A 114236-nucleotide genomic window follows, 5' to 3' on the forward strand; every position below is an offset into this window, starting at 1 on the left:
CATAACTCTGGACGATAGACCGCGTTGGGCATGAAGTTGATCGACAAGTGTGTCTGCATATTAAGATCGGCCGCACCTTCGATGGCGCGGGTCCGGCAGAGCTGGTCGAAACGGTAGCGGTTATCTTCTGTAACCTGATCCAACACAGTGAGTGCGCCTTCACCCTTCACACCGCGAACCAGCGCTTCATGGGCGAAAACCGACTGGTCGCGCAGATCCACGATGGGTTGGTAGGCGAAGGAAAAATCGAAGCCCAGCGGTTCGCTTTGCTGACACCCTTGGCAACCGGCCTTGGGTGAGGTTAATGAAGACGGAAATTTAGTCACTCGATCACTCCATGCCGATGTACCGGCCAAGATCACAGTCTATCTGGAGGGCCGAGTTCTTGCGCCCGACAGAAACGGTAGTACAGTTCCGACTACTGGCCGAACGAGGAATTCAAATGGCACAAAAAAGCGAAGAGGACGACAAGGTCCGTCTCGACAAGTGGCTGTGGGCTGCGCGTTTTTATAAGACCCGCGCCTTGGCCAAAGCGGCGATCGAGAGCGGCAAGGTGCATTGTCGCGGCGAACGCTGCAAGCCTGGCAAAGAGCCACGCATTGGCGATGAGTTCGAGATTCGTACCGGGTTTGAAGTGCGTACGGTGAAGGTTGAAGCTTTGTCGATTGTGCGACGTGGCGCCCCGGAGGCGCAGACGCTGTATGCAGAGACCGAGGCAAGTATTGCCAAGCGTGAAGCAGCCGCGGCGATGCGCAAGGCGGGTGCGTTGGGCGTGAGCACTGACGGCAAGCCGAGCAAGAAACAGCGGCGGGATTTGTTCAAGTTTCGCGGTAGCAGTAACGACGAATAATCGCGTTGTTGGTGCTGGCCTCTTCGCGAGCCAACTCGCTCCCACAGGAAACTGCATTCTAATGTGGGAGCGAGCCTGCTCGCGAATCGCGGGCGTAGCCCTCGCCGAAGACAGCTCGATATCAGGCGCTACGCACCACACTCATCCGCGAAACCAGCGGCAACTTGCCCACCAGCGAAAAGATCGGCGCCGTCACCTTCAGCCAGAAGTTCGAGGCGTGATACGCAAACGGCGTGTAGTAACCCCAACCCAACGCCCACACCGCCAGCAGCAGACCGCCGATGTAATCGTCCTGACCCCAATGCGCACCGGCCACCAGGCGCGGCAGCATGAACAGCAGCGCCAGACCCCAGATCGTCAGAAACTGGCCGACCGTACGACTGAACACGCCCATAAATAGCGCCCAGATCAACAGCACTGAAGCATGATCACCCGGAAAACTCTGGCCGGAGCGATCCTTCAGCTCCCAGGTTTTCTCCAGGTGCGGGAAGTAATCGCTGATATGCACCGCGCCTTCGAGCACCATCGACGGGCTGCTGTGTTGCCAGTCCATATGGTCGGCGAACTTGGAAAACAGCGCGCGGATCACCACCATCAACAACAGGATCGAGAAAAAACCGAAGAATGCGCGACGCACGTCAATGGCCTTGAACACCCAGTCACCCTTGATCAGCAGCGTCAGCAGGATCAGTCCGACAACGATGTCGAATGGGCGCAGACTTGCAATTGCCCAGATGTGGAGCCATATCGGGTTGCTGGCAAGCGGTGCATTGAGCGAGCGGAACAGCCACTCGTCGAAAATCACACACAGCGAGTTGCCCGTAGGCCATAACCAGAAAGCCAGTAGCGCCAACGGCACTACGTTGCACAGAACCAGCCGGCCGAGGTTCCACCTAGATTGGAACAAACCCGGATTGTTCATAAAATGCCTCCCATGGCACAGCAGTCGGCACCAAAAAGAGTGCCAAGAAGCGCAAATTTTCACGTCTTGTAACCATTTTGTCACCACATTCAGATACCCAAAATTATGACCGACCTAGCGGATACCGATTTCACCCAACGTTTCATCTTCGATGACAGCGACACGCGCGGCGAACTGGTTGCGCTTGAACGCAGCTACGCCGAGGTTCTCGCCAAGCACCCGTACCCGGAGCCAGTGGCGCAACTGCTGGGCGAATTGATGGCGGCCGCCTCGTTGCTGGTAGGCACGCTGAAGTTCGATGGCTTGCTGATTCTGCAGGCGCGTTCCGAAGGCCCGATCCCGCTGCTGATGATCGAATGTTCCAGCGAGCGCGATATCCGTGGCCTGGCGCGTTACAACGCCGAGCAGATCGCGCCGGACGCGACCCTTGCCGATCTGATGCCGGGCGGTGACCTGACCCTGACCGTCGACCCGACTGTCGGTCAGCGCTACCAGGGCATTGTCGATCTCGACGGCGAAACCCTGTCGGAATGCTTCACCAACTATTTCGTCATGTCGCAACAGGTCGGTACGCGCTTCAAGCTGTTCGCCGATGGCCGTCGTGCCCGCGGGATGCTGCTGCAACAACTGCCGGCCGATCGCTTGAAAGACGAAGAAGAGCGCGCCGCCAGCTGGCAGCACCTCACCGCACTGGCGAGCACACTGACCGCCGATGAGTTATTGAGCCTGGACAACGAAACCGTGCTGCATCGCCTCTACCATGAAGAGCAAGTGCGCCTGTTCGATGTGCAGAACCTGCGTTTCCGTTGCACCTGCTCGCGCGAGCGTTCGGGCAACGCGCTGGTCAGTCTGGGTCTTGAGGATGCACAACAATTGGTTCAAGAGAACGGCGGTACTATCGAGATCGATTGCCAGTTCTGCAATCAGCAGTACCTGTTCGACGCGGCCGATATTGCTCAATTGTTCGCTGGCGCAGGCGTCGACACGCCGTCAGATACCCGGCACTAAAACGGTTCAGCGCAGGTAAATTCACTGCGTAACGACGGAATTTCGCCGTTACGACGGGAGGACCCTACTCTTTTTGGGCTTTTCTGGCATAATCCGGCCCACTTTTTTCGCGGTAGTAGTGCACGACTTTCTACTACAAAACGTTTGGAGCACACTCGGCCACTGGCCGACGGGGAACCTCATGACGCAAGCCAATAACGCCGTGTACACCGATCTGAGTGTTGATGATCTGGTAAAAGAAGCCCTGAACCGCGGTGAGGGCGAGCTTGCCGATACCGGCGCTCTGGTTGTTCGCACTGGTCACCGCACCGGTCGTTCGCCTGTTGACCGTTTCATCGTTGAAGAGCCTTCCACCCAGGCCGCTATTGCCTGGGGCCCGATCAACCGCAAGTTCCCGGCCGATAAGTTCGACGCGCTGTGGGCTCGCGTAGAAGCATTCAACAACGCGCAAGAGCACTTTGTGTCCCACGTGCATGTAGGCGCGGCGGAAGATCACTACCTGGCCGTGAAAATGACCACTCAGACTGCCTGGCAGAATCTGTTCGGTCGTTGCCTGTTCATCAACCCGGCCCAGTACAACCCGGCCGGTCGTGAAGAGTGGCAAGTGCTCAACGTGGCCAACTTCGAGTGCGTGCCTGAGCGTGACGGCACCAACTCCGACGGTTGCGTGATCCTCAACTTCGCACAGAAGAAAGTGTTGATCGCCGGCATGCGTTACGCCGGTGAGATGAAGAAAGCCATGTTCTCCGTGCAGAACTTCCTGCTGCCGGCCGCTGACGTGCTGCCAATGCACTGCGCTGCCAACATCGGCGAAGAAGGCGACGTGACCCTGTTCTTCGGTCTGTCGGGCACCGGTAAAACCACCCTGTCGGCCGACGAAAGCCGTTACCTGATCGGTGACGACGAACACGGCTGGGGCGAAGGCGTGGTGTTCAACATCGAAGGCGGTTGCTATGCCAAGTGCATCGACCTCTCCGAGAAGAACGAGCCGGTTATCTGGAAAGCCATCAAGCACGGCGCTGTACTGGAAAACGTCGTTATCGACGACGCCAAGCACGCCGACTACGCCGATGTCAGCCTGACCCAGAACAGCCGCGCCGCGTACCCGCTGGAGCACGTTGCCAAGCGTTCCGAGCACAACCTCGGTGGCGAGCCAAACGCTGTAATCTTCCTGACCTGCGACCTGACCGGCGTACTGCCGCCAGTGTCGATCCTCAACGAAGAACAAGCGGCCTACCACTTCCTGTCCGGCTACACCGCACTGGTGGGCTCGACTGAAATGGGTTCGGGCAGCGGCATCAAGTCGACCTTCTCCACCTGCTTCGGCGCACCGTTCTTCCCGCGTCCAGCTGGCGAGTACGCTGAGCTGCTGATCAAGCGCATCCGTGGCTTCGGCTCCAAGGTCTACCTGGTCAACACCGGCTGGACCGGCGGCGGCTACGGCGTCGGCAAACGCTTCAACATCCCGACCACTCGCGCAGTGATCGCAGCGATCCAGAGCGGCGCGCTGATCGGTGCAGCCACTGAACACCTCGACACCATCAACCTCGACGTGCCACTGGCCGTACCGGGCGTTGAAACCAACCTGCTTAACCCACGCAACACCTGGGCTGACAAGGCTGCGTACGACGAGGCTGCGAAAGCACTGGCCGGTCTGTTCATCGAGAACTTCAAAAAGTTTGAAGTTAGCGACGCGATCAAGGCTGCAGGGCCGAAGTTGTAAGATTGGTTTGTTGTGAATGAAAAAGCCGCCTTTAGGGGCGGCTTTTTTTATAATTAAAAGTATTGTGAGAAAAGCTTAATTCCAAGTTGGTTCCATTGGCTTGATTTATATATTTTGAAGTCAAACTCAGAAATTTTTTCCAATTGAGTTCTATAAGTATCTACATCCCTTGGGCGGCCATTTTTAATAATCAGTCGCAAAGCACTCAAAAAGCCATTAACAGATGTAGGTGTGAGAATTTTTGAGTCGTCATTTACTCTCCAATATTGAAGAGAGTTAAACTTAACGGCGTTGAGTAACAAATTTATTTCATTAGTGCAGAAGTCAATGTACGCGTCCAAGGCTTCTCTTTTATGCAATAAAAGATTTGCTTTCTGCTCGGAATTAGACCATGCATGGAAAAGGGAGTCATCACCATCACGTTTAACGAGTGGTTTTAGACCATATGTGACAATGGATGATATTTTGAGCTTGTTTTCTGTGTCAAATATATGTTCTTCAAGTTTTTCTTTTAAGGCGCCGGCTTTTGATAGTCTAGATACGACGGCTTTAGCTATGGCAACAGTTGAGTATGGATTTACAATCAGCTCAATCTCCTGTGTTAGAGAAGATTTGACTTTAGTCTGTTGGCTATTGATCTCCTGAAAAAGTCTCGCCTCAAATTGAACTCTATCTTGGTCAGATATATTTGGTTGGTGAATAATTCCTGTTACTAATAAGTTTTGCTTTGATCGTAGTTTTTTAATTTGAAGTTCGTGAGCATCAACACCTTCGTGGTAAGAGAAGATTCTATGCTGGCCATCAATGATGCCGATGATGTTGAACTCGTCGGGCAAAGTAACCCTGACAGGTTTCGTCTCGTCTAGCTGATCCTGTCGAAGTTGGTTGGATGTAGCTGGGTCATCAAATTTAGTCTCCGCGGGGAGAGTTGCTATGATGTTATTTACATATACGCGACCTTTGTCGGAAAGGTACTTACGCATATTCTTGATTTTCTTACTGTCCAATATTCTTTGATAAGAAAGATTTGGAGTCAGCCAACCATTCTTGCGTAATACATAACTTTTTTCTAGTAGCGACTTAGGGTCGGCATAGAAGGTGACAACTTTGTACCCAGTAGGGTAACTGCTATTCTCTTCGGGTAAGAGGAACGCTTCGTAGCTATGGGAACGACTTGTGTTTCTCGATTTCCCTTTGTTTTGTCCGATGTCAGAATATTTTATATTTAGATATTTAAATATTTCATACTTTGTAGTTTGGTGTAAGGTTTTTGCAAGGGCGATAAAATAATTTGTGAGTGGTCGTTCTATTATGTATACATCATGTTTGTTGGCATTTTCTTTGTGTTCATCACCGACTTTGTTCATGCTGAAGTAGGCTAGCCGAATAATGTAATCTTTTTCAGTGAAGTCGTTGCTTGAAATGTATTCCTTGAACTCCGGTATTTGTTCGCATAGACATTTAATAAATTCTATTGGATGTTCATTTATAAGGGAGAATATTACGCATTTTTTTGCGAGGTGCTCATTTGGAGAAGACGAAACAGTGTCTTCAACAATGACGATTATATTTTGATGTACGTATATGCCGTCTAGTTCGGTCGTTCGGCTTGAGTGCGTGGTTACAAATTTAAACTCTTTGTTTTCAGATTTTATGTATTTAAAACCCGATATTGTGAATATTTCTTTTGGTGCTAGCCTGAACTTCGCCGCTTCTCTTTTTTTCTTCGCCGCTAACTTTTGCTCGGCTGTCATCTTTTTTCTTGGTTTGCGTAATTTCACGGCCATGTTCATTTATATACTCCTGTAAGCTGTTTCGTTAATCGAAATTTCTATATTGCTGATAATCGCTTTTTCATTAATTTTTATTTTTTTATTTGCGGTTTTTTCTTTGAATTTGTGTGTGTTGGATGTTGAGTAAATGTAAAGTTCTTGATTTTCACATTCGGATTCAAATTCGGAAAATTCAGTTTTTATAATAAGCTCTGCGGATATTCCAAATTTTGATAAGGGTGCGCATCCAATGATTTTTGAAAGTTCTTCTTTTATTTGCTCAATGGTGTTGGTTGGTTCAATAAGAACTATATATTTTGCGGCGGATACTTGATGTGCGCCTAATTTTGTTTCGTCACTTCGAATTGCGAGAATGTGGGATATAGATATGTCGTAAATTTTAGATTTTTTTATTAGTACCTTGGCGAATTTTAAGATTCTAAGTTTGATTATGTTTTCTTTGAATTCTTCTTGTGATGGCGAATGTGTTGATCTTTCATACTCGATTACTCGACTTTTTAGGTTTTTTTTCAAATATGTTTTGAACATTTTTACATATTCAGCATTTAGCTCGAAGCCTGAATAGTCTCTTTTCATAAATGCTGCTTGCGCTGGCACAGTACCCGAACCAGAAAAAGGATCGAGAATCATGTCTCCCTCATCAGTAGTGAGCGTGATTATCCGTCGCACTAGATCTTCCGGAAGAGGGCAAAAGTGTTTTATGTACCCTTCACCCCATGAGCCTTGTGTCGGAATACTGAACTCCCAGATTTCTTCAAGACTTTTACCAAAGGGGCTATAGCGTTCAGGGTACTTAATCCACCATTCTTTAAGATCTTTTGTGTCTCTGGTTCTATCTGAGTAGTATTTAAAATTCGAACTCTTGGTGAAAAACAATACGTATTCAAAAATTTTTCTTGTTGCACCCTTTCGAGACCAAGGCACAGTTTTGTCTTTTTTCCATATAATGATGTCTTGTAATTTCCATCCTGCTTCAGTAGCGATCCTAGAGAAGTCAAATGGTAACGGGATGACAGTATCATTTCGTTTAAACGTGTCAATAATTACCCATAAAGATCCACTTTCCTTCGTGGCGGTGAATACTGACTTCATTACCTTACTCAAGTCTTCAAGGTAGGCGTTATAGTCTTGGCCAAATCCAATTTGATTTTTGTGCCCATAATCCTTCATGTCAAAGTAAGGTGGCGAGGTTATTGTTGTGTCGATAGAGTTGTCTGCTATCAGCTTGTTGAGTTTTCTAGCGTCAGAATTATAGATAGTGGCCATTTTAATTAAATGCTTGCTGATGGATTTTTTGCTGGATTTCAATTTTTGATTTTGAAAGGCAAGCAAATTTAATCGTATGGTTTAAGGTTAGATTTTCGCATGGGATTTTGAGAAGCGAGCGAGTAATAATCGTCAATATTTGAGCCGGTATGGAAACAAATTGACATAGTAGATTGAGAGCTATCACGCTGTCGGCAGAAAAACATCTATAATAGTAATTGGTATTCATTGTTTTCCATCCATAGTTGGCAACTCCAATTTTTCGTAAAAAACTGCTGGATATAGATTAAACCGAAAAGAAGGCGGATTGCCAGTAGGTTAACCTTTGCTATCGTTGATTAGCATTGGGAACCGGCTGTGCTGACTGGGTAGTCACACGTCGGGGATGGCTAGACATTTCGTTTGTGTCTTTTCGAAGCGGAAAAAAGAGATTAGGCGTTTGGAGATCATATGGAGTATCAGTTTCGACGGCGTGCGCGGTTGCGTCTCCGTTCTGTTAACCCATTACCTCAAACGCTGAAGCCATACCGTCCTGCTCACGCCTTGGCAGTCCCAAGGCTCCAGCCAGTGTCTGCCACTGGCTAATCACTTGGTGAAAACGTTCAATAACTTTTTTGGCATCTTCTTGGCTAACCCGAAAATACTCTGCCACTTCCCTCGCTAGCTCCAAATCCAAGGCGTTATCGGAGTCCGTGATGTTCAGCTTCAACCCATCCGCATGTGCCATCGGATTCATGTCATACGCTGCCGACAATCGCCAACCCCGACCAGGATCCAGAATAAAACCATGGTTTCGCAGGTGATCGTCGGTGTTGGAGACCAGGATGTTGAAGACGATTCGTGACCAGAGTTCACGGAGGTCGGTGTTGGGTTCCGAGCCGTGTTCCATGATCACTTCCGCCAACTCTAGATAGCTGGCGCCGGTTGAGGCGTCGTCGCCGTCGACACGGTTGGTCATGGTCATGGCTGATGCGAAGTGATGTCGGCCGCCGCGTTCGGTTCGGTCGAAACGCTTCACCAGGAAGCAGTGGTGATCGCTTGCGTAGCGTCGGGCCATACCGGTCGCAACACGTAGACCACAGTTGACCGCCAAAGCGTTTACTACAAATTCCCAACCGCCAACATCGTAGTCATCCCTAGTACTTGGGAATTTGGCGATCCACAGTTGGCCGAACTCGTCGACTACGCTGGCTTTCGGTCTTGCGCCGCCCAGCGAGCCGCCAGGTGCGATGAGCATTCTTAGCCATTCGCGGCCCTCGGTGGCTGTGTTGTCCCTATCGTTTTCCAGGGCGAGACTTGCCTGCTCTAACGCGCGTAGCTCGACAAAGGGTGGGGCGGCAACGCCGTCGCGGTCGTCGAGGAAGTTGCCTTCGTCATTGAGTTTGTAGCGAAGAGCGCCGACACGGAAAAGGTCGTGGACGCCAAGCAGGTAATCGGATTCAAACAACTTGCTGTTGCTGGGGAGCAAGCCGTCGCGAATGTCCCTTTCCAATCGGCGTTTCATCAGCAGTTGGCCCCAACGATCGGGGCTTGAGTCTGCAAAGACGCCAAAGCGGCTCTGATGTTCGCCGGGGAATTGGCGGCCTTCGAAGGGGCCGATGCGGGGGTCTAGAGTTATGAAGCTCAACTCGGGATCGGCCAGCGCTTTCGAGTCGTACTCAAAGTCGAACATGTTGGTGTTGCGTGTTTTCCTTGCGTGTAGAAATCCGAGGCGTCTGGCGCCTTTCAAGGATTCCCAGTCTGCATAAACAGCAATCAGCGTCATTCTTCACCTGTTGGGGGGCCGGCCTTTTTCTTCTTGTTCAAAAGGCTGGAGAGTGAGTGTGTGTTGAATGGGAAGTCAGCCGGAATTTTCGTGGTAGTGGCGGCATCGATAACGTTTGAAGTCCCGGCGTGTTCGGATGCGCCCTTTTTTACCGCACTGGCTGCTCGTACTCGCTGGGCTTTTTTGGTTGCGGATCGTGTTGCAGGCATTAACTGCGCATCCTGCAACTGGCGTCCCATCTCATCGGCTGCAGCGAGTTTGTTCAGATCCTTCTCCAACCCCAACACTTGCATGACCGAAAGGTAGGCACCGATGGTCACTCCTGATCCTCCCGTCTCCACATTGCGCAAGGTTGTCAGCGACATGCCAGATCGTTCAGCGACTTGCTTGGCCGTCAATTTTCGGCGCAGGCGAGCCAGCTTCAGGCGTTCGCCAAAGTCGACCAGAAGTCGAGCCGTGGAGGGCAAAAGCGGCGCTGTTTTCTTGGCCATGGTGGCAGTATTCCTTCATTTTTTAACCTTAACTGCCAGAATAATAGCACTTAAGTTGAAGGGTGCAGGGTAGAGCGGATCTGCAGTGTTCGAGTTTTTAAATGGCATTATTTCCACTGCTTTTAGGATATACAGCCAGAATACTGCCACTTATGGAGGCTGTGATTTCCATTCAGTTTCTGTTTCTACGGTTCTTTTCGAGAGCTGACTCACGTGAAGGAAGTGGCTTGTCGTAGCAGGCTCGCTTTTGCTCAAGCGACAACGTGGTCTTGTCGTCTGTTTTCGGTGTAGAGGTCGGACTGGAAGCGCGACGCTCCCTCCTTAAGATCTCGTCCATTTCCTGGACGCTTTCCATCAGCTCATCAAAAAATTTGCTCATGGTTACTCCGATGGTTGATTACCTTATTTACCGCTCTCGACGAATAGGTGAGAGCGGTGTGATCACTCAAGCTCCGGTCGGAGCTTTCCAATTGAGCATCCGCTGCTGCGCAACCTGCAGCAGGTCACAGCCATCCTGCGTCAGCAGATAGAGGGCGTGGGTGATGTGGGGGATGTCTTCGACGTCGGCTTGTTTGAAGCTGAGGCAGTAGAGGGTGCGTAGCAGGTCGCTCGAAGCGCGCAGGCGCTGGACGGCGCATTCGAGGATGTCTTGCGGGTTGGCCTCGGTGTCGATGAGCAGAGGCTTGGAGTCGGTGAGGTTGGATTCGAGTGGGCGGTAGCGATCAGTGGTGAATTGATTCCATGTTTTCATTTTTTGATCCTCATATGCTTCAGGTGAAGCCACCACATCGTGACCAAGCGACAGGAGGCAACTGTGTTCGGGTTGGTCAACCGGTGAGGATCGTGCACATACCCGGCACACCCGAAGGTGTCCCAAACACAGTCACCATAAACTGCAGGCAAATGAGTGCCGGCAGCATACAGCGCATGCGTATACACGATCCAATCGGGTGACCAAGCCCGAGCCGCTGATTAGCAGCGACAGCCACGACTATAGAGATCAGCTACACGAAGCCGATAGAAGACAAGGAGTCTGTCCTTGTAGGAACGGGACGTAGATTTGATAGGTCATCGCCGCTGATCGACCTTCTGTTTTAAACGAGCGCGTTTATCAGCCATCAATGCTCTGGATACCTCATCGGGAATGCTGGGGCGAGGATCATCAAGGCTGGCTTGAACCTGTCGGATTAACCAAGCCGTGTAGGCATCCTCGTCACTCGCTGGATCGAACTCATCGTTCGTAACATTCATTGTTGGATTCCTGCCCAAGGAGATATAGCGCTGACCTGGAGTGATCTAGTTGTATGCCGACTGCGCTGGCCTCTGTTTGGCCACTTCAAGCAAGTCGCAGCCATCCTGCACCAGCAGATAAAGTGCATTGACGATGTTGGGAATGTCTTTCACGTCAGCCTGTTTGAAACATAAGCAGTAGAGCGTTTCCAGCAAATCACCGGCCGCGCGTAAACGCTGATCGGCGGCATTGATCAAGTCAGTCTGGCTGGAGTGGCTGTCGATAAGCAGCACCGGGTTTTCGCTGTAGCAGGTCTTGAGTGGGCGATAGCGGTTGATCATGGTGAGGCATGTCCTGTTCGAAGGCGCTGGGGGCGGGCCGGCAGAGTGTTTGCAGCCGCGCCGGCCACTATAGAAGGGCGTTTCTCTGTGGGACAAGACAGCCGCAATGGACAGTATTCGTAGGGGTTTTTCCGTGGTTTGAGGAAATGCCCTACGTGTTTTCGCAGCTTTTTCAGGCCAAAACCCTTAGGCGTAATAATTCCTACTTGTTTGTCAGGCGATTCGCGCTAAAGCGCTGTATCGTGCGCGCCAGAATCTGTAGGGCGTTTCCAAACGTCTGACACGCGCTTAAAGGGAATTAGGTATGCATTGGCTACGAATGGCCGCGATTTTATTGCTCGGGCTGAGCACTTGCCGTTTGACCATGGCCTCGGACGTTGGCAATGCATGGGTGCTGGACCGTCTCGATCGCACCGATTGGCCGGAGGCACTCATCAGCCAGGCGAGCATGGACACGGCGTCGCGCGGTGAGGTGTTGATGTTCGCCAAAGCCCTGTTGGCCAGTGAAGCACTCGATGAAGAAGGGCTTGAGCAGCGACTCGGTGTGCCGCACGTGCAACTGAAGTCGATTCGCCACGTGCGCGATGGCCTCTGGGAGGGATTGCTGCGCACCTATCGCAACGCCAGTCAGAATTGTGATGAGCAACTGTTCTGTCCGTGTGTGCGCAGCGTCGCTGATCTGCGTCAGTTGGCGGCGGCATTCACCGGCGACATCAGCCCGGCCCATGCGTTGTGGGCGAGCAAGAGCCAAGGCGTGCATGAGCAGATGCTCAATGAGCAGTTGCGGATGGCGGTGTTGCGTCCCTGATTTTTTAAGCTTTGTGGTGTGCCGGCTGGCCTCTTCGCGAGCAGGCTCGCTCCCACAGAGTGCCACGGTGTTCGTGGCATCCGCTGTATCATTCCGAATCGATTTGGCCCCGACCTTTTCTCGACTCGCTGCGATCGCCCGCTAGGCTGTTGGCATGGCAGCAGTCAATGGAGTGACAGCGAATGCACAACACCCTGGAACAGGTTTTTGGTTTTCCACAGTTTCGACCCGGACAAGAGACGGCGATCAGCGCGGTGCTGGCCGGGCGTTCGGCGGCGGCGATTTTTCCCACCGGTTCCGGCAAGTCGATTTGTTATCAATTGCCGGCGCTGATGCTGCCGCACCTGACGTTGGTGGTCTCGCCGTTACTGGCGCTGATGCAGGATCAACTGGCCTTCTTGCAGCGTCATGGCATATCCGCAGGCAGCATCGATTCTGCGCAGAGTCGCGATGATGCCAATGACGTGATGGCCCGCGCCCGTTCGGGTGAATTGAAGATTTTGATGATCTCGGTGGAGCGTTTGAAGAACGAGCGCTTTCGCAACTTTTTGCAGCAGGTGCCGATCTCGTTGCTGGTGGTGGACGAGGCGCATTGCATCTCGGAATGGGGCCATAACTTTCGCCCCGACTACCTCAAGCTGCCGGACTACCAGCGCCAGTTCAACATCCCGCAAACCTTGTTGCTGACGGCCACGGCAACGCCGAAAGTCATCGCTGACATGCAGGCCAAATTCGCGATTGCTGCCGACGATGTGGTGACCACCGGCTTCTATCGGCCCAACCTCAACCTGTTGGTCGAACCGGTGCGCGGCCAGGACAAGCGGCGGCGTCTGGTGGAGTGGATGAGCGATCGTCCGGGGCAGCCGAGCATCGTCTACGTGACCTTGCAGAAAACCGCTGAGCACATCGCCGAACACCTTGAACGCAACGGCATTCAGGCCGAGGCGTATCACGCCGGTTTAGCCCATGACAAACGCGAGGCGATCCAGAAGCGCTTTATGGCTGGGCAGTCCAATTGCATCGTTGCGACGATCGCTTTCGGTATGGGCATCGACAAGAGCGACATCCGCAATGTGGTGCACTTCGACTTGCCCAAATCCATCGAAAACTATAGTCAGGAAATTGGCCGCGCCGGGCGCGACGGGCAGCCGTCGGACTGTCTGGTATTGGCCAATCGCGACAGCCTCAACGTGCTGGAAAACTTCGTCTACGGCGATACGCCGGAGCGTGATGGCATCCGCTATGTGCTCGACGAACTGAAGGCCTCGGTGCCGGAAGGACAGTGGGAGTTTCTGCTCGGGCCATTGGCGGATCAGAGCAATATTCGCTCACTGCCGCTGAAAACATTGCTGGTGCAACTGGAGCTGCGCGGGTTGATCGCGCCGCGCTATGCCTACTACGCCGAATACCGTTTCAAATACCTGCTGGAACCGGAAGCGCTGCTTGAGCGTTTCGACGGTGAGCGCAGGGAGTTCGTCGCCGCAATCATTCAGACTTCGGCGCGCGCGCGCACCTGGGCCACGGTGAATTTCGAGGCGATGTATTCGCAATATTCCGCCGAACGCAATCGGGTGGTGAAGGCGCTGGATTACTTTCAGGAAAAGGGCTGGGTCGAGCTGGAAAGCAAGCAGATGACCGAGGTCTACAGCCTGCTGAATAGTGACTTTGACAGCGATGCCCTGAGCGTCGAGCTGCATGAATATTTCACCCGGCATGAGCAGGCGGAAGTGGCGCGCATCCACACGATGCTTGAAGTGTTCGCCACCGAACGCTGCCTGGGGTATCGCCTGGCGGAGTATTTCGGTGATCACAATGCACCTCAGCAGTGTGGGCATTGTTCGGTGTGTCATGGCCAGGTGGCGCGATTGCCGGCGCCGCCGGAATTGCCAGCGCTTGTGGATAAAAACTTTGCGGCGTTGTGTGGCGATTTTGTCCACAGGCATGAGCAGCACACCGGGGTCATCCCGACAGCAGAGCGGGTGACGCGGTTTCTGTGCGGGATCAGTGTGCCGCTGTTTACCAAGCTCAAGGCGCGAGCGATTCCCGGGTTTGCGGAATTGGAAGAGTATCCCTACGGCGAAGTCCGCAGCTGGGCCCAAGAGCACCTTTGATCGTTGTAGGAGCTGCCGAAGGCTGCGATCTTTTGATGTTGATTTGTTCAAGATCAAAAGATCGCAGCCTTCGGCAGCTCCTACATTAAGTGTCATCAAGGCGAGGGCTCTATCCATCCGCTGAATGTCGATCATCACGGTAATAAACTTCAAAAACCGTCGTTGGCTGACTATGGTTGAGGTCTGTCTTTGGATCGCCAACAAGAGAACAACATGAGCCAGACATCCTTCGATATTCAGCAGGCCGCGGTGATCGGTGCGGGCACCATGGGCCGGGGCATTGTCATGTGCCTGGCCAACGCCGGTGTGACGGTGCAGTGGGTGGATAACAATCCACAGATGCTTGAGCAGGCGCTCGCCACCGTGGCCGAGACTTATGCACATAACGTGCGCCAGGGGCGAGTTGATCAGGCCGAGGCGGATGCACGTATCGCACGGGTCAGTGCGGCGGCGGATTACGCGGCGATTCGCAATGTCGATCTGGTGATCGAGGCGGTGTACGAAAATCTTGAGCTGAAGCAGAAGATCTTTCGTGAACTCGATGGCTTGCTCAAGCCTGAGGCATTGTTGGCGAGCAATACCTCGGCGCTGGACATCGATGCGATTGCTGCCGCGACAAGGCGCCCGGAGCAAGTGTTGGGCCTGCATTTCTTCAGCCCGGCACACATCATGAAACTGCTGGAGATCGTTCGCGGTGCGCAGACTTCCGCGGCGGTGCTGGAGGCCGCACTGGCGCTGGGCAAACGCATGGGCAAGGTCAGCGTGGTGTCGGGCAACTGCCACGGTTTTATCGGCAATCGCATGTTGCATCCGTATGTGCTGGAGGCGCGCAAGATGTTGCTTGAAGGCGCTTATCCACAGCAGATCGACGCGGCGCTGCAAGGTTTCGGTTTTGCCATGGGGCCGTTCCGCATGTACGACGTGGTCGGCATCGATCTGGAGTGGCGTGCACGCGAGCTGGCCGGCAAGGGGCAGGATGCGCCAGAGGTTCAGGTAGATAACCGTTTGTGCGAGATGGGCCGGTTCGGGCAGAAGTCCGGCAACGGTTATTACCATTACGAACCGGGCAGTCGCCAGGCTGAGCACGATCCTGAGGTCGATGCGTTGGTATTGCAGGTCAGCGAAGGGCTGGGCTTCCAGCGCCGCGAGATTGGTCCGGAGGAGATTCTGGAGCGCAGTTTGCTGGCGTTGGTCAATGAAGGCGCGAAGATTTTGCAGGAAGGCATTGCCCAGTCGGCGCACGACATCGATTTGGTGTATCTGAATGGCTACGGCTTCCCGGCGGACAAGGGCGGGCCGATGGCTTGGGCGGATCAACAAGGGTTGGCGGACATTCATCAGCGCTTGCTGGCACTGGAGACGCGGCAGGGTGATCAGTGGAAACCGGCGCGGTTGATTGGTGAGTTGGCGGCGCAGGGTAGGCGGTTTGCTCAGGATTAGTGTTGAAGTCAAAATCTTACCCCCTCACCCCAGCCCTCTCCCCCAAGGGGGCGAGGGGGAAAGGGAGCCGATCTCTGTGCCTTTCGCGTTCGGCTCGGCAATTCAGGTCGGTGTATGTCGAGAAAACACCTCGGTCAGTCCCCTCTCCCTCTGGGAGAGGGCTAGGGTGAGGGCTAGCGGCCTCACTGAAAAGCAGGAGAACCAGCACAACCATGTCCACCCCTCAACGCGCCGACTACCCGCACTTCCAGCCCATCACCACACGCTGGCACGACAACGACGCCTACGGTCACGTCAACAACGTCACCTACTACAGCTTCTTCGATACGGCGGTGAACACCTACCTGATTCAGGTCGGTGGTCTGGATATCCATGACGGTGAGGTGGTGGGATTCGTAGTCAGTTCGGCGTGTGATTACTTCGCTTCGATCGCCTTCCCGGATCTGATCGAGATCGGCCTGCGAGTCGGTAAGTTGGGCAACAGTTCAGTGCAATACGAGCTGGCGGTGTTCAAGGTCGGCGAAAGCGAGGCGTGTGCGGCCGGGCGTTTCGTGCATGTGTTCGTTGATCGGGCGAGCAATCAGCCAGTGCCGATTCCTGCGGAACTGCGGCATGCACTGGAATACCTTGTGGTTTAAAAAAGGCAAAAAAAATCGCAGCCCTCGGGCTGCGATTTTTGTTCAAGCATTCGCCTTAACGGTGGCGATAGTACTTGTGATGCTTGCGGTGGCCATAGGCATGGCCGCGACCTGGGTGGCCATCGCGGTAGTAGCGACGATCATCATGGCGACGGTCGTAACGACGATCGTCGTCATCACTCTTGTTGCCCATGTAGTTACCCAGCGCGCCACCGGCGCCGCCACCTGCTGCGGAGCCGATCAGGCTGCCGGTGGTGCCGCCCATGCTGCGGCCGACCACGTTACCGCCGGCTGCGCCCAGCGCACCACCGATGGCGGCTTCGCCACGGCTGCGTTTGTCGGCGCCGACCGCACTACCACCCGCGCCGCCCAGGGCTGCGCCGATGGTGGAACCTGTATTGCCGCCTAAGGACTGACCGACGACCGAGCCAAGAACCCCGCCCAATGCGCCGCCCACACCTGCTTCGGTGGTGCCGCCTGCGGAAGCAAAACCACTGACCAGGCCAAGGGACAACAAGAGAATCGAGGAGAACTTCATAGATGAGCCTCAAAGGGATGACGGCGCCGATCCTGAGGCTGTGTGACAAGCGTGACAATCGAAATCCGACGAATAACACGACTTGTATACAACTTTGCAAGTTGCTGTTTTTTCACCGGAACTTAACTGTTTTTTGCCGGTCTTTAGCTACTTCGGACAGGCCGTTTTTGTGAAAAAGCGGCCTTTTTTGTGGGCGTTGGAAAAGCCTTTGAGCTTTGAAAGGTATTGTCTGAACCGACGCCTTCGCGAGCAGGCTCGCTCCCACATTTGAAATGCATTCCAATGTGGGAGCGAGCCCGCTCGCGAAGGGGCCGATTCAGCGCCGCGTTATGCGGATTTGGCCATGATCAACCCGGTCTCACTCGCCGCTTCCAACCGAATCGCAATGAACTTCGATGTCGGCGTATGGCTGCCATCCCCGGTGCTCTCCAATGGCACCAGCGGATTCACTTCCGGGTAATAAGCAGCCGCTTGCCCGGCCGGAATATCAAACGCCAACAAAGTGAAGCCCTTCACCCGGCGCTCACGACCATCGTCCCACAGCGAAACGATGTCGGCCTTCTGCCCCGGCCGGAAGCCCAGACGAATGATGTCGGCCTCATTGGCAAACAGCACATCACGCTGGCCTTTCACCCCGCGATAACGGTCGTCGAGGCCATAAATCGTCGTGTTGTACTGATCGTGAGAGCGCATCGATTGCAGGATCAGATCCGGCAATTGCCCGGTGGCGCGGGTGCGTTCGTGCACCAGATCCTTGGGCAGCATGTTCGCGCGGAAATTGGCCCGGCCTGATGGCGTGTTCCACTTGCGTGCGCCAGCGCTGTTACCGAGGTAGAAACCGCCCGGGTTCTTGATCTTCTCGTTGAACTCTTTGAAGTTGGGAATGGTGTCGGCGATCAGTTCGCGGATGCGCCCGTAATCGGCCACCAGCCAGTTCCAGTCCACCGGTTTGCTGCCCAGTGTGGCGGCAGCGATGCCAGCGATGATCGATGGCTCCGAGCGCATCTGGTTCGACAGCGGCTGCAACTGACCGTTGGAGGCGTGAACCATGCTGAACGAGTCTTCCACGGTGACCGCTTGCGGGCCTTCGGTCTGGATGTCGATGTCGGTACGACCGAGGCACGGCAGGATCAGCGCGTCTTTACCGTGAGCGAGGTGGCTACGGTTGAGTTTGGTGCTGATCTGCACGGTCAGGTCGCAATTGCTCAGTGCGGCGAAGGTACGCGGGCTGTCCGGCGTGGCTTGCGCGAAGTTGCCGCCCAGACCGATAAAGACTTTGGCGCGTCCCTCGGCCATCGCATGGATCGCTTCGACCACGTTGTGGCCGTTGTGACGCGGCACCTTGAACTGAAAGCGTCGTTCCAGCGAATCGAGGAACGCTACTGGCGGACGCTCGTTGATGCCCATCGTGCGGTCGCCCTGCACGTTACTGTGGCCGCGCACCGGGCACAGGCCGGCGCCCGGTTTGCCGATGTTGCCGCGCAGCAGCATCAGGTTGGCGATTTCCTGGATGGTCGGCACCGAATGGCGATGCTGGGTGATGCCCATCGCCCAGCACATGATCACGTTCTTGCCCTTGGCGTACATGCGCGCAGCTTGCTCGATTTCTACGAGGGTCAGGCCGGATTGCTCGACGATCTGTTCCCACGGCGTGTCATCGACCACACCGAGATACTCCAGCACGTTAGCGCTGTGGGCATTGAGGAAGTCGTGATCGAACACAGCAGGTTCGCCAGCCTTCTGCGCGTCGCGCTCCCACTGCAGAAGGAACTTGGCCATGCCGCGCAGCAGCGCCATGTCACCGCCGAGTGCTGGGCGGAAATACGCGGTGTTGGTCGGCTTGTCGCCGTTGGTGAGCATTTCGATCGGGTGTTGCGGGTGCTGAAAACGCTCCAGTCCACGCTCCTTCAACGGGTTGATGCACACCACTTGCGCGCCGCGCTTCACCGCTTCACGCAGCGGTTCGAGCATGCGCGGGTGGTTGGTGCCCGGGTTCTGGCCCCAGACGAAAATTGCGTCGGCGTGTTCGAAATCGTCAAAGGTCACGGTGCCTTTGCCGACGCCAACGCTTTGCGCCAACGCAACACCGCTGGCCTCGTGGCACATGTTCGAGCAGTCAGGGAAGTTGTTGGTGCCGTAAGCGCGCACGAACAGCTGATACAGGTACGCCGCCTCGTTGCTGGCGCGACCCGAGGTGTAGAACTCGGCCAGATCCGGGCTCGGCAGACTTTGCAGGTGCTTGGCGATCAGCGTGTAGGCGTCGTCCCAGCTGATCGGCTTATAGCGATCGGTTTCGGCGTCGTAGACCATCGGCTCGGTCAGGCGGCCCTGATATTCCAGCCAGTAATCGCTCTGCTCCAGCAAGGAGGTCACGCTGTGTTTGGCGAAGAACTTGGCGTCGACGCGGCGCTTGGTGGCTTCCCAGTTCACCGCTTTGGCGCCGTTCTCGCAGAACTTGACCATGCCGCTTTCCGGCGAATCACCCCACGCGCAACCCGGGCAGTCGAAGCCACCGTTCTGGTTGGTCTTGAGCATCATGCGCAGGTTTTTCAGCGCGTTGTCGCTGGTCAACCAGGCCTGAGCCACACTGATCAGGGCACCCCAGCCCCCGGCGGCGCCTTTGTATGGCTTGTAGCGCGGGACAGGTTTCTGGTCGGCTTGATGATGTTGGCTCACGCTTGATTCTCCATCGCGGGGCTATACACCCGCGGCGCACTTTTCTGCGGCAGGTGGATGAGATTGAGGTTGTGTCGATGGGCCCATTGCACGGCAAGGCCCGTGGGCGCGGACAGGCTGACCAAGGTCTGGATGCCGGCGCGCAAGACTTTCTGGATCAATTCGAGGCTGCAACGGCTGGTGACAATCGCCAGGCCGCCGTCTGTGGATATCTTTTGCCGGATCAGTCCGCCGATCAGCTTGTCGAGGGCGTTGTGCCGGCCGATGTCTTCGCGCCCGAGCAGCAATTCGCCGCTGGCGTTCATGAATACCGCCGCGTGCACCGCACCGCAGTACTGGCCCAAAGGTTGAAATGCACTGATGCGCTGACGCAAACCGTCGAGCCATTCAATCGGCGGCAGCGGCGCGCCGGGCAACACCTTGAGATCGGGAAGCGCCTGTTCCACCGCTTCAACGCCGCAGAGTCCGCAACCGCTGGTGCCGGCCATTTGCCGACGTTGTTGCTTGAGGTTCCAGAACGCGCGATTGGCGATGGTCACTTGCGCGTATTGCGCGGACCCGGCCCCTGTCAGTTGCAAGTCATAGATATCGGTGGCATCGATGATGATGCCGCTGCCGAGGCTGAAGCCGACGATGAAGTCTTCCAGGTCGGTCGGTGTCACCAGCATCACTGCCTGACTGATGCCGTTATAGGCGATCGCCAACGCGACTTCCTCGGCGAGCGCAGTGCTGGCCGATTCCTCGCGGGGCAAATCGCTGTAACTGTAGGTCTGGCTGGCGGCAGGCGCGGGCGTTTCGATTGCTGGCGCCGCGCAGGCTGGGCGCTTGGCGTTCATGGCATCACCGACGGTTTGATCAACGTTAAGACTAGGCGCGGCAAGTTGTCGCGTCTAATCGCTAGTGTCGATCTATCGATAGATGCCGTCGATCATGAGGCGATTGGCGATTGTTGATAAAGCGCGAAACAGGCCTCGGCCAGCGCCGAACGCGGGGCGCTGCGGCGCATGATCAAGCCCAGCGGGGCGAGGGTCTGGGCGTTTTCGATGGGTTGCAGGCGCAGGTGATCGGTGAGTTTTTCCAGACCACCGTCGAGCGGCATGATCGCGCAGCAAAAGCCACCGTGTACGGCTTGTAACAATTGATGCACGGCGTCGGTTTGCAGCAACGGTTGCGGGGTCAGCCCTCGGCTGTGGAAGTTGTGGTCGATGGACTGACGAAAATGCATGCCACTGGTGAGCATGCCCAGCGGCAGTTCGATCAGCGATTCCCAGCTCAACGGTGCGTCGCCGAAGGTAAAGGTTCGCTGGTCGTACAAAAGGCCCATGCGGGTTTCATTGAAGGCTAGTGATTCGAAACGTTCTTGATCCAGACGATCCAGATAGGACACGCCGAGGTCGATGCGGTTGTTCGCCAGGTGTTCGAGGATCTGTTCAGAACTCAGCGCCGACATTTCAAAACGCAAATTCGGGTGGGCGCTGTGCAGGCGTTGCATCAACGGCAGCGGATCGAAACTCGACAGTGGCACCACGCCCAGCCGCAGCGTGCCGATCAGGTTGCCGCGACACGCCGCCGCTTCCGCGTGCAAACCGTCATAAGCCGCCATCACCGAGCGCGCCCACGCCAGTACGCGCTCGCCGGGTGCAGTGAAGCCTTCGAAACGCTGGCCACGGTTGACCAGCGGCAGGTCGAGTTCTTCTTCGAGGCTGCGCAGGCGCATCGACAGGGTGGGTTGAGTGATGTGGCAACGCGCGGCGGCCTGGCCGAAGTGGCGGGTTTCGTCGAGGGCGATGAGGAATTTCAGCTGCTTGATGTCCATCTTCGCTCCGGGCGCTGGCAGGGGTGGCCGATTCTACCGCTTGCGCGGTGGCAGGGTCATTGGTCGGCTTGGAACCGGGTTTGTCTGAGGTGGTCTAGGCTTGGACGACTGACCCTTTATTCCATGGAGAGAACCACAATGAGTCTTTTAAGTTTTGTAAAAGAAGCCGGTGAAAAGCTGCTCGATCTGCTGACCCCGGGTAACGACAATGCCAGTGAGCAGTTGAAGGAACACATCAGCAAGGTCGGCCTGGGCAATCCGAATGTGCAGGCGACGGTGGATGGCGACAAAGTGACCGTCACCGGTGAAGTCGCGAGTCAGGAAGAGAAAGAGAAGATTCTGCTGGCGGTGGGCAATATTGCCGGTGTTGGCAGCGTGGATGATCAGATCACCGTGACCGGCCCGGTTGTCACTGCCGCACAATTTGTCGTGGTCAAGTCGGGTGACACCCTCAGCGCGATTTCTCTGCGTGTGTACGGGGATGCCAACAAGTATCAGAAAATTTTCGATGCCAACAAACCAATGCTCAAGGATGTGAACAAAATCTATCCAGGGCAGACACTGCGTATTCCTGAGTAACACAGAACCCCTGTAGGAGCTGCCGAAGGCTGCGATCTTTTGACTTTGATTCTTAAAAACCAGATCAAAAGATCGCAGCCTTCGGCAGCTCCTACAAAGATCAAAGCCCTGCAATCAAATCCCGATAATCCTCAACCGCCGCAAACTCAGCCGTGTCCTTCGGCCCCTTGCGACTGTCCGGCTCCTTCACCGCCAACAAATGCGCCACACCAAAATCCCGCGCACTGCGCAGAATCGGCAAGGTATCGTCGATAAACAGGCTACGCGCCGGATCAAAGCCGATATCGGCCTGCAAGGCATCCCAGAACTGCGGATTTTCCTTGGGAAAACCGTAATCATGCGAGCTGATCAGCCGTTCGAAGTACGCTGCCAGTTCGATCCGTTCCAGCTTCAGCGACAGTGAATCGCGGTGCGCGTTGGTGATCATGAACACCCGTTTGCCGGCGCGTTTGATCGCGTCCAGAAAGGTATCGGCATCCGGCCGCAAGGCAATCAGGTGCGCGGTTTCCAGCTTCAATTCACGCACCGACAACTTCAGCTCGGCACTCCAGAAATCCAGGCAATACCACTGCAACTGACCGGCATGCCGTTCGAACAACGGCTGCAGCTCCATTTCGGCCATGGCCCGGCTGACCCCGTGCAGTTCGGCGTAACGCTGGGGCAGGTGTTCCAGCCAGAAATGATTGTCGAAGTGCAGATCCAGCAGCGTGCCGTCCATGTCGAGCAGAACGGTATCGATGTCGGACCACGGTAATGAAGGCATGGCAACGTCTCGAAACGGTAGAAAGATATCCGACATAAACAATCGGGAAAGCCGCGTTATAGTAGCGCGTTCACGCCAAGGAGCTTTGCATGCGCCAGAAACCCACCGTACTTGCCCGCGAGATCGTCGCCACCAGTCGCCTGTTTTGCGTCGAAGAACTCAAGCTGCGTTTTTCCAACGGCGTGGAACGCACTTACGAGCGTCTGGTCGGCAAAGGTGCGGGCTACGGCGCGGTGATGATCGTGGCGATGCTGGATGCCGAACACGCGGTGCTGGTCGAAGAGTATTGCGGCGGTACTGACGAATATGAGTTGTCCCTGCCCAAAGGCCTGATCGAGCCCGGCGAGGATGTATTGGCAGCGGCCGAGCGCGAACTCAAGGAAGAGGCCGGTTTTGGCGCGCGACAACTGGAACATCTGACCGAGCTGTCGCTGTCGCCCGGTTACATGAGCCAGAAGATTCAGGTGGTCCTGGCCACTGATTTGTACGAAGAGCGTCTGGAAGGCGACGAGCCCGAGCCGATGCGCGTCGACAAAGTGAACCTGCGCGAATTGTCGTCGCTGGCGCTCAATCCGCAGTTTTCCGAAGGCCGCGCGCTGGCGGCACTTTATTTGGCCCGGGATCTGCTGACCCAACGAGGGTTCTTTGCGTCATGAGTGAGATGTCGATGAAATTTCCCCACCCGCTGATGGCGTCCGTGGTTGAACTGGCATTACAGGCCGGCGAGGCGATTTTGCCGTTCTGGCGCTCCGGCGTTGAAGTCACGGCCAAGTCCGATGACTCGCCGGTGACGGCGGCGGATCTGGCCGCGCATCACCTGATCGTCGCCGGGCTGACGGCGCTGGATCCGAGCATTCCGGTGTTGTCGGAAGAGGACGCCAACATTCCCCAGAGCGTACGCGCCGGCTGGCAGCGCTGGTGGCTGGTGGATCCGCTGGATGGCACCAAGGAGTTCATCAGCGGCAGTGAAGAGTTCACTGTGAACATCGCGCTGATCGAGAACGGTCGCGTGGTGTTTGGCGTGGTGTCGATGCCAACCAATGGTCGTTTCTACGTGGGAGGTGCCGGTCTTGGTGCGTGGCGCTGCGACAAGGGCGGCACGCCGGTTGCGATTCAGGTGCGTGATGTGCCGGGGCCGGGAGAGGCGTTTACCGTGGTGGCCAGCCGTCGGCATTCGAGTCCCGAGCAAGAGCGTTTGTTGGCCGGGCTGAGTGCGAGTCTGGGCGAGTTGCAATTGGCCAATATCGGCAGCTCATTGAAGTTTTGCCTGCTGGCGGAAGGCGCGGCGGATTGCTATCCGCGCCTGGCACCGACTTCGCAGTGGGACACAGCGGCGGCGCAGGGTGTGCTGGAAGGTGCGGGCGGTGAGGTGTTGGATCTGCGTGGGGCAGCGTTCTGTTATCCGGCGCGGGAATCGCTGTTGAACGAGTTCTTTTTGGCGCTGCCGGCGAAGGCGGCGTGGCGTTCCAGATTGTTGGAGTTGGCTCAGGGTTAAGTGGGCTGATCCGCAATCCCCCTCACCCCAGCCCTCTCCCCCAGGAGAGGGAGCCGACCGAGTTGTCTCGCGTCATACATCGACCTGAAAGATCAGGTCGATTATGGATTCAGCAACGCGCGTTCAGGTCGATGCATTTCTGAAGCATCCCCCAATCAGTTCCCTCTCCCTCGGGGAGAGGGAGCCGACCGAGTTGTCTCGCGTCATACATCGACCTGAAAGATTAGGTCGATTATGGATTCAGCAAAGCGCTTTCAGGTCGATGCATTTCTGAAGCATCCCCCAATCAGTCCCCTCTCCCTCTGGGAGAGGGTTAGGGTGAGGGGCTGTTGATCTTCAGCGATGCAAAACGTACTGCCCGGTAAACGTCACTGCATCCTCATCTCTACCCGCATTTACGATTCGCGTTTCCAGCGCCAACCGCGCCCGCCCATAACGCCGATACATCGCCAGAAACTTCTTCCACACCGCTGAATCCGGCGCCGGGCAAATCGCCACGGCATCTCCAGTGACCGGAAGCGGATAACTGATCTGCCCCTCCTGAATCACGATGTGCCCGTCGGTGATTCCTTCTTCCTTCAAGCGCAAATGCAACCAGCCCCAACCGGCCAGCACCGCGCCGCAGTAAAGACTGCCGCCGAACATGGTGCTCTTGTGGTTGACGTTCGGATCGAGTGGCAGATGCAGACTCAACTGCTGCTCATGCCAGGCAAGCACTTTCAGCCCCATGTCCCGGGTCAGGGGAATGTCGTGATGCAGAACCGACTCCAGATAGCGACTGTCTGTGCTCATTCGTTCTCGTCCCCATGGCTACTGTCGCCGAAGTTGAGGCCATGCTTGCGCAATTTGTCATGCAGGGTTTTGCGCGGAATGCCCAAGGCTTCGGCGAGGCTGCGCACTGAACTGTGGGAGCGCCCCAGTTCGGCAGCGATCAAGGATTTTTCGAAATTTTCCACCTGCTCGCTGAGCCCGCCGCCAGTGACTTCCACGGTGGCGCCGGCACCTTCGGCGCCGCTGTTATCCAGCGCCAGTTCCAGTCCAAGAGCAAAGCGTTCGGCGGCATTCTGCAGTTCGCGCACGTTGCCCGGCCAGGTGTGGCGCAGCAGCAAGGCGCGCTGTGCCGGTTGCAGTTCGTGGGGCGGCAGGCCGTGGCGGGCGCTGGCTTCATCGGCGTAATGCTGGAACAGCACCAGCGCATCTTCGCCGCGTTCGCGCAGCGGCGGGATGCGCAGTGGCGCGACGTTGAGGCGGTAATACAAGTCGGCGCGGAAGCGTCCTTGATCGGCGGCCTGACGCAGGTCTTCCTTGGTCGCGGCGATGACGCGGATGTCCAGCGGGATCAGTTGATTGCCGCCCAAGCGCTCGACGACGCGCTCCTGCAACATGCGCAGTAACTTCACCTGCACGTCCATGCTCATGCTTTCGATTTCATCGAGAAACAGCGTGCCGCCATTGGCGAATTCGAACTTGCCGATCCGGCGTTTTTGCGCACCGGTGAACGCGCCGGGTTCGTGGCCGAACAGTTCGCTTTCCACCACCGACTCGGCCAGTGCGCCGGCGTTGATCGCCACGAACGGGCCGTTACGGCGGCTGGACAAATCGTGCAGCGCACGGGCGACCACTTCTTTACCGGCGCCGGTTTCGCCGAGGATCAGCACATCAGCTTTGGTCGCGGCCAGCGCGCCGATCTGCTCACGCAGACGCAGCATGGGCGTGGAGTGGCCGACCAGACGTGCACTCAATTCGTTGCGATCGCTGAGGGCCAGGCGCAGGCTGCGGTTGTCCAGCACCAGTCGGCGCAAGGCGAGGGCGCGGCGCACGCTGTCGAGCAGTGCGTCGCTGGCGAAAGGTTTTTCGAGAAAGTCATAAGCGCCGGCGCGCATAGCCTGCACCGCCAGCGGTACGTCGCCGTGGCCGGTGATCAGCAGCACCGGCAGTTCGGGATCCTGCGCGTGCAGTTCGCTGAGCAATTCGAGACCGTCCATCCCCGGCATGCGGATATCGCTGACCACCACACCCGGCCAGTCACGCTCCAGCTGTGCGGCCAGGCCCTTGGCCTCGGACAGCGGCAAGATTTTCAGGCCGGCCAGATCCAGGGTCTGGCCGAGGGCCTGACGCAGGTGCGGATCGTCGTCGATCAACACCACCTGAATGCGATTGTCGATGGTCATGCACTTCGATCCTCGGACGGTTGCAGGCTGACCCCGGGCGCACCGGCGCGCAGTCGCAGGGTAATCAAGGCGCCACCTTGCTTGTGGTTGGCAAACGACAGTTCACCACCGAAGGCGCGCATCAGCGTTTCACAGATTGCCAGCCCCAAACCCAAGCCCTGAGTGCGGGTCTTGGTGGTGTAGAAGGGCTCGCTGGCGCGGCCGAGGGCTTCCATGCAGAACCCTGGGCCGTTGTCGCGAATGTACAGATTGACGCCCTCGGCGGTGGATTCGGCACTCAACCACAGTTTGCGCGGCGGGCCTTTTTCGGTGAGGGCATCGAGGGCGTTGGCGAGCAGATTGCCGAGCACCTGGCGCAGGCGCGTTTCTCCAGCCTCGACCCACAGCGTGGCGGCCGGCAGATCGCGGATCAGCTCAACCTCCATGCTGCGGCGCCGTTTGGCCAGCAAGGCCAGGGCATCGTCGAGCGCCGGTTGCAGGGCAACGCTTTCCGGCGCGTGGCGATCGCGGCGGGCAAAGGCGCGCAGGTGGGCGATGATCGAGGCCATGCGCCCGGTCAGTTCGCTGATCAGTTTGAGGTTGCCGCGTGCATCGTCGGTGCGCTGATGATCGAGCAACACCTCGGCGTTTTCCGCGTAGCTGCGGATCGCTGCCAGCGGCTGATTGAGTTCGTGGCTGATGCTCGCTGACATGGTGCCCAGCGCCGACAACTTGCCGGCCTGGACCAGATCGTCCTGGGCGCGCACCAGTTCCTGCTGGGCCTGTTCACGCTCCAGTACTTCTTCTTTCAAACGCCGGTTGAGGCCTTCGAGGTCGCTGGTGCGCTCGGCGACGCGGCCTTCCAGTTCGCGGCGTGCCTTGGCCTCGAACGCGATGCGTTCCAGATAATGCCGACGGCGCTGCATCATCAGACCGAGCAATAGCATCAGTACCAACAACGTGGCCCCGCCGATGGCAACCACGGTCCGTACCGGGCGATCAATCAGCGTGCGCGGGGCAAGGATGCTGACGCTCCAGCCTGTTTCGGCAATGTCGTGGGTCTGGATCAGCCACGCCGTCGGGCTAAGGTTAAGCGGGCGCGGATCGCGGGTCGGGTAGGGCTGGATGGCAGTGATCGCCGAGCGTTCGCTGTCGCTCAAATTACGGGTCGAGCGAAAGCGCCATTCGGGGCGCGAGGTGAGGATGACCACGCCGTTGTGGTCGGTGACCAACAGTTGTTCCGGGGTTTTGCCCCACAGACTTTCGGTGTGGTCGAGGTCGACCTTGATCACCAGCACGCCGATGATCTTTTCGCCGTTACGCACGGCGGCGGCGAAGAAATAACCGCGTTTGGCCGACGTGGTGCCGAGGCCGAAGAAGCGCCCGAGACGTCCGGCCATGGCTTCGCTGAAGTAGGGACGGAACGAAAAATTGCGGCCGACAAAACTGTCGTGCTTGTCCCAGTTCGACGCCGCCAGTGTCTGGCCGCTGGTGTCCATCAGGTACATGACTTCGGCGCCAGTCTGCGCGGCAATGTTCTTCAGCAGGCGATTGGCATTGCCTTGGGTGACGCCGTCGTCCGGCGCACCGAGTACCGCGCGCAGCGCCGGCAGGTCGCCGAGGATTTGCGGCAACACTTCATAGCGGTGCAGGGTGCCCAGCAGGTTGGCGACGTACAGGTCGAGGGTCTGGCGGTTCTGGCCGGCCAGTTCGCTGCGGTAATAGCGCTCGGCGAGATGTTCCAGCGGCCACAACAGCGGCGCCAGACACAGGGCCAGCAGGGCGAGACTGCGCCAGCGAGGTCTGGGGGGAAGGGTTGGTTTCATGAGCCGATGCGCCTGTAGGGACAGGCGCATTATGCCCGGCCTCAGGCGAAGACGTCAGCGTCCTTGAAGAAGGCTGCAGCCTGATCCTTGGCGGACAGCTTCGGGGCTTCGTCCAGTTGCCAATCGATGGCCAGATCCGGATCGTCCCAGCGAATGCTGCGTTCTGCCGACGGAGTGTAGTAATCGGTGGTCTTGTAGAGGAATTCGGCGAACTCGCTCAGCACGACGAAGCCGTGGGCGAAACCTTCCGGGACCCACAACTGACGGTGGTTGTCTGCCGACAGGCGCACGGCCACCCATTTACCGAAGTGCGGTGAGCTGCGGCGAATGTCCACGGCGACATCCAATACTTCACCGACAGTTACGCGGACCAGTTTGCCCTGGGTGTTTTGCAGTTGGTAATGCAGACCACGCAATACGCCTTTTTGCGAGCGCGAGTGGTTGTCCTGAACGAATTGCGTGTCCAGCCCCGTTGCGTTCTGGAAAGCCTTGGCATTGAAACTTTCGTAGAAAAACCCGCGTTCGTCACCAAACACCTTGGGTTCGATGATCAGGACACCGGGCAGGTCGGTGGTGATTACATTCATGGGGTTTCCATAGGCCAGTGTGAATGGTCGACATTCTTGCGCAAACGGCCGGAGGGCGCGAGTGCCGGAAGACAAATAGCCCGGATACCTTTACGCGGTTGGGGGGTTGCGGATCCTGCCAAGCAATGGCGATATAGGCGCCTAATAAAATTTCAGGGGTCGTTTCATGCCGCTCGCCACTTTGATTCATCGCGCCAGTTTGCCCAGCCCGCAGGTGTCTGCCGAGCAGGCCCGGCAATGGCTGGCGGAGCATTACGGGCTCAGCGGCACGTTGCGGGCTCTTGGCAGTCAGCAGGATCTGAATTTTCGCGTCGACAGCCCACGCGGGCGCTTTGTGCTGAAAATCTGCCGAGGCGATTACGCCCTGGTGGAGCTGCAAGCCCAGCATGCCGGCCTCAAGTACCTGGCTGAGCATTCTGCGGTGACGGTGCCGCGAGTGATCGTCGCCAATAACGGCGAAGACCTGCTGTCACTGGAGGTTGGGGGCGAAGCCGTTCATGTGCGGCTGCTGGATTACATCGAGGGCCAGCCGCTCACGCATCTCGATCACTTGGGGCGCGACGTGGTAGCGGGGTTTGGCCGGCTGTGCGGTGAGATGGATCTGGCGTTGGCCGGGTTCGACCATCCGGGCCTTGAGCGCACGTTGCAGTGGGATTCCCGCCACGCCAGTGCACTGATCAGCCATCTGCTGCCGGTGATCAAGGATGAGCAGCAACGCGCATTGATTGCCGATGCCGCCGAACAGGCCGAGCGCCGTTTGCAGCCGTTGCGGGGCAAGCTGCCGGTGCAGGCGATCCACATGGACATCACCGATGACAATGCCGTTTGGATGCGAGATGCCCAGCGGCACTGGCAGTTGCAGGGCGTGATCGATTTTGGCGATCTGGTGCGCACCTGGCGTATCACCGATCTGTCGGTGACGTGTGCGGCGTTGTTGCATCACGCCGGTGGTGATCCGTTTGTCATCCTGCCGGCGGTGCAGGCCTACCACGCGGTCAACCCGCTGCAACATGAGGAGCTGCAAGCGCTGTGGCCATTGATCGTCGCGCGCGCGGCGGTATTGGTGCTTAGTGGCGAGCAACAGGTCAGCATCGACCCGACGAATGCTTACAGCCGCGACAACCTCAGCCATGAGTGGGAAATCTTCAGGGTGGCGACATCGGTGCCACAGGCGCTGATGGAAGCGGCGATCCTCACGGCCGTCGGTCACGCATTGCCGGCGATCGACAGCGCAGGTTTTGCGCCATTGCTGCCCGGTCTGGTCGGGCGTGAATTTGCGCTGATCGATCTCGGTGTCCTCAGCCCGCATTTCGAGGCCGGCAACTGGGAGCAGGAGGGTATCGATCAGCACCTGTTGAACGAAGCGGCGGCGGCCCATGGTTTGGCGGCGAGCCGTTATGGTCAGTACCGTTTGTCGCGCACTCGTCCCGACTGTGCCGTTGAACCGGACACCTTCCCGCTGCACGTGGAATTGCGCGTGCCCGATGGCACCACCGTGGAGGCGCCGTTCGCTGGCGTCGTGCATCAGGCAGCTGACGGCGTGCTGCAACTGGATGGCCCGCAACTCAGCGTGCGCCTGTGGGGCGTGACACCGTCGCTGCACAGCGGCGCGGCGCTGGTCAAAGGTCAGGTGCTGGGTGCGGTCAGCGGCCCGTTGCGAGTGCAGTTGTGTCGGGGCGCGCAGCTCAATGCGCCGTTATTTTGCACCCCGGTGCATGCTCCGGCGTGGCAGGCGCTGTGCCCATCGCCGGCCGCATTGTTGGGGCTGGCCTGCGATGCCGAGCCGGAGCTGGACGCGAAAACGTTACTCGAACGCCGCGATGCCAGTTTCGCCCGCACCCAGAAACACTACTACGTCGACCCACCGCGCATCGAACGTGGCTGGCGCAATCATCTGATTGACATGCAGGGCCGCTCCTATCTGGACATGCTCAACAACGTGGCGGTGCTCGGTCATGGTCACCCGCGCATGGCAGCGGTCGCGGCGCGCCAATGGTCGCTGCTCAACACCAACTCGCGGTTCAACTATGCGGCGGTCGCGGAGTTTTCCGAGCGCCTGCTGAAACTGGCGCCGGAAGGCATGGATCGAGTGTTTCTGGTCAACAGCGGCAGCGAGGCCAACGACCTGGCGATTCGTCTGGCGTGGGCCTATAGCGGCGGTCGTGACATGATCAGCGTGCTCGAGGCCTATCACGGCTGGACCATTGGCGCCGATGCGGTCTCGACGTCGATTGCCGACAACCCGAAAGCCCTTGAAAGTCGCCCGGACTGGGTGCATCCGGTACCTGCGCCAAACACTTATCGCGGTGAATTCCGTGGCCTCGATTCGGCGCCGGATTACGTGCGCAGCGTTGAGCATCACCTGGCAAAACTCGCCGAGCAGAAGCGCCAGTTGGCCGGATTTATCTGCGAGCCGGTGTACGGCAATGCCGGCGGTATTTCATTGCCGCCGGGTTATCTGAAGCAGGTGTACGCGCTGGTACGCGCGCAAGGCGGCGTGTGCATCGCCGACGAAGTGCAGGTCGGTTACGGGCGCATGGGCCACTTCTTCTGGGGCTTTGAAGAGCAGGGCGTGGTGCCGGACATCATTTGCATGGCCAAGGGCATGGGCAACGGTCAACCGCTGGGTGCGGTCATCACGCGGCGGGAAATTGCCGAGGCGCTGGAGGCCGAGGGCTATTTCTTCTCATCGGCGGGCGGCAGTCCGGTGAGCTGCCAGATCGGCATGGCGGTGCTCGATGTCATGGAAGAAGAAAAACTCTGGGAGAACGCTCAGGTGGTCGGTGGCCACTTCAAGGCGCGGCTCGAAGCGTTGATCGATAAACATCCGCTGGTGGGCGCGGTGCACGGTTCCGGGTTCTATCTGGGACTTGAGCTGATCCGCAATCGCGAGACGCTGGAAGCGGCGACCGAAGAAACTGCTGTGCTGTGCGATCGCCTGCGCGAGTTGGGGATTTTCATGCAGCCGACCGGTGATGATCTGAACATTCTCAAGATCAAGCCGCCGATGGTGACGTCGCGTCAGAGTGTGGATTTCTTTGTCGATATGCTCGATCAAGTCCTCAGCGAAGGTCTGTAAGCACGCACACTGACCCCTGTGGGAGCGAGCCTGCTCGCGAAAGCGGTTTCTAATTCAACAACTGTGTTGATTGAATAAACGCCTTCGCGAGCAGGCTCGCTCCCACATTTGTTTCAGGTTTCTAATTCGATTTGTATCGGCTTTTTATAGTTTTATTTAGACGGAAGTCTATTTTATAGCTTCTAAAGTCGATATTTATCGGCTATAAAGTCGCCATTGCTCCGGCATGGCGATCTCATGTCCGGTGCGCGCGTTTTCTTTTCGGTCGAATTGTCGACCGCCAAAGCACTTGCCCGGAGATGATTCATGAGCCGTATCGTTACCGTTGCCGCCACTCAGATGGCCTGTTCGTGGGATCTGCAAGCCAACCTCGAAATCGCTGAAAGGCTGGTGCGTGAAGCCGCCGCCAAAGGCGCACAGATCATCCTGATTCAGGAGCTGTTCGAGGCGCCGTACTTCTGTCAGAAGCCAAACCCGGACTATCTGCAACTGGCGACGACGGTGGAAGAAAACGTCGCGATCAAACATTTCCAGAAAATCGCCAAAGAGCTGCAAGTGGTGCTGCCAATCAGCTTCTACGAACTGGCCGGCCGTGCACGTTTCAACAGCATCGCGATCATCGATGCTGACGGCAGCAACCTCGGGATTTATCGTAAAAGCCACATCCCGGACGGCCCGGGTTATCACGAGAAGTATTACTTCAACCCGGGCGACACCGGTTTCAAAGTGTGGAACACCCGCTACGCGAAGATCGGCGTGGGCATCTGCTGGGATCAGTGGTTCCCGGAAGCCGCGCGCAGCATGGCCCTGCAAGGCGCGGAAATTCTGTTTTACCCAACCGCAATCGGCAGCGAGCCGCACGACAAGACCATCTCCTCGCGCGACCACTGGCAGCGCGTGCAACAGGGCCATGCCGGCGCCAACCTGATGCCGCTGATTGCCAGCAACCGCATCGGCAACGAAGAACAGGACGGCTACGACATCACGTTCTACGGTTCTTCGTTCATCGCCAACCAGTTCGGCGAAAAAGTGCAGGAGCTGAATAAAACCGAAGAAGGTATTCTTGTGCACACTTTCAACCTCGACGAGCTCGAACACATTCGCAGCGCGTGGGGTTCATTCCGTGACCGCCGTCCGAACCTGTACGGCGCGTTGAAAACCCTCGACGGTTCCCTGGAGTCCTGATCCCGATGACCACCTTGAAAAGTACCCCGCGCGCCGACGGCTTTCACATGCCGGCCGAGTGGGCGCCGCAAACGCAGACCTGGATGATCTGGCCCGAGCGCCCGGACAACTGGCGTCTGGGCGGCAAACCGGCGCAAGCCGCACACGCAGCGGTGGCCAAGGCCATTGCGCGTTTTGAACCGGTAACCGTGGCCGTGTCCGCCGGCCAATATGAAAACGCCCGTGCACGCCTCGACGTGCCGAATATCCGCGTGGTCGAGATGTCCAGCGATGACGCCTGGGTACGCGACAGCGGCCCGACTTTCGTCATCAACAACAGCGGCGAAGTGCGCGGTGTGAACTGGGACTTCAACGCCTGGGGCGGTTTCGACGGCGGTCTATATTCGCCGTGGAATCGCGACTCGCAGGTCGGCGGCAAGATCCTTGAGATCGAACGCAGCCCGCGTTATCGCACCGAAGGTTTTGTGCTCGAAGGTGGTTCGATCCACGTCGACGGCGAAGGCACACTGATCACCACCGAAGAATGCCTGCTCAACCGCAATCGCAACCCGCACCTGGGTCGCGAAGAAATCGAAGCGGTGCTCAGCGCCAATCTGGCTGTGGATAAAATCATCTGGCTGCCGGACGGTCTGTTCAACGACGAAACCGACGGCCATGTGGACAACTTCTGCTGCTACGTGCGTCCGGGCGAAGTGCTGCTGGCGTGGACCGACGATCCGCAGGATCCGAACTACCCGCGCTGCCAGGCGGCGATGAAAGTCCTGCAAAGCAGCACCGACGCCAAGGGTCGCCCGTTCACGGTGCACAAAATGCCGATTCCGGGGCCGCTCTACGCGACTGAAGAAGAGTGCGCCGGTGTCGATCCGGTGGACGGCACGCAAGAACGCAATCCGTCCGTGCGCCTGGCCGGTTCCTACGTGAACTTCCTGATCGTCAACGGCGGCATCATCGCGCCGAGCTTCGACGATCCAATGGATGCCCCGGCGAAAGAGATTCTGCAGAAGCTGTTCCCGCAGCACGAAGTGGTGATGGTGCCGGGCCGTGAACTGTTACTGGGTGGCGGGAATATCCACTGCCTTACCCAACAGCAACCCGCGCCGCACAAAGAGTGAGTTGAGTCGTAACAGCTTGAGTTGATTAACAAATCGGCCGAGCAATGATTAGCTCGCTATGCATGCACAGAAGCCCGCAGCCCGGTTGGACTGCGGGCTTCTTTGTATCCGCTTGTCGACAACAGCGAAACATTGGCATAGCTCTTGTATTCATCACCCGTGCACTAGGGAGGGGGGAGAACTTCAACAGTTCTGTCATAAACCTTGGATAACGTAGCCGCTCATGAACGGGGAGAGAGCGCTGAAATGAACGCCGAAGTGAACGTAGTCAGCGAGCGGACGTTGCATCCCATGGCCGTTAACGGCGAATCGCTCCAGATTGTCGCGCACTGGTTGAAGTCCAATGGAACGCGTCAGATCAGGCAACCTGATCCGCGCCGGATGATGATCGAGCGTTACCCCGCTGACCTGTTCAGCGAGGCCGAACTGGATGCGTTGTGGGCTGTGATGGAAGGATAAGAACAACAACAGGGATTGGTCAAAGCGCTGCCGGGATGGCGGCGCTTTTTTTATGCACGATTATTTTGTACGCACCCATTCAATGTGGGAGCGAGCCTGCTCGCGAATGCGGTGGATCAGTTAACAACGATGTCGACTGACCCGACGCTTTCGCGATCAGGCTCGCTCCCACAGGGATTTGTGTGAAATCAGAAACTGTAGGTGCCAGTCATCACCACGCTGCGCGGCGCACCCGGCTGGATTTGATACTGGCTGGTCGCCGACGCGTAATATTCGCGATCGGTGATGTTGTTCAGCGCCGCGCGCAAATCCCAATCCTTGAAGCGGTAGCCGAGCAGTGCATCCCAGCGGCCATAACCCGGCAACACGGTGGTGTTGGCGTTGTCGGCATAACGCTGGCCAACCAGAGTCAGACCGGTTTCGCCGTACCAGCCCATTTCCGGTTTCCAGGTCAGGAACAGGCTGCCGTTGTGCTTGGCGACGTTGTTGATGCGTTTGCCTTCCAGGCCGTTGTTGTCCTTCTCGATCTTCGCGTCCTGCATACCAACGCCACCGCGCATGTACCAGTTGCCGACGATGTTACCGGTGGCGGTCAACTCGATCCCGCGCGAACGTTGCAGGCCGGACATCACGGTCAGCGTCGGGTCATTCGGATCGCTGGTGCGGCGGTTGTAGAGCTCCAGGTCATAGATCGCCAGCGTGGTGCTCAAGCGGTCATCAAACCAGTCGCTCTTCACGCCGATCTCTTTCTGCTTGGTCAGTTCGGGGCTGAGGTCGTTGGTGTTGCCGGCCGCGCCTGGGGTGATGCCGATCAAGCCGCCGCCCACTGGTGAAAATGTTTTCGACCACGAAGCGTAGAACGAATGGTTCTGCAACGGCGTCCAGACCAGGCCCACACGTGGGCTGGTGCTGTGGCTGTCGCGATCTTCAGAAATGTTCCGCAGCTTGTTGGTCGACTCGATATCGAAGGTGTCGTAACGCAAACCACCCAGCAGTTGCCATTGATCGTTCAGGCGCAACTGATCCTGCACGTACACCGCGCGGCTTTCGACTTCGGTGTGGCTGCTGCTGGAGACTTGCATGCTGCCGGTGTGGCGCAGATCGCGATTCGGGCTGTAGAGGTCGAGCGACGGCACGGGCTGCGCGCCCGGGGTTCTGCCAGTGGCGGCGTTGTACAACTTTGGATCGCGGCGCTGGCTGCCGATCTCGATGCCAGTGAGCAGCCGATGCTCAAGACCAAAGGTATCGAATCCGCCCTCGAGTTCAACGTTGTTATAAACGTTGCGGGTGGTCAGATCCTGCTGCCAGTGCTGGCGCGTGACCTTGTTGGTCGCCGGCGTGTAACCGGTGAGGTAGGTGTTGTCGAAATCACTGTCGAGCTTGAACACGCCGAGGGTCTGGCGCAGTTGCCAGTTGTCGTTGATCTCGTAGGTGAGTTTCGAGCGCAGCGATTGCGACTTGTCATCGATGAAGTCGTGATCGTTGCCATAGGTCGTGTCACGTCCGACATCGGCCGGGCGCCCGTTGACGCCGGGGATGCCGCGATCCGGGGTGCGGTTGTAACGGCTGTATTCGTATTGCACCAGCCAGTTCAGGTCCGGCGTCAGTTGCCAGCTCATCGACGGTGCGAACAGTTGGCGGTTGCCACTGACGCCGTCGCGGAAGCTGTTTTCATCCATGTTGCCCATGTTCAGGCGCAGGCTGATGTTTTCGCTCGGGTCGGTGCTGAGGTCGGCGTAAAGGCTGCGCAAATCTTCGCTGCCAGCCTGGGCTTCAATGGTCGAGCGACGGCCGAATTCCGGCATCTTGCTCACGCGGTTGACGATCCCGCCCTGACTGCCGCGGCCATACAGCACGGCGGCCGGGCCTTTGAGCACTTCGACGCGTTCGATGTTGTGCAGGTCGCGCTTGTATTGGCTGTCGTCGCGGATACCGTCCAGATAGAAGTCGTTGCTGGCGTCGAAGCCGCGGATGCGCAGGCTGTCGAAGCGAGTATCGGCGCTGCTGCTGACGTTGGGCATGCCGCTCAAGGCGTCGCCGATGTCATTGGTGCCGTAGTTGGCGACGTTTGAGGTCTTGATCGAATCGATCGCCTGCGGCACATAGCGCACGGGTGTCGAGGTGCGGGTCGCGGTGCTGCTGAGCTTCACGCGCGGGTCATCGGCTTGCGCTTCGGCACTGATCGCGGTGGCGGGTAATTCGGTCGCCGAATAGGCAAAACCACTGGACAGAAAAGCAGAAAGCCCAAGGGTGACGGGCGTAAGACGGAACGGGGCAGGCATTGAACAGCGCATCCGAAAGGGTAGAAGAATTCGATCGCGCGAATGGTAATGCTTTGCATTTACTTCCGTTAATTATTCCTTATAAGTTCCCTTGTCTGATTGTTTCAATTTGTGTCCTGTTCGACACAGTCTGACCGGTCGGCCAATTCGACCGATTCGTGAAACAGACTGAAAGCCATTCCAGCGTTTTTCCGCATGAGTGCGGGGACTAACCTGCCGCCATCGATTTTTTGCCGGAGTTTTCCCATGATTCTTCATTACGTCTACGACCCGCTGTGTGGCTGGTGTTATGGCGCCAAGCCGCTGGTTGAAGCCGCGCAACAGGTGCTGCCAGTGATTGCCCATGCCGGGGGCATGATGAGTGGCGCCAACCGCCAGCCGGTTTCCTCGCAACTGCGCAATTACGTCATGCCCCACGACCGACGCATTGCCGAGTACACCGGCCAGCCTTTCGGCGAAGCGTATTTCGACGGATTGCTGCGCGATCACTCGGCCGTGTTCGATTCGACGCCGCCGATTGCTGCGGTCATGGCGGCCGAAGCCATCGACGGAGGCGGCCTGCGCATGTTGGGGCGGTTGCAGACCGCGCACTATGTGGAAGGGCGACGCATTGCCGATTCAGCCGTGCTGTTGGAATTGGCCATGCAGATGGGCTATGCGCAGGAAGATTTCCACATTGCGTTTGAGTCCGTTGATAGCGAAGGGCATATAAAAGCCAGTCGCCAGTTTTTGGCTCAATTGGGCGGTCAGGGTTTTCCTACGATTGCTCTGGAGCAGAATGGCACGTTCCAGTTGATCGACATCAGCCCTTGGCTGGGCAAGCCGCAGGCATTTGCCGATTGGTTGCAACAGGCAATCGTCCTCGATGAAACCGGTAAAACTTCTGCATTTTGTTCTATCGATGGTTGCGCCTGATACGCGCTGGATTCACTGGCTGTTTGCATTTCCCAGCAAGGAGTCAGCGCAAAATTTACGTTTCTTAGACGATTTTTACCTATTTAAAGACGATTCTTGAAATTGACACATTGTTGAGGGCGCGGCTACGATTCGGCCCAACGCCTGTGGCCAACCGCCATGACTCAAAACAAGGAGCAGGCCCGCCATCACTTTATCGTGGGCGGGCCTTTTTGTTTCGGGGTGAATAAAAGAGTGCAAAAGCGCCGTTTCCGCCGTTCGACACAGCGCGTTTCAACCCGTAATAAGGAAAACAAAATGTTGAACAAGCGAATCAGTCTGATCGCACTGGGGATGTTGAGTGCCACTCAGGCCATGGCTAACGACCAGGCCGAGTCCAAGGGTTTTGTTGAAGACAGCAGCCTCAAAGTGCTGCTGCGCAATGCCTACATCAATCGTGATTACAAAAACGGTAACGACGACAAGGCCGAGTGGGGCCAAGCGGCCATCGGTACGTTCTCGTCCGGCTTCACCCAGGGCACCGTGGGTGTCGGTGTCGACGCTTTCGGTCTGTACGCACTGCGTCTGGACGGTGGCAAGGGCCGCAGCGGCGCCGGTGGTATCGATTTTTTCAAGCAGGAAAATGACGGTCGCGCGAACCATGACATAGCCAAGGGCGGTGCCGCGGTGAAGTTCCGCTTCTCCAACACCGTGTTGACCTACGGCGACCAGATGCCGGCCCTGCCGGTGCTGAGCTACGACAATGTGCGTCTGCTGCCGGAAAGCTACACCGGTACCCTGATCACTTCCAAAGAGATCAAAGGCCTGGAACTGAACGCCGGTCGTTTCACCGCCGAATCGCGCAAGAGCGACGAAGGTCGTGACAGCGGTGGTCTGAAGTCGATCAACGTGTTGGGCGGTAGCTACCAGTTCACCGAGAACTTCAAAGGTGCGTTGTACGCTTCCGACGTCGAAGACGTATTGAAGAAACAATACGTGAACGCCAACTACGTGTTGCCGTTCAACAAGGATCAGTCGCTGACCCTGGACTTCAACGGTTACCGCACCAAGCTGGACAACTCCTATGTCCGCGAAAACGGTGTTACCGGCGACGACAACAAGATCTGGAGCCTGGCCGCAACCTTCGCTACCGGCCCGCACTCGTTCACCGTGGCGCACCAGCGTTCCACCGGCGACAGCAACCTGGGTTACGCCTACGGCGGTTACCAGAAAGATCAAGGTCGTGTCGGTGATGGTGGTAACTCCATCTACCTGGCCAACTCCTACTGGTCGGACTTCAACGCTGAAGACGAGCGCAGCTGGCAGTTGGGCTACGGCCTCGACTTCAGCGCATTCGGCGTACCGGGCCTGAGCTACAACTTCGCTTACGTGCGTGGCGACAACATCACCACTTCCACCAGCGAAGGCGGCACCGAGCGCGAGATCTTCAACCAGTTCAAATACGTCGTGCAGTCTGGCCCGGCCAAAGACCTGAGCGTGAAACTGCGCAGCTCGATCCTGCGTGTTTCGCAGAAATCCAGCGAGTACAACGTCAGCGGTAACGAACTGCGCGTATTCGTGGACTACCCGATCAACATCTTCTGATGCCTGATCAAGTGTAAGAAACATGAGAAAAACCCCGACTGGTTCGGGGTTTTTTTTCGACGGTTTTTCGATGGAAACCGGAAAAAACCGGTGTTTTTGTCATGTAAAAGTTGTTTTCAGGTGACTGCAAACGTCGTTTCAAACAGGGCTTTAAATGCCTGAAATTCTTTCTCATGGACGCAAATTCTGCACCTAATAGATTAGGCCGCTCAACGCAGCGGAGAATTTGGTAATGATCGTTTTGAACAGAGAAGTGGGCGAATCGCTACGGCGCGACAAATATGTCAACGTCCAGGGTGGTGACTTCAATCTCTACGGTCATTTTGCCGACTTCGTCAGACTGACCAAAAGTTGGGAAAACATGGAGCCTGACAGTTACTACGGTCAGGCCGAAGCCGGCATGCGTTACCGTCGTTACAGCGACTTTGAGTACAACCCGAAAACCCGCGAGCTCAAGCAACTCGAGCATCGCGCCTACGTGCAGTCGAAAGAGAACAACGCCTATGTTGGCGGCCTGGTACGACACTTTCAGGACTTCTCCGATGAAGTAATTACTTCACCGGTGATGCGCAGCCTGATCGACACCGATTTCGAAGTGTACAAAAGCGTACTGCCGGAAGAGCTGCACGATGAAATCTGGCAGTGCCAGATCCATCAGATCCGCATCGAAATCAAACCCGGCAAGCAACTGGAAATCACCCCCGAAGGCATTCACTGCGACGGCTATCCGTTCAGCGGTGTGCACTTCTGGGGCCGCAATAATGTCGAGGGCGCGGAGAGTCGTTTGTACGACATCCACGAGCATCAACTGGCGTCGACCACTTACCAGGAAATTCTCGACACCACCTACTTCCTCGATCGCGACATGCGCCACTACGTGACCCCGGCCCGCAACACGCACACCCATGCGATGGCGTACCGGCAGATTCTGGCGATCTCCTTCTCGCGGCCCGGGACCGCTTTCGACATTGTTCGCTAATCAGATCACCCCAATCGACGGCGTCGAGTGCTCGACGCCGGTGGTGCTGCGACGCGCCACGGCCAAGGATGCGCAGCGCATGGAGCGCTTTTTCCGCCAGTTCGACGAAGTGTCCTTCTGCGAGTGGCAGGACGCCAAGTGCCTGCGCGGCGTGCTGATCCAGAAAACCACCACGGCCTATCTCGCCTTCGACGTCGCTGGAGAAATTGTCGGCGCGGTGCTGGGCGGCATGCTCGGCAGTCGCGGCACCATCAATCATCTGGCGGTCAGCCCGCGCTATCGCAGCCAGGGCGTCGGTCAACGCCTGGTTGAAGCGGCGTCGTCCGATATGAAACGGGTCGGCGTGTTACGGATGTTTCTGTTCGTCGACGATGCTAACCTCGCGGGCAAGCGATTCTGGACTGCCCAGGGTTTTTGCGAACCCCACGGCGAGCGGACATTTGAGAGGGATCTATGAATGAAACGTCCGGCAGTGCGCCGCTGATGGCTGCCCATCAGCCGTCGCGCACGTTTGCCGAAGCCAGCCCGGTCGTCGCTGGCTACTTCACGGTGTCATTCGTGTTCGGGCTGATGGCCGTCAACGCCGGGTTGCCGATGTGGCTGCCAGTGGCGATGTGTTTGTTCGTATATGCCGGCGCTTCGCAATTCGCCGCGCTGGCGCTGATCTCTAGCGGCGCCTCGCTGACCACCATCGTGCTGACTACGTTCCTGATCAATGCGCGGCACATGCTGATGTCGGTGTACATGGCCAAGGCCCTGCGGGCGCTGGGGCTCAGCCGCATGGAACGCTGGGCTTATGCCGGTGGCCTGACCGATGAATCCTTCGCGTTCCACAGCGTTAAACTCGGCACGGGTGCGCCGGTCAACGTGCGTTACCTGATCGGCTTCAACCTGTTCTGCCACACCTCTTGGGTGCTCGGCGGTTTGCTTGGCGCGGTCTGCGCACAGTACGCGGCGCACCTGATCAAATACCAGCTCGACTATGCCCTGACGGCGATGATGCTCTACGTGCTGGTGTCGCTGTGCAACACGCGCAACAAGCTCATCGCGGCCGCTGCTGCGGTGATTTGCATGGGCGCACTGAGCCTGGTCGGCAGCTCGCCGTTCAACGTTTTCATCGCCACGTTTGTGGGCTGCGGAGTGGGTGTATGCCTGACCAAACGTTCCTGATTCTGGTAGTGGCGCTGATGATGGCCGTGACCTTCCTGCCACGCGCCTTGCCCCTGCAAGTCAACACCGAGCACTGGCCGCCGTTTGTTGCGCGGGCGCTGGAATACTTGCCGGTGGCGATCGTCGCTGCGATCAGCCTGACACCCTTGTTGATCAAGGATCAGCGCATACAGCTCGATCGCCCGGAATTCTATGCCGCGATTCCGACGTTGCTATGTGCGTATTTCAGCAAAAACCTCTTTCTCAGTGTGGCGGTTGGGACGGCTGCGTACATTGCGCTCGGCTCGTTCATGTAGCGGCAGATCGACGACATTGTTCAACGCCTGGCTCGACAACTCCGGATTGTTCACCGCCAGGCGCACTTCAAGGAAATCCTCGAATCCGGGGAAAATCGTCAGGCCGTTCTTCTGCGCAGCCTCGCGCGAGACCATGCCGACCGCGTCCATCTGCGTGATCAACGACAGCGTCAATGTTTCACTGCACGAATAGACCATGCGCTGACCGTTCTCGTGATTGCCCAGCCCGGCGTCGAGAAAACGCAAAAAGCTGTGGGAATACGGACAATCTTCCGCAGGACGCACCTGAAACTTATTGCCCAGCAACGTCAGTGGATCGTTCTCCTGCCCGCAATGCGCGCCAACTACCTGCACCTGTACATCGGGCAGGACGATGCTCGGCAACCCCGGCCGCTGCGGGCCTATCAGCACCGCCAGGTCGAAGTCTTCGTTCTTCAGCTTGCTGAGGTTTTCCATCGACTCGGCGTAGCTGAACTCCATCTGATAATCGGGAAACACCTCGATCAGGCGTCCGATCATTCGCCGGTTGAAATCCGGCGACAAGGTGTTGTTCAACGCAACCTTCAACGTGCGCTGGCCCGGCACCTTCAGCGCCTCGACCTTCTCTTCCATCTGTCGCGTGGCAATCAGCACTTTGTCCATATACGGCGTCAGCTCAGTGCCTTGCGGCGTCAGCGTCAGCCCTTTGTTGGAACGTCGAAACAAGCGGAAACCGAACTGCTCTTCGACCTTGTTCAACTGCGCGGCCAACGCCTGCACAGTCAGGCACGAATGCTCGGCTGCGGCCGACAACGAGCCGGTCTGCACGATGCGCATGAGGTTGCGTAAGGTTCTGCTATCCATGGGTAATGCCCTCTGAAGTGGGCTGGGTATTGTTGTTTACGAGACTGCCGGTCAGGCGCCATATGCTGGCTATATTCCTGTACCTGAGCATAGTTGTCGCGGGTTTAGTAGCGAATTGATGTCCTCGCCGATGGCTGGAGGCTGACACAGGATCGAGGTTTTTGGTGACGTGGGGGTGATGGGGGTCAAAAAAAGTGCGTGGTTTTGGTGCGTGGGGGCGATTTTTCACGGGGAAAAGGCTGACAACGTTAGTGGTTTTGGCCTGCGAAATACGTGGATGCGTCTTAGGCGAACTTGCGATCGAGCTGATAGCGGCGATTCGTCAAAGCAGATGAAGTAGCAGTGGTGAGGCATCAAGCCTATGTGGCTACAGATCTGTGTAAGGTAAGCGAAGTGATTGCATCAAAAGAAGCGGCCAATATGGAGTGCCAAGTTGGCAACAGGCTTCATCACGTTATTGAAATTCAGGAGCAACCGTCCATTGCACGAATTCCTACGGACAAGACTGCCCAAGCCATGTTGGAAGCACGAACTATTCGGCAGCGGTTCGATTCGGTCGACGAAATGCTCAAATCCGGTCATATCCGAATCCCAATCAACGGGGAATGTGGTAACCAGTAATACGCTTACGGAGCTTTTTTATCGATTTATTCGTATATGTACTAGTATCAAAGCAAGACAAATCTGGAGAGGCTCAATGACTACCTCATCCCCAGCCCTCACCCCACGCGAACAACTCGACGCCCCCGAAGCCGGCCGCGTTGCGCTGAAGTTCTTCTTCAACCTTATGGAGCGTTGGGGTTGCAGCGCAGAGCAGCAACGCACATTACTCGGCGGCGTTGGTAACACCACTTTCTACAAATACAAACACCTGCCGAACATACGTCTGCCTAACGACACCCTTGAGCGCATCTCCTATCTGATGGGTATTCACAAGGCGCTGAGCATCATCTTCAGCAATAGCCGTGAGCGCGCCTATACGTGGGTCAGCAGTCCAAACACAGCGGCGCCGTTCAACGGGCAAACTGCATTGGATTACATGCTGGCGGGGAGAGTGATCGACATCGCCGATGTGCGTCGCTATCTCGATGGGGTGCGCGGTTGAAGGCGCCCGATTTGGTTGATGTGCCGTGGCCGCGAGCCTACCGGATCGTCAACAGCAGCTTCCCGCCGATTGCGCTGTTCGAAGACGTGCTCGATCCCGAAGATCTGGAAGTTGCCTACGCAATTGAAGCGCTGACCAATGATCGTCTGATCGAGCAGGCCGGGGTTCTCGCCCGCGTGAGACCCGAAGATCGACTCTCTGGCCCCGGTTCGACTCCGGTGATGGCTGCGTTTACCCACGTCGGCAAACGCAGTCGTTTCTGCGATGGCACCTTCGGCGTTTACTACGCCGCCAGCAGTCAGGCTGCGGCCATCTCCGAAACCTGTTATCACCAGGAACGATTTCTTGCGGCGACTCAGGAAGCAGATCTTGAGTTGACCATGCGCACTTACGTCAATCGGGTGGTTAAACCGTTACACGACATTCGTCACGATCACCCCGAGCTGCACAATCCGGATCCTGAGGCTTACGGGCCGTCTCAGCTATTCGCCCGGCAACTGCGCGAAACCGAGTCGTGGGGTCTGCTCTACAACAGCGTTCGCCAGCCTGGCCATGAATGCGTCGCCGCGTTTCGGCCGCCAGCGGTATCGATTCCGAAGCAGGGCAAGCATCTGCGTTATGTGTGGAGCGCGAGTCAGCAGAAGATTTCTTTTGTGTTTGAGATCAGTCAGGTCTGAAACGCAAAAGCCCTCGCATCGGCGAGGGCCTGAAACCGGCGTTTACATCAACGGCTTGTCCGGCGGCGCATCCATCACTTTTACTACATCATCGATCAGCGCTTTGCTTAACTCCTGCAGATACTGCGAGGCATAAGCGTGAAGATCAGGGTCCCGCGAGATTGAAGTGTCCGCAGTGAGCAGTCGTGAAATGTGAAGCAAGTGTGAGGCGTGGGAAAGGGCGGCGATTACCGGTACACCACGGTTGGTGCGGAACATCGCTTGATTGGAGTGGAAGGAAAAGTGGGTGAGGCCGAGGGTTTTCAGATCTTGAGAGTGGGTCATTTCGCTTCACCTGCCGTTCGAGAAGGACGGCGTGAAGTGACCGGGGTTACTGACGGATCGATGGCTTTCATTTGTGAACTCCCTGTATCAAATGAGAGCTGCCAATTCGTTATCAGACGAATGGGTGGCAGCTATGCGCGGGCTGATAAACCGGAGATACAGGAACCCGGCAGACCCGAAGGTCTCCCACGCACAGCCGCCATTGCACGATAATGCAGACACAAAAAATGCGCCGGCAAACGTGAGTTGGGGCGCTGGTGCGCCTGTATCTTACCCGGGTTATCAGGCCCGGTCGCTGAATTGGCAGCGACGGGTTTGACGGTAGCTTGGGGAGTAGCAGGCGCGCAATCGTGGCCAGTAGTGGCTTTGCCTGGCTTCTCGTTACAACAAATTTCTCAGGATTTCGCGCCATGCGTTTTCTCGGTCGCGACTTGCACTTGGCCTTTTCTAAGCAACAAAACGAGGAGATCAGCGATGGTCGATGAGCTGCAGGTATTCCAGCAGGACTTACTGGAGTCTGTACGTCAGATGAAGGCCGGTGAGGCCGCTCGCGTAACGCAGATGCTGCCCTCTGCGGTGGAGAAGCAAAGCGTCGAGGCATCAAGCACTCTTGGACTGGGAAACCGCGTTGCCATTGACTCCGCCGGTTCAGTGAGCTGAGAAACACTGCTCATGCAATTACGCTTTTTATGGGCACACCATAATTATTGCCAATTCATAATTTGGCATAAAAGTGGAAATTCGGGCATTTTTGGCAAAAGCCGTGCTTTGGGGGAGAAGGGCGTCTGGCGATTAGATCGACGTGTGCTGAGGAGAGGCGCTATTTCTACTGAAGCAGAAACGCTGCCAAAAATATAAACACCCCAGAAACAACAAAGCCCCTGCATTTCTGCAGGGGCTTCGTTTTGTATGGTGCCGGCACCAGGAGTCGAACCCGGGACCTACTGATTACAAGTCAGTTGCTCTACCAACTGAGCTATACCGGCGTTGTGGGCGACGATTATAGCGATTGGGAAGATCCTGTAAACCCCTGAATTCAGACTATTTTTGCATCGCAGCAAATTAAGCCCTGCGCAGTGCGCAACGTAGGATTTGCGCCTTACGCAAGATGGGGCTGTTTTGCAGGGCGCACAGTTGAATTTCGGCTTTCTCAAGCGCCGCAATTATTCGCTCGGTAAGCCCATTATTCGGCGGTTATGTCGTTTTGATTGGCAGCTTATGCACAACTGACAGCCACGAAATCCGACTCAGGCGGGGTTTTGTGAACCCATTCTCATTTTGTTCGCAAATCCCTGTTTTACAGGTTTTTTATTCATGTGAACAAAAAATGACCAGTGCTGTTAACGCAGCGAAACAGGCGCAGATATTGGATCCATGGGAAAACCATCAACAGAGTTATCCACAGGCTGTGATGTTTTAAACGCGTTCGGCCAGTAGCAGCAAATTACGCGGAGTCAGCGGGGTGTCGCAGAAGGTGCCGAGGCGGACGGTGTAGCCCTGTTCTTCAAGGAAAAGCGCTCGATCCAGATTCAGCCAAAGCTCTAGCGGCCGTCGGAACAATCCGCGAAGCAATTCGAGGTTGCGAACTTCGGCCAACCGCTGCCAACCGGCCGCTTCGAGTGCGGGCCAATCTAGCGAGCCGATTGTGGATAACTCTTTGAGCGCAGCCAGATCGCGACAGTAATCGGCGAACGGTTTTTCCAGCCAGGCGCTGGGCAGGGAGGGCGTTGGCAGGTATTCGTCGACGCCGCGCACTTGCCGTTGCAGCAGGTCGAAGGCGAGGCGACGGGCCATTGAGGTGTCACGCTGACGTCGGACGCGAGCACCGGCGGTGACGGTTTCACTCATTGGCAGCGCCAGATCTTCCAGCGAGAGCTGTAGGAGCGATCTCGAACCGGCCGAAGACAATGCATGATATTCGCTACGACTGATGCGGTTGTAGCAGCAGGGCGCGATCGCCATTTGCTGGCAGCCGGCAGCACTGGCCAGTTGCATCAGCCGAACATGTAGATCGCCACACGCGTGGAGGGCGACGGGTGTGTGAGTCGCACTCAATACGGCTGAGGCGTCCGCCGCCAGTACGTCTTGCTCCACATGCAAAGCGTGCAACTGATGACGCTGACTCAACGCCTGCCCGCTGGCGACCAATAAAGGATCAAATTCAACGCAAGTCAGTTGCTGCCCCGCGGCCAACAAGCGTCGCCCCAAATGCCCCTTGCCCGAACACCAGTCCAGCCAATGCGTCGGCTGCGAGGCAAAAGACAAGCGACTGGCAAACGCCTCGATCTGCTGCCACTTGCGCCCCGGCACATCGACATTCAATCGATGCCCCGCAGCTTCCAGCGCATGTCCCGGCAACTCGCCAACAGAACTCAGCTCAGCCGACAACGTCGCCAATGAAGCAAACGGCTCCGGCGCATCGACAAGTTCGGCAGGTTGATTGTGAGCGCTTTCCGCGTCTTCCAGTGAGCGCCCACGCAGCCAAGAGGCCAGCTCCGGGTAGGATTCTTCCCAAGGAAGATGTAGATGAGTGAACGGTCGAGGTTTCCACAGCGCCTGATGCTCAATCAAAAAAGCATCCAGCGCCGTGAAGCGGGCGAGTAAGTCCTCGCCCGTCAGCACGTAGGAAGTATCAGCGCCCTTGGCAGGCATCGACGCGCAGCCAGCGCTCCAGCAGCTTGAAGCCGCGTACCAGCACGTAAGCCATCAGCAGATAGAACACGCCAGCAGCGAAGAAGATCTCCACCGGCAAGTAGGTGCGGGCAATGATCGTGCGCGCCATGCCGGTCAGTTCCAGCAGAGTCACTGTGCTGGCCAGCGCACTGGCCTTGAGCATCAGGATCACTTCGTTGCTGTAGGCCGGCAGGCCGATGCGCGCGGCACGCGGGAGGATGATGTAGAACATCGCTTTCGGCTTGGACATGCCCAAGGCCCGCGCCGCTTCGATTTCGCCCGGCGGAATCGCCTGAATCGCCCCGCGCAGGATCTCGGCGATGTACGCCGCCGTGTGCAGGGTCATGGTCACTGTCGCGCACCAGAACGGATCGCGCAGGTACGGCCACAACGCGCTTTCACGCACCGCGTCGAACTGCGCCAGTCCGTAATAAACCAGGAACAGTTGAACCAGCAACGGCGTGCCACGGAAAAAGAAGATGTAGGCGTAAGGCAGCGAGCGCACGTACCACAGCTTCGAAGAGCGGGCGATGCCCAGCGGAATTGCCAGCAGCAGACCGGCAATCACGGCGATGGCCACCAGTTCCAGGGTCAGGGTCGCGCCCTGCGCCAGTTTCGGCAGCCACTTGATGATCACTTCCCAATTCATGAAGCGCTCCTCGCAAAGCCGCGAGCGGCGCGTTTTTCCAGGAAGTGCATGCCGGTCATCGCCAGCACGGTCAGGCCCAAGTACATGATCGCGGCGACCATATAGAAGGTGAACGGTTGTTTCGACACGGTCACGCCGATTTGCGCGTGACGCATGATTTCTTCCAGGCCAATGACCGAGACCAGCGCGGTGTCTTTCATCAGGATCATGAACAGATTGCCCAGGCCGGGCAGGGCGATGCGCCACATCTGCGGCATGATCAGCCGGGTGAAGATCCGCCATTTCGACAGGCCCAGGGCCTGGCCGGCCTCACGGTGGCCTTTGGGAATGGCGAGGATCGCACCACGAAACACTTCCGTGGCGTAGGCGCCGAAGCACAGGCCCAGTGCGATTACGCCGGCGGCGAAGGCGTTGAGTTGCAGGTCGGGGTTGCCGAAGAACTCACCGAGGGCGCGCATCAGGTTGACCGTACCGAAGTAGATCAACAGCACCCAGAGCAATTCCGGGACGCCACGCACCAACGTGGAATAAGTGCCGCCAAGCCATTGCAGCGGCTTGTACGGGGAAGTCTTGGCCAAGGCGCCGAGCAGACCGAGCACCAGTCCCAGGCACAGGGCCGTGAGGGCCAGTTGGACGGTCATCAGCGCGCCGGCAGCGAGGGCCGGGCCGAATCCGTAGAGGTCGATAATCATGGGTTTCTGTTCAAATTGCGGCAGGCAAAGTCGGGAGCCGGCGCCGCTCAATCACGGCGCCAGTCCCACAGGTCAGGATCAGTAGATGCTGAACGGGAAGTACTTGTCGTTGATCTTCTTGTAGGTACCGTCGGCGACGATTTCCTTCAGGGCGGCGTTCAGCTTCTCACGCAGAGGGTCGCCTTTACGCACAGCGATGCCGATCTTGTCGCTTTCTACGACCGGGTCGCCTTTGAACTCGTAGTTCTTGCCAGCGTCGCTTTTCAGCCAGTCATAGTTGGCGTACTTGTCGGCGAGGATCGCGTCGACACGACCGGAGGTCAGGTCGAGGTAGGCGTTTTCCTGGGTGTCGTAGAGGCTGACCTTGATGTCATCCGCGTAGGTGTCTTCCAGCCAGGTACCGGCCAGGGTCGCACGCTGGGTACCGATGGTCTTGCCTTTCAGCGAGTCCTTGTCGGTTTTGAAGTCGACGTTTTTCGGGGCGATGAACTGCAGCTTGTTCGAGTAGTACGGGTTGGTGAAGTCCACCGCGCCTTTGCGCTCTTCGGTAATCGACAGCGAGGAGATCAGGAAGTCGAACTTCTTCGCGTTCAGGGCCGGGATGATGCCGTCCCAGTCGGAAGTGACCACGGTGCACTCGACTTTCATCTTCGCGCAGAGGGCGTCGCCGATGTCTTTGTCGAAGCCGACCACGTTGCCGCTGGCGTCTTTGTTGTTGAACGGCGGGTAGGCCGCTTCGATGCCCATCTTCAGGGTTTCAGCCATGGCACCGGCGCTGAACGCGAGGGTGACGGCGGCGGCCAGGAAGACCTTCTTGAAATTCTGCATGCATGTTGCTCCGTTAGCGGTTGCTGGACATGAATTGTTTGCAGCGCGCCGAAAGCGGGTTTTCGAACACCTGCTGAGGCGATCCTTGCTCTTCTATAAGGCCTTGGTGAAGGAACACCACTTCGCTGGAGACCTGACGGGCAAAGCCCATTTCGTGGGTCACGAGCAGCATGGTGCGGCCTTCTTCGGCCAATGCGCGGATGACACTAAGTACTTCCTGAACCATTTCCGGGTCAAGCGCCGAGGTGGGCTCGTCGAACAGGATCACCTTCGGCTGCATCGCCAGCGTGCGGGCAATCGCCGCGCGTTGTTGCTGGCCACCGGACAATTGCGCCGGGTACGCGTGGCGCTTGTCGGCGATGCCGACCTTGGCCAGCAGCGCTTCGGCGACTTCGATCGCCTCGGCTTTGCTCTGGCCGAGCACGCGACGCGGTGCCTCGATGATGTTGTCGAGGATGCTCATGTGCGGCCACAGATTAAAGTTTTGAAACACAAAACCAATCTCGGAGCGCAGGCGGTTGATCTGTTTGCCATCGGCGGCAACCAGTTCGCCATTTTTGGCGGCCTTGAGTTTGAGTTCTTCACCGGCCACCAGAATCTGGCCCTGGTGCGGGTTCTCCAACAGGTTGATGCAACGCAGGAACGTGGACTTGCCGGAACCGGAGGAACCGAGGATCGAGATCACATCGCCGTCGCGGGCGGTCAGCGAGATGCCTTTGAGCACCTCCAGCTGTCCGTAGCGTTTGTGCAAGTTGCGGATTTCAAGCGCGGGCGTGGCCTCAGCCATGTGCGTTCCTCATATATGTTGCGCTCCTGCTGTTGGATGGCCTTCCTGGCGAGGCGGCCAAGCTAGCATAGCGTTTCAATGGCAGCCAACAGCGCTACGAGCGGTTAACGGGTGGCATGTGGCAGGTTGTCGCATCGGCACAGCAGACTGTCGCCCCATCAACAACCGAACGGGTGTTTGATCGTGCAAACCCGTGGGTGTCGCGTAAAAAAAGGCGCGATGTTGCCAGCTTTGGCGGGGTGTTGGAAGCGCTATCCGGCCGAACGTTCCGGATTCGCCCTTTTATTGTGCATCCCACACTTTTTCAGTGTGTTTCTGGTGCGTTGTTTCGTTTGAAAAGTGAGTCGCAGGGTAACGCTCTGGCGGATTGCCATTAAATCCAAGGACTTGCGATGACTGTCCGGTCGCGCGCAAAGCCGCGGCACAGAAGAGTTTGAAACATTTTGGCGCAAAACTTGCGTGCAGAATAAGGAACGCCCCGTTGGTTTCTTTTTACGAGAAAGAAAATGCCAGACGGGCCGGACGCAATCGCTTTCCTCGCAAAGGTAGTTTCGATGAGCAGTACCCCAAGCTCCAATGGCCTCGAACAGGGGCTCAAACCGCGTCATGTGACCATGTTGTCGATCGCCGGTGTCATCGGCGCCGGTCTGTTCGTTGGCTCCGGCCACGCCATCGCTGCCGCCGGCCCTGCCGTGCTGCTGGCCTACGCCGCCGCCGGTACCCTGGTGGTTTTAGTGATGCGCATGCTCGGCGAAATGGCCGTTGCCTCGCCGGATACCGGTTCGTTCTCGACTTACGCCGACCGTGCCATCGGGCACTGGGCCGGTTTCACCATCGGCTGGCTGTACTGGTGGTTCTGGGTCTTGGTGATTCCGCTGGAAGCCAACGCCGCTGCAACCATCCTGCACGCTTGGTTCCCTGATGTCGGCATCTGGGCGTTTGCGCTGGTCATCACCTTGCTACTAACCGTGACCAACCTGTTCAGCGTGAAGAATTACGGCGAGTTCGAATTCTGGTTCGCGCTGATCAAAGTGCTGGCGATCATCGGCTTCATCATCCTCGGTCTGGCGGCAATCTTCGGCTTCCTGCCGAACAGCCAAGTCAGCGGTGTTTCGCACTTGTTCGACAGCGGCGGCTTCCTGCCAAACGGCATGGGCGCGGTGCTGGGTGCAATTCTGACCACCATGTTCTCCTTCATGGGTACCGAGATCGTGACCATTGCGGCCGCAGAATCGAAGAACCCGGGCAAGCAGATCTCCAAGGCCACCAACTCGGTGATCTGGCGGATCGGCTTGTTCTACCTCGTGTCGATCTTCATCGTTGTGGCGCTGGTGCCATGGAACGATCCTACGCTGGCCAACCTCGGTTCCTACCAGACCGTGCTTGAGCGCATGGGCATCCCGAACGCCAAGATGATCGTCGACATCGTGGTGCTGGTCGCCGTGACCAGCTGCCTGAACTCGGCGCTGTACACCTCTTCGCGCATGCTCTTCTCCCTCGGCAAGCGTGGCGATGCACCGGCCATGGCGACGCGGGTGAACAAAAGCGGTACGCCTTACTGGGCGGTGATGCTGTCCACCGGCGCGGCATTCCTGTGCACCTTCGCCAACTACGTGGCCCCGGCCGCAGTGTTCGAATTCCTGCTGGCCAGCTCCGGCGCGATCGCACTGTTGGTGTACCTGGTAATCGCCTTCTCGCAACTGCGCATGCGTAAACAACGCATGGCCCGTGGCGAGAAAATCGTCTTCAGCATGTGGCTGTTCCCGGGCCTGACCTATGCGGTGATCATCTTCATCGTTGCGGCCCTGACCATCATGCTGTTCCAGGAAGCGCATCGCGTGGAGATCCTCGCGACTGGTTTGCTGAGTTTGATGGTGGTGGCTGCCGGTCTGTTGGTGGCACGCCGTCGCAAGCTGGAAAAACGTGGCGCGGTGGTGTTGAACTGATCCGTAACGCGTAATGCAAAACGGCCGCTGTCAGTAATGACTAGCGGCCGTTTTTGTTTACGAGCGTTGTTTATTCGCTCTTGCCTTCCTGTGCTTCCACCGACTTGCCATAAGCATCCAGCGCAACCCCGAAATCGGTGATGAACTGTGGCTCGCTCAGCCAGGCCTGGGCGGCTTCGATGTCCATGCCGTCGGCCCACATGCGGTAGTCGATCAGCATGTCGGCGGCCAGGTGAGTGGCGGCCATGCCTTCGTTGTCGGCGTTTTCCATGTCCAGCAGCTCTGGATGGTCAACGATGACGAACGCCAGTTCGCGCAGCAGGGTCAGCAGCATCTCGTTGCGGCTGATGGCTTCGGCGTCGCGCATTTTGCTGAACATCGCCAGGACGTATTCCGGCACCGGCTCGGCGAGGTGGTCGAGGTCTTCGTCCTGCTCCAGCGGCTTGCGGCCGACCATACGGATTTGCTTGGCTTTGGCCTTGGCGCGCTTGGCGCGTTTCTGTTGCTTGTTCAGGGATGCCATGGGAGCTCAGTTCTTCTGTTGGGTTTGCGCGGCGATCGCGTCGGACGCCGCCACATAGTCGGCCTGGAAGGCCGGGGATTCGATCCACGCCAGCGCGCCGGCCTCGTCGGTTTCCTGCGACCACTGGCGATACTCGATCAGCGCGGCAAGGATGAAATCCATCGCGCCTTCTTCGCCTTCCTGCTCATAGACCAGCTCCAGCAGCGGGTCTTCGAGGAACGCGGTGCACAGCGCTTGCTGGCTGATCTTCTCGGCGTCGATCATTTTCTTGAACAGCTCGGTCAGGTCCACCGACTCGAAATCAATGCGGTCATCGTTCGGGTCCAGCTCGACCGGCGCTTCGGCGCGTTTGGTGCGGTTCTGTTTGGCCTTGGCTTTGGCCCGGGTGGCGCGTTTTTGCTGCTTGTTGGCGGAGGCCATGATGTGTTCCGTCGTGCGTTGAGAGGGGCTCAGCTGCGCGGGACTTGCCGCCCGGGGGTGTCGGGGGCCAGTGTGCCGGTTTGCAGCCAAGTCAGAGCGATGGGCCATAGTGTGGCTTGGTATGCGCTGCGAAAAAAGGCGAAATGTCCGACTTGTTGTTCGTTGATGTCCTGCGGTTCGATGCGCAAGTGGGTTTTTGTAGCGTTGCTGAGGTAGTCGAGCAGGCGTTCGATGGCGGGAATGGTGCCGTAGGGATCGTCGCTGATGCTGATCGCCAGTGTCTGCGCGCGGACATTGGCGAAGGGCAGGGCGCCGGTCTTTTTCATCAGCGCGCGACCACTTGGGCGCTGTTCGTAACGCGCGGCAGGCGTGCTCCAGTCGCGTACAACGCCGGTCGGCGAATCTTCCAGCCAGCCAAGACGTTTGCCCGGGAAGTAACCGCAGATCAGCGTCAGCAACGGCATCACCACATGCCATTTGCCGAACATGCGCCAGCGATGTTCGGGCGCGTAATCGCGCCAGTAGGCGAACTGCGCACCGACGGTGACCAGCCGTCGGATAACTCGCCCGGATTCGCCCAGACCTGCCGCGCAACCGCCGAAGCTGTGGCCGACCACATCGATCGGCTGACCGGGAAACTCTCGTTGCGCGCGTTTGAGCATCGCTTCGAAATCCAGTGCGCCCCAATCTGTCCACGAGGCGTTCAAGCCTTTGATCGACGCGGATCGTGATTCGCCGATGCCGCGGTAGTCGTAGGTCATCACGTCGAAGCCGTTTGCGAACAGATAAGCCGCGAAACGCGAGTAGTGGCGGCAACGTACTGACGTGGCGGCGTTGATGATCACTACCGGGCGTTGGCTATCAGGCAAGAACTGACGCCAGGTGAAACCACCAAGTGCAAAACCGTCGGCGGCAGCTTCTTTGAAAGGCTCACCTTGCTCAGCAGTCAAGGTTGGCGACCCTGACCGCATGTCTTGCCTTGCGGGCGTGTCCTGACAGCTCATGACGCTCGACCTTGAAGAGTAAGCTGACAACGATAGTCTCAGCGCCGCCCGGCAACAATCCGCAAGTTTTACTCGGTGGATTGAGTGAGCCTGCGCTCTTCGATCAACGCCTGCTCGCGATTGAGTTCTGCGCGTAACTCGTCTTCACTCGGCAGGATCGTCTTGTAACTGCTGGCAAACAGTTGCTCATTGCCCTTGAGCATTGAGTAACGCGCCACCGAGTCGTTGCTCTCGGCAGACAGAATAATCCCGACTGTCGGCTTGTCGCCCTCGCTGCGCATGAGTTCGTCGTACATGCGCACATACATGTCCATCTGCCCGACATCGCGGGCGCTGAGCTTGCCGCGTTTGAGATCAATGATCACAAAGCATTTGAGCAGGTAGTTGTAGAACACCAGATCGATATACAGATCGACGCCGTCGGTACTGATGCGTTGTTGGCGGGCGACAAAGGAAAAGCCTTTGCCCAGCTCTAGCAGAAAGCCCTGCAGATGGTCGATCAGAGCTTGTTCGAGACCGCTTTCCCTGACCTTGCCTGCCGAGGGCAGACCGAGAAATTCGAGCATGACGGGATCACGAATGAATTCACGCGGGTTGCATTTCAGCGCTTCGATATTGGTGGTGGCTTCTTCGATCACATCGGCTTTGTCCCGACTCATGAGAAGCCGCTCGTAGTAGAGCGTGAGGATCTGGCGGTCGAGGGCGCGGCTTGACCAGTTCAGATTGGCGCATTCGTCCATGTACCAGTGCCGTGCCTTTTCGTTGTTCACTCCCAGAAGCCGACGATAGTGGGTCCAGCTCAATTCGGAACGCACTGCGTTCCAAATTGGAAACATCTGATAAAAGCTGCGCATGTATCGCAGATTACGATCATCAAACCCTTTACCAAACTGCGCCGTCAGATCCTTCGCCAGCAAGGCAAGCAACTGCTTTCCATAGCCCGCACGCTGGGCACCTTGCTGTTCAAACTCGACGATATGCCGGCCGATCTGCCAGCAGGTCTGCACTTGAATCGTGTCCACCGCACGCAGTACTTTTTGCCGCGCCTGGCGAATCAATTCGCCCAGTTCCCCCAGCAACGAATCGATTTTCGGGTCTTGCGTGTCAGCAGGTTTTAGCGGGCTCATCGGCTCTTCCACATCGTTGGATACAGGCGTCAAAGCATGCCAAGAGTCGCCGCGTGGGTATGTCGGGCGAGCCGGTTAAATGGGACGGAAGAAGGGATTGATGTTGCAGGACGTTGCCGCTGAAAGATGCGCCAGAGAGTCATGGTCTGTAGTCCATTTCATACACGCGCCAAGTTCCAAACAATCTAAAACCCGCCCCGATACGCAAAATCTAAAAGGAGTAACGGTTGGGTTCTGCAAGAACCCGGGAGTCGTGATCATGAAACGCGTTCTTTCATTCATGCTGCCCATCGCCGCAGTTGCTGCATTGCTGTTTCCGGTGATGTTGCAGGCAGCCAGTCTTGAGCCCATCGACAGTGCCGGGGTGCAAGTTCAGCAGCAACAACAGAACGGCGTCAGCTATTTGGCCGGAGGGGTCGGTGAGGATGAGGCGAAGGCCATTCAACAAAGCAGCGGTTACAGCCTGCACATGACATTCGCCGTGGGCGCGCAAGATGAGTACACCGCTGATGTCGATGTAAGAATTGAAAAGTCTTCAGGGCAAACCGTACTTACGCTTAGCCAGACGGGCCCGCTGGTGTATGTGCAATTGCTGCCCGGCAAGTACACGGTGGTGGCCACGCGTAAAGGCGAAACGCGGCACGACGTGACCGACGTTGGCAGCGGCACCCCGCGCAATCTGGTGTTCCACTGGAATGATGTTGGATAGCGATGGGTGTGATGGCAGAGTTGAGGCGCGGGTACAATCCCGCGCCTCATCTTTGTGACGTAAGGAAACGCTGGTTTGAAAGGGATTTTGCGTACGGTTGGTGTCATCGGCCTGGTATTGCAGTTGGCCGGCTGCGGAACGTTTATCGGGCGTTTGAATGACGGTTTGTCCGATGCTCAGTATTACCGAGGCGTTGATGGCAACCTTCATCTACTGGGTGTGCGTGGCGGCGGCAGCGATGGCATGCCGGCGGCGATCGTCTGTTACATGATGATTGTCTGCCCGCTCATCACCGTCGTATCCCTGCCAGTGGATGCCGCGCTGGATACGGTTCTGCTGCCTGTCGATTACATCAATACGCTTTAGGTTTTCTTTGCGCGGCGTTTGCGATTCGCTGGCTTCGACGGCTTCGACGGCTTCGACGGCTTCGACGGCTTCTGCACTTTGCGGTAGATCCACACGCCGAACATCGCAATTGCCAGCAGCAACATCATGACGACGCCTTGCCGCACAAATTCAAACCAGAACCGCCGGGGTTGCTCGGCCAAGGTGTAGGTGCTGCGCGGGCCACGGTTGGTGGTGGTGATGGAGCCGCTGATCCAGCTGTCGATCAGCATCCAGATTGATGCGCCAATGGCGAAGGCAATCAGCACAACAAAGAGCACGGTCAGCCAGTAACTCGTGCTGCTAGGACGATAGGGCGGCGGATGAGGCAGGGGGACGCGGGTTCGTTTCTGGTTCATCGCGGGGATGACCCTCTTCCGTAAGGGGTCGCCAAAATAGCGCGTATTCAGCTGACTGAAACAGTACTCACCCAATCGCAGGCATAAAAAAACCCTGAATCTTGCGATTCAGGGTTTTCGGTATTTGGTGCCCAGAGACGGAATCGAACCGCCGACACGGGGATTTTCAATCCCCTGCTCTACCGACTGAGCTATCTGGGCAACGGGGCGCATTAAAAGGGTTTTTCGGATTTACGTCAACGACTTTTTTAAAATTTCTTAAATTAATTCCGTCGCTTACGATCCCACCCCCGATTTTGCAGGGTTTACTCAGCAGGCGGAACGTAGCCTTCGGCCTTGGCGTATTCCTCGCCGGAGAAGTACTTGTCCATTTCGCCCTGAAGATATTTGCGGTCTTCGGCGTTCATCATGTTCAGACGCTTTTCGTTGATCAGCAGGGTTTGGTGTTTCTGCCAGTCAGCCCAGGCCTTGGCCGAGACGTGGTCAAAAATATCCTGACCTTTGGCGCCCGGGAAAGGAGCGCGGTCCAGCGCGGGCAGTTCTTCTTTGTACTTGCGGCACATTACGGTGCGGGTCATGGCGACTCTCCTGCATTCAAGACGGCGGCCGCGCGTTCGAGCAAGGTTTTGACCGGGGCGGCGAGGCCCAGGCGCGGCGGGGTGGCGAGGTTATACCAGAGCCAGTCGGCCTCGGCCACGTGATGGGCGGCCTCCTGCACCTGAACCAGCCAGGGTTCGATGGACAGCTGGAAATGGCTGAACGTGTGGACGAGGCTCGGCAGCGCCTGCTGCTCGCCCATGGTCAGCGAGTGCTGAGCGGCGAGATGTTGCAGGTCATCGAGGTCGTCGAGTTCCGGCAGGCTCCACAAACCGCCCCACAAACCGCTCGAGGGGCGGCGGTAAAGCAGAATCGCGCCGTCGCCGTTGGCGAGCATTGGCATCAGCGTGCGCTTCTGCGGGATGGCTTTGCGCGGCTTGGGGATCGGGTAGCGGGTTTCGAGACCGAGCATGTGCGCCTCGCAGCCACGTTCCAGTGGACACAGCAGGCAACTCGGCTTGCTGCGCGTACACAGTGTGGCGCCGAGATCCATCATTGCCTGGGTGTAAGCGTTGACCCGATCGTGCGGCGTAAAGCGCTCAGCGTTGGCCCAGAGTTGTTTGGCGACCTTCGGCTCGCCGGGGTAGCCCTCTTGCGCAGTAAAGCGCGCCAGCACGCGTTTGACGTTGCCGTCGAGGATCGGCGCACGCAGGCCCATGCTGATGCTCGCGATGGCGCCAGCGGTGGACAGGCCAATGCCCGGCAGATCGGTGAGCTTTTCAACGTCACGCGGAAACTCGCCGCCGTACTGGCTGACGACGATCTTCGCGGTCTTCTGCAAGTTGCGCGCACGGGTGTAGTAACCGAGCCCGGTCCACAGGTGCAGCACCTCGTCTTCGGGGGCTTCGGCCAGCGCTTCGACCGTCGGCAGCGCGGCCATGAAACGGTCAAAATAATTGAGCACGGTGCTGACTTGGGTCTGCTGCAACATGATCTCCGACACCCACACCCGATACGGGTTGATGTCCTGCTGCCAAGGCAGATCGTGGCGCCCGTGGCGGTCGAACCAATCCAGCACCGCCGTGGAAAATTGCTCCGCTCTCATCGCTTGAACAGCCCCTTCAATGCGTTTTTCAATTCCGGGCTGACCTTGTCACCGAGTTTCTCGTCGATCTTCTCACTGAGCTTGTCGCCGGCCAGTTTGGTCGCGACCTGACCGAGGCGATCGTTGTCGACGCGGCAGGCCTTGGCGCCCAGTTCCAGAGGGCCACGGCAGCGCAGCGGCCATTCGACACCGACGAATTTTTCGCCGACCTGACACGCCGGATCCGGCATGGCGCTGGTGTCGCCCTCGACGATGATGCCGACGCGGTAGTCCATGCCGAGCACGCGCAAATCGATGTCGCCGTCACCGTTGACGGTCATGCCGGGGATGCGCACTTTCAGGTCCGGATTGCTGGCGACGCCGTTGCGGAAGGTCAGGTTGCCCTTGAGTTCCTGGAACGGCGTGTCGTTGCCGCGTGGCTCGCCGCTGAGGGTTTTGCGATTAAGCGTGGCGATGCCTTTGCACAGTTGCTGCTCAAGGTTGGCGTTGAGCAGCACGCCGTTGTTGATCACGAAACTGGCGTTACCGTTAAGCGTATCGATCAGTGCCTGCTGGCTGTTGCCGCTGCCGGTCACGTTGCTGGTGAGGGTCACCAGACCTTTGACCGGCGGGTTCTTGCCTTGGCTTTCGAGGATTTTTTCTACAGGCACGCGATTGAGCCTGGTCTGCAGGTTCAGCACAGGCGCGCTCGGGCGTACATCGAGAGTCCCGTTGGCGGCGAAACCGCCGTTGTACAACTCACCGCTCAGGTTGGTCAGGGTCAGCAGGCCGCCCTGGCCGGTGGCTTTCAGTGCGGCGTTCTGGATCGGCAGTTTATCGAGGGTCAGTTGGCCGAAGGTCAGATCGGCATCGACGTCGAGTTTGGCCAGGCGTTCAACCGGCAGCAGGCGCTCGGTGCTCCAGGCGGTTTTGCTGGGTTTGTCCGGCAGAGGCGTTGAGCCGGCACCGGCCATCGCATCGGCTTCGGTGCTGGCGACTTCGGCCTGACGCACTTGCGTGGCGCTGTTGGCTTGCGCCGATTTTGGCGGCAGGTAGCGGTCGACGTTGAACGTGTCAGCCTTGAGGATTGCCCGCAGTGACTGTTTGGCGAAATCCTCGACGGCGATGCGGCCGCTGAAGCTGCTGTCGTCGAGTTTCAGGTTGATGTTGTCGAAAGCGATGCTGGTTGGCGTGGCGGCAACGCGGCTGACCAGTTCGACCTTGCTCAGGCTGCCTTCGGTCATGGCCGGCAGTTTCTGGCCGATGCTGTCGACGAATTTCGCCAGATCGAACTGGGCGATGGAGAGGCCGCCAGTGATTTGTGGGGTCTTGTCGAGGTCGTTGGCTTTCAGCTCGCCCAAGGCGCGCAATTGGTTGGCGGAGATCTTGATGCCGGTCCATTCGGCGACGTTCGCGGCTTTGTCCAGCGATAACTGGCCTTGAGCTGCGAAGGTCATGGTCTTGCCTTGCAACGGATCGCCGGCCAGCTCGCCGGACAGCTTCATGTCTTCGAACCTGTAGCGTTGCAGCGCGCGCTCGATGCGCAGCTCGCCGGTGAGCTCGGTACGCACGCGCAGGACGGGCTGGTTGGTGCCGAGGAATGCCGTGGCTTTCACCGGAATATTCGTCGAATCGTGTACCGGGCCGGTGCTCAACTGAATGCTTTCGGCGCTGAACTGCTTGCCCGTCAGTTCATCGTTGTATTCAACACGGGCGTTGTTGACGGTCAAGCTGTCGATATCCAGGCGGATCGGCTGTGGCGGTTTTTCGGGTTGGGCAGGGGCCTCTGCAGTGGCTGTGCTGGCCGGCGCCGGAGTGCCGGCAGGTGCGGCGGCTGTCGGCACTTTGCCGATGTCTTCCCAGTTACCGTGGCCGTTCTTGTCGCGTTTCAGGCGCAGATTCAGGCCTTCAACGCGCACATCGCTCATTTGCACTTCGCGGCGCAACAGCGGTAGCACGCGCACGGACAGGCCGAGCATCTGCAGATCGGCATACGGTTCGGTCGGATTGATCAGGGTGGCGACGCTGGCTTCGTGCAGTTCCAGGCCGAGCCACGGAAACAGGCTCCAGCCGATGTCGCCATTGAGCGTCAGCTCGATGTGGGCCTTGTCGCGGGCTATCTGGCGGATCTCGTCTTTGTAATCGTTGGGATCGAAGAGGTGGGTCAGGGCAAAACCTGCCGCCACGATGATCAGCAACAGCCCGAGAAGTACCAGACCCAGGATTTTGCCGAACGCTTTCATGGGCGAGTCCTTGTAGTTAGTCGAATTCGTAATTTAGCCGGGGAGTATAGCGCTGCAACTGCCCGGTTCGCTGTGACGTCATGTTGCCGGGACTTCCAGCGGAACACACAATTTGGCGGCGAGTGCCTGAGCCTCCAGATGCCCGGCAGGCGCCAGCAGACGCAACTCAGCCCCCGCTTGCGACGCCATTTTCTGTGCTTGGTTCACCAGCCGTTCGGCAACTCCACGGCGGCGGGTAACTTTTCGTACGCATAAATGGGACAAGTACCAGACGTCGCGGTGCCTTTGCAGAATGCCGGCACTGAGCAGGCGATCGTTGAAGCGGCCGGCAATAAGAGCCCCGTCCGCGAGTGCGCTTTCGATCAGCTCTGCCTCCCCGGAAAACGGAGCGAACAGCCATTCAGGGGCGTCGCGATAGATCTTCTGCAGATCCTGTTGATCCTGATAACTGGCGTCTTTCAAGGCTTGGACAATGACTGGCATACGTTCCCCCGCAGGAATGCTTCTGTAGGAGCTGCCGAAGGCTGCGATCTTTTGATTTTGTTCCCGCAAAAAAGATCAAAAGATCGCAGCCTTCGGCAGCTCCTACACGTTTGGAGATCAGATGACAGAAAAAAGGTGATATCAGTTTGGTTTTTCTGTCACGTGCAAATGGTAACCTTCGCCCGTTCGTCCGTCCTTCTGCGACTTAACGTCGCGCCTTCAAGGAGCTTCACCCAAAAAAACGGTCATGCCTGCGTGCATAAAGGCCGGGGGTGAACAGTGGCTGGCGAACCATACTAATAATTGGGGGATACACAATGAGCACGAGCATCACGGCGGACGGCCTTCGCGCCGACCAGCCTGCGTTCCTGTCCAAGGAACGCATCATCGCCAAGCCCGGTTTCAACCGCTGGCTAGTTCCACCGGCCGCTCTGGCCATCCACCTGTGCATCGGCATGGCCTACGGTTTCTCGGTGTTCTGGTTGCCGCTGTCCAAGGCTCTGGGCGTTACTGCTCCAGTGGCTTGCGCGCCGGACATGAGCTTCATCGCACAGGTATTTTCGTCGAACTGCGACTGGCCGATCTCCATGCTCGGCTGGATCTACACGCTGTTCTTCATCTTCCTCGGCTGCTCGGCAGCGATCTGGGGTGGCTGGCTGGAACACGCCGGGCCACGCAAGGCCGGCGTTGTATCGGCCTTGTGCTGGTGCGGCGGTCTGCTGATCTCGGCGCTGGGTATTTATACCCACCAGATCTGGCTGATGTGGATCGGCTCCGGCGTGATCGGCGGTATCGGTCTCGGTCTGGGCTATATCTCGCCGGTGTCGACCCTGATCAAGTGGTTCCCGGACAAGCGCGGCATGGCCACCGGCATGGCAATCATGGGTTTCGGTGGTGGCGCGATGGTCGGTGCGCCATTGGCGACGGCGCTGATGAGCCACTTCGGTTCGGCTGAAGGTGTCGGCGTCTGGCAGAGCTTCGTGGCCATGGCTGCGATCTACTTTGTGTTCATGATCGGTGGCGCTCTGGCTTACCGCGTGCCGCCAACCGGCTGGAAACCGGAAGGCTGGACCGCTCCGGCGAAGAAAGCGGCGAACGCAATGATCACCAACCGTCACGTGCACGTGAATGTGGCGTGGAAAACCCCGCAATTCCGTCTGGTCTGGCTGGTGCTCTGCCTGAACGTGTCCGCCGGCATCGGCATCCTCGGCATGGCTTCGCCGCTGCTGCAGGAAGTGTTCGGCGGCAAATTGCTGGGGGTTGATGTGCCTTTTGGTCAGCTCGATGCTGGGCAACTGGCTTCGATCGCGGCGATTGCTGCCGGTTTCACCGGTCTGCTGAGCCTGTTTAACATTGGTGGCCGCTTCTTCTGGGCTTCGTTCTCGGACTATCTGGGCCGCAAAAACACCTACTTCGTGTTCTTCGCCCTGGGTTTTGCTCTGTACGCGCTGATTCCGAACATGGGCCATCTGGGCAACGTTGCACTGTTCGTGGCGGCGTTCTGCATCATTCTGTCGATGTACGGCGGCGGTTTTGCGACGGTGCCGGCGTATCTGGCCGACCTGTTCGGTACGCAGATGGTTGGTGCGATCCATGGTCGTCTGCTGACGGCTTGGGCTGCGGCTGGCGTGCTGGGTCCGGTATTGGTGAACTACCTGCGTGAGTATCAGCTGAGCATCGGCGTTGAGCGCGCTGCCGCTTACGACATCACCTTGTACATCCTCGCCGGTCTGCTGGTGCTGGGCTTCCTGTGCAACCTGATGGTGCGTCCGGTGGCTGACAAGTACTTCATGACCGACGCTGAGCTGGCTGCCGAACAGGCGCTGGGCCACGACAAGGGTGCTGACGCCAGCACGGTTCTGGAGTGGAAAGCCGCACCGGGCAGCAAGCCGCTGGCAATCGCTGCCTGGCTGGTTGTAGGTATTCCGTTGGCGTGGGGTGTGTGGGTAACCCTGCAGAAGACGGCGGTACTGTTTCACTAAGTAATTGGTAAAACGCAGTACCCCTGTGGGAGCGAGCCTGCTCGCGATGACGGAGTGTCAGTCGACATAAATGTTGGCTGACCCACCGCATTCGCGAGCAGGCTCGCTCCCACATTTGTTTTTGCGCTGCCTGTAATGGCTTGTATGGACATGTCTACCCGCGACAGCCGGGCGTTCTATCCGTCTGCCATCTCACCTCTCGTGTTTCTGTTTGCGCCCCGCGTGCCTATAATGGCTGCCTTTTTCGCCCAATGATTTTGCGGAGCTGGTGATGGCCGAACGTAAGGCGTCTGTCGAGCGCGACACTCTGGAAACCCAGATCAAAGCCTCGATCAACCTTGATGGCACCGGAAAGGCCCGATTTGATATCGGTGTTCCTTTTCTTGAGCACATGCTGGATCAGATCGCCCGTCACGGGTTGATCGACCTGGATATTGAATGCAAGGGCGATCTGCATATCGACGACCACCATACGGTGGAAGACGTCGGTATCACCCTCGGCCAGGCGTTTGCCAAAGCCATCGGCGATAAAAAAGGCATCCGTCGCTACGGTCATGCCTACGTGCCGCTCGATGAAGCGCTGTCGCGCGTCGTCATCGATTTCTCCGGTCGTCCAGGCCTGCAGATGCACGTGCCGTACACCCGCGCCACCGTCGGCGGCTTCGACGTTGACCTGTTCCAGGAATTCTTCCAGGGCTTCGTCAACCACGCGCTGGTCAGCCTGCACATCGACAACCTGCGCGGCACCAATACCCACCACCAGATCGAAACCGTGTTCAAGGCTTTCGGCCGCGCGCTGCGCATGGCCGTCGAGCTGGATGAGCGCATGGCCGGGCAAATGCCATCGACCAAAGGCGTTCTGTAATGCAGACGGTTGCAGTTATCGATTACGGCATGGGTAACCTGCATTCGGTGGCCAAGGCCCTCGAGCACGTCGGTGCCGGCAAGGTGCTGATCACCAGCGATGCGGCGGTGATTCGTGAAGCTGACCGTGTGGTGTTCCCCGGTGTTGGCGCGATTCGCGACTGCATGGCGGAGATCCGTCGCCTCGGTTTCGATTCGCTGGTGCGCGAAGTGAGTCAGGATCGTCCGTTCCTCGGCATCTGTGTCGGCATGCAAGCCTTGCTCGACACCAGCGAAGAGAACGACGGCGTCGACTGCATCGGCCTGTTCCCGGGCGCGGTGAAGTTCTTCGGCAAAGACCTGCATGAAGACGGCGAGCACCTGAAAGTCCCGCACATGGGCTGGAACGAAGTGCAGCAGAAAGTCAGCCACCCGCTGTGGCATGACATTCCGGACATGGCGCGTTTTTACTTTGTGCACAGCTACTACATTGCCGCCGCCAACGCGCGGCAGGTGGTCGGTGGCGGTCATTACGGCGTCGATTTCGCCGCGGCGCTGGCCGATGGCTCGCGTTTCGCCGTGCAGTTCCACCCGGAGAAAAGCCATACCCATGGCCTGCAATTGCTGCAGAACTTCGCCGCGTGGGACGGTCGCTGGTAAATGGCTGCCAAGAAGTCCAAACCGCCGATTCTGACCCTCACTCCCGAACAGGAGAACGAGGCCAATCGCAAGATTCAGCGGTTCATGGAAGACCGTTTCGAACTCGACCTGGGTTCGTTCGAAGCGGCGGAAATTCTTGAGCTGTTTACCCGCGAAATTGCTCCGCACTATTACAACAGGGCGATTTTCGATGTGCAGACCCACCTCAAAGAGCGGTTTGAAAGCATCGAAAGCGACCTGTGGGCGCTCGAAAAAAATTAGGAGCAGCTGCAAGCCGCAAGCTTCAAGCTGCAAGAACTGGTACACCGCATGCTCGCAGCTAGTCGCTTGCAGCTTGCCGCTCTTTTGACGAAGGAAAAAGCATGCTGATTATTCCCGCTATCGATCTTAAAGACGGTGCCTGCGTACGTCTGCGCCAGGGCCGCATGGAAGATTCCACAGTGTTCTCCGATGACCCGGTGAGCATGGCTGCCAAGTGGGTGGAGGGCGGTTGCCGCCGTCTGCATCTGGTCGATCTGAACGGCGCTTTCGAAGGCCAGCCAGTCAATGGCGAAGTCGTCACCGCAATCGCCAAGCGCTACCCGACCCTGCCGATCCAGATCGGTGGCGGTATCCGTTCGCTGGAAACCATCGAACACTACGTCAAGGCTGGCGTCAGCTACGTGATCATCGGCACCAAAGCGGTTAAAGATCCTGCATTCGTCGCTGAAGCGTGCCGTGCGTTCCCGGGCAAGATCATCGTCGGTCTGGATGCCAAAGACGGTTTCGTCGCCACCGATGGCTGGGCTGAAATCAGCACCGTGCAGGTCATCGATCTGGCCAAGCAGTTTGAAGCCGACGGCGTGTCCTCGATCGTTTATACCGACATCGCCAAAGACGGCATGATGCAGGGCTGCAACGTGCCGTTCACCGCTGCGCTGGCCGCTGCCACCAAGATCCCGGTGATCGCTTCCGGCGGTATCCACAATCTGGGTGACATCAAGTCGCTGCTCGACGCCAAGGCGCCGGGCATCATCGGCGCCATCACGGGCCGGGCGATCTACGAAGGCACCCTCGACGTCGCCGAAGCGCAAGCTTTCTGCGATTCGTACCAAGGCTGAGGACTGACCATGGCTCTGGCCAAACGCATCATCCCTTGCCTGGACGTGGACAACGGCCGGGTCGTCAAAGGTGTGAAGTTCGAAAACATCCGCGACGCCGGTGACCCGGTGGAAATCGCCCGTCGTTACGACGAGCAGGGTGCCGACGAGATTACTTTTCTCGATATCACCGCCAGCGTCGATGGCCGCGACACCACGTTGCATACCGTCGAGCGCATGGCCAGCCAGGTGTTCATCCCGCTGACCGTCGGCGGTGGCGTGCGTACCGTGCAGGACATTCGCAATCTGCTCAATGCCGGTGCAGACAAGGTGTCGATCAACACCGCGGCCGTGTTCAACCCGGAATTCGTCGGCGAAGCGGCGCAGCATTTCGGCTCGCAGTGCATCGTCGTCGCCATCGACGCCAAGAAGGTTTCCGGCCCGGGCGAAACCCCGCGTTGGGAAATCTTCACCCACGGCGGGCGCAAGCCAACCGGCCTCGACGCGGTCGAGTGGGCGAAGAAAATGGAAGGCCTAGGTGCCGGCGAGATCCTGCTGACCAGCATGGATCAGGACGGCATGAAAAACGGTTTTGATCTCGGCGTGACCCGCGCGATCAGCGATGCGCTGGGCATTCCGGTAATTGCTTCCGGTGGCGTCGGCAACTTGCAGCACCTGGCTGACGGCATTCTCGAAGGTCACGCCAGTGCAGTATTGGCGGCGAGTATTTTCCACTTCGGCGAATACACTGTGCAGGAAGCCAAGGCCTACATGGCCAAACGCGGCATCGTGATGCGTTAAGCGTCAAATTCCATACAGGCCAGTGGACACCATGGCGCACCCGAGGCACTCTTGGGCACGCCATGGATTTCGGTAGCCCGACATGATCAAACGCCTGCTTCTCGTTCTCGCCAGTGTTTCTTTGTTGCTGGTCAACACGGCTCGTGCCGAGGACAGTCCCGACACCGATCTGGTGCTCCTTACCGAAAACTTCCCGCCGTACAACATGGCGAAGAACGGCAAGAATTTCGCCCAGGGCGAGAACATCAACGGTATCGCCACCGATATCGTGCGTGAGATGTTCCGGCGTTCCGGCCTTACTTACAGTCTGACTCTGCGCTTTCCCTGGGAGCGGGTGTACAAACTGGCGCTGGAAAATCCCGGCTACGGTGCTTTCGTGATGGCACGCCTGCCTGATCGCGAGAAACTCTTCAAATGGGTCGGACCGATCGGCCCCGACGACTGGATCCTGTTGGCCAAGGCCGACAGCAAGATCACCCTCGAAACCCTGAATGACGCGCGCAAGTACAAGATCGGCGCCTACAAGGGCGATGCCATTGCCGAGACGCTGACCAAACAAGGCTTGAAGCCCGTGGTTGTGCTGCGCGATCAGGACAATGCGAAAAAGTTGGTCAATGGTCAGATCGACCTGTGGGCCACGGGGGATCCTGCCGGGCGCTATCTGGCGCGGCAGGATGGTGTGACGGGTCTCAAGACCGTGCTGCGCTTCAATAGCGCCGAGCTGTATCTGGCTCTCAACAAAGACATTTCTGACGAAGTCGTCGCCAGGTTGCAGGCGGCATTGGATCAGATGCGCAAGGACGGCGTTGTCGACGAGATCATGGGGCGTTATCTGTAGCCGTTGGCAATTCTGTCGGCGCTGGCGTTTGCGTGATGGCGTTATCCGCTACAGAAGTGTCTATCGCGTCCGCGGCTTGCGGCTCTTCCTCAGGCAGGATCGGCTCATCCGGTACCGGCAATGTGTAGGCGCTGAAGTGCAAACTGTTGGCGTCGGTGTAACTGACAGCGCCGGTAACGTGCGTACCGTCTGCGCGTAGCAGCGTGTATTGACTTTGCATCAGGTAGACCGCCATCGAGCTGTTTTTGGCCATGACCGCGGCGATTTCAATCGGCGTTGAGTTGAGCCAGTCGTTTGAGTGGACTTCGCATTGGGTGAACTCATTGTTCAAGCGCGCCGAAAACAGGAAAGGCCGGGACACATTACTCTTCCATTGCGCGCCGAACTCGATCGAGGTGCGGTTGGTGAATGCGCGCAGACCTTCGCTGCTCTGTGCCCGGGGTGCGGTCCAGCGCATCGTCCTGTTTTGGTTTTCCCCGTTGTAGCGATGGCATATGAGCTGATACTGATCCGTGCGTTGCAGAAGATAGAAAGGTGACTGGCGCAGTTGTTCGCGTCTGGAAAACTGCGGGTCTTTTACCGCGAACCAGGGAAGTCTGGCGGTGTGCGTGGATATCTCGGGTATTTGCGAAGACGGCGAAACTGCACTGTCAAGAATCGGCGCGCCGGGACGGGGATTGATCTGCAGCGGGATCTCAAGGCGCAGTGAGTAAAGGAGGAAGTCAGCGGGCCTGGAATGACTGTTCCAGCCGACAAAGGTGCCGGGTGCCAGATGAATCACATTCGACGGGGCTGAGGGTGGAACGACACTCCAGGTGCTGACGCTTTGTCGGGCACCGCTGCCCTTGTCGTTCCACACCGGTTCACTGACGCCTGATGCGATGACGAGATCGGCGCGGACACAGCGAACCGCGTTGAGTGATGGTTTTTCGTAGCCGTCGGAGCATACAGAGCCGAGTGCCACGTAACCTTCGGGTGGAACGGGTCGCCAGATTGCACCGTCCTTCCTGGATCCCGCCCCGGTATCCTTCCAGATCAGCTCGTAGTCGTTTGGGCGACTCAGCGCTTTGCCTTTGCCAGGATCGGCACTGGGTGTTCCAGCCTCGCAAACCACAGCCACCACATGTCGGTCGGTAATGTTGTTGTGATGATCAATGGCCACGTCGCCCAATGGAAAATAGCCGGGAAGCACATCGGCGGCAGGAGTGGGGCGCCAGAAGGCGGCCGGTTTTGCCCGCGAACCGCTGGTGTCCCAGACGCGGAGAAACTCCGTGGTGAAGTTGATCAGCAGATTGTCGTGTCGAATGGCATCCGTTTGCCCGATCGGCGAAACGGTATCGTCATGAGTAGTCATGGTAGCTCCTGATAGTTGAAAGGCGACTCAGGGGAGTCGCGACCTGTTGCAGGTCTTACTATCCGGGGCTGGGCCCGATGGCTGGCGGTAACTATGTATCTACAGTCGTGACAACCTGTTACCGGTACACGCCATCTTTGCCATGGCCAGCCATGGCGCGATTGCTGCGCACGCTGATCATCTGTTTGATGTCGATCCACTCGATACCCTGGGCCTTCAGTCTGGGCAGTTCTCGCTCCAGCACCGCCAGCGTCTGTGGATACGGATGGCCGATCATGACAGCCGAGCCCTGTTTGCGGGCCAGGCTGATCGCCGTCTGCAGCTGAGTGAAGATTGCGGCCTCAGTGCGTTCGTCATCGAGAAATACATCCCGCGAAACGCTCGCCAGATCGATTTTCTGTGCCTGCTGTGCCGCCACGGTTTGAGCGCTGGTGCGGCTGTCGACGAAAAACTTGTGGCGGCGCTGCAGCTCGCCCATCAACCACGCCATCGCCACCGGTTGCGCCGTCATGCGGCTGCCCATGTGGTTATTGATCCCGGCCGTGTACGGGACCATTTTGAATGCGGCGTTGAGGCGTTTTTGCAGTTCTTCGATCGGCAAATCCGGGTGCCAGGCATAAGGCCCGGTGGCCGGGTCCATCGGCATGTGCAGGATGACGATCTTGCCGGCGCGATGGGCTTCGCGGGCGAACTCGGTGGCGTGCGGGGTATCTGGCATGATCGCTGTGGTCACCGGGCCGGGCAGAGCCAGCACGCGGCGATCGCGGGGCAGGTTCTGCCCCAGGTCGTCGATGATCAGTGTCAGGTAGGCTTTGTGCGGCGTTGAACTGGCGGGCTCTGCATGAGCAGCACCCGCCAGACAGCACAATAAAACAAAGAGAAAACGCAGAGACATCCTCAACGGCCGGACGTAATGCTCAGCCCTTTGAGCAGGCTCAGGGCCTGGGCCAATTGGTAATCGTCATCCTGCGGCATGGCTTTGGCCTTGCTGGCGGATCCGCTCGGCTTGTCCGCGCCGCCGTTGCCGTTGCCCAAGTGACCTTGCAGGTCGGCTTCCTTGAAGTATTCGCCGTCGGCCTCGCTGGTGATCTTGGCCTTGCGCACTTCGATGTCCGGCACGATGCCCTGTGCCTGAATCGAACGGCCATTCGGTGTGAAGTACAGCGCGGTGGTGATCTTCAGTGCGCGGTCGTTGTTCAGCGGCAGCACGGTTTGTACCGAGCCTTTGCCGAAACTGGTGGTGCCCATGACCACCGCGCGTTTCTGGTCCTGCAGGGCGCCGGCGACGATTTCCGAAGCCGAGGCGCTGCCACCGTTGATCAACACCACCATCGGCACCGCTTCGCTTTCGTCCTTGCCGGTAGCCGAGAAGCGCAGTTCGGAATTGGCGATGCGGCCTTTGGTGTAAACGATCAGGCCTTTGGTGATGAAGTGGTCGACCACTTCCACCGCCGCCTGCAACACGCCGCCCGGGTTGTTGCGCAAGTCGAGAATGATGCCGTTGAGCTTCTTGCCGTTGTCCTTGCGCAGCTTGGCCAGGGCCTTGGAAACCTCTTCGCCGGTCTTGACCTGGAACTGGGTGATGCGGATGTACGCGTAGCCGGTTTCCAGCAGTTGCGCCTTGACGCTCTTCACCTGAATCACCGCACGGGCCAGGGTCACGTCGAACGGCGTGCCGCCATCGCGGACCAGGGTCAGGGTGATTTTCTGGCCGATCTTGCCGCGCATCTTGTCGACGGCTTCGGTCATGGTCTGGCCGCGCGTTGGCGCGCCGTTGATCTTGACGATGAAGTCGCCGGCCTGAATGCCGGCTTTCGACGCCGGGGTGTCATCGATTGGCGAGACCACTTTGATGAAGCCGTCTTCGGCACCGACTTCAATACCCAGGCCGCCGAATTCACCGCTGGTGCTTTCCTGTAGCTCGGTGAAATCTTCAGGGCCCAGATAGGCGGAATGCGGATCGAGGTTGCTGAGCATGCCCTTGATCGCGTTTTCCAGCAGGGTCTTGTCGTCTACCGGCTCGACGTAAGCGGCTTTGATCCGGTCCATGACCTCGGCAAAGGTGCGCAACTCTTCCAGTGGCAACGGTGCCTTGGAGGTCGCGGCAGTGCCTGCCGGAGCGACGGTCGGGGCCGGTTGCGCGGCGAACGCCAGAGGCGCGCCGATCACCAGGGCGATCGTCAGGGCCAGCGAGGTAAGGCGGGACAAATGCAGCATGTCGAACGAACTCCTGAATTAGATGGCGCGCTTATCCTTGCGCGCGGCACCATTGCGCCGGATCACTCGGGTGACCCTGCTGACGAATTGCGAAATACAGCGCTGATGTGTCCTGGCCGCCACTGTTACCGACAGTGGAGATGGACTCACCGGCTTTAACCACATCACCGGCCGACTTGAGCAGCGTCTGGTTGTGACCGTAAAGACTCAGAAAACCGTTGCCGTGATCGAGGATCACCAGCAACCCGGCGCCGCGCAGCCAGTCGGCGAACACCACGCGACCACCGTGTACGGCATGCACCTGGCTGCCTGCGGAGGCGCTGATCATCACGCCGTCCCACTTGGTGCGGGCATCGTCGCCACGGCTTTCGCCGAAGCGTGCCAGCAGTCGACCATCAACCGGCCACGGAAGTTTTCCCCGGGTTGCAGCAAAAGGACCACCGAAGGTCTCGCCGCTGCTGGAGACCAGCGCGCCGGGAGTGGATCTGGCCGGTTTTCGTGGGGCGTCGCTGTTTTCAGCCTGCGCCTCACGCAAGCGCTTTTTTTCCGCTTCCTGCTGGGCGATCAGCGCTTTCTGCCGCGCTTCTTCTGCCTCACGGGCCTGGCGGGCCAGGGTTTCTTCAATGGTTTTAAGGACTTTAGACAGGTCTGCCTGATCCTGCTCGCGGGCGGCGAGTTTCTGGTCGCGGGCCTTCACATCGTCATTCAGCTTGGCGAGCACCTGTTGGCGTTCCTTGCGGACTTTCTCGAGTGCTTCGCGCTGAGTGTCGAGGTCGCTTTTCTGTACCAGCAATTGCGCTTGCTGCAAACCGATGTCTTTTTCGACATTGGCCAGTTGGCGCAGGGTTTCATTGAAGCTCTTCAACTGCTCCAGACGCGCCTGGCTCAGGTAATCGTAATAGGTCAGGGTGCGGGCGAATTTCTCGGGATTCTGCTGGTTGAGCAGCAGCTTGAGGTATTCCTGCCGACCGTTCTGATAAGCCGCACGGGCCTGAATGGCGATCAGTCGCTGCTGTTCAGTGCGCGCGCTCTGGAGTTTTTTTTTCTCTGCATCGAGTCGCTGCAGCTCGGATTCGCTTTTCTGCAGTTCTTTCTGCAGCGCGTCGACCTGCTTCTGCAGCTTGCCCAACTCGGTTTCAGTGCCCTTGAGTTCTTTCTGCACGCCGGATTTTTCTTCCTGGACTTTGCCCAGCAGCTTTTTCAGCTCGGCAATGTCCTGACGCGTGGCGTCCAACTGCTGTTGGGTTTGCGCGCGCTCGTCAGCGAAGGCCGGTTGGAGCAGGCAGGTCAGAGCGAGGGCGATCAGGACGCGGAGCATAGAGGCGGGCGGCACCAGGGTAATGGACGGCCTAGTATGCCCGCCCGAGGCTGCAAAAAAAACGCCCAATTGGGGCTGTGTGATAACTGGCCTGAAAAACACCACAAACCAATGTAGGAGTGAGCCTGCTCGCGAAAGCAGTGTGTCAGGCGACATCGCTGTCGACTGATCCACCGTATTCGCGAGCAGGCTCGCTCCCACAAGGTTAGGTGTGGTTTACACCAGAATCGAGGTGCCAGTCATTTCCGTCGGTTTTTCCAGCCCCAGCAGTTTCAGCATGGTCGGCGCCACGTCCGCCAGCACGCCGCCTTCACGCACTTTCAAATCGCGCTTGCCGACATAAATGAACGGCACCGGCTCGGTGGTGTGCGCGGTGTGCGCTTGCCCGGTGGATTCATCGGCCATTTGCTCGACGTTGCCGTGGTCAGCAGTGATCAGCGCCTCGCCACCGACCTTTTCCAGCGCATCGACAATGCGACCCACGCAAGTATCGAGGCATTCAACCGCCTTCACGGCGGCGTCGAACACGCCGCTGTGGCCGACCATGTCACCGTTGGCGTAGTTGACCACGATCACGTCGAAACGCTGGTTTTCGATGGCGTCGACGATGCGGTCGGTCACCTCAGGCGCGCTCATTTCCGGCTGCAAGTCGTAAGTTGCGACCTTCGGAGACGGGATCAGAATGCGCTCTTCACCCGGGAACGGTTCTTCGCGGCCGCCGGAGAAAAAGAAGGTCACGTGCGCATATTTCTCGGTTTCAGCGATGCGCAGCTGGGTTTTGCCGTTCTTCGCCAAATAATCGCCCAGCACGTTTTCCAGGCTGCCCGCGGCGAATGCCGATGGCGCAGGAATGCTTGCGGCGTATTGGGTCAGCATGACGAAACCGGCCAGTTTCGGCTGACGTGCGCGTTCGAAATCCTTGAAGTCGTCTTCGACGAACACGCGAGTCAGCTCGCGGGCACGGTCGGCGCGGAAGTTCATGAACACCACGGCATCGCCGTCTTCGACTTTCACCGGCTCACCGATGGTAGTGGCTTTGACGAATTCGTCGCTCTCGCCGCGAGCGTAAGCAGCATCCAGACCTTCCTGGGCGGTGGCCGCGTGGAATTCGCTGTTGCCGTCGACGATCAGGTTGTACGCCTGAGCAACACGATCCCAGCGGTTGTCACGGTCCATGGCGAAGTAGCGACCGATGATGCTGGCGATACGGCCCTTGCCCAGCGCCTGGAAGGTCGCGTCGAGCAGTTCGATCGACGATGCAGCGCTTTTCGGCGGCGTGTCGCGGCCATCGAGGAAAGCGTGCAGGTAGATTTTTTCAGCACCGCGCTTGAACGCCAGTTCGGCCATGGCGATCAGGTGATCCTGGTGGCTGTGTACGCCGCCATCGGACAGCAGGCCCATGAAGTGCACGGCTTTACCGGCGGCCACGGCTTTATCCACCGCGGCGCAGATGGTCGGGTTCTCGAAGAATTCGCCGTCGCGGATCGATTTGGTTACACGCGTGAAGTCCTGATACACCACGCGGCCGGCGCCGAGGTTCATGTGGCCGACTTCGGAGTTGCCCATTTGGCCGTCCGGCAGGCCGACGTCCATGCCGCTGCCCGAGATCAAGCCGTTCGGCACAGTGGCCCAGAGGCGATCGAGAACAGGCTTCTTTGCCGCAAAAACGGCGTTGGATTCGGGGCTGTCGCTGTGACCGAAGCCGTCGAGAATCATCAGGACCAAAGGTTTAGGCGTAGTCGTCATGGAATCCACTCGTGGCTAATAAAGAAGAGGGCGATGGAAAAGGGAGTTGGAGTTTAAAGCTAAGTTCCGACCGCGTCACCGCCGGACGGGGTTTGGCCGACCATAGTGGCTGTGTATACTGGCCGACATTTTAACGCCCTGGAACCTCCTTCGATGGTTGCTCACCTGATTGAATTTGCCACTAACCACTACATTCTTGTCGGTATCTTCGTCGTACTGCTGGCTCTGCTGCTGGCGCACACGATGCAGGGCGGCGGTAAAAGCCTGAGCACCGGCGAGCTGACCGCGCTGGTCAATAAAGATGCAGGCGTGGTGGTGGACATCCGTCCGGCCAAGGATTTCGCTGCCGGCCATATCGTTGGCGCGGTGAACATTCCCCAGGACAAACTGGCTGCGCGCGTTGCCGAGCTGGAAAAGCACAAGGCCAAGACCATCATTCTGGTCGACGCCCTGGGCCAGACCGCCGGCACCCACGCCCGCGAACTGATGAAATCCGGCTTCACCGCCGCCAAGCTGTCCGGCGGGATCTCCAGCTGGAAAGGCGACAACCTGCCGCTGGTGAAGTGATATGAGTGAAGTCATCGTCTACTCCAGCGATTACTGCCCTTATTGCTCGCGAGCCAAGTACCTGCTCGAGAACAAAGGCGTGGCCTTCAAAGAGATCAAGGTCGATGGCAAGCCGCAGGTGCGCGCCGAAATGACCCAGAAAGCCGGACGCACGTCCGTGCCGCAGATCTGGATCGGCGACAAGCACATCGGCGGTTGTGACGATTTGTATGCCCTGGAGCGCGCCGGCAAGCTCGACGCGCTGCTCAAGGCCTGAACGGCTGCACCTACGTACAGCACTCCCTAAAAGACCCAAGATCGATAAGGATCTGAGATGACTGACCAACAGAACACTGCAGCCAGCGAAGAAGAAACCGCACCGCAATTCTCCTTGCAGCGCATCTACGTACGCGACCTGTCCTTCGAAGCCCCGAAAAGCCCGGCGATCTTCCGCCAGCAGTGGGACCCGGCGGTCGGCCTGGATCTGAACACTCGCCAGAAAGCGCTCGAAGGTGATTTCTACGAAGTCGTGCTGACCCTGTCCGTCACCGTGAAAAACGGTGAAGAAGTCGCCTTCATCGCTGAAGTGCAACAGGCCGGTATCTTCCTGATCAAGAACCTCGACGCGGCCTCGATGAGCCACACCCTGGGTGCGTTCTGCCCGAACATCCTGTTCCCGTACGCGCGCGAAACCCTGGACAGCCTGGTGACCCGTGGTTCGTTCCCGGCGCTGATGCTGGCTCCGGTGAACTTCGACGCCCTGTACGCGCAAGAGCTGCAGCGCATGCAGGAAAGCGGCGAAACGCCAACCGTTCAGTAAGACGGTTCAGCAACACCCCATGTGGGAGCGAGCCTGCTCGCGAAGAGGGCGTGTCAGATGACGGTTTTGTCGACTGATACACCGCTTTCGCGAGCAGGCTCGCTCCCACATTTGTTTTGCGGTGTTATTTGAAGTCGTTCTGGCGCCAGGCTTCGTACACAGCGACCGCAACGGTGTTGGACAGATTCAGGCTGCGGCAGCCTTCGCGCATCGGCAGGCGCAGGCGCTGTTCTGGCGGCAGGGCGTCGAGCACTTCCGGCGGCAGGCCACGGCTTTCCGGGCCGAAGATGAACGCATCGCCAGGAACAAACGCGGCATCATGAAACGGTCGCGAACCCTTGGTGGTGAACGCAAACAGTCTTGGGTTGCCCAGGCTTTCCAGGCAACTGGCCAGGTCCGCGTGACGTTGCAGCGTGGCATATTCATGGTAATCGAGACCGGCACGGCGCAAGCGCTTGTCGTCCATCTCGAAACCCAGCGGCTCGATCAAATGCAGGTGGCAGCCGCTGTTGGCGCACAGCCTGATAACGTTGCCGGTATTCGGCGGAATTTCTGGTTGGAAAAGGATGACGTGAAACATGCACGGCTCCGAAGGTAAAGATGAGCGGCATTCTACGCCGCCTGTGGACAACCGTTCGAAACTATTCCCGCGGGTGATCGGTTCGCTGGCGATTGTCGGACTGATGATTGGCTTGATGATCGGCCGCCTGACCACGCCGGATCCGACTGTGTTGCAGCAAGTCGAGGTCAGCGAAAGCGGGTTGGTGCTGTGGTTCAACAACGAACCGAAGCTGCACGGTGAAATCATCGATGGCACGCTCGCGCTGCTGTTTCAGGCCGAAGGCCGGGCGCAGAAGGGCCAGCTCAAACTCAACGGCAAAGACGTGAACTGGCGCACGCGAGCGAGTGACGGCGGGTTGTTGCTGACAGTGCTGGCAGCGCGGCCGCTGCAGGGTGACTGGGCCGGCAGCAAGGTCGATGAGCGTTGGCGCCTGGAGATTCGATTGCAAGCGAACTGAGCCGAGACTAACCGTCCGGCTTGGTCACTCCTACGCTTATTGACGCCGTTTCCCACTACAAAAATCTGTTTTTCCGCTCTCCCTCTTGGCGTGCGCACGCTATCGTGCGGTTCTTCTTTAAACCGGCAGGATGCCGAAACCGTCGTTCCTTGCGTGAAGCCAGGGGCGAGTTCTTCAAGGATGAAAAACATGCCAGTAAAACCACCTCGCGGTGGCAATACCCACGTGGATGTCCCCGGAGGCCCGAGCCGCCCCGGTGATGTGGATACTTCGCTCCCTGATCCATCGATCCGCAGAGGCGTCGACTCAGGTCTTGCGCTCGATGACCTGCAGCTGCGAGCCGGGCCATCGCGCGATACACACGCTGATGTCGTCCGCCCGGAGCCGGCCGTGCTGGTTCAAATGACTGCCGTTGACATCCCGCATCCGGCAGCCGCGCCGCTACTGGAGAATTACTTGATCGGCGCCAGGATAACGCTTCCAGATGCCGACAGCCGTGGCCTCAGGGTGTTTAACAAGCGTACTTACGTCGATCTGTCAGAGGGCGGCACTGTTCTGGTTGCAATGGATCCGGTCAATGCAACGTATCGCGCACGGTTACCCAATGAGCGGCATCCTTCCGGCCCCGAGTTGGTGCGCGACATTGACAGCGGTCTCTGGCATCCACGCGAAGGCGTTGACTTGACCCTTCGAACACAAGTGAAAAAAAGCCTTCCGGAACTGTCCGATCGACAAGCGGATGACTTTGTATCCCGGTTTGGTGACAAGGAGACGTTAGAGGCTGAACTCAAACGCATTCAACTGGGTTTGCCGCAGTTGGAGCGTGAGCTCAGCACCTGGACGAATGCCCTCAAGGACTCTCCCGGCGCCGAGTACGCGAGTCGACTGTCACTGAGTGCCAAGCTGATTCAACTGTACAAGTGGCAAGGCGACGATCTCGACCCTTGGGGGCGAGTCTATCGCGGCGGGCGAATGGCGGGTTTCAGGCTGGATATCAATCTGAGCGAATGGCCCATGCAAAGGGCTCCACTTTTTTCTACACCCATCAATTCCGTTGTTTCTCTTACCCTGAGAGGTTTTTCGTCACAAACACCGAAGGATTTCTTCGCCGGGTTTCCCAGCCTTGGAACATTGAGGACGTCAGGCCAGGTGTATGGACTGCCTGGCGGAGTCGGACGGCTCACGGAGTTGCGCGTGGCGGACTTGAGTAATCCTCTGCTCCACCTTTCGCTAGCCGATATTGAACAATTGAAACAGCTGCCACGTTTGCGCGAGCTGAACCTGGAAGGCCATCCCCTCGGGTATGGTTTTTCGATACGCGATATGACTGAGTTGCGGGTGTTGAAACTGGGTAATACCAGTCTTGTCGGTTTGCCTGGGGGACTGAACGAGTTGGCCGGATGGTCGCGGTTACAGGTATTGGATCTTCAACGAAATCCTTTTATAGGGCGTGCGCCTGACGTTACCGGGATGTCCGAGCTGCGGGTATTGAATCTGACGCAGACCGGTATCAGCCAGATCCCTGGCGGGCTGGGCACCGGGAATGGCCCCAAAGGCTTGGAAATATTGAAACTCGGCGAAAATTCGCTGTTTGATGCGCCTTCGCTCGAAGGAATGAGCAAGTTGCGGGAACTTGATCTTTCCAGCACGGATATCGACAAGTTTCCCGACGGCATCACGTCTGAAATTCCCGCGACAGTATTGAATCTCGCGAACAATCGAATCAGATCGATTCCCGAATCAGTGGAGCTTAGAGCAGGCTTCAACTTGACCGGAAATCCTATTACAGACCCCGCGTCCCTGCGGCGATTGATATTTGCGCGTCGACAAACGGGTACTGATATCTGGTTGGGAGTAGAGAGCGTTGATGCGTCGGCGGATCTCTGGCTACGACATGTGCCACACGCGCAAACTCCAGAGAAACTGGCGCTTTGGGACAGGTTGAACAGCTATTCTGAAAGCAGTTTGTTCTCGCGGATTCGAAATCTGAGCCGTACGCCTGAATTCTTCGTAGAACGTCAGCTATTAGAGCGCCGGGTCTGGGCGTTTCTCGAAAGTTTCGAAAAGGCAGGCGCTGTTGAACGGTCTCGCCTCAGGGACGTAGCCAGGAATGAAACGAGTCCAGGAAAGATGCTGGAAAGGCTGGAGGAGGAAATAAAGGCACTTGATCCCGGGCGACAGAATCAGCCCTTGCATCATCTACCCAAGCGTCCGAGGCTCGACTGACCCCGGGAGTGCGGCGTAAAAGCGGGAATCCCTGACCTGCCTGTATCAGGGTTCCCAAAACGGGGTGGACTTCGCTGGCAGCGTCAGTCCGGTGTAAAGAGGGAACCCCCGGCCTGCCTGTACCAAGGATCCCAAAACGGTGGGCGCATCGCGTTGCGGTGTGCGCCCGGTATAAAGAGGGGAATCCCCGGCCTGCCTGTACCAAGGTCCCCGAAACGGGTGGTGAATCGAATCACCTGTAAGACGTATTGCAGGGGGCGTGCCAGGTTTTAATCTGCTGAAACAAAAAAGCTGATCAGAGACATCAAAGCCCCGTAATTCGGGGCTTTGGTGTTTCTGGATAGTCGGTTTTTCCGTGTTCTGAGAAGTGAATGAGGCGATCCGGCTGTGCGCGATCGCGGGTCATTGTGCATTGATGCGGTGCACGGGGGCCCCTCACCCTAACCCTCCCGAAACGTCGGACCGCCCATAGGGAGAGGGAACTGACCGAGTTGTCGGTTCAAGTTACGCCGACCTGAAATATTGAGCCGGACTCAGGTTTCGAAAACATCCGAGATCGGCTCCCTTTCCCCTCTCCCCCTTGGGGAGAGGGCTGGGGTGAGGGGGATCGATCCTGAGTACACAACCATCCTCAAGCGAACAAGGTTTTAACCCTCATCCCCTTCATCATCATCCCCACCATCAACCTTCATCCCCAATTCCTTGATCTTGCGCGTCAGGGTATTACGCCCCCAACCCAACAACACCGCTGCATCACGCCGGCGCCCGGCGGTGTGCTTCAGCGCTGTCTCGATCATGATCCGTTCAAATGCCGGCACTGCGCTGTCGAGCAAACTCGACTGGCCGCGCGCCAAGGCCTGATCGGCCCACTGACGCAGCGCCTGCTCCCAGTTGGTCACCGGTGCCGAGTCCTGCGGCAGGTTCAGGAGTTCTGGCGGCAGGTCGCTGATGTGCACCTCGCGCCCGGACGCCATCACGGTGATCCAGCGGCAAGTGTTCTCCAACTGCCGCACGTTGCCGCCCCACGGCAGGTTCTTCAGGTATTCCTCGGTCTCGCTTTTCAGCAGTTTTGGCTCGACAGCCAGTTCCTGCGCGGCGCGGCTGAGGAAGTGCTTGGCCAGGGTCGGAATGTCTTCGCGACGATCCGACAGGCGGGGGATGTGGATGCGGATTACGTTGAGGCGGTGGAACAAGTCCTCACGGAATTTGCCGGCGTGCACCAGGGTTTCCAGATTCTGGTGGGTCGCGGCGATGATCCGCACATCGACCTTGACCGGCACGTGCCCGCCGACGCGGTAGAACTCGCCATCGGCCAGAACGCGCAGCAAACGGGTTTGCGTATCCGCCGGCATGTCGCCGATTTCATCGAGGAACAGCGTGCCGCCGTCAGCCTGTTCAAAGCGGCCGCGACGCAGGTTCGCCGCGCCAGTGAACGCGCCTTTCTCATGGCCGAACAGCTCGGATTCCATCAGATCTTTTGGGATTGCCGCCATGTTCAGCGCGATGAACGGCGAGGCCGCGCGCGGGCTGTGGCGGTGCAATGCGTGAGCGACCAGTTCTTTACCGGTACCGGATTCGCCGTTGATCAGCACGGTGATGTTGGAGTGGCTCAAGCGCCCGATGGCGCGAAATACTTCCTGCATCGCCGGCGCTTCGCCGATGATTTCCGGGGTGCGGGTCAGCGCCGGTACGACTTCCAGGCCTTGCTGTTCCTGGGCGTGCTGGTTGGCACGTTTGACCAGCGACACCGCTTCATCGACGTCAAACGGCTTGGGCAAATACTCAAACGCACCGCCCTGATACGAGGCGACAGCGCTGTCCAGATCGGAGTGAGCGGTCATGATGATGACCGGCAGCCGTGGGTGTTGCTCGCGAATCCGCGCCAGCAGATCCAGCCCACTGGCACCCGGCATGCGGATGTCGGAAATGATCACGTCGGGCTGCTGACGGGCCAGGCGACTCATCACACCGTCGGCGCTGTCGAAGCTCTGGGTGGTCATGCCTTCCTGCTGCAGCGCCTTTTCCAGCACCCAACGGATAGAACGGTCGTCATCGACGATCCACACGGTTTCACTACGGCTCATGTCGATGTGGCTCCTTGTTCCAGTGGCAGAAAGATCGAGAAGGTGGTGTGGCCTGGATGGCTGTCACACTCGATCAGGCCCTGGTGCTGGCTGATGATGTTCTGGGTAATGGCCAGGCCCAGCCCGGTACCGTCCGGGCGTCCGCTGACCATGGGAAAGAAAATGGTTTCCTGAAGTTCCGCCGGGATCCCGGGGCCGTTGTCGATGATCTCGATCTTGGTCACCAGACGATGGCGGACGTGGCCGATGGTGAACTGGCGCATGGTCCGGGTGCGCAGGCTGATGCGGCCCAGGCGCAGTTCGTTCTGGCTGCTGATCGCCTGCATCGCGTTGCGCACGATGTTCAACACCGCCTGAATCATTTGCTCGCGGTCGATCAATACGTCGGGAATGCTTGGGTCGTAATCGCGCACCAAGGTGATGCAGCCCTGGCTTTCGGCTTCGACCAGTTGGCAGACGCGCTCCAGCACTTCGTGGACGTTGCACATCGCCAGCGACGGCAGCTTGTTCGAGCCGAGCATGCGGTCAACCAGATTGCGCAGGCGGTCGGCCTCTTCAATGATCACGTTGGTGTAATCGCGCAGGCTGTCTTCCGGCAGTTCGCGGGCCAAAAGTTGCGCGGCGCCACGGATGCCACCCAGCGGGTTCTTGATCTCGTGGGCGAGGCCGCGCACCAGCATCTTGCTGGTTTCCTGTTTGGACAGCTGCGCCTCTTCCTTGGTGATTCGCAGCAAGCGGTCACGCGGGTGGACTTCGAGAAGGAGCATGGTCGCGCCGTTGCTGAGGATCGGCGTCACCGCGTAATCCACGGTCAGCGTCTGGCCGGTGAGGGCGGTGAGCATGGCTTCGCGTTTGGTAAACGGATGCGCCTGCTCCACGGCCTGGCGCAGGGAATTCAGCGCCTCGGTGGATTCGGTGAACAACTCGCTGATGAATTGGCCATGGCTGCGCTGCCCGCTGATGGCGAGCAGCATCTCCGCCGCCGGGTTCATGTACTCGAGGCGCAATTCGGCGTCGAGCAGGATCGTGGCGGTGGTCAGGTTGTCGAGCAGCAAACGGTGAATTGCGTCGCTAATAGTCATCGGAGCCTCTTTTGGGGGCGGAGCGTGCGCAAATAACAAGCGTCGGTGAACGGAAAATGCAAAAACCAAACCAAGGCTCTGAAAAGAAGCGTTCAACGCCTGAAACAGGCGTTTGACGCTCGTTTGAGTGGCAGGGTGCCAGCTCTCACGGGTAGTTTCGAACCAAAATGGGTTGGATTGTGGGTACGGTGCAGCCTATTGCACCAATATAGTGCGCAAAGCTGAGCGGCGTCAGAAGAAACGCAGGAAGGGGTTTTTCGGCTCGGGCGGTTTGTCTTTCAGTGGGCATTCCGGACGGATGCCGTAGTCGTCCTTGGTGCAAGGTTTGACCTGACGCTTCTGCGCAAGCGAGATGCGCAGCATATGGAAGGGCTGGTTGGCGGTGCGTTCGACGGTGCGGCCTCCGGCGTCGAGAATTTCCACGGAAAGGTTGTGGCTGCCGCGATCAATGTTGTTCAGCGGGAACACTGGACTGAGGCCTGGCTCGCCCGTGGCCTGTCCGTCCAGTAGCAGGCGATAACGGTGACCTCGCTGTAGTCCGGGCTCGCTGGTGACGCTGACAATGATTTCACCTGCGCTGCTGCGAATCGTGGCATCGGGTTCAGGTATCAGAATGCGCAGCATGTCGTAATGGAATAGAGGCTGTTCGACGGATTTTTTCGCGGTGGTGACCGGCGCGGCGGCCGTTGGGTTGGGCGACATGCGATTGCTGGTTGCGATGGGCACTCGCTTGGCGTTGCCGCGCGGTTGGTCGGTGTAGACGCGATTGCCCTGCGCATCGGTATAGGTGAAGACCTCAGCCGATGCTTGCAGCGTCAGCAGTGCCAACACAGTGATAAGCCACGCGCGAATCATGGCTTGTGTACTCGCTGTACGCTAAGGGCCGCTGGCGGGCTCTGCTGAATGATCGTCTGCCCGTCGATCACTTGCACGGCGAGACGATGTTCGCCGCGATCCACGTTCACCAGTTGCAGGATCGGCACGTTGCTCGGCTGACCGTAGGGTTCATCGTCCAATACCAGTCTTAATTGATGCGGTGGCCGCAGGCGCGGTTTGATCAGCACGTTGACGGTGAACGTGCCGTTATTGGCGCGCAGGGCTTCTTCGGTGGGCAGGCCGGCGATTTCCAGAATCTCATAGGCATCGCTGCGTGCCTGCTGGCGATTGTCCGTGCCAGAGGGGGCCGGTGCGCTGGGCGCCTGAGGCTCGACACGGTTGAGCGGCGGCAACTCCACGGGCTGCGCCTGCACGCCGTCTGGCGAGTGATCGCTGTAGACCGTGTTGCCATTGGCATCGGTGTACTTGTAGATCTGCGCGGCGGCGGGCAGGGCGATCAGCAGCAGTATGTAGATAAAGATGCGACCCATGAAATCGACCGGGATTGAAAACGATGGGATGCAGCATAGGACAGACGCGGCGGTTGGCCCAACTCGGCACACATCCGGAGATCATTCAGGCGCCACAAATCCCCTGTGGGAGCGAGCCTGCTCGCGATGGCGTAGTGTCAGTCAGCATCACCTTCAATGATCCACCGCTATCGCGAGCAGGCTCACTCCTACAGGGATTTGCGTCGAGCCATAAATCGCAATAAAAAAGGCCTCCCGAAGGAGGCCTCTTTCACTCACGCCACGTAACGCAGCGCTACCGGATCAGCAGCTGTAGTACAGCTCGTATTCCAGTGGGTGTACGAAGGTACGGACCTTGATTTCTTCTTCGGATTTCAGCGCGATGTAAGCGTCGATGAAGTCGTCGGAGAACACGCCGCCCTTGGTCAGGAACGCACGGCCTTTATCCAGCTCTTCCAGAGCTTCTTTCAGGCTGCCGCAAACTTGCGGGATCTCTTTCGCCTCTTCAGGCGGCAGGTCGTACAGGTTTTTGTCGGCAGCGTCGCCTGGGTGGATCTTGTTCTGGATACCGTCCAGGCCAGCCATCAGCAGTGCTGCGAAAGCCAGGTACGGGTTGGCAGCCGGATCCGGGAAACGCGCTTCGATACGACGGCCACGTGGGCTGTTGACGTAAGGAATACGGATCGACGCGGAACGGTTGCGAGCCGAGTAGGCCAGCATCACCGGCGCTTCGAAACCTGGCACCAGACGCTTGTAGGAGTTGGTGGCCGGGTTGGTGAAGCCGTTCAGTGCCTTACCGTGCTTGATGATACCGCCGATGAAGTACAGAGCGGTTTCGGACAGGCCGGCATAGCCTTCGCCAGCGAAGGTGTTCTTGCCATCTTTGGCGATGGACATGTGCACGTGCATACCCGAACCGTTGTCACCGTACAGTGGCTTCGGCATGAAGGTAGCGGTGCGGCCGTAGGCGTCAGCCACGTTGTGTACAACGTATTTCAGCGTCTGAACTTCGTCAGCTTTTTTCACCAGGGTGTTGAACTTGACACCGATTTCGTTCTGACCGGCAGTTGCCACTTCGTGGTGGTGAACTTCAACGGTCTGGCCCATTTCTTCCAGTGCGTTGCACATGGCAGTACGGATTTCGTGATCGTGGTCGAACGGCGGAACCGGGAAGTAACCACCTTTGATACCTGGACGGTGGCCTTTGTTGCCGCCTTCGATGTCCTGGTCGGACATCCACGAACCTTGTTCGGAGTAGATCTTGAACATCGAACCAGAGATGTCGGACTTGAACTTCACTTCGTCGAAGATGAAGAACTCAGGCTCTGGACCGGCGAATACGGTGTCACCGATACCGGTGGTCTTCAGGTATTCCTCGGCACGGTGAGCGATGGCGCGCGGGTCGCGATCGTAACCTTGCATGGTCGACGGTTCGATGATGTCGCACACCAGAATCAGGGTGGCGTCTTCGGTGAACGGGTCGAGCACGGCAGTTTCGTCGTCCGGCAGCAGGATCATGTCGGAGGCTTCGATGCCTTTCCAGCCAGCGATGGAGGAACCGTCGAACATCTTGCCGACTTCGAAGAAGTCGTCTTCCAGCGCATCGCGAGCCGGCATGGTCACGTGGTGCTGAGTGCCTTTGGTGTCCGTGAAGCGCAGATCAATCCACTTGACGTCATGATCTTTGATGAGTTGAACCGACTTCGACATAGTGTCCTCCGGGTGAATTAGGGCTGGTAGTGGATGCCCTTAATAGTGGTGATGCCGGCGCGAATACTCTGCCAAGGCAACCTGCCTCACAAGGGAGCAAATTGCATGCCAGTGCCCCAGCATGGGTTTTTTGCCCCAAATTCACGCTTATTAAGGTGCGGAGCTTCTTAAAGCAGGAAATATCGCCCTTTAATGTAGCGTCACAATCTACAAATGACCTGTTTTGGTGCATGCAAAACCTTCTGCACATTAACTGGTTAAACCTTGAGCAATTTCCGCTATAATCCGCGCCCCCCTTTTTCGGCTGGCCGTTCGCGCGCTGTTTTCATGAAACTAATCGTAAAAGTCTTCCCCGAGATCACCATCAAAAGCCGACCTGTCCGGACGAAGTTCATCCGCCAGTTGGCCAAGAACATCCGCACCGTGCTCCGTGACCTGGACCCGGCCGTGGTGGTGAACGGTGTGTGGGACAATCTCGAGCTGGAAACCCGCATTACCGACGCCAAAGCCTTGAAAGAGATGGGTGAGCGCCTGACCTGCATGCCGGGCATCGCGCACTTTCTGCAGATCGACGAGTACCCGCTGGGCGACTTCGACGACATCACCGAGAAGTGCAAACAGCACTACGGCGCTGCGCTGGCCGGGAAGATTTTCTCGGTGCGCTGCAAGCGTGCCGGCAAGCACACCTTCAGCTCGATGGACGTCGAAAAATACGTCGGCAGCAAGCTGCGTCGTGAGTGCGGTGCCGCCGGTATCGACCTGAAAGCGCCGGAAATCGAAGTCCGGATCGAAGTTCGCGACAAACGGTTGTTTGTGATCCACAGCCAGCACAACGGCATCGGCGGTTACCCGCTGGGTGCGTTGGAGCAGACGCTGGTATTGATGTCCGGCGGCTTTGACTCGACCGTTGCGGCTTACCAGATCATTCGTCGCGGCCTGATGACGCACTTCTGCTTCTTCAATCTGGGCGGTCGTGCCCACGAATTGGGCGTGATGGAAGTCGCGCATTTCATCTGGAAGAAGTACGGCAGCTCGCAACGCGTGCTATTTGTCAGTGTTCCGTTCGAAGAAGTGTTGGGCGAAATTCTCGGCAAAGTCGATAACAGTCATATGGGCGTCGTATTGAAGCGTATGATGTTGCGCGCGGCCTCCAACATCGCCGACCGTCTGCACATCGAGGCGCTGGTCACCGGCGAGGCGATCTCCCAGGTGTCGAGCCAGACGCTGCCAAACCTGTCGGTGATCGACTGCGTGACCGACAAACTGGTCCTGCGTCCGCTGATCGTGGCGCACAAGCAGGACATCATCGACACGGCCAACGAAATCGGCACCGCCGATTTCGCCCGGCACATGCCGGAATACTGCGGAGTCATTTCGGTCAATCCGAAGACCGCCGCCAAACGCGGTCGCGTTGAGCACGAAGAGAAAGAATTCGACATGGCGGTGCTCGAGCGTGCGCTCGAAAACGCCAAACTGGTGCCGATCGATCGGGTGATCGACGAATTGGGCCAGGACGTACAGATTGAAGAAGTCAGCGAAGCACTGGCCGGCCAGATCGTGATCGACATCCGTCACCCGGATGCCGCCGAGGATGAGCCGCTGGAACTCGCTGGCGTAGAAGTACAGACGATGCCGTTCTACGCAGTGAACGCTCGTTTCAAGGAGCTGGATCCGACTCGCCAGTACCTGCTGTATTGCGACAAAGGCGTGATGAGTCGCCTGCATGCTCACCATTTGCTCAGTGAGGGGCATGCCAATGTGCGCGTTTATCGACCGAGCTAAGTGCCCGGGGCTGTTTGCCTGTGGCCTGCGTCACCGGCCCCCCGACACCGCCGTCAAGCTGTAACGGCCATGCCGGACACTACTGCTAATCGCTGCCAAGACTTGTCAGCAAACCGAATCCTCTGATCGAGATACACAAGTGATCGAAAATCTACGCAACATCGCCATCATTGCCCACGTTGACCATGGTAAAACCACCCTGGTAGACAAACTCCTGCGTCAATCCGGCACTCTGGAGCGCAACGAGCTCAACGACGAGCGCGTGATGGACTCCAACGACCAGGAAAAAGAGCGCGGTATTACCATTCTGGCGAAAAACACCGCCATCAACTGGAACGGCTACCACATCAACATCGTGGACACCCCGGGCCACGCCGACTTCGGCGGCGAAGTTGAACGCGTAATGTCGATGGTTGACTCCGTTCTGCTGCTGGTTGACGCTCAAGACGGCCCTATGCCGCAAACCCGTTTCGTGACCAAGAAGGCTTTCGAAGCCGGCCTGCGTCCAATCGTGGTAATCAACAAGGTTGACCGTCCAGGCGCGCGTCCGGACTGGGTTCTGGATCAGATCTTCGACCTGTTCGACAACCTCGGTGCTACCGAAGAACAACTGGACTTCCAGGTTGTTTACGCTTCGGCCCTGAACGGCATTGCCGGTCTGGATCACACCGCCATGGCTGAAGACATGACCCCGCTGTACCAAGCGGTAGTCGACCACGTTCCGCCTCCGGCTGTTGACCGTGATGGCGCGTTCCAGATGCAGATCTCCGCTCTGGACTACAACAGCTTCCTGGGTGTTATCGGCGTTGGCCGTATCGCTCGTGGCCGCGTCAAGCCGAACACCCCGGTTGTGGCGATCGGTGCCGACGGCAAGCGCCGTAACGGCCGTATCCTGAAACTGATGGGTCACCACGGTCTGCACCGCATCGACGTTGAAGAAGCTGCAGCAGGCGATATCGTTTGCATCAGCGGTATGGACTCGCTGTTCATCTCCGACACCCTGTGCCACCCGGACACTGTCGAGGCGATGAAGCCTCTGACCGTTGACGAGCCAACCGTTTCGATGACCTTCCAGGTAAACGACTCGCCATTCTGCGGTAAAGAAGGCAAGTTCGTGACGTCCCGTAACATCAAGGACCGTCTGGACAAAGAGCTGCTGTACAACGTTGCACTGCGCGTTGAAGAAGGCGACACCGCTGACAAGTTCAAGGTTTCCGGCCGTGGTGAGCTGCACCTCTCGGTACTGATCGAAACCATGCGTCGCGAAGGCTTCGAGCTGGCCCTGGGCCGTCCTGAAGTAATCATTCGTGAAGTGAACGGCGTTAAACAAGAACCGTTCGAAAACGTGACCATCGACATCCCTGAAGAAGCTCAGGGCAAGGTCATGGAAGAAATGGGTCTGCGTAAAGGCGACCTGAGCAACATGGTGCCGGATGGCAAGGGCCGTGTTCGTCTGGAATACAACATCCCTGCTCGCGGTCTGATCGGTTTCCGTAACCAGTTCCTGACCCTGACCAACGGTGCTGGCATCCTGACCTCGATCTTCGATCGCTACGACACCGTCAAGTCGGGCCACATGTCCGGCCGTCAGAACGGCGTTCTGGTTTCGGTTGAAACCGGCAAGGCACTGACCTACTCGCTGGAAACCCTGCAGGCTCGTGGCAAGCTGTTCGTAGAACACGGCCAGGAGATCTACAACGGTCAAATCGTTGGTCAGAACAGCCGCGACAACGACCTGGGTGTAAACCCAACCAAAGGCAAGAAGCTCGACAACATGCGTGCTTCGGGTAAAGACGAAACCATCGCTCTGGTACCACCTGTTCGCTTCACTCTGGAACAGGCTCTGGAATACATCCAGGAAGACGAGCTGTGCGAAGTTACTCCTAAGTCCATCCGTCTTCGCAAGAAGATCCTGGACGAAAGCGAGCGTACCCGCGCTGCCAAGAAAGCCAAGGCGTAATTTAGCCCGAGCTTGAAAAAACGCCCCCGGTCGCGAGACCGGGGGCGTTTTTGTTTGTCTGGGGGAAATGTGGATTGAGTCTTGAAGGTCAAGAGCCCCTCACCCTAGCCCTCTCCCAGAGGGAGAGGGGACCGAATGGGGGATATTCATGAGATGCATCGACTTGAAAGAATTCTGCTGAATCCATAATCGATTTGGTGGGGCTGTACCGAATCCATAATCGCCTGGGTGTTTCAGGTCGCTGTATGGCGCCAGACACCTCGGTCGGCTCCCTCTCCCTCCGGGAGAGGGCTGGGCGGGCGGCGTTCCGATGAGGGTAAGCGTTTAAAATTTCTCGATCGCTCGGAAATTCTGCTCGCGCACCACTTCCTTCGGCTTATAAGCGCAATACCCCGGCCGCGGCCCGATCTTCGGGTGATTGCGGCAGGTATCCGGGCGCTTGTCATAAATGGTGCACAGGCGGCTCTTACGATCCAGGTAGTAGCAATCGTTGTTGCTCATGCGCTGCAGGGTGAAGATGCCGGACTTCTGGTTGAAGCGCTCGACCAGGCCTTCCTTCTGCAAACGCTTGGCGATGTTCTTCGGCGGGTCGCCCAGTTCGAACTCATCTACCACGCCGATGCGCACCAGATCCTTGATCTTCACCTCAACCGGCAGCGTGCAGCAGCTCGACACGCAGGAACCGCACATCGGGGCTGAGTATTTTGCCCACGTATCGAGACGGTCGATCTCGGCGGCGGCAATCAGGTTGGGCTTCATCATCGGGAGTTACCAGGCGTGTGTGCATCAGGGCGCGCGATCATACCGGGACTGGTGGATTTTTGAACAACCTTTCGCCAGATTTTTTCTGCATACAGGCACATTGCCGGACAATTCGGCACGGCCCCTGCATTCATTAGCTCACTCGCCAAGGTAATGCCGGGCTATCTCACAGTCTCAGGAAATACTGCCGAACCAGAGCCCTCACCGTCGGTCAGACCGTCTAGGCTCAGACAATTCCCGCTCGCTCGAGGTCCTATTGATGACTCAAGAACCACTAGTTCGCGAAGCAGAGGTGGCCGCATTCCGCGACGCCGTCCTGACCAAGCTCACCTACGCGGTGGGCAAAGACCCCGATCACGCCTTCGACCATGACTGGTTCGAAGCCATCGCATTGGCTGCGCGTGATCACATGGTCGAACACTGGATGGACCACACCCGGCAGATCTACCGCAAAGGTCAGAAACGGGTGTATTACCTCTCGCTGGAATTTCTTATCGGCCGCTTGCTCTACGACAGCCTGAGCAACCTTGGCCTGCTCGACGTCGCCCGTGAAGCGTTGACTGAACTCGGTGTCGATCTTGAGCGCATCCGCTTGCTGGAGCCCGATGCTGCGCTTGGCAACGGCGGCCTCGGTCGTCTGGCCGCGTGCTTCATGGAAAGCATGTCGACCCTCGGCATCGCCGGCCACGGTTATGGCATTCGGTATGAGCACGGCTTGTTCCGCCAGGCCATCGTCGACGGCTGGCAGCAGGAACAGACCGAGCACTGGCTGGATTTCGGCAACCCGTGGGAATTCGAACGGCCGGAAGTGGTTTACACCATCGGCTTCGGCGGCAGCGTTGAAACCGTCACCGATGTCAGCGGCAAATCCAAACAAGTCTGGTCGCCGGCAGAAACCGTGCGCGCCATTGCTTACGACACGCCCGTGGTCGGCTGGCGCGGGGCGAGCGTCAACACCTTGCGGCTGTGGCGTGCCCGCGCCATGGAAGATTTGCACCTGGAGCGCTTCAACGCCGGTGACCACTTGGGCGCCGTTGCCGAAGTGGCACGTGCCGAAAGCATCTCCCGTGTGCTTTACCCGGCGGACAGCACCGAAGCAGGGCAAGAGCTGCGCCTGCGCCAGGAATACTTCTTCGTCGCTGCTTCCTTGCAGGATCTGCTGCGCCGCCATCGCAACATGCACACCTCGGTGCTGACCCTTGGCGATCACGCAGCCATCCAGCTCAACGACACCCACCCCTCGATTGCCGTCGCCGAATTGATGCGGCAACTGGTCGACGTCTACGACGTGGCCTGGGATGCGGCGTGGCAAGTGACGGTCGATACGCTGTCGTACACCAACCACACGCTGCTGCCGGAAGCGCTGGAAACCTGGCCGGTGGGTTTGATGGAACGCATGCTGCCACGGCACATGCAGATCATTTACCTGATCAACGCCCAGCACATCGACTCGCTGCGGGCCAAAGGCATTCATGATTTTGACGTGCTGCGTGCGGTGTCGCTGATCGAAGAAGACAACGGTCGCCGGGTGCGCATGGGCAACCTCGCTTTCCTCGGTTCGCACAGCGTCAACGGCGTGTCCGGGCTGCACACGCAGTTGATGCGCAAAACCGTGTTCGCCGAACTGCACAAGCTCTACCCGGAGCGGATCAACAATAAAACCAACGGCATTACCTTCCGCCGCTGGTTGTATCAGGCCAACTCCGAACTGACTTCGATGCTGGTCGACGCGCTCGGCCCGGATTTGCTCGATAACCCTGAAGAGCGTCTGCTCGATCTTGAGCCGTTCGCCGAAAAAACCGCGTTCCGCAAAGCTTTTGCCGAACAACGGCTGCACAGCAAAAAAGCGCTGGCCTATCTGATTCACGAACGGCTGGGTATCGCGGTCAATCCGGCGGCGATGTTTGATGTGCAGGTTAAGCGGATCCACGAATACAAACGTCAGTTGCTCAACCTGATGCACACCGTGGCGCTGTATCAGGCGATTCGCGCTGAGCCGGAAGTCGATTGGGTGCCACGGGTGAAAATCTTCGCCGGCAAGGCTGCGGCGAGTTATCACCAGGCCAAACTGATCATCAAGCTGACCAACGACATCGCGCGGGTGGTGAACAACGATCCGACGGTGCGCGGCCTGCTGAAAGTGGTGTTCCTGCCCAACTACAACGTCAGCCTGGCGGAGAGCATCATTCCGGCGGCGGACTTGTCCGAGCAGATCTCCACTGCCGGCTTCGAAGCGTCGGGCACCAGTAACATGAAGTTCGGCCTCAACGGCGCACTGACCATCGGCACGCTGGACGGCGCCAACGTGGAAATGTGCGAACGCATTGGTGCTGAGCACATGTTCATTTTCGGCCTCAGCGCGCAGCAGGTCGAAGCGCGCAAACAGAACCACGAGTTCAGCGCGTTGCCGGACATTGCCGCGTCGCATCGTTTGAACGATGTGCTGCAAGCGATTCGCAGCGGGGTGTTCTCGCCGGATGACACTTCGCGCTACACCGGGCTGATCGATTCGCTGGTGGATTACGACCGCTTCCTGGTCTGCGCCGACTTCGACTCCTATTGGGAAGCGCAGAAACGCGTTGAAGAGCATTGGCACGACAGCAACAACTGGTGGCGTTCAGCGGTGCTGAACACGGCGCGGATGGGCTGGTTCTCCTCGGACCGGACGATTCGCGAGTACGCCACGGATATCTGGAAAGCGTTGGAGTAACTTTCCACAACAAATGTGCGCAAGGCCCAACGTTTGTTGGGCCGGATCGATATACTGAGCGCCGGTTACCGGCAGCGCCAGTCACCACCAATCCAATGTGGGAGCGAGCCTGCTCGCGAAGCGGTTGTCATGTTAAACAGAAATGTTGGCTGACAAACCGCTTTCGCGAGCAGGCTCGCTCCCACTGGGTTTGTGCCTAGACTGAAGCAATCGCCGGACTCGCCCTGTCTTGGGGCTGCTTAGGGATATCGACCATGCAATGGATGTTCATGTTGATCGGGCTGGTGCTCGGCTGGCTGCTCGACGAGTCGTTCAGTGATGCGCTGTTGGGCGCGTTGCTGGGGCTGGCAATCGGGCAGACGATCCGCATCGCGCGGCTAGGCTCGCAGGCGATGGAGCAGCAACGTCAACTTGAACAGGCGAAGGTCGCTTTGCAGGGGGTCGAACAGCGCCTGTTTCTGCTCGAAGGGGCACCGGTTCGTGCCGCGTCGCCAGCGAGTACGCCGCCGGTTACCGAGCCCGTCGTAGAACCGGTCAAAGCCGCCGCAGAAGCTCCTGCCCCCGAACTGGTCTGGGAACTGCCGCCCGAACTCGAACCGATTTCCGCCGTCGCCAGCGAAACCAGTCAACCGCTGCCCGCTGATGTGTGGCGCCTCGACGCCGTTACTCCTGAGCCCCAAGCCCCCGCCGAACCCCGTGGCCCGAACCTCATCGAACGCGGCATCAGCGCCGCGCGCAATTGGTTGTTCGGCGGCAACACCGTGCTGCGGGTCGGCGTGGTGTTGCTGTTCTTCGGTCTGGCGTTTCTGCTGCGCTACGCCACCGAAGGGATGGTTGTGCCGATCGAGGTACGTTACGCCGGTGTCGCGGCAGCCGCGTTGGGCTTGCTCGCGCTGGGCTGGTGGCTACGCCGGCGCAACAGCAATTACGCGTTGATGCTGCAAGGCACCGGGATTGCGGTGCTGTACCTGACGGTGTTTGCGGCGATGCGTCTGCATCCGTTGCTCGATCCGTCCGCCGCGCTGGGCTTGCTGGTCGCTGTGACGGTGTTCTCGGCGATTCTGGCGATCACTCAGGATGCTTTAGGGTTGGCAGCTGCAGCGGCATTGGGCGGTTTTGCCGCGCCGATCCTGACATCAACCGGCGCGGGCAACCACGTCGCGCTGTTCAGCTATTTCGCGCTGCTCAACGCCGGCATTCTCGCCATCGCCTGGTTCAAGGCTTGGCGCTTGCTCAACCTGATCGGCTTCGTCGGCACCTTCGGTATCGGCTTCGCCTGGGGCCTGCGTTCGTATGCGCCGGAGCTGTTGTGGAGCACCGAGCCGTTCCTGATTCTGTTTTTCCTGATGTACCTGGCCATCGGCCTGCTGTTTGCCCGGCGCAAGTTGCTCGACATGCCCGATGCGCCGGCGGATGGCGATCGCGAGGCGTTACTGCACTGGTCAGCGCGCAAGGGCGATTATGTCGACGGGACGATGCTGTTCGGTCCGCCGATTATTGGCTTCGGTTTGCAGTTTGCGCTGGTGCAGCATCTGGAGTTTGCTGCGGCGTTCAGTGCGCTGGGGTTGGGCATGATCTATATGGCGCTGGCCAAGGTATTGATGGGCGGACGCGCGGTGCTGCTGGGCGAAACCTGTCTGGCGCTCGGGGTGATTTTTGCCAGTCTGGCGATTCCGTTGGGGCTGGATGCGCGTTGGACGTCGGCGGCGTGGGCGGTGGAAGGTGCGGGGATTTTCTGGCTCGGTTTGCGTCAGCATCGGCCGTTAGCCCGGGCGTTTGCCTTGCTCCTGCAACTGGGGTCGGCATTGGCCTTCCTTAGCCAATTGTGCGTTGGTGAAAGCAGTCTGCTCGACGGTGCACCGTTGGGCGCGTTGATGCTCGGTATTGCGTTGCTGTTCAGTTTCTATCAACTGCGCAAGGCCTCACCGGAACAGGCATCACCTTGGGAGCGTCAAGGCTTGCCGGTCTTGGCGTGTCTGGGCCTGACCTTCCTCTATCTGCTGGCGCCGTTGTTCTTCTTCGTTCAAGCCACGGCGATTAGTTGGGCGCTGGCCGGGTTGGCAACTCTGTTGGTCGGTCTGCGGATTCAGTCGCGTACGTTCCTGTTCTCTGCGTTTGCCGTGCAGTTGCTCGGTGGCGCGTTGTTTCTGTTGCGTCTGCAAGGTGCAGGGGAAGATTCCGCTGCTGTGTTCAGCGCCGGTTGGAGCGGTTTGCTTAGTGCGTCGTTGATCGGTCTGGCATTGATCGCCGGCATGCTGTTGGCGGCTCGCGATGAGATGGTGCGTGGCGATGTGCGTCTGCTGCGCGGTTTGTCGGTGGTGCTGTTGGCCGGTCTGGTGCTGATCAATCTGGCGGTGCTGTTTGTACTGCCATGGCAGACCGCGAGCGCGGTGTGGGCCGCGAGTGGTTTGCTGATTATCTGGCTGAGCCTGTACCTCAAGCAGCGCGTGAGTTTTGTCTTCGGTCTGCTGTTGCAGTTGATCGGTGGCGCGGCGTTTTTGCTGGCCGGCCCCGAGTTGCTTGGGCCGCTGTCCAGCGAAGGTCTGAAGCCTTTGGCCCATGGAGGATTCTGGACGCCGCTGGTGCTCGGACTGGCCGCAATGATCGGCGCGTGGCGCCTGCAACTGGGCAATCACGCCTCGGCATTCGATGCGTTGAGCTTGCAGCGCTTGTCAGAAGTGTTGCTGGTGTGGGGCGCCGGTTGGTGGGCGCTGGCATGGGTCAGCGAAGTGTTGCGCTTTGCCGCGCCGAATCTGCAAGGCACGTTGTTGCTGTTGGTCGTGGCGCTCAGTGTCGCGCTGTGGGCGTTGCTGTCGCTGCGGTTGAAATGGCCGGCGCTGGGCTTGCTCTGCACCTTGCTGATTCCGGCGGCGGGTCTGGTGTTGCTCGCTGCCTGGCATCCGCGTTATCACCCAGCGGCCGATTTCGGTTGGCTGGCGTGGGCAGCAGTGTTCGCCGTGCATTTCTTCAGCTTGCGACGCTTGGCGCCGATGCTGCCGGCGCGGGCCTTGAGCACGGCGCACGTGCTCGGTTGCTGGCTGCTGATCGGCGTACTGGCGCTGGAATTGCGCTACGGCCTGCTGCTGTTGTCCGAGCAATACAACGCCTGGCGCTGGCTGGGCTGGGCGATTCTGCCGAGCGTTTACCTGCTGCTGGCAGCAGCACCGCGCAGTTGGCCGTGGCCGGTGGCGGGGTTTGCCCGAGAGTACCGCTTGTACGCCGCTGCGCCGTTGGCGGTGTTGATGCTGGTGTGGTTCTGGCTGGCCAATGGCGTCAGCGATGGTAATGCCGAGCCACTTCCTTACGTGCCGCTGCTCAATCCATTAGAGCTGGGTTTGTTGTTCGCCTTGTTCGGCGTCTATGTCTGGTCGCGCAGTGCGATTTCGCAGTTGTCGATTCGTCAGGACTACGCCGATTACGGCACACAACTGATCGCCGGGATTTCGCTGTTCGCCTTCTGCACCGCGTTGGTCACCCGCGCGGCGCACCATTGGGCCGGCATCCCGTTCGAGCTGGATACGTTGCTCGCCTCAATGCTGGTGCAGGCCGGATTGTCCATCGTCTGGACGTTGATGGCGCTGGGCCTGATGATCGGCGGCCATCTGCGCCATCGTCGCGAAGTGTGGCTGATCGGCGCGGCGCTGATTGCGCTGGTGGTGGCCAAATTGATTTTTGTCGAATTGAGCAACCGAGGCGGCCTCGCCCGGATCGTCTCGTTTATCGGCGTTGGCGTGTTGCTGTTGGTGGTCGGCTACTTTGCGCCACTGCCGCCTAAACGCGTCGAAGCTTTACCGGCGGCGGACATACCGGCCCCGGACACCGAAGGAGTTTCATCTTGAGTCGCATGCGAAATCTGGGTTGGTTGGCGCTGGGCGTGGTGATGGCCGCTGGCGCTCAGGAAAAGCCGGCGGACTTCGCCACGCAAGTACCGCTGGCGGTGAGCGGCAACGGCCCGTGGTATCGCCTCGAATTGCCGTTGAGCGTGCAATTGCAGGCGCGCCAGACCGATCTCAGCGACTTGCGCGTGTTCAACGCCGCTGGCGAACCACAGGCCTATGCTCTGGCTCGTGAATCGGCGCAGACCCGCGACGACGGCCAGTTGCGCGAGGTGAAGTGGTTCCCGCTGTACAACGCCGCCGACGCCAGCGAACGCGCGCCGAACGTGCGAGTGCAAGCGACCACCAACGGCACGCTGGTCGAGGTGCAACCGTCCAGCCAGTTGGAGGCGGGCGAAGAAGTGCTGCGCGGTTGGCTGTTGGATGCGAGCGCGATCAAGGCGCCCTTGCAGCAATTGATCCTCGACTGGACCAGCGAGCGCGACGGCTTTCAGCGCTTCAGCATCGAGGCCAGTGACGACCTGCAACATTGGCAAGCGTGGGGCGAAGGGCAGGTGGCACGACTGACCTTTTCCGATGAGCGCATCGAGCAGCATGAGGTGACGTTGCCGGGGCAGTCGGCGCGTTATGTGCGGTTGCTGTGGGAGTCGCCGAATTCGGCGCCGATCCTGACGGCGGCCCAATTGAAAAGCAGTGATCCGCGCAATGTGCCTCTGCCGTTGGTCTGGTCGCAGGCATTGGCCGGCAGCAGCACCAAGGCCGGGGAATACACCTGGCAGTTGCCGATGGGGTTGAATGTCGAGCGTGTACAGGTCGAGCTGAAACAGCCGAACAGCCTGGCGCCGGTGACGCTGGCGGGACGACGTGAAAGCAGTTTGCCGTGGCAGGAGTTGAGCAGCGGTTTGCTCTATCGCCTGACGCAGAATGGTCAGGATGTGCAGCAGAACGAATTGCAGCTTTATGGGCAGACTGTGCAGCAGTTGAAGCTGAGCGTGGATGAGCGCGGCGGAGGGTTGGGTGAGCAGGCGCCGAGTCTTAAATATGCGGTGCGGGCGACTCACGTGATATTCCTCGCGCGCGGCGAGGGGCCGTACAGTCTGGCGCTGGGTAATCCGAGTGTGAGGACGGCGAATCTGCCGTTGACGACGCTGATTCCGGATTTCAAACCGGAGAAGCTGGCGGCGTTGGGTAAGGCTGTGGTTCAGGGGGAGGTGGTGGCTACGCAGACTTCTACTGCGACGACGGCGGCGGTGGCCGAGACCAATTGGAAGAAGATCGGGTTGTGGGCGGTGTTGTTGTTGAGTGTGGTGTTTTTGGGGGCGATGGCGTTTAGTTTGTTGCGCAAACCGCCAACCAATACCTGAGAATGGCTGGCGCTGCGCGCCATTCGCGAGCAGGCTCGCTCCCACAGTGGATCTTCAATGGACGCCAATTCAGCGGTCACCCCCGATTCCCTGTGGGAGCGAGCCTGCTCGCGAAAGCGGCGTGTCAGCCAATACATATTCCGACTGATCAATTAACCCCCAGCCACACCCGTCCGATTTCCAACTACGCTAAACCCGCTACCTGAACTCTCCACCCACATTCACGTCTCATGCAGGCAATTACACCCCAACGCACGTTACCGGGCGTCTTCGCTCGCTACGTTTTCAGACTCCCTGTAAACTGCGCGGGTTTTTAGCCCCCCATTCCACCGGAGCCGTCCATGTCCCGCGTTACCCTGAGTCGCTATTTGATTGAGCAGACCCGCAGCAATAACACTCCTGCCGATCTGCGTTTCCTGATCGAAGTGGTGGCGCGTGCTTGCAAAGAAATCAGCCACGCCGTGTCCAAAGGCGCCCTGGGTGGTGTTCTGGGCAGCATGGGCACTGAAAACGTCCAAGGCGAAGTGCAGAAGAAGCTCGACGTGATCTCCAACGAGATCCTGCTCGAAGCCAACGAATGGGGCGGTCACCTGGCCGGCATGGCGTCCGAAGAAATGGACAATGCCTACCAGATCCCGGGCAAGTACCCGAAAGGCGCGTACCTGCTGGTATTCGACCCACTGGACGGCTCGTCGAACATCGACATTAACGCCCCGGTCGGCACCATCTTCTCGGTACTGCGTTGCCCGAACGAATACCTGAGCCAGAACGAGCCGCTGAACGAGAAAGCGTTCCTGCAGCCAGGCACTCAGCAAGTTGCTGCCGGTTACGCAATCTACGGCCCGCAGACCATGCTGGTACTGACTCTGGGCGACGGCGTCAAAGGCTTCACCCTCGACCGCGAAATGGGCAGCTTCGTGCTGACCCACGAAGACATCACCATTCCTGAATCGACCCAGGAATTCGCCATCAACATGTCCAACCAGCGTCACTGGGAAGCCCCGGTACAACGCTACGTGGGCGAGCTGCTGGCCGGTGAAGAAGGTCCGCTGAAAAAGAACTACAACATGCGCTGGGTCGCGGCGATGGTTGCCGACGTACACCGCATCCTGACCCGTGGCGGTCTGTTCATGTACCCGCGCGACAGCCGTGAGCCATCCAAGCCAGGCAAACTGCGTCTGATGTACGAAGCCAACCCGATGTCGTTCCTCGTGGAACAAGCGGGCGGCGCGTCCACCGACGGTCACCAGCGCATTCTCGACATTCAGCCAGAAGGCCTGCACCAGCGCGTAGCGGTGTTCCTCGGCTCGAAAGAAGAAGTCGCCCGCGCGACGGCCTACCACAAGGAATAAATCATGACCGCGCCTTGGCAGCCGTTGCTCGATTGGTGGTTCGGACAGGCCGAATCCCCTGACGAGATATCGGCTGACAAGGGCAAGTTGTGGTTCGGTAAGCGAGACAGCCAAGACCTCGAAGCGCGTGAGCGTTTCGGGGTCTTTGTCGATCAGGCCCTGGCCGGCGAATTGACCGCGTGGACGCAACGTCCCGAAGGTTGGCTGGCGGTGGTGTTACTGCTCGATCAACTGCCGCGAATGATCTTTCGCGATAATCCCAAAGCTTTCTCAGGTGATCTGCGCGCGCAGAAACTCGTCGCGCAAGGCATTGCGGCGGATTTTGATCGGCAGTTGAAGCCGATTCAGCGTGTATTCATTTATCTGGTGTTTGAGCACTGCGAGAATCTTGCGGTGCAGAACGAGGCGGTTTCCCGGTTTATCGAACTGGTGGCTGAACAGCCGGAAGCACAGCGGGCGGTGTTTGCCGATAATCTGGATTATGCCGAACGGCATCAGAAAGTGATCGCGCGGTTTGGCCGGTTTCCGCATCGCAATGCGGTGTTGGGGCGGGAGTCTACGGCTGAAGAGTTGGTGTTTCTTTCTGAGCCTGGGTCGCGGTTTTAAGGGCTTGCCCTCACCCTAACCCTCTCCCGGGGGGAGAGGGGACTGACCGAGGTGGTTGGGCTTGATACATCGACCTGCAAATTTCGAGTCGAACTCAGGTCTGGAAAATCCCCCGATCGGCTCCCTTTCCCCCTCGCCCCCTTGGGGGAGAGGGCTGGGGTGAGGGGGTAAAGCCCTTGATCTTTAAATCCTGAAACTACCCACCAACTGCTTCAACCGCGCCGCCTGCTGCTCCAGATCCGAGCACGCCCGCAACGTCGCCTGCAAGTTCTCCACACCTTCCTGATTCAGCGTGTTGATCTCATTGATATCGACATTGATCGACTCGACCACAGCGGTCTGCTCTTCAGTCGCGGTGGCCACCGACTGGTTCATCCCGTCGATCTCGCCGATACGCTGAGTCACGCTGCCCAAGCGCTCACCGGCCTGGTTGGCGATGCCGACGCTGCTTTCGCTCTCGCGCTGGCTCTCGGTCATGATGCTGACCGCCTGCCGCGCGCCGACTTGCAGCTCTTCGATCATCTTCTGCACTTGCTGCGCCGAATCCTGGGTGCGGTGCGCGAGGTTACGCACTTCATCCGCCACCACGGCAAAACCACGACCGGCTTCACCGGCACGCGCCGCTTCGATCGCGGCGTTGAGCGCGAGCAGGTTGGTCTGCTGGGAAATGCTGGTGATCACTTCGAGAATCTGGCCGATGTTCACCGTGTTGCTGTTCAGGGTTTCGATGTTGCCGCACGAATCGCTGATCTTCGCCGACAGCTGCTGCATGGCGTGGATGGTTTTATCGACAACCTGCTGACCGTCGACCGCGAGGCTGCGGGCATCGCTGGAGTGCTGCGAGGCGAGGGCGGCGTTCTGGGCGATTTCCTGCGCGGCGGCGCCGAGTTGGTTGATCGCGGCGGCGACGCTGTTGGTGCGACTGGCTTGCTGGTCGGAGTTGTACATCGACGAGTTCGATGCCGCGACCACGCGCAGAGCGACTTCGTTGACTTGGCCGGTGGCTGAGGACACTTCGCGAATCGAGGTGTGGATACGTTCGACGAAGCGGTTGAACGAGGTGCCCAGTGCGCCGAACTCGTCGTTGCCGTGGATCACCAGACGTTTAGTCAGGTCACCTTCGCCTTCGGCGATGTCGTGCATCGCGCGGCCCATGGTCAGCAGCGGCTGCATCAGCACGCGGATGAGCATGCCGAGCAGGGCGATGATGATCACCACGGCAATGACCATGGCGATCAGCGCCGAGGTGCGGAACTCGCTGAGCATTGCGAACGCGGTGTCTTTATCGAGTACCAGCGCCACGTACCAGTCGGCCGACGGCACGCCGTTGATGTGGGTGAAGGAGATCAACTGAGTCTTGCCGTTGAACTCGACTTCTTTCAGGCCGGCGCTGACTTTCGGCGCGCCATTCGGGTAGGCCTCGGCGAGGGTCTTGAGCACCAGTTTGCTGTCCGGGTGGATCAGGATCTTGCCCTCGCTGCTGACGATGAACGCGTGGCCATGGCCGCCGAAGTTCAGCGAGTTGATGATCGCGCTGACACTGGTCAGGTCGATGTCGGCACCGGCGACGCCGAGCATTTGCCCTTGGCGCTGTACCGGCGTGGCAACGGTGATCACCAGTTTGCCCGAGGACGCGGCGATGTACGGTTCGGTGACGATGGTCTGTTGTGCGCTGTTTGCCGCTTTGTACCAGCCGCGTGCGCGTGGATCGTAATCCGGCGCGCGATTACCGGCGGGTACCGAGAACATCACGCCGTCAGCGCCGCCGAAATAGCTGAGCTGAAAATTGCCGGTGTAGGCGGGCAGGTCGATGATGCGTTTCAGGCTCGCCGGGGCGTTACCGTCGACGGCCACTTGCTGCGACAACGATTGCAGCAACTGAATGCGGCTTTCCAGCCAGGTCTGGATGTTACTGGTGGTCAGGCTGCCCAGCTCCTGCATCGAGGCTTCGGTGCTTGTGCTCAAGGCTTCGCGCTGTCGATAGTCGTTGAAGAAAATGAAACAGGCGAACGCAACGGCCACCACGAGGGCGGCAGCCAACAAAATCTTGTGGCTGAATTTCATGTTTCTGGTCATCGAATGAACTACCGCGAAGGGGCTGGTCAAGAAAGGGCGGCAATTTGCCACACTCGGGGGCTTTGCGCTGCTCTTATTTCGACCGCGGCGCGCCAAAGATTAGGCGTCTTTGGCGAAAGGCGACGAAATGCTCAATAGCCCTACAAAGTGTCTGATTTATCGGTAAATGCCAGACGGGCGGGCTAATAAATAGCCATTCCTCCACGGAACCAGATGAGGGTTTTCTCTTCTAAGCTTCTGGTTGGCACCATGCCATCCCCCCTCGTTCCAGGAGTTACACCATGTCGCTGCGATCTATCGCCCTTCTGACGTTTTGCGTGCTGCTGGCCGCATGCAGCAAGGTCAATCAGGAAAACTATTCGAAGCTCTCGGCCGGTATGGCCAAGGCCGAAGTCGAGACTCTGCTCGGCAAGCCCACCGATTGCTCGGGCGCGCTCGGCATGTCCAGTTGCACCTGGGGCGACAAGAACAGCTTTATCAGCGTGCAGTACGCCGGTGACAAAGTGCTGATGTTTTCCGGCCAAGGCCTGAAGTAAACCGGGGCTTCGCGCCCACGGAGAAGAAAAATGAAGCGGTTATTGCTGATCCTTTTTGCCGGCCTGGTACTGGCCGGCTGCGCCAGTTCCGGCGTCGACCCGTTGGCGCCGAAAACCGTCAACAGCGTCAATCTCAAGCGCTATCAGGGCACCTGGTACGAATTGGCGCGCTTGCCGATGTACTTCCAGCGCCATTGCGCGCAATCCGAAGCCCATTACACCCTCAAGCCTGACGGCAATGTCGCGGTGCTCAATCGCTGCCTGACCCCGGACTGGCAGTGGGAAGAGGCCAAGGGCACGGCTTATCCACAGGTGCCGGGCAAGACCGACAAACTCTGGGTCGAATTCGATACCTGGTTTTCGCGGCTGATTCCGGGTGTGGCGAAAGGCGAATATTGGGTGTTGTACGTCAGCGATGACTACAAGACCGCCATCGTCGGCGATCCGAGTCGCAAGTACATGTGGCTGCTGTCGCGGACACCGACCGTCAACGGTGTGGTGCGTGAAGAACTGCTGAGCAAGGCGCGTCAGCAGGGCTATGACACCACGCGACTGATCTGGCGCGCGTCGGATCGGCAGATGGCCAAGACCTCGAATTAAGCATTGTCACCAATCAAAATGTGGGAGCGAGCCTGCTCTCGAAGGGGGCGTGTCAGTTAACGAAGATGTAACTGATACACCGCTTTCGCGAGCAGGCTCGCTCCCACATTTTTGTTTTGTGTCAGCCTAAAAGGTCACGCAGGACTTGGGTGAAGGCACGCGCACTGTCTTCTTCGCCAGCATGCCGACCATCACGCACTACCCACTGACCATTGACCAGCACATCGCGCACCTGCCGATCGCCGCCGGCAAACAACCAGCGATTCAAAATCCCGTCACCGCTCGCCGTCGCCAGATACGGATCGCTGCCATCGAGCACAATCCAGTCCGCGCGCTTGCCCACTTCCAGCGCACCAATCGGCTGCCCCAACGCTTGCGCGCCGCCATCCAGCGCCGCGTCATACAGCGTGCGCCCGACCATCGGCTGATCTGCGCCATATAAACGGTTACGTCGCTGATCGCGCAGACGCTGGCCGTATTCCAGCCAACGCAGTTCCTCCACCACACTGAGCGACACATGGCTGTCGGAACCGATGCCCATGCGCCCGCCCTGCGCGAGGAAGTCCACCGCCGGAAAAATCCCGTCGCCCAGATTCGCTTCAGTGGTCAGGCACAGCCCGGCAATGGCGCGACTTTTGGCCATCAGCGTGACCTCTTCCGGATTGGCGTGAGTGGCGTGAACCAGACACCAGCGCTGATCGACCTCGGTATTTTCGTACAGCCATTGCAGCGGACGCCGACCGCTCCAGCTCAGGCAGTCGTCGACTTCTTTTTGCTGTTCGGCGATGTGAATGTGAATCGGGCATTGCTTGTCGCTGGCCACCAATACTTCGCTGATCTGCTGCGGGGTCACCGCGCGCAGCGAGTGGAAGCACAGGCCCAGCGACTGCGCCTTTTGCTGTGCCAGTAACGGCTGCAAACGCGATTGCAGATTCAGGTAATTTTCGCTGCTGTTGATAAAGCGGCGCTGGCCGTCATTCGGCGTCTGGCCGCCAAAGCCAGAGTGGCTGTAGAGCACTGGCAGCAGGGTCAGGCCGATGCCGCTTTCGCTCGCGGCCTGGCTGATGCGCAGCGCCAGCTCCGCCGGATCTGCGTAAGGCTGACCATTGCTGTCGTGGTGCACGTAGTGAAATTCAGCGACGGAGGTGTAACCGGCCTTGAGCATTTCGATGTACAGCTGCCGGGCAATCACGCCGAGCTGATCCGGGCTGATTTTTCCGACGAGCCGATACATCAGATCGCGCCAGGTCCAGAAACTGTCGTTGGGGTTGCCGGCCACTTCGGCCAGACCCGCCATCGCCCGCTGGAAGGCGTGGGAATGCAAATTAGGCATGCCCGGCAGCAACGGACCGCTCAGCCGTTCGGCGCCATCTGCAGTGGAATCGGCCTGGATTTGGGTCAACAGGCCATCGGCGCTGACCTCAAGACGTACATTGTTGGCCCATCCGTTAGGCAGCAGCGCGCGTTCGGCAAAGAAGGCGGACATGGTTCAGCACCCCATCGTGTGTTATTTGTATATACATATACAGACGTTTGCCTGCTCGGTAAACTCCGGCAAGCTAGCCACTTTCATCCAAAGAACAGGGATCAACCGTGCCGACTCCGCCTCCAGTCTCCCCGTTGGCCGCGAACATGGGCGACAGTCCGGCGCCCTTGTACGCCCGCGTCAAACAGATGATCACCCAGCAGATCGACAGCGGAAACTGGCCGCCGCACTACCGCGTGCCGTCCGAGAGCGAGCTGGTCAATCAACTCGGCTTCAGCCGCATGACCATCAACCGCGCCTTGCGTGAGATGACCGCCGACGGTCTGTTGGTACGCATGCAAGGCGTCGGCACCTTCGTCGCTGAACCGAAGAGCCAGTCCGCGCTGTTCGAAGTGCACAACATCGCCGACGAAATCGCTTCCCGTGGTCATCGCCACACCTGTCAGGTCATCACCCTTGAAGAAGAGGCCGCCGGTTCCGAGCGCGCGCTGGCGCTGGACATGCGTGAAGGGCAGAAGGTCTTCCACTCGCTGATCGTGCATTACGAAAACGATATTCCGGTGCAAATCGAAGACCGTTTCGTCAACGCGCTGGTCGCGCCGGAATACCTCAAACAGGATTTCACTCTGCAAACGCCGTACGCCTATCTGAACCAGGTGGCGCCGCTGACCGAGGGCGAGCACGTGGTTGAAGCGATCCTCGCTGAGTCTTCCGAATGCAAATTGCTGCAGATTGAAAAAGGCGAGCCGTGCCTGCTGATTCGTCGCCGCACGTGGTCGGGGCGTCAGCCGGTGACCGCTGCACGTTTGATTCACCCAGGTTCTCGTCATCGTCTGGAAGGGCGGTTCCATAAATGAGTGCACTTAAGGTTTTACGCGCCAAGGGTTACCCGCGCATGCCGTGGAAAAACGGCGGCGGCAGCACTGAAGAAATCACCCGTGATGCCGGTGCCGGGCTGGACGGTTTTGGCTGGCGTCTGTCGATTGCCGATATCGCCGAGTCGGGCGGCTTCTCGACGTTCGCCGGTTACCAGCGGGTGATCACCGTGTTGCAGGGTGACGGCATGACCTTGTGCGTTGACGGCGACGATACGCGGCCGCTGTTACCGCTCGACCCGTTTGCCTTCAGTGGCGAAAGCCAGGTGTCCTGCACTTTGCTCGGCGGCGCGATTCGCGACTTCAACCTGATTTACGCGCCACAGCGTTACAGCGCACGGTTGCAGTGGCTGGACGGTGAGCAGCGGTTCTTCAGCTCGGCGGGGACGGTGTTGGTGTTCAGTGTCAGTGAGTTGCTGGAAGTCCGTATCGGTGACAGTGTTTCGCAGTTGGGGCGACATGATTGCCTGCAACTGGACGGCAACAGCGGTCTGGCCGAAGTCTCCACCAATGCGGGTTGCTGCGTCATTGAGCTGACTGGACGCTGATTCAGAAATCTTAAAAGGTCGCAGCCTTCGGCAGCTCCTACAGGGTGTACATCAAACCCAGTGTAGGAGCTGCCGAAGGCTGCGATCTTTTGCTTTTGGGGTGTTCCCAACCCACGCACCAACTTGTTACCGAACGCCCCAGCGTGGCGCAAAACCACGCTCATGTAACAAAGCCCCGCCTCCCTAAATCATCCCCAAGAAAAATTTCATCCACGCCTGAACCCTTGATTCAGGCGCTCTCCAGCCTTGCCAGCGATTTTTCTCAAACGATCCTCCAATAAGTTGGCCGCTCGATTGCATATGCTTGTATGTACAAGTAAAGACGTATGCGTATGAGTCGCTCGAGACTCTCCGCAGCGTCCACTGATTCGCTTGTCGCGCATCGAAGCGCACAGGCTGCTTGCCCACTGCCAGGGTTGGTTTGAATTGATCGCTGAGGAGTCTTTTTCGTGACTGACAATAAGCCTACAAAGTTTCGCAACGTTGAGATCCGCGCTGCCCGCGGCAACAAGCTGACCGCCAAGAGCTGGCTGACCGAAGCGCCGCTGCGCATGCTGATGAACAACCTCGACCCGGAAGTCGCCGAGAACCCGAAAGAGCTGGTGGTCTACGGTGGTATCGGTCGCGCTGCGCGTAACTGGGAGTGCTACGACAAGATCGTCGAAAGCCTGACCAATCTGAACGACGACGAGACCCTGCTGGTGCAATCCGGCAAGCCGGTCGGCGTGTTCAAGACTCACAGCAATGCCCCGCGTGTACTGATCGCCAACTCCAACCTCGTCCCACACTGGGCGAGCTGGGAGCACTTCAACGAACTCGACGCAAAAGGCCTGGCCATGTACGGCCAGATGACCGCCGGCAGCTGGATCTACATCGGCAGCCAGGGCATCGTGCAAGGCACCTACGAAACCTTCGTTGAAGCCGGTCGCCAGCACTACAACGACAACCTCACCGGCAAGTGGGTCCTCACCGCCGGTCTGGGCGGCATGGGTGGTGCGCAACCGCTGGCGGCAACCCTCGCCGGCGCCTGCTCGCTGAACATCGAATGCCAACAAGTCAGCATCGATTTCCGCCTGAAAAGCCGTTACGTCGATGAGCAAGCCAAAGACCTTGATGACGCCCTGGCGCGCATCGACAAATACACCAAAGAAGGCAAAGCGATCTCCATCGCCCTGCTGGGTAACGCCGCAGAAATTCTCCCGGAACTGGTCAAGCGCGGCGTGCGCCCGGACATGGTCACCGACCAGACCAGCGCCCACGACCCGCTCAACGGTTACCTGCCAGCCGGCTGGACTTGGGACGAATACCGTGCCCGCGCCAAGACTGAACCGGCTGCTGTAATCAAAGCCGCCAAGCAGTCGATGGCCGTGCACGTTAAAGCGATGCTGGAATTCCAGAAGCAAGGCATTCCGACCTTCGACTACGGCAACAACATCCGTCAGATGGCGCAGGAAGAAGGCGTCGAAAACGCCTTCGATTTCCCGGGTTTCGTACCGGCTTACATCCGTCCGCTGTTCTGCCGTGGCATCGGCCCGTTCCGTTGGGCGGCGCTGTCGGGTGATCCGCAAGACATCTACAAAACCGACGCCAAGGTCAAAGAGCTGATCCCGGATGACGCGCACCTGCACAACTGGCTGGACATGGCCCGCGAGCGCATCAGCTTTCAGGGTCTGCCGGCACGTATCTGCTGGGTCGGCCTGGGCCTGCGCGCCAAGCTCGGTCTGGCCTTCAACGAAATGGTCCGCAGCGGTGAGTTGTCGGCGCCGATCGTCATCGGTCGCGACCACCTCGACTCCGGCTCGGTGGCCAGCCCGAACCGTGAAACCGAATCGATGCAGGACGGTTCCGACGCCGTGTCCGACTGGCCACTGCTCAACGCGCTGCTAAACACCGCGAGCGGCGCGACCTGGGTTTCCCTGCACCATGGCGGCGGCGTTGGCATGGGCTTCTCGCAGCACTCGGGCATGGTGATTGTTTGCGACGGTACGGATGAAGCGGCCGAGCGTATTGCGCGCGTGCTGCACAACGACCCGGCCACTGGCGTTATGCGTCATGCCGATGCCGGTTACCAGATCGCCATCGACTGCGCCAAGGAACAGGGGCTGAACCTGCCGATGATTACCGGCAAATAAACGCAAAACCCCTGTAGGAGCTGCCGCAGGCTGCGATCTTTTGATGTTGGTTTTTCAAGATCAAAAGATCGCAGCCTGCGGCAGCTCCTACAGAGAATCTAACAATCCACAGAGGTTGAATCATGGCTGTCAACACCGATCGTGCAAGCAACAAACCGTTGATCGAAAGGCGTTCGATCGACTATATCCCGGAAGCGGAAAGACACGGTCGTCTGTTCAGCCAATTCACCTTGTGGATGGGTGCCAACCTGCAAATCACCGCGATTGTCACCGGGGCCTTGGCCGTGGTGCTCGGCGGTGATGTGTTCTGGTCGTTGATCGGTCTGTTGATCGGTCAATTGCTGGGCGGCGGGGTGATGGCGCTGCATGCCGCGCAAGGGCCGAAACTGGGCCTGCCGCAGATGATTTCCAGCCGTGTGCAGTTTGGCGTGTATGGTGCGGCGATCCCGATCGTGCTGGTGTGCCTGATGTACCTGGGTTTCACCGCGACCGGCACCGTGCTTTCCGGCCAGGCGCTGGGGCAGTTGTTTAACGTCAGTGACAGCGTCGGCATCCTGATTTTTGCCAGCGTCATCGTGCTGGTCACGGTGCTCGGTTATCGGGTGATCCACTGGATCGGCCGTGTCGCCAGCGTCATTGGCGTGATCGCTTTCGTGTTCCTGTTCTGGCGTTTGATGAGCCAGACCGACGTCGGCGCACTTCTGCAAATCCGTCATTTCAGCTGGAGCAGCTTCCTCCTCGCGGTGTCGCTCGCGGCCTCCTGGCAGATTGCTTTCGGCCCTTACGTGGCTGACTATTCCCGTTATCTGCCGAGCAACACCTCGGCAGTCAAAACCTTCTTCGCCGCCGGTGCCGGCTCAGTGGTCGGCGCGCAAGTGGCGATGATCCTCGGCGTCTTTGCTGCGGCTTCGGCCAACGGCCAGTTCGCCGGTCACGAAGTCTCCTACATCGTCGGTCTGGGCGGCACCGGTGCTACCGCTGCGCTGCTGTACTTCAGCATCGCATTCGGCAAGGTGACCATCTCGACGCTGAACTCCTACGGCAGCTTCATGTGCATCGCGACCATCATCAGTGGTTTCAAAGGTCACCTGACCGTTACGCGTATGCAGCGTCTGGTGTTCGTGCTGGTGATTGTTGGCGCGGCGACGCTGATTGCGTTGCTCGGTCAGCACTCGTTCCTCGGGGCGTTCAAGTCTTTCATCCTCTTCCTGCTCGCCTTCTTCACCCCGTGGAGTGCGATCAACCTGGTGGATTACTACTGCATCACCCGCGAGCGTTATGACGTGCCGGCGCTGGCCGATCCGAACGGACGCTACGGTCGCTGGAATCTGCTCGGCATCAGCGTCTATGTGTTCGGTGTGCTGGTGCAGCTGCCGTTCATCTCCACCAAGTTCTACACCGGTCCATTGGTGGCCGCCCTCGGTGATGTGGACATTTCCTGGATCATCGGCCTCTTGTTGCCGGCCGCCGTCTACTACGTGTGTGCAAAAAAATGGCACAGCGCGGTACCCGATCAACTGATTCTGCCGGTCGAGCAGAACAGCGTTGTACAACCTAAAACAAGCGGGGCCGGTCGCGCTGCGGCGCAGGCCTGATTTGGACGTGGACAGGGCTGGATGCCTCTTGACTGCCGTAAGCCAATTCATGATTAGGAGCGTCACAACAATGAAATCGAACAAGACCCTGCTGACCACATTGCTGTCCATGGGCCTGTTGGCCAGTGCCGGTGCGACGCAAGCCGCCGGCTGGTGCGAATCGGGCAAACCGGTGAAATTCGCCGGGCTGAACTGGGAAAGCGGCATGCTGCTGACCGACGTGCTGCAAGTGGTGCTGGAGAAAGGTTACGACTGCAAGACCGACAGCTTGCCGGGCAACTCCATCACCATGGAAAACGCCCTGAGCAGCAACGATATTCAAGTGTTCGCCGAAGAGTGGGTCGGCCGCAGCGAGGTCTGGAACAAGGCCGAGAAGGCCGGCAAGGTCGTCGGTGTCGGCGCACCTGTCGTCGGCGCGGTGGAAGGCTGGTACGTGCCGCGTTACGTGATCGAAGGCGATGCCAAGCGCAAGCTTGAGCCGAAGGCCCCGGACCTGAAAAACATCGCTGACCTGGGTAAATACGCCGCCGTGTTCAAGGACGCTGAAGAGCCGTCCAAGGGCCGTTTCTACAACTGCCCGGCCGGCTGGACCTGCGAACTCGACAACAGCGAAATGCTGAAAAGCTACGGCCTCGAAAGCAGCTACACCAACTTCCGTCCGGGCACTGGCCCGGCGCTGGATGCGGCGGTGCTGTCGAGCTACAAGCGTGGCGAGCCGATCCTGTTCTACTACTGGTCGCCAACCCCGCTGATGGGCCAGGTGGATCTGGTCAAACTCGAAGAAAAACCGGGCGTAGACAAGACCGTGAGCATCAAGGTCGGCCTGTCGAAAACCTTCCACGACGAAGCCCCGGAACTGGTCGCCGTGCTGGAAAAGGTCAATCTGCCGATCGATCTGCTGAACCAGAACCTGGGCCGCATGGCCAAGGAACGTATCGAGTCGCCAAAACTGGCGAAAATCTTCCTCAAGGAACATCCTGAGGTCTGGCATGCGTGGGTCAGTGAAGACGCTGCCAGGAAAATCGACGCGGCGCTGTAGGTCGATACCTCCCGGTCAACCGTGAGGCTGGCCGGGAGATATGCCGTAAACGCTTGATTGAGATTTCTGATTGAGAGCCGCTTATGTTTCCCGAAAGCTTTACCTTTTCCATCGCCGACTGGGTCAACGGTTGGGTCGATTCGCTGGTCACCAACTACGGTGATGTGTTCCGCCACATCTCGGACACCCTGCTCTGGGCAATCGTCAACCTCGAAGGCCTGCTGCGTGCGGCACCGTGGTGGTTGATGCTGGCCATCGTCGGTGTGGTCGCCTGGCATGCCACGCGCAAAGTCGTGACTACGGCGGTCATCGTCGGTCTGTTGTTCCTGGTCGGCGCCGTTGGCTTGTGGGACAAGCTCATGCAGACCCTGGCGCTGATGATGGTCGCGACGATCATTTCGGTGCTGATCGGCATTCCGCTGGGGATTCTCTCGGCGCGCAGCAATCGCCTGCGTTCGGTGCTGATGCCGCTACTCGACATCATGCAAACCATGCCAAGTTTCGTATACCTGATCCCGGTGCTGATGCTGTTCGGTCTGGGCAAGGTCCCGGCGATTTTCGCCACGGTGATCTACGCCGCGCCACCGCTGATTCGCCTGACCGATCTGGGCATCCGCCAGGTTGACGGCGAAGTCATGGAAGCGATCAACGCGTTCGGCGCCAACTGCTGGCAGCAACTGTTCGGCGTGCAACTGCCGCTGGCGCTGCCGAGCATCATGGCCGGGATCAACCAGACCACCATGATGGCCCTGTCGATGGTGGTGATCGCCTCGATGATCGGCGCCCGTGGCCTCGGTGAAGATGTGCTGGTGGGGATTCAGACCCTCAACGTCGGACGTGGCCTTGAGGCTGGTCTGGCGATCGTGATTCTCGCAGTGGTCATCGACCGCATTACTCAGGCGTACGGTCGGCCGCGGCATGAGGTGAGCAAATGAGCAACGCAACCGTGAGCAAGATCGAAGTCAAAAACGTCTTCAAGATTTTCGGCAACCGCGCCAAGGATGCACTGGCCATGGTCGGTCAGGGCAAGACCAAGGATCAGGTGCTGAGCGAAACCGGTTGCGTGGTCGGCGTTAACGACCTGTCGCTGAGCATCGGCACTGGCGAGATCTTCGTGATCATGGGCCTGTCGGGTTCGGGTAAATCGACACTGGTGCGCCACTTCAACCGGCTGATTGACCCGACCAGCGGCGCGATCCTCGTCGACGGCGTGGACATCCTGCAATACGACATGGACGCCCTGCGCGAATTTCGCCGGCACAAGATCAGCATGGTGTTCCAGAGCTTCGGCCTGCTGCCGCACAAGACCGTGCTCGATAACGTCGCCTACGGCCTGAAAGTGCGTGGCGAGAGCAAGCAAATGTGCTCGGAACGCGCGCTGCACTGGATCAACACCGTCGGCCTCAAAGGCTACGAAAACAAATACCCGCACCAGCTCTCCGGCGGCATGCGCCAGCGTGTCGGTTTGGCCCGCGCTTTGGCGGCAGACACTGACATCATCCTCATGGATGAGGCGTTCAGTGCGCTGGATCCGCTGATCCGCGCCGAGATGCAGGACCAGTTGCTGGAGCTGCAAAAGACTTTGCACAAGACCATTGTCTTCATCACCCATGACCTCGACGAGGCGGTGCGTATTGGTAACCGGATTGCGATTCTCAAGGATGGGAAGTTGATTCAGGTCGGCACGCCGCGCGAGATTCTGCATTCGCCGGCGGATGAGTATGTCGACCGGTTTGTGCAGCGGCGGGCGGCGGTGGTTTAACAGACTTGCGGTGAGGCTGCCGGCCCCTTCGCGAGCAAGCTCGCTCCCACATTGGAATGCGGTCTCCTGTGGGAGCGAGCTTGCTCGCGAAGGGGCCGGCAGAGCTGCATCAATATTACGGTTGAGGTTTTAGATGTCCCAGGCTGAAAAAATCGTTATCACCGGCGCCCCCCTGCGTTGGCAGGACGTGGTCGCCGTCGCCCGTCACGGCGCTCAACTCGAGCTGTCCAGCGACACCTGGGCGCGCATCGAAAACGCCCAAGGCATCGTCCAACGCATCGTCGCCAGCGGCGAGCGTGCCTACGGCGTCAACACCGGCCTGGGCGGTTTGTCCAACGTTTCCCTGAAAGACGAACAACTCAGCCAGCTCTCGCGCAACACCTTGCTCAGCCATGCCTGCGGCGTCGGTCCGGTACTCGCCGACGAGCAGACCCGCGCGATCATCTGCGCGGCGATCCACAATTACAGCCACGGCAAATCCGGCATCCACCGCCGGGTCGTCGAAGCGCTGCTGGCGCTGCTCAATCGCGGCATTACCCCGCAAGTGCCGTCGCAAGGTTCGGTGGGTTATCTGACCCACATGGCACACATCGGCATCGCGCTGCTCGGCGTCGGCAATGTCAGCTATCGCGGCCAGATCACTTCGGCGCAACAGGCGCTGGCCGAGGAAGGCCTGCAACCCGTGCAACTCGGCGCGAAGGACGGTTTGTGCCTGGTCAACGGCACGCCGTGCATGACCGGCCTCAGCTGTCTGGCGATTGCCGACTCAACGCGATTGGTGCAATGGGCCGACGTCATCGGTGCCATGAGTTTCGAAGCCCAGCGCGGCCAGATCGATGCGTTCGATGCCGAGATCATCGCGCTGAAACCGCACCCGGGCATGCAGCAGGTCGGCATCAATCTGCGCGCGTTGCTCGATGGCAGTGAAGTGATTGCGTCGAGCAAAGGCATTCGCACTCAGGATGCGCTGAGCATTCGTTCGATTCCGCAGGTGCATGGCGCCGCGCGCGATCAACTGGAGCATGCGATCAAACAGGTCGAGGCCGAGCTCAACGGCTGCACCGACAACCCACTGTTGCTCGGCACACCGGACAACTTCCGGGTGATGTCGCAAGCCAACCCGCACGGGCAGTCGGTGGCGATGGCGGCGGACCTGCTGGCGATTGCCATGGCCGAAATCGGCTCGATTGCCGAGCGTCGTCTTGATCGTCTGGTCAACCCGCACGTCAGCGGTCTGCCGGCGTTTCTGGTGGCCAATCCCGGGGTGAACTCGGGGATGATGATCGTGCAATACGTCGCCGCATCGCTGTGTGCGGAAAACCGCCAATTGGCGCAACCGGCGGTACTCGATAACTACATCACTTCGGGCCTGCAGGAAGATCACTTGAGCATGGGCACCAACGCCGCGCTCAAGCTGCATCGTGCGCTGGAAAACTGCACGCAGATTCTCGCCATCGAGTACCTGCTGGCAGCGCAGGCGTTTGAGTTCCTCAAGGAACAGCGCTTTGGCGTGGGCACCGATATCGCTTGGCGACTGCTGCGCGAAAAAGTCCCTGCCTACGATCAGGATCGTTGGCTGGCGCCGGACATCGCTGCCGCTGCGAGCGTGTTGAAGAACCCGAATCTGCCGCACAACGTTTTACCGAATTTGCACTGACCAATACCCACGCCAGCGTGCCAAGGCGCGACTCCCCAAAAGGCGAGACGCGACGGACAACGGACATCTCCGGAGCGTCTGGCGAGTTAATAACAAACTCTCAAAAGGAGCACAAAATGACTGCGCTGAACCTGATTCCCGGCCAACTGAGCCTGGCCCAACTGCGTGATGTCTACCAGAACCCGGTCAAGCTGAGCCTCGACAACAGCGCCTCGGCGCAGATCGAAGCCAGCGTTGCCTGCGTCGAGCAGATCCTCGCCGAGAATCGCACCGCTTACGGCATCAACACCGGTTTCGGCCTGCTGGCCTCGACGCGCATCGCCAGCGAAGACCTGGAAAACCTCCAGCGCTCGCTGGTGTTGTCCCACGCCGCCGGTGTCGGCCAGCCGATCAGCGATGAACTGGTGCGGCTGATCATGGTGCTCAAGGTCAACAGCCTCAGCCGTGGTTTCTCCGGTATTCGCCGCGTGGTGATCGATGCGCTGATCGCGCTGATCAATGCCGAGGTCTATCCGCATATTCCGCTGAAAGGTTCGGTGGGCGCTTCGGGCGATCTGGCACCGTTGGCGCACATGTCGCTGGTGCTGCTGGGTGAAGGCAAGGCGCGCTACA

At 58.5% G+C, this 114236-nt stretch carries 105 protein-coding genes, 2 tRNA genes and 2 pseudogenes (2 of these 109 cut by a window edge); 56 read left to right on the top strand and 53 right to left on the bottom strand.

The window, feature by feature from the left end:
- Window positions 1-326: the beginning of a S6 modification regulatory phosphodiesterase RimA gene (rimA, locus tag HU718_RS02330; RefSeq protein ID WP_186613107.1), read on the bottom strand. It extends 454 nt beyond the left edge of the window; the window shows 326 of its 780 coding nt (coding positions 1-326); it begins with the start codon at window positions 324-326; its stop codon lies beyond the left edge, outside the window.
- Window positions 327-442: 116 nt separating this feature from the next.
- Between rimA and HU718_RS02335 the strand changes: the two genes are divergently transcribed.
- On the top strand, window positions 443-850 hold the full coding sequence (locus HU718_RS02335) for an RNA-binding S4 domain-containing protein (RefSeq protein ID WP_007917939.1): 408 nt from the start codon (window positions 443-445) through the stop codon (window positions 848-850).
- Window positions 851-971: 121 nt separating this feature from the next.
- On the opposite strand, the gene HU718_RS02340 is transcribed toward HU718_RS02335, so the two are convergent.
- Window positions 972-1772: a phosphatase PAP2 family protein gene (locus tag HU718_RS02340; protein ID WP_102899596.1), complete on the bottom strand. Its 801-nt coding sequence runs from the start codon at window positions 1770-1772 to the stop codon at window positions 972-974.
- Between the two features lie 105 nt (window positions 1773-1877).
- Here HU718_RS02340 and hslO point away from each other — a divergent pair, with 105 nt between their 5' ends.
- Together hslO and HU718_RS02350 are read left to right on the top strand one after the other, a co-directional pair.
- Entirely contained in the window at window positions 1878-2780 is a 903-nt protein-coding gene (gene hslO / locus HU718_RS02345; RefSeq protein WP_110720684.1) for an Hsp33 family molecular chaperone HslO, read from the top strand.
- 181 nt (window positions 2781-2961) lie between these two features.
- Window positions 2962-4503 (top strand): phosphoenolpyruvate carboxykinase, encoded by a 1542-nt coding sequence (locus tag HU718_RS02350; protein WP_007917942.1) that lies wholly within the window; start codon window positions 2962-2964, stop codon window positions 4501-4503.
- Between the two features lie 53 nt (window positions 4504-4556).
- Here the strand turns inward: HU718_RS02350 and HU718_RS02355 are convergent, their stop codons facing one another.
- The 8 genes and pseudogenes from HU718_RS02355 to HU718_RS02390 form a co-directional block, all read right to left on the bottom strand.
- Window positions 4557-6296 (bottom strand): DGQHR domain-containing protein, encoded by a 1740-nt coding sequence (locus tag HU718_RS02355; RefSeq protein WP_186613089.1) that lies wholly within the window; start codon window positions 6294-6296, stop codon window positions 4557-4559.
- Window positions 6297-7562: a DNA-methyltransferase gene (locus HU718_RS02360; RefSeq protein ID WP_186613087.1), complete on the bottom strand. Its 1266-nt coding sequence runs from the start codon at window positions 7560-7562 to the stop codon at window positions 6297-6299. It abuts the gene before it with no gap.
- A 496-nt stretch (window positions 7563-8058) separates the two neighbouring features.
- A complete protein-coding gene (locus HU718_RS02365; RefSeq protein ID WP_186613085.1) occupies window positions 8059-9327 on the bottom strand; it encodes a type II toxin-antitoxin system HipA family toxin in 1269 nt (422 codons plus the stop codon).
- Window positions 9324-9818 carry a helix-turn-helix domain-containing protein gene (locus tag HU718_RS02370; RefSeq protein ID WP_186613083.1) on the bottom strand — a complete coding sequence of 165 codons (495 nt, stop codon included), beginning with the start codon at window positions 9816-9818 and terminating at the stop codon, window positions 9324-9326. Before HU718_RS02370 ends, HU718_RS02365 begins: the two co-directional genes overlap by 4 nt.
- A gap of 301 nt (window positions 9819-10119) precedes the next feature.
- Window positions 10120-10197: pseudogene (locus HU718_RS29935) on the bottom strand (transcriptional regulator); the annotation flags it as partial.
- Between the two features lie 66 nt (window positions 10198-10263).
- Window positions 10264-10569 carry a hypothetical protein gene (locus HU718_RS02380; protein ID WP_186613079.1) on the bottom strand — a complete coding sequence of 102 codons (306 nt, stop codon included), beginning with the start codon at window positions 10567-10569 and terminating at the stop codon, window positions 10264-10266.
- A gap of 317 nt (window positions 10570-10886) precedes the next feature.
- Entirely contained in the window at window positions 10887-11069 is a 183-nt protein-coding gene (locus HU718_RS02385) for an antitoxin PaaA2 family protein (protein ID WP_186613077.1), read from the bottom strand.
- Between the two features lie 45 nt (window positions 11070-11114).
- Window positions 11115-11390, bottom strand: coding sequence for a hypothetical protein (locus tag HU718_RS02390; RefSeq protein WP_123449446.1), 276 nt, complete (start codon window positions 11388-11390; stop codon window positions 11115-11117).
- Between the two features lie 304 nt (window positions 11391-11694).
- On the opposite strand from HU718_RS02390, the gene HU718_RS02395 reads away from it, so the two are divergent.
- The 4 genes from HU718_RS02395 to HU718_RS02410 all read left to right on the top strand — a co-directional run bounded on the left by HU718_RS02395 (window position 11695) and on the right by HU718_RS02410 (window position 16387).
- Window positions 11695-12198, top strand: coding sequence for a polysaccharide deacetylase (locus HU718_RS02395; protein ID WP_186613074.1), 504 nt, complete (start codon window positions 11695-11697; stop codon window positions 12196-12198).
- A 182-nt stretch (window positions 12199-12380) separates the two neighbouring features.
- Window positions 12381-14309, top strand: a complete 1929-nt coding sequence (locus tag HU718_RS02400; RefSeq protein ID WP_150811795.1) for a RecQ family ATP-dependent DNA helicase — start codon at window positions 12381-12383, stop codon at window positions 14307-14309.
- A 213-nt stretch (window positions 14310-14522) separates the two neighbouring features.
- On the top strand, window positions 14523-15749 hold the full coding sequence (locus HU718_RS02405; protein ID WP_186613072.1) for a 3-hydroxyacyl-CoA dehydrogenase: 1227 nt from the start codon (window positions 14523-14525) through the stop codon (window positions 15747-15749).
- Window positions 15750-15961: 212 nt separating this feature from the next.
- Window positions 15962-16387: an acyl-CoA thioesterase gene (locus HU718_RS02410; protein ID WP_150709098.1), complete on the top strand. Its 426-nt coding sequence runs from the start codon at window positions 15962-15964 to the stop codon at window positions 16385-16387.
- Between the two features lie 55 nt (window positions 16388-16442).
- Here the strand turns inward: HU718_RS02410 and HU718_RS02415 are convergent, their stop codons facing one another.
- From HU718_RS02415 to HU718_RS02430, 4 genes are all read right to left on the bottom strand, one after another.
- Window positions 16443-16925 carry a glycine zipper domain-containing protein gene (locus tag HU718_RS02415; protein ID WP_007909074.1) on the bottom strand — a complete coding sequence of 161 codons (483 nt, stop codon included), beginning with the start codon at window positions 16923-16925 and terminating at the stop codon, window positions 16443-16445.
- Window positions 16926-17252: 327 nt separating this feature from the next.
- A complete protein-coding gene (locus HU718_RS02420) occupies window positions 17253-19601 on the bottom strand; it encodes an FdhF/YdeP family oxidoreductase (RefSeq protein WP_077570248.1) in 2349 nt (782 codons plus the stop codon).
- Window positions 19598-20437 carry a formate dehydrogenase accessory sulfurtransferase FdhD gene (gene fdhD / locus HU718_RS02425; RefSeq protein WP_186613070.1) on the bottom strand — a complete coding sequence of 280 codons (840 nt, stop codon included), beginning with the start codon at window positions 20435-20437 and terminating at the stop codon, window positions 19598-19600. The genes HU718_RS02420 and fdhD overlap by 4 nt, the downstream gene beginning before the upstream one ends.
- Before the next feature lie 92 nt (window positions 20438-20529).
- Window positions 20530-21417 carry a LysR family transcriptional regulator gene (locus HU718_RS02430; RefSeq protein WP_150708012.1) on the bottom strand — a complete coding sequence of 296 codons (888 nt, stop codon included), beginning with the start codon at window positions 21415-21417 and terminating at the stop codon, window positions 20530-20532.
- A 138-nt stretch (window positions 21418-21555) separates the two neighbouring features.
- Between HU718_RS02430 and lysM the strand changes: the two genes are divergently transcribed.
- Window positions 21556-21996, top strand: a complete 441-nt coding sequence (gene lysM / locus HU718_RS02435) for a peptidoglycan-binding protein LysM (protein ID WP_186613068.1) — start codon at window positions 21556-21558, stop codon at window positions 21994-21996.
- Between the two features lie 100 nt (window positions 21997-22096).
- Here lysM and yrfG read toward each other — a convergent pair whose 3' ends face one another.
- Window positions 22097-22759 carry a GMP/IMP nucleotidase gene (gene yrfG, locus HU718_RS02440; RefSeq protein ID WP_150708011.1) on the bottom strand — a complete coding sequence of 221 codons (663 nt, stop codon included), beginning with the start codon at window positions 22757-22759 and terminating at the stop codon, window positions 22097-22099.
- Between the two features lie 89 nt (window positions 22760-22848).
- Between yrfG and nudE the strand changes: the two genes are divergently transcribed.
- Together nudE and cysQ are read left to right on the top strand one after the other, a co-directional pair.
- On the top strand, window positions 22849-23415 hold the full coding sequence (nudE, locus tag HU718_RS02445) for an ADP compounds hydrolase NudE (RefSeq protein ID WP_150708010.1): 567 nt from the start codon (window positions 22849-22851) through the stop codon (window positions 23413-23415).
- 5 nt (window positions 23416-23420) lie between these two features.
- Entirely contained in the window at window positions 23421-24254 is an 834-nt protein-coding gene (gene cysQ, locus HU718_RS02450; RefSeq protein WP_150708015.1) for a 3'(2'),5'-bisphosphate nucleotidase CysQ, read from the top strand.
- A gap of 336 nt (window positions 24255-24590) precedes the next feature.
- Here the strand turns inward: cysQ and HU718_RS02455 are convergent, their stop codons facing one another.
- From HU718_RS02455 to rfbC, 4 genes are read right to left on the bottom strand one after another with little or no spacing between them, the layout of a single operon-like run.
- Window positions 24591-25046: a YiiD C-terminal domain-containing protein gene (locus HU718_RS02455; protein ID WP_186613066.1), complete on the bottom strand. Its 456-nt coding sequence runs from the start codon at window positions 25044-25046 to the stop codon at window positions 24591-24593.
- Window positions 25043-26425, bottom strand: coding sequence for a sigma-54-dependent transcriptional regulator (locus HU718_RS02460; RefSeq protein WP_102899577.1), 1383 nt, complete (start codon window positions 26423-26425; stop codon window positions 25043-25045). The genes HU718_RS02455 and HU718_RS02460 overlap by 4 nt, the downstream gene beginning before the upstream one ends.
- Window positions 26422-28230, bottom strand: coding sequence for a sensor histidine kinase (locus HU718_RS02465; RefSeq protein WP_095120800.1), 1809 nt, complete (start codon window positions 28228-28230; stop codon window positions 26422-26424). The genes HU718_RS02460 and HU718_RS02465 overlap by 4 nt, the downstream gene beginning before the upstream one ends.
- A 41-nt stretch (window positions 28231-28271) precedes the next feature.
- A complete protein-coding gene (rfbC, locus tag HU718_RS02470) occupies window positions 28272-28817 on the bottom strand; it encodes a dTDP-4-dehydrorhamnose 3,5-epimerase (RefSeq protein ID WP_102899576.1) in 546 nt (181 codons plus the stop codon).
- A gap of 166 nt (window positions 28818-28983) precedes the next feature.
- Between rfbC and HU718_RS02475 the strand changes: the two genes are divergently transcribed.
- From HU718_RS02475 to HU718_RS02490, 4 genes are all read left to right on the top strand, one after another.
- Window positions 28984-31896: an aminotransferase gene (locus tag HU718_RS02475; protein ID WP_186613064.1), complete on the top strand. Its 2913-nt coding sequence runs from the start codon at window positions 28984-28986 to the stop codon at window positions 31894-31896.
- Window positions 31897-32202: 306 nt separating this feature from the next.
- Window positions 32203-33081, top strand: a complete 879-nt coding sequence (aguB, locus tag HU718_RS02480; RefSeq protein WP_007909107.1) for an N-carbamoylputrescine amidase — start codon at window positions 32203-32205, stop codon at window positions 33079-33081.
- A gap of 5 nt (window positions 33082-33086) precedes the next feature.
- Complete coding sequence (aguA, locus tag HU718_RS02485) at window positions 33087-34193, top strand: agmatine deiminase (protein ID WP_102899574.1); 1107 nt, start codon at window positions 33087-33089, stop codon at window positions 34191-34193.
- 246 nt (window positions 34194-34439) lie between these two features.
- Entirely contained in the window at window positions 34440-34652 is a 213-nt protein-coding gene (locus tag HU718_RS02490; protein WP_016986304.1) for a hypothetical protein, read from the top strand.
- A gap of 188 nt (window positions 34653-34840) precedes the next feature.
- On the opposite strand, the gene HU718_RS02495 is transcribed toward HU718_RS02490, so the two are convergent.
- Window positions 34841-36934 (bottom strand): TonB-dependent receptor, encoded by a 2094-nt coding sequence (locus tag HU718_RS02495; RefSeq protein ID WP_150708005.1) that lies wholly within the window; start codon window positions 36932-36934, stop codon window positions 34841-34843.
- Between the two features lie 246 nt (window positions 36935-37180).
- On the opposite strand from HU718_RS02495, the gene HU718_RS02500 reads away from it, so the two are divergent.
- The 6 genes from HU718_RS02500 to HU718_RS02525 all read left to right on the top strand — a co-directional run bounded on the left by HU718_RS02500 (window position 37181) and on the right by HU718_RS02525 (window position 41878).
- The gene (locus HU718_RS02500; protein WP_186613062.1) at window positions 37181-37849 is read left to right on the top strand and encodes a DsbA family protein; all 669 of its coding nucleotides are present in this window, start codon (window positions 37181-37183) and stop codon (window positions 37847-37849) included.
- A gap of 297 nt (window positions 37850-38146) precedes the next feature.
- A complete protein-coding gene (locus HU718_RS02505; RefSeq protein ID WP_102899571.1) occupies window positions 38147-39433 on the top strand; it encodes an OprD family porin in 1287 nt (428 codons plus the stop codon).
- A gap of 232 nt (window positions 39434-39665) precedes the next feature.
- Complete coding sequence (locus HU718_RS02510; protein WP_034151909.1) at window positions 39666-40412, top strand: 2OG-Fe dioxygenase family protein; 747 nt, start codon at window positions 39666-39668, stop codon at window positions 40410-40412.
- A gap of 79 nt (window positions 40413-40491) precedes the next feature.
- The gene (locus tag HU718_RS02515) at window positions 40492-40869 is read left to right on the top strand and encodes a GNAT family N-acetyltransferase (protein ID WP_008080517.1); all 378 of its coding nucleotides are present in this window, start codon (window positions 40492-40494) and stop codon (window positions 40867-40869) included.
- Window positions 40866-41582 (top strand): AzlC family ABC transporter permease, encoded by a 717-nt coding sequence (locus HU718_RS02520; protein ID WP_095120792.1) that lies wholly within the window; start codon window positions 40866-40868, stop codon window positions 41580-41582. Before HU718_RS02515 ends, HU718_RS02520 begins: the two co-directional genes overlap by 4 nt.
- Window positions 41561-41878: an AzlD domain-containing protein gene (locus HU718_RS02525; RefSeq protein WP_186613061.1), complete on the top strand. Its 318-nt coding sequence runs from the start codon at window positions 41561-41563 to the stop codon at window positions 41876-41878. The genes HU718_RS02520 and HU718_RS02525 overlap by 22 nt, the downstream gene beginning before the upstream one ends.
- Here the strand turns inward: HU718_RS02525 and HU718_RS02530 are convergent.
- Window positions 41795-42721 carry a LysR family transcriptional regulator gene (locus HU718_RS02530; protein WP_095190045.1) on the bottom strand — a complete coding sequence of 309 codons (927 nt, stop codon included), beginning with the start codon at window positions 42719-42721 and terminating at the stop codon, window positions 41795-41797. The two genes, HU718_RS02525 and HU718_RS02530, sit on opposite strands and share 84 nt — an antisense overlap.
- 697 nt (window positions 42722-43418) lie before the next feature.
- Here HU718_RS02530 and HU718_RS02535 point away from each other — a divergent pair.
- Together HU718_RS02535 and HU718_RS02540 are read left to right on the top strand one after the other, a co-directional pair.
- Window positions 43419-43826: an MbcA/ParS/Xre antitoxin family protein gene (locus HU718_RS02535; RefSeq protein ID WP_095190046.1), complete on the top strand. Its 408-nt coding sequence runs from the start codon at window positions 43419-43421 to the stop codon at window positions 43824-43826.
- 11 nt (window positions 43827-43837) lie between these two features.
- Entirely contained in the window at window positions 43838-44503 is a 666-nt protein-coding gene (locus HU718_RS02540) for an RES family NAD+ phosphorylase (RefSeq protein ID WP_186613105.1), read from the top strand.
- A 42-nt stretch (window positions 44504-44545) separates the two neighbouring features.
- On the opposite strand, the gene HU718_RS02545 is transcribed toward HU718_RS02540, so the two are convergent.
- Window positions 44546-44827, bottom strand: coding sequence for a DUF3077 domain-containing protein (locus tag HU718_RS02545; protein WP_102899568.1), 282 nt, complete (start codon window positions 44825-44827; stop codon window positions 44546-44548).
- A 474-nt stretch (window positions 44828-45301) separates the two neighbouring features.
- On the opposite strand from HU718_RS02545, the gene HU718_RS02550 reads away from it, so the two are divergent.
- Window positions 45302-45487 carry a hypothetical protein gene (locus tag HU718_RS02550; protein ID WP_110720662.1) on the top strand — a complete coding sequence of 62 codons (186 nt, stop codon included), beginning with the start codon at window positions 45302-45304 and terminating at the stop codon, window positions 45485-45487.
- A 250-nt stretch (window positions 45488-45737) separates the two neighbouring features.
- Here the strand turns inward: HU718_RS02550 and HU718_RS02555 are convergent.
- The 6 genes from HU718_RS02555 to HU718_RS02580 all read right to left on the bottom strand — a co-directional run bounded on the left by HU718_RS02555 (window position 45738) and on the right by HU718_RS02580 (window position 50456).
- A tRNA-Thr gene (locus HU718_RS02555) sits at window positions 45738-45813 on the bottom strand.
- A gap of 430 nt (window positions 45814-46243) precedes the next feature.
- Window positions 46244-47479, bottom strand: a complete 1236-nt coding sequence (locus HU718_RS02560) for a methyltransferase (protein WP_186613059.1) — start codon at window positions 47477-47479, stop codon at window positions 46244-46246.
- Window positions 47460-48149, bottom strand: coding sequence for an ABC transporter permease (locus tag HU718_RS02565; protein WP_007909164.1), 690 nt, complete (start codon window positions 48147-48149; stop codon window positions 47460-47462). Before HU718_RS02565 ends, HU718_RS02560 begins: the two co-directional genes overlap by 20 nt.
- Window positions 48146-48841, bottom strand: a complete 696-nt coding sequence (locus HU718_RS02570) for an ABC transporter permease (RefSeq protein WP_186613057.1) — start codon at window positions 48839-48841, stop codon at window positions 48146-48148. Before HU718_RS02570 ends, HU718_RS02565 begins: the two co-directional genes overlap by 4 nt.
- A gap of 78 nt (window positions 48842-48919) precedes the next feature.
- Window positions 48920-49669, bottom strand: a complete 750-nt coding sequence (locus HU718_RS02575; protein WP_007909166.1) for an ABC transporter substrate-binding protein — start codon at window positions 49667-49669, stop codon at window positions 48920-48922.
- Between the two features lie 13 nt (window positions 49670-49682).
- A complete protein-coding gene (locus HU718_RS02580) occupies window positions 49683-50456 on the bottom strand; it encodes an ABC transporter ATP-binding protein (RefSeq protein WP_007909167.1) in 774 nt (257 codons plus the stop codon).
- A gap of 554 nt (window positions 50457-51010) precedes the next feature.
- Here HU718_RS02580 and gabP point away from each other — a divergent pair.
- Window positions 51011-52402, top strand: coding sequence for a GABA permease (gene gabP / locus HU718_RS02585; protein ID WP_007909168.1), 1392 nt, complete (start codon window positions 51011-51013; stop codon window positions 52400-52402).
- Between the two features lie 70 nt (window positions 52403-52472).
- On the opposite strand, the gene HU718_RS02590 is transcribed toward gabP, so the two are convergent.
- From HU718_RS02590 to HU718_RS02605, 4 genes are all read right to left on the bottom strand, one after another.
- Window positions 52473-52925, bottom strand: coding sequence for a hypothetical protein (locus HU718_RS02590; protein ID WP_016986325.1), 453 nt, complete (start codon window positions 52923-52925; stop codon window positions 52473-52475).
- Window positions 52926-52931: 6 nt separating this feature from the next.
- Window positions 52932-53345: a hypothetical protein gene (locus HU718_RS02595; protein WP_008080543.1), complete on the bottom strand. Its 414-nt coding sequence runs from the start codon at window positions 53343-53345 to the stop codon at window positions 52932-52934.
- A gap of 29 nt (window positions 53346-53374) precedes the next feature.
- Window positions 53375-54349, bottom strand: a complete 975-nt coding sequence (locus tag HU718_RS02600) for an alpha/beta hydrolase family protein (RefSeq protein ID WP_186613055.1) — start codon at window positions 54347-54349, stop codon at window positions 53375-53377.
- A gap of 68 nt (window positions 54350-54417) precedes the next feature.
- Window positions 54418-55476, bottom strand: coding sequence for a PDDEXK nuclease domain-containing protein (locus HU718_RS02605; protein WP_186613052.1), 1059 nt, complete (start codon window positions 55474-55476; stop codon window positions 54418-54420).
- A gap of 259 nt (window positions 55477-55735) precedes the next feature.
- Between HU718_RS02605 and HU718_RS02610 the strand changes: the two genes are divergently transcribed.
- Together HU718_RS02610 and HU718_RS02615 are read left to right on the top strand one after the other, a co-directional pair.
- Complete coding sequence (locus HU718_RS02610) at window positions 55736-56185, top strand: carboxypeptidase regulatory-like domain-containing protein (protein WP_186613050.1); 450 nt, start codon at window positions 55736-55738, stop codon at window positions 56183-56185.
- Between the two features lie 75 nt (window positions 56186-56260).
- Entirely contained in the window at window positions 56261-56551 is a 291-nt protein-coding gene (locus tag HU718_RS02615) for a YceK/YidQ family lipoprotein (protein WP_095120774.1), read from the top strand.
- Here HU718_RS02615 and HU718_RS02620 read toward each other — a convergent pair.
- The 6 genes from HU718_RS02620 to HU718_RS02645 all read right to left on the bottom strand — a co-directional run bounded on the left by HU718_RS02620 (window position 56548) and on the right by HU718_RS02645 (window position 61275).
- Complete coding sequence (locus HU718_RS02620; RefSeq protein ID WP_225936837.1) at window positions 56548-56928, bottom strand: hypothetical protein; 381 nt, start codon at window positions 56926-56928, stop codon at window positions 56548-56550. The genes HU718_RS02615 and HU718_RS02620 overlap by 4 nt on opposite strands.
- 125 nt (window positions 56929-57053) lie before the next feature.
- Window positions 57054-57129: transfer RNA gene (locus HU718_RS02625), tRNA-Phe, on the bottom strand.
- Between the two features lie 104 nt (window positions 57130-57233).
- A complete protein-coding gene (locus tag HU718_RS02630) occupies window positions 57234-57506 on the bottom strand; it encodes an oxidative damage protection protein (protein WP_016986336.1) in 273 nt (90 codons plus the stop codon).
- On the bottom strand, window positions 57503-58570 hold the full coding sequence (gene mutY / locus HU718_RS02635; protein ID WP_102899561.1) for an A/G-specific adenine glycosylase: 1068 nt from the start codon (window positions 58568-58570) through the stop codon (window positions 57503-57505). The genes HU718_RS02630 and mutY overlap by 4 nt, the downstream gene beginning before the upstream one ends.
- Window positions 58567-60792 (bottom strand): AsmA family protein, encoded by a 2226-nt coding sequence (locus HU718_RS02640; protein WP_186613048.1) that lies wholly within the window; start codon window positions 60790-60792, stop codon window positions 58567-58569. Before HU718_RS02640 ends, mutY begins: the two co-directional genes overlap by 4 nt.
- 78 nt (window positions 60793-60870) lie before the next feature.
- Window positions 60871-61275 (bottom strand): acetyl-CoA sensor PanZ family protein, encoded by a 405-nt coding sequence (locus tag HU718_RS02645; RefSeq protein ID WP_186613046.1) that lies wholly within the window; start codon window positions 61273-61275, stop codon window positions 60871-60873.
- A gap of 317 nt (window positions 61276-61592) precedes the next feature.
- Between HU718_RS02645 and HU718_RS02650 the strand changes: the two genes are divergently transcribed.
- From HU718_RS02650 to HU718_RS02680, 7 genes are all read left to right on the top strand, one after another.
- Complete coding sequence (locus tag HU718_RS02650; protein WP_150707987.1) at window positions 61593-63257, top strand: OFA family MFS transporter; 1665 nt, start codon at window positions 61593-61595, stop codon at window positions 63255-63257.
- Between the two features lie 271 nt (window positions 63258-63528).
- The gene (gene hisB, locus HU718_RS02655; protein ID WP_007909204.1) at window positions 63529-64122 is read left to right on the top strand and encodes an imidazoleglycerol-phosphate dehydratase HisB; all 594 of its coding nucleotides are present in this window, start codon (window positions 63529-63531) and stop codon (window positions 64120-64122) included.
- On the top strand, window positions 64122-64760 hold the full coding sequence (gene hisH, locus HU718_RS02660) for an imidazole glycerol phosphate synthase subunit HisH (protein ID WP_102899557.1): 639 nt from the start codon (window positions 64122-64124) through the stop codon (window positions 64758-64760). The genes hisB and hisH overlap by 1 nt, the downstream gene beginning before the upstream one ends.
- Window positions 64761-65021, top strand: coding sequence for a DUF2164 domain-containing protein (locus HU718_RS02665; RefSeq protein WP_003220751.1), 261 nt, complete (start codon window positions 64761-64763; stop codon window positions 65019-65021).
- Window positions 65022-65122: 101 nt separating this feature from the next.
- A complete protein-coding gene (gene hisA, locus HU718_RS02670) occupies window positions 65123-65860 on the top strand; it encodes a 1-(5-phosphoribosyl)-5-[(5-phosphoribosylamino)methylideneamino]imidazole-4-carboxamide isomerase (RefSeq protein WP_003220753.1) in 738 nt (245 codons plus the stop codon).
- Between the two features lie 9 nt (window positions 65861-65869).
- Window positions 65870-66640, top strand: a complete 771-nt coding sequence (gene hisF, locus HU718_RS02675; protein WP_007909211.1) for an imidazole glycerol phosphate synthase subunit HisF — start codon at window positions 65870-65872, stop codon at window positions 66638-66640.
- An 82-nt stretch (window positions 66641-66722) separates the two neighbouring features.
- Entirely contained in the window at window positions 66723-67478 is a 756-nt protein-coding gene (locus HU718_RS02680; protein ID WP_102899556.1) for a substrate-binding periplasmic protein, read from the top strand.
- On the opposite strand, the gene HU718_RS02685 is transcribed toward HU718_RS02680, so the two are convergent.
- From HU718_RS02685 to gpmI, 5 genes are all read right to left on the bottom strand, one after another.
- Entirely contained in the window at window positions 67459-68832 is a 1374-nt protein-coding gene (locus HU718_RS02685; protein ID WP_186613044.1) for a Vps62-related protein, read from the bottom strand. The genes HU718_RS02680 and HU718_RS02685 overlap by 20 nt on opposite strands.
- A gap of 118 nt (window positions 68833-68950) precedes the next feature.
- A complete protein-coding gene (locus HU718_RS02690; protein WP_095120765.1) occupies window positions 68951-69727 on the bottom strand; it encodes a divergent polysaccharide deacetylase family protein in 777 nt (258 codons plus the stop codon).
- A 2-nt stretch (window positions 69728-69729) separates the two neighbouring features.
- The gene (locus HU718_RS02695) at window positions 69730-71049 is read right to left on the bottom strand and encodes a S41 family peptidase (RefSeq protein ID WP_095120764.1); all 1320 of its coding nucleotides are present in this window, start codon (window positions 71047-71049) and stop codon (window positions 69730-69732) included.
- A gap of 31 nt (window positions 71050-71080) precedes the next feature.
- Window positions 71081-72367: a murein hydrolase activator EnvC family protein gene (locus HU718_RS02700; protein ID WP_095120763.1), complete on the bottom strand. Its 1287-nt coding sequence runs from the start codon at window positions 72365-72367 to the stop codon at window positions 71081-71083.
- A gap of 216 nt (window positions 72368-72583) precedes the next feature.
- On the bottom strand, window positions 72584-74113 hold the full coding sequence (gene gpmI, locus HU718_RS02705) for a 2,3-bisphosphoglycerate-independent phosphoglycerate mutase (protein WP_186613042.1): 1530 nt from the start codon (window positions 74111-74113) through the stop codon (window positions 72584-72586).
- Between the two features lie 153 nt (window positions 74114-74266).
- Here gpmI and HU718_RS02710 point away from each other — a divergent pair, with 153 nt between their 5' ends.
- From HU718_RS02710 to secB, 3 genes are read left to right on the top strand one after another with little or no spacing between them, the layout of a single operon-like run.
- Window positions 74267-74680, top strand: a complete 414-nt coding sequence (locus tag HU718_RS02710) for a rhodanese-like domain-containing protein (RefSeq protein WP_016986346.1) — start codon at window positions 74267-74269, stop codon at window positions 74678-74680.
- Window position 74681: 1 nt separating this feature from the next.
- Complete coding sequence (gene grxC, locus HU718_RS02715) at window positions 74682-74936, top strand: glutaredoxin 3 (RefSeq protein ID WP_016986347.1); 255 nt, start codon at window positions 74682-74684, stop codon at window positions 74934-74936.
- Between the two features lie 57 nt (window positions 74937-74993).
- On the top strand, window positions 74994-75479 hold the full coding sequence (gene secB, locus HU718_RS02720) for a protein-export chaperone SecB (RefSeq protein WP_016772114.1): 486 nt from the start codon (window positions 74994-74996) through the stop codon (window positions 75477-75479).
- Window positions 75480-75603: 124 nt separating this feature from the next.
- Here the strand turns inward: secB and HU718_RS02725 are convergent, their stop codons facing one another.
- Entirely contained in the window at window positions 75604-76059 is a 456-nt protein-coding gene (locus HU718_RS02725; protein WP_007909235.1) for a tRNA (cytidine(34)-2'-O)-methyltransferase, read from the bottom strand.
- Between HU718_RS02725 and HU718_RS02730 the strand changes: the two genes are divergently transcribed.
- Together HU718_RS02730 and HU718_RS02735 are read left to right on the top strand one after the other, a co-directional pair.
- Window positions 76058-76498 (top strand): hypothetical protein, encoded by a 441-nt coding sequence (locus HU718_RS02730; RefSeq protein WP_150707983.1) that lies wholly within the window; start codon window positions 76058-76060, stop codon window positions 76496-76498. The genes HU718_RS02725 and HU718_RS02730 overlap by 2 nt on opposite strands.
- Window positions 76499-76687: 189 nt before the next feature.
- Window positions 76688-78724: a leucine-rich repeat domain-containing protein gene (locus HU718_RS02735; RefSeq protein WP_225936838.1), complete on the top strand. Its 2037-nt coding sequence runs from the start codon at window positions 76688-76690 to the stop codon at window positions 78722-78724.
- A gap of 647 nt (window positions 78725-79371) precedes the next feature.
- On the opposite strand, the gene ntrC is transcribed toward HU718_RS02735, so the two are convergent.
- From ntrC to glnA, 5 genes are all read right to left on the bottom strand, one after another.
- Complete coding sequence (gene ntrC, locus HU718_RS02740) at window positions 79372-80808, bottom strand: nitrogen regulation protein NR(I) (protein ID WP_007909238.1); 1437 nt, start codon at window positions 80806-80808, stop codon at window positions 79372-79374.
- Entirely contained in the window at window positions 80805-81890 is a 1086-nt protein-coding gene (gene glnL / locus HU718_RS02745; protein ID WP_007909240.1) for a nitrogen regulation protein NR(II), read from the bottom strand. Before glnL ends, ntrC begins: the two co-directional genes overlap by 4 nt.
- Before the next feature lie 231 nt (window positions 81891-82121).
- On the bottom strand, window positions 82122-82745 hold the full coding sequence (locus tag HU718_RS02750; protein WP_110720651.1) for a DUF4124 domain-containing protein: 624 nt from the start codon (window positions 82743-82745) through the stop codon (window positions 82122-82124).
- On the bottom strand, window positions 82742-83257 hold the full coding sequence (locus HU718_RS02755) for a DUF4124 domain-containing protein (RefSeq protein WP_186613040.1): 516 nt from the start codon (window positions 83255-83257) through the stop codon (window positions 82742-82744). Before HU718_RS02755 ends, HU718_RS02750 begins: the two co-directional genes overlap by 4 nt.
- A 282-nt stretch (window positions 83258-83539) precedes the next feature.
- On the bottom strand, window positions 83540-84946 hold the full coding sequence (gene glnA, locus HU718_RS02760) for a glutamate--ammonia ligase (RefSeq protein WP_016985745.1): 1407 nt from the start codon (window positions 84944-84946) through the stop codon (window positions 83540-83542).
- A 327-nt stretch (window positions 84947-85273) separates the two neighbouring features.
- Between glnA and thiI the strand changes: the two genes are divergently transcribed.
- Window positions 85274-86728, top strand: coding sequence for a tRNA uracil 4-sulfurtransferase ThiI (gene thiI / locus HU718_RS02765; protein ID WP_095120757.1), 1455 nt, complete (start codon window positions 85274-85276; stop codon window positions 86726-86728).
- Window positions 86729-86867: 139 nt separating this feature from the next.
- A complete protein-coding gene (gene typA, locus HU718_RS02770; RefSeq protein WP_034153003.1) occupies window positions 86868-88688 on the top strand; it encodes a translational GTPase TypA in 1821 nt (606 codons plus the stop codon).
- Window positions 88689-89012: 324 nt separating this feature from the next.
- Here the strand turns inward: typA and HU718_RS02775 are convergent, their stop codons facing one another.
- A complete protein-coding gene (locus tag HU718_RS02775) occupies window positions 89013-89450 on the bottom strand; it encodes a YkgJ family cysteine cluster protein (protein ID WP_038359983.1) in 438 nt (145 codons plus the stop codon).
- A 259-nt stretch (window positions 89451-89709) separates the two neighbouring features.
- On the opposite strand from HU718_RS02775, the gene HU718_RS02780 reads away from it, so the two are divergent.
- From HU718_RS02780 to HU718_RS02800, 5 genes are all read left to right on the top strand, one after another.
- A complete protein-coding gene (locus HU718_RS02780) occupies window positions 89710-92160 on the top strand; it encodes a glycogen/starch/alpha-glucan phosphorylase (protein ID WP_038359984.1) in 2451 nt (816 codons plus the stop codon).
- A 254-nt stretch (window positions 92161-92414) separates the two neighbouring features.
- Window positions 92415-95999: a DUF2339 domain-containing protein gene (locus HU718_RS02785; RefSeq protein WP_186613038.1), complete on the top strand. Its 3585-nt coding sequence runs from the start codon at window positions 92415-92417 to the stop codon at window positions 95997-95999.
- A complete protein-coding gene (locus HU718_RS02790) occupies window positions 95996-97360 on the top strand; it encodes a DUF3999 domain-containing protein (protein ID WP_186613036.1) in 1365 nt (454 codons plus the stop codon). Before HU718_RS02785 ends, HU718_RS02790 begins: the two co-directional genes overlap by 4 nt.
- A gap of 341 nt (window positions 97361-97701) precedes the next feature.
- Window positions 97702-98712, top strand: coding sequence for a class 1 fructose-bisphosphatase (locus HU718_RS02795; protein ID WP_007909265.1), 1011 nt, complete (start codon window positions 97702-97704; stop codon window positions 98710-98712).
- Between the two features lie 3 nt (window positions 98713-98715).
- Window positions 98716-99318, top strand: a complete 603-nt coding sequence (locus HU718_RS02800) for a DUF924 family protein (protein ID WP_186613034.1) — start codon at window positions 98716-98718, stop codon at window positions 99316-99318.
- Between the two features lie 183 nt (window positions 99319-99501).
- Here HU718_RS02800 and HU718_RS29940 read toward each other — a convergent pair whose 3' ends face one another.
- Together HU718_RS29940 and HU718_RS29945 are read right to left on the bottom strand one after the other, a co-directional pair.
- The gene (locus HU718_RS29940) at window positions 99502-100266 is read right to left on the bottom strand and encodes a methyl-accepting chemotaxis protein (protein WP_371260421.1); all 765 of its coding nucleotides are present in this window, start codon (window positions 100264-100266) and stop codon (window positions 99502-99504) included.
- Window positions 100267-100359: 93 nt separating this feature from the next.
- Window positions 100360-101394 (bottom strand): annotated as a pseudogene (locus HU718_RS29945) (HAMP domain-containing protein); the annotation flags it as partial.
- Between the two features lie 281 nt (window positions 101395-101675).
- Here HU718_RS29945 and HU718_RS02810 point away from each other — a divergent pair.
- On the top strand, window positions 101676-101930 hold the full coding sequence (locus HU718_RS02810) for a hypothetical protein (protein WP_003220802.1): 255 nt from the start codon (window positions 101676-101678) through the stop codon (window positions 101928-101930).
- Window positions 101931-101960: 30 nt separating this feature from the next.
- Window positions 101961-102530 carry a lipocalin family protein gene (locus tag HU718_RS02815; RefSeq protein WP_038359998.1) on the top strand — a complete coding sequence of 190 codons (570 nt, stop codon included), beginning with the start codon at window positions 101961-101963 and terminating at the stop codon, window positions 102528-102530.
- A gap of 121 nt (window positions 102531-102651) precedes the next feature.
- On the opposite strand, the gene HU718_RS02820 is transcribed toward HU718_RS02815, so the two are convergent.
- Window positions 102652-104016, bottom strand: a complete 1365-nt coding sequence (locus tag HU718_RS02820) for a formimidoylglutamate deiminase (RefSeq protein WP_186613032.1) — start codon at window positions 104014-104016, stop codon at window positions 102652-102654.
- 146 nt (window positions 104017-104162) lie between these two features.
- Here HU718_RS02820 and hutC point away from each other — a divergent pair, with 146 nt between their 5' ends.
- The 9 genes from hutC to hutH all read left to right on the top strand — a co-directional run.
- The gene (hutC, locus tag HU718_RS02825; RefSeq protein WP_162130175.1) at window positions 104163-104873 is read left to right on the top strand and encodes a histidine utilization transcriptional repressor HutC; all 711 of its coding nucleotides are present in this window, start codon (window positions 104163-104165) and stop codon (window positions 104871-104873) included.
- Entirely contained in the window at window positions 104870-105439 is a 570-nt protein-coding gene (locus HU718_RS02830) for a HutD/Ves family protein (protein WP_186613030.1), read from the top strand. The genes hutC and HU718_RS02830 overlap by 4 nt, the downstream gene beginning before the upstream one ends.
- A 449-nt stretch (window positions 105440-105888) precedes the next feature.
- Window positions 105889-107571 (top strand): urocanate hydratase, encoded by a 1683-nt coding sequence (gene hutU, locus HU718_RS02835; protein ID WP_095047181.1) that lies wholly within the window; start codon window positions 105889-105891, stop codon window positions 107569-107571.
- A 122-nt stretch (window positions 107572-107693) separates the two neighbouring features.
- A complete protein-coding gene (locus HU718_RS02840; protein ID WP_186613027.1) occupies window positions 107694-109166 on the top strand; it encodes a purine-cytosine permease family protein in 1473 nt (490 codons plus the stop codon).
- Between the two features lie 70 nt (window positions 109167-109236).
- On the top strand, window positions 109237-110205 hold the full coding sequence (locus HU718_RS02845) for an ABC transporter substrate-binding protein (protein WP_095120748.1): 969 nt from the start codon (window positions 109237-109239) through the stop codon (window positions 110203-110205).
- 83 nt (window positions 110206-110288) lie between these two features.
- Entirely contained in the window at window positions 110289-111140 is an 852-nt protein-coding gene (locus tag HU718_RS02850; protein WP_186613026.1) for an ABC transporter permease, read from the top strand.
- On the top strand, window positions 111137-111967 hold the full coding sequence (locus HU718_RS02855; RefSeq protein ID WP_077570367.1) for a quaternary amine ABC transporter ATP-binding protein: 831 nt from the start codon (window positions 111137-111139) through the stop codon (window positions 111965-111967). Before HU718_RS02850 ends, HU718_RS02855 begins: the two co-directional genes overlap by 4 nt.
- A gap of 133 nt (window positions 111968-112100) precedes the next feature.
- Window positions 112101-113624, top strand: coding sequence for an HAL/PAL/TAL family ammonia-lyase (locus HU718_RS02860; protein ID WP_186613024.1), 1524 nt, complete (start codon window positions 112101-112103; stop codon window positions 113622-113624).
- Between the two features lie 116 nt (window positions 113625-113740).
- Window positions 113741-114236: the 5' portion of a histidine ammonia-lyase gene (hutH, locus tag HU718_RS02865; RefSeq protein WP_095047186.1), read on the top strand. The gene runs 1037 nt beyond the window's last position; only the first 496 of its 1533 coding nucleotides appear in the window; it begins with the start codon at window positions 113741-113743; its stop codon lies beyond the right edge, outside the window.

This window comes from Pseudomonas tensinigenes (genome assembly GCF_014268445.2).
Taxonomy (GTDB): domain Bacteria; phylum Pseudomonadota; class Gammaproteobacteria; order Pseudomonadales; family Pseudomonadaceae; genus Aquipseudomonas; species Aquipseudomonas tensinigenes.

Coding starts and splice junctions, on each gene's coding strand:
- HU718_RS02335 (WP_007917939.1), top strand. CDS start 443: ATGGCACAAAAAAGCGAAGAGGACGACAAGGTCCGTCTCGACAAGTGG.
- HU718_RS02340 (WP_102899596.1), bottom strand. CDS start 1,772: ATGAACAATCCGGGTTTGTTCCAATCTAGGTGGAACCTCGGCCGGCTG.
- hslO (WP_110720684.1), top strand. CDS start 1,878: ATGACCGACCTAGCGGATACCGATTTCACCCAACGTTTCATCTTCGAT.
- HU718_RS02350 (WP_007917942.1), top strand. CDS start 2,962: ATGACGCAAGCCAATAACGCCGTGTACACCGATCTGAGTGTTGATGAT.
- HU718_RS02355 (WP_186613089.1), bottom strand. CDS start 6,296: ATGAACATGGCCGTGAAATTACGCAAACCAAGAAAAAAGATGACAGCC.
- HU718_RS02360 (WP_186613087.1), bottom strand. CDS start 7,562: ATGGCCACTATCTATAATTCTGACGCTAGAAAACTCAACAAGCTGATA.
- HU718_RS02365 (WP_186613085.1), bottom strand. CDS start 9,327: ATGACGCTGATTGCTGTTTATGCAGACTGGGAATCCTTGAAAGGCGCC.
- HU718_RS02370 (WP_186613083.1), bottom strand. CDS start 9,818: ATGGCCAAGAAAACAGCGCCGCTTTTGCCCTCCACGGCTCGACTTCTG.
- HU718_RS02380 (WP_186613079.1), bottom strand. CDS start 10,569: ATGAAAACATGGAATCAATTCACCACTGATCGCTACCGCCCACTCGAA.
- HU718_RS02385 (WP_186613077.1), bottom strand. CDS start 11,069: ATGAATGTTACGAACGATGAGTTCGATCCAGCGAGTGACGAGGATGCC.
- HU718_RS02390 (WP_123449446.1), bottom strand. CDS start 11,390: ATGATCAACCGCTATCGCCCACTCAAGACCTGCTACAGCGAAAACCCG.
- HU718_RS02395 (WP_186613074.1), top strand. CDS start 11,695: ATGCATTGGCTACGAATGGCCGCGATTTTATTGCTCGGGCTGAGCACT.
- HU718_RS02400 (WP_150811795.1), top strand. CDS start 12,381: ATGCACAACACCCTGGAACAGGTTTTTGGTTTTCCACAGTTTCGACCC.
- HU718_RS02405 (WP_186613072.1), top strand. CDS start 14,523: ATGAGCCAGACATCCTTCGATATTCAGCAGGCCGCGGTGATCGGTGCG.
- HU718_RS02410 (WP_150709098.1), top strand. CDS start 15,962: ATGTCCACCCCTCAACGCGCCGACTACCCGCACTTCCAGCCCATCACC.
- HU718_RS02415 (WP_007909074.1), bottom strand. CDS start 16,925: ATGAAGTTCTCCTCGATTCTCTTGTTGTCCCTTGGCCTGGTCAGTGGT.
- fdhD (WP_186613070.1), bottom strand. CDS start 20,437: ATGAACGCCAAGCGCCCAGCCTGCGCGGCGCCAGCAATCGAAACGCCC.
- HU718_RS02430 (WP_150708012.1), bottom strand. CDS start 21,417: ATGGACATCAAGCAGCTGAAATTCCTCATCGCCCTCGACGAAACCCGC.
- lysM (WP_186613068.1), top strand. CDS start 21,556: ATGAGTCTTTTAAGTTTTGTAAAAGAAGCCGGTGAAAAGCTGCTCGAT.
- yrfG (WP_150708011.1), bottom strand. CDS start 22,759: ATGCCTTCATTACCGTGGTCCGACATCGATACCGTTCTGCTCGACATG.
- nudE (WP_150708010.1), top strand. CDS start 22,849: ATGCGCCAGAAACCCACCGTACTTGCCCGCGAGATCGTCGCCACCAGT.
- cysQ (WP_150708015.1), top strand. CDS start 23,421: ATGTCGATGAAATTTCCCCACCCGCTGATGGCGTCCGTGGTTGAACTG.
- HU718_RS02455 (WP_186613066.1), bottom strand. CDS start 25,046: ATGAGCACAGACAGTCGCTATCTGGAGTCGGTTCTGCATCACGACATT.
- HU718_RS02460 (WP_102899577.1), bottom strand. CDS start 26,425: ATGACCATCGACAATCGCATTCAGGTGGTGTTGATCGACGACGATCCG.
- HU718_RS02465 (WP_095120800.1), bottom strand. CDS start 28,230: ATGAAACCAACCCTTCCCCCCAGACCTCGCTGGCGCAGTCTCGCCCTG.
- rfbC (WP_102899576.1), bottom strand. CDS start 28,817: ATGAATGTAATCACCACCGACCTGCCCGGTGTCCTGATCATCGAACCC.
- HU718_RS02475 (WP_186613064.1), top strand. CDS start 28,984: ATGCCGCTCGCCACTTTGATTCATCGCGCCAGTTTGCCCAGCCCGCAG.
- aguB (WP_007909107.1), top strand. CDS start 32,203: ATGAGCCGTATCGTTACCGTTGCCGCCACTCAGATGGCCTGTTCGTGG.
- aguA (WP_102899574.1), top strand. CDS start 33,087: ATGACCACCTTGAAAAGTACCCCGCGCGCCGACGGCTTTCACATGCCG.
- HU718_RS02490 (WP_016986304.1), top strand. CDS start 34,440: ATGAACGCCGAAGTGAACGTAGTCAGCGAGCGGACGTTGCATCCCATG.
- HU718_RS02495 (WP_150708005.1), bottom strand. CDS start 36,934: ATGCCTGCCCCGTTCCGTCTTACGCCCGTCACCCTTGGGCTTTCTGCT.
- HU718_RS02500 (WP_186613062.1), top strand. CDS start 37,181: ATGATTCTTCATTACGTCTACGACCCGCTGTGTGGCTGGTGTTATGGC.
- HU718_RS02505 (WP_102899571.1), top strand. CDS start 38,147: ATGTTGAACAAGCGAATCAGTCTGATCGCACTGGGGATGTTGAGTGCC.
- HU718_RS02510 (WP_034151909.1), top strand. CDS start 39,666: ATGATCGTTTTGAACAGAGAAGTGGGCGAATCGCTACGGCGCGACAAA.
- HU718_RS02515 (WP_008080517.1), top strand. CDS start 40,492: ATGGAGCGCTTTTTCCGCCAGTTCGACGAAGTGTCCTTCTGCGAGTGG.
- HU718_RS02520 (WP_095120792.1), top strand. CDS start 40,866: ATGAATGAAACGTCCGGCAGTGCGCCGCTGATGGCTGCCCATCAGCCG.
- HU718_RS02525 (WP_186613061.1), top strand. CDS start 41,561: ATGCCTGACCAAACGTTCCTGATTCTGGTAGTGGCGCTGATGATGGCC.
- HU718_RS02530 (WP_095190045.1), bottom strand. CDS start 42,721: ATGGATAGCAGAACCTTACGCAACCTCATGCGCATCGTGCAGACCGGC.
- HU718_RS02535 (WP_095190046.1), top strand. CDS start 43,419: ATGACTACCTCATCCCCAGCCCTCACCCCACGCGAACAACTCGACGCC.
- HU718_RS02545 (WP_102899568.1), bottom strand. CDS start 44,827: ATGACCCACTCTCAAGATCTGAAAACCCTCGGCCTCACCCACTTTTCC.
- HU718_RS02550 (WP_110720662.1), top strand. CDS start 45,302: ATGGTCGATGAGCTGCAGGTATTCCAGCAGGACTTACTGGAGTCTGTA.
- HU718_RS02560 (WP_186613059.1), bottom strand. CDS start 47,479: ATGCCTGCCAAGGGCGCTGATACTTCCTACGTGCTGACGGGCGAGGAC.
- HU718_RS02565 (WP_007909164.1), bottom strand. CDS start 48,149: ATGAATTGGGAAGTGATCATCAAGTGGCTGCCGAAACTGGCGCAGGGC.
- HU718_RS02570 (WP_186613057.1), bottom strand. CDS start 48,841: ATGATTATCGACCTCTACGGATTCGGCCCGGCCCTCGCTGCCGGCGCG.
- HU718_RS02575 (WP_007909166.1), bottom strand. CDS start 49,669: ATGCAGAATTTCAAGAAGGTCTTCCTGGCCGCCGCCGTCACCCTCGCG.
- HU718_RS02580 (WP_007909167.1), bottom strand. CDS start 50,456: ATGGCTGAGGCCACGCCCGCGCTTGAAATCCGCAACTTGCACAAACGC.
- gabP (WP_007909168.1), top strand. CDS start 51,011: ATGAGCAGTACCCCAAGCTCCAATGGCCTCGAACAGGGGCTCAAACCG.
- HU718_RS02590 (WP_016986325.1), bottom strand. CDS start 52,925: ATGGCATCCCTGAACAAGCAACAGAAACGCGCCAAGCGCGCCAAGGCC.
- HU718_RS02595 (WP_008080543.1), bottom strand. CDS start 53,345: ATGGCCTCCGCCAACAAGCAGCAAAAACGCGCCACCCGGGCCAAAGCC.
- HU718_RS02600 (WP_186613055.1), bottom strand. CDS start 54,349: ATGAGCTGTCAGGACACGCCCGCAAGGCAAGACATGCGGTCAGGGTCG.
- HU718_RS02605 (WP_186613052.1), bottom strand. CDS start 55,476: ATGAGCCCGCTAAAACCTGCTGACACGCAAGACCCGAAAATCGATTCG.
- HU718_RS02610 (WP_186613050.1), top strand. CDS start 55,736: ATGAAACGCGTTCTTTCATTCATGCTGCCCATCGCCGCAGTTGCTGCA.
- HU718_RS02620 (WP_225936837.1), bottom strand. CDS start 56,928: ATGAACCAGAAACGAACCCGCGTCCCCCTGCCTCATCCGCCGCCCTAT.
- HU718_RS02630 (WP_016986336.1), bottom strand. CDS start 57,506: ATGACCCGCACCGTAATGTGCCGCAAGTACAAAGAAGAACTGCCCGCG.
- mutY (WP_102899561.1), bottom strand. CDS start 58,570: ATGAGAGCGGAGCAATTTTCCACGGCGGTGCTGGATTGGTTCGACCGC.
- HU718_RS02640 (WP_186613048.1), bottom strand. CDS start 60,792: ATGAAAGCGTTCGGCAAAATCCTGGGTCTGGTACTTCTCGGGCTGTTG.
- HU718_RS02645 (WP_186613046.1), bottom strand. CDS start 61,275: ATGCCAGTCATTGTCCAAGCCTTGAAAGACGCCAGTTATCAGGATCAA.
- HU718_RS02650 (WP_150707987.1), top strand. CDS start 61,593: ATGAGCACGAGCATCACGGCGGACGGCCTTCGCGCCGACCAGCCTGCG.
- hisB (WP_007909204.1), top strand. CDS start 63,529: ATGGCCGAACGTAAGGCGTCTGTCGAGCGCGACACTCTGGAAACCCAG.
- hisH (WP_102899557.1), top strand. CDS start 64,122: ATGCAGACGGTTGCAGTTATCGATTACGGCATGGGTAACCTGCATTCG.
- HU718_RS02665 (WP_003220751.1), top strand. CDS start 64,761: ATGGCTGCCAAGAAGTCCAAACCGCCGATTCTGACCCTCACTCCCGAA.
- hisA (WP_003220753.1), top strand. CDS start 65,123: ATGCTGATTATTCCCGCTATCGATCTTAAAGACGGTGCCTGCGTACGT.
- hisF (WP_007909211.1), top strand. CDS start 65,870: ATGGCTCTGGCCAAACGCATCATCCCTTGCCTGGACGTGGACAACGGC.
- HU718_RS02680 (WP_102899556.1), top strand. CDS start 66,723: ATGATCAAACGCCTGCTTCTCGTTCTCGCCAGTGTTTCTTTGTTGCTG.
- HU718_RS02685 (WP_186613044.1), bottom strand. CDS start 68,832: ATGACTACTCATGACGATACCGTTTCGCCGATCGGGCAAACGGATGCC.
- HU718_RS02690 (WP_095120765.1), bottom strand. CDS start 69,727: ATGTCTCTGCGTTTTCTCTTTGTTTTATTGTGCTGTCTGGCGGGTGCT.
- HU718_RS02695 (WP_095120764.1), bottom strand. CDS start 71,049: ATGCTGCATTTGTCCCGCCTTACCTCGCTGGCCCTGACGATCGCCCTG.
- HU718_RS02700 (WP_095120763.1), bottom strand. CDS start 72,367: ATGCTCCGCGTCCTGATCGCCCTCGCTCTGACCTGCCTGCTCCAACCG.
- gpmI (WP_186613042.1), bottom strand. CDS start 74,113: ATGACGACTACGCCTAAACCTTTGGTCCTGATGATTCTCGACGGCTTC.
- HU718_RS02710 (WP_016986346.1), top strand. CDS start 74,267: ATGGTTGCTCACCTGATTGAATTTGCCACTAACCACTACATTCTTGTC.
- grxC (WP_016986347.1), top strand. CDS start 74,682: ATGAGTGAAGTCATCGTCTACTCCAGCGATTACTGCCCTTATTGCTCG.
- secB (WP_016772114.1), top strand. CDS start 74,994: ATGACTGACCAACAGAACACTGCAGCCAGCGAAGAAGAAACCGCACCG.
- HU718_RS02730 (WP_150707983.1), top strand. CDS start 76,058: ATGCACGGCTCCGAAGGTAAAGATGAGCGGCATTCTACGCCGCCTGTG.
- HU718_RS02725 (WP_007909235.1), bottom strand. CDS start 76,059: ATGTTTCACGTCATCCTTTTCCAACCAGAAATTCCGCCGAATACCGGC.
- HU718_RS02735 (WP_225936838.1), top strand. CDS start 76,688: ATGCCAGTAAAACCACCTCGCGGTGGCAATACCCACGTGGATGTCCCC.
- ntrC (WP_007909238.1), bottom strand. CDS start 80,808: ATGAGCCGTAGTGAAACCGTGTGGATCGTCGATGACGACCGTTCTATC.
- glnL (WP_007909240.1), bottom strand. CDS start 81,890: ATGACTATTAGCGACGCAATTCACCGTTTGCTGCTCGACAACCTGACC.
- HU718_RS02750 (WP_110720651.1), bottom strand. CDS start 82,745: ATGATTCGCGCGTGGCTTATCACTGTGTTGGCACTGCTGACGCTGCAA.
- HU718_RS02755 (WP_186613040.1), bottom strand. CDS start 83,257: ATGGGTCGCATCTTTATCTACATACTGCTGCTGATCGCCCTGCCCGCC.
- glnA (WP_016985745.1), bottom strand. CDS start 84,946: ATGTCGAAGTCGGTTCAACTCATCAAAGATCATGACGTCAAGTGGATT.
- thiI (WP_095120757.1), top strand. CDS start 85,274: ATGAAACTAATCGTAAAAGTCTTCCCCGAGATCACCATCAAAAGCCGA.
- HU718_RS02775 (WP_038359983.1), bottom strand. CDS start 89,450: ATGATGAAGCCCAACCTGATTGCCGCCGCCGAGATCGACCGTCTCGAT.
- HU718_RS02780 (WP_038359984.1), top strand. CDS start 89,710: ATGACTCAAGAACCACTAGTTCGCGAAGCAGAGGTGGCCGCATTCCGC.
- HU718_RS02785 (WP_186613038.1), top strand. CDS start 92,415: ATGCAATGGATGTTCATGTTGATCGGGCTGGTGCTCGGCTGGCTGCTC.
- HU718_RS02795 (WP_007909265.1), top strand. CDS start 97,702: ATGTCCCGCGTTACCCTGAGTCGCTATTTGATTGAGCAGACCCGCAGC.
- HU718_RS02800 (WP_186613034.1), top strand. CDS start 98,716: ATGACCGCGCCTTGGCAGCCGTTGCTCGATTGGTGGTTCGGACAGGCC.
- HU718_RS29940 (WP_371260421.1), bottom strand. CDS start 100,266: ATGTACAACTCCGACCAGCAAGCCAGTCGCACCAACAGCGTCGCCGCC.
- HU718_RS02810 (WP_003220802.1), top strand. CDS start 101,676: ATGTCGCTGCGATCTATCGCCCTTCTGACGTTTTGCGTGCTGCTGGCC.
- HU718_RS02815 (WP_038359998.1), top strand. CDS start 101,961: ATGAAGCGGTTATTGCTGATCCTTTTTGCCGGCCTGGTACTGGCCGGC.
- HU718_RS02820 (WP_186613032.1), bottom strand. CDS start 104,016: ATGTCCGCCTTCTTTGCCGAACGCGCGCTGCTGCCTAACGGATGGGCC.
- hutC (WP_162130175.1), top strand. CDS start 104,163: ATGGGCGACAGTCCGGCGCCCTTGTACGCCCGCGTCAAACAGATGATC.
- HU718_RS02830 (WP_186613030.1), top strand. CDS start 104,870: ATGAGTGCACTTAAGGTTTTACGCGCCAAGGGTTACCCGCGCATGCCG.
- HU718_RS02840 (WP_186613027.1), top strand. CDS start 107,694: ATGGCTGTCAACACCGATCGTGCAAGCAACAAACCGTTGATCGAAAGG.
- HU718_RS02845 (WP_095120748.1), top strand. CDS start 109,237: ATGAAATCGAACAAGACCCTGCTGACCACATTGCTGTCCATGGGCCTG.
- HU718_RS02850 (WP_186613026.1), top strand. CDS start 110,289: ATGTTTCCCGAAAGCTTTACCTTTTCCATCGCCGACTGGGTCAACGGT.
- HU718_RS02855 (WP_077570367.1), top strand. CDS start 111,137: ATGAGCAACGCAACCGTGAGCAAGATCGAAGTCAAAAACGTCTTCAAG.
- HU718_RS02860 (WP_186613024.1), top strand. CDS start 112,101: ATGTCCCAGGCTGAAAAAATCGTTATCACCGGCGCCCCCCTGCGTTGG.